General features: G+C 65.2%; 102 protein-coding genes, 1 tRNA gene and 2 pseudogenes (1 of these 105 only partly in view). 62 read left to right on the forward strand and 43 right to left on the reverse strand.

The genetic code is table 11. The annotated features are described in order from the left end of the window. A pseudogene (locus E1N52_RS15960) lies at nt 1-137 on the forward strand (IS5/IS1182 family transposase); the annotation flags it as partial. 320 nt (nt 138-457) lie between these two features. Here E1N52_RS15960 and E1N52_RS15965 read toward each other — a convergent pair. Together E1N52_RS15965 and E1N52_RS15970 are read right to left on the reverse strand one after the other, a co-directional pair. Next, a complete protein-coding gene (locus E1N52_RS15965) occupies nt 458-2,326 on the reverse strand; it encodes an ABC transporter ATP-binding protein/permease (protein WP_133183732.1) in 1,869 nt (622 codons plus the stop codon). Next, entirely contained in the window at nt 2,323-3,216 is an 894-nt protein-coding gene (locus E1N52_RS15970; protein WP_133183733.1) for an extracellular solute-binding protein, read from the reverse strand. Before E1N52_RS15970 ends, E1N52_RS15965 begins: the two co-directional genes overlap by 4 nt. 174 nt (nt 3,217-3,390) lie before the next feature. Here E1N52_RS15970 and E1N52_RS15975 point away from each other — a divergent pair, with 174 nt between their 5' ends. From E1N52_RS15975 to E1N52_RS15985, 3 genes are read left to right on the forward strand one after another with little or no spacing between them, the layout of a single operon-like run. Beyond that, nucleotides 3,391-3,819, forward strand: coding sequence for a TOBE domain-containing protein (locus E1N52_RS15975; protein WP_133183734.1), 429 nt, complete (start codon nt 3,391-3,393; stop codon nt 3,817-3,819). A gap of 28 nt (nt 3,820-3,847) precedes the next feature. Next, nucleotides 3,848-4,459, forward strand: a complete 612-nt coding sequence (locus tag E1N52_RS15980) for a nitrogen fixation protein NifQ (RefSeq protein ID WP_133183735.1) — start codon at nt 3,848-3,850, stop codon at nt 4,457-4,459. 49 nt (nt 4,460-4,508) lie between these two features. Further along, a complete protein-coding gene (locus tag E1N52_RS15985; RefSeq protein WP_246089084.1) occupies nt 4,509-4,922 on the forward strand; it encodes a winged helix-turn-helix domain-containing protein in 414 nt (137 codons plus the stop codon). Between the two features lie 42 nt (nt 4,923-4,964). Here E1N52_RS15985 and E1N52_RS15990 read toward each other — a convergent pair whose 3' ends face one another. Further along, the gene (locus E1N52_RS15990) at nt 4,965-6,284 is read right to left on the reverse strand and encodes a DUF2325 domain-containing protein (protein WP_133183736.1); all 1,320 of its coding nucleotides are present in this window, start codon (nt 6,282-6,284) and stop codon (nt 4,965-4,967) included. Nucleotides 6,285-6,449: 165 nt separating this feature from the next. Continuing rightward, nucleotides 6,450-7,028, reverse strand: coding sequence for a hypothetical protein (locus E1N52_RS15995; RefSeq protein WP_205965619.1), 579 nt, complete (start codon nt 7,026-7,028; stop codon nt 6,450-6,452). 229 nt (nt 7,029-7,257) lie between these two features. Here E1N52_RS15995 and E1N52_RS16000 point away from each other — a divergent pair, with 229 nt between their 5' ends. The 6 genes from E1N52_RS16000 (at nt 7,258) to E1N52_RS16020 (ending at nt 14,114) form a co-directional block, all read left to right on the forward strand. Then, nucleotides 7,258-8,526, forward strand: coding sequence for an MFS transporter (locus E1N52_RS16000; RefSeq protein WP_133183737.1), 1,269 nt, complete (start codon nt 7,258-7,260; stop codon nt 8,524-8,526). A gap of 155 nt (nt 8,527-8,681) precedes the next feature. After that, on the forward strand, nt 8,682-9,143 hold the full coding sequence (locus tag E1N52_RS16005; RefSeq protein WP_133183738.1) for a zinc-finger-containing protein: 462 nt from the start codon (nt 8,682-8,684) through the stop codon (nt 9,141-9,143). Between the two features lie 221 nt (nt 9,144-9,364). Beyond that, a complete protein-coding gene (locus tag E1N52_RS16010) occupies nt 9,365-9,763 on the forward strand; it encodes a hypothetical protein (protein ID WP_133183739.1) in 399 nt (132 codons plus the stop codon). 876 nt (nt 9,764-10,639) lie between these two features. Beyond that, a complete protein-coding gene (locus tag E1N52_RS44060; RefSeq protein ID WP_165979391.1) occupies nt 10,640-10,810 on the forward strand; it encodes a hypothetical protein in 171 nt (56 codons plus the stop codon). A 206-nt stretch (nt 10,811-11,016) separates the two neighbouring features. After that, a complete protein-coding gene (locus E1N52_RS16015; protein ID WP_133183740.1) occupies nt 11,017-12,765 on the forward strand; it encodes an ABC transporter permease in 1,749 nt (582 codons plus the stop codon). Nucleotides 12,766-12,779: 14 nt separating this feature from the next. Beyond that, complete coding sequence (locus E1N52_RS16020; protein ID WP_133183741.1) at nt 12,780-14,114, forward strand: ABC transporter ATP-binding protein; 1,335 nt, start codon at nt 12,780-12,782, stop codon at nt 14,112-14,114. An 85-nt stretch (nt 14,115-14,199) separates the two neighbouring features. On the opposite strand, the gene E1N52_RS16025 is transcribed toward E1N52_RS16020, so the two are convergent. From E1N52_RS16025 to E1N52_RS16035, 3 genes are all read right to left on the reverse strand, one after another. Then, the gene (locus E1N52_RS16025) at nt 14,200-14,598 is read right to left on the reverse strand and encodes an FKBP-type peptidyl-prolyl cis-trans isomerase (protein WP_133183742.1); all 399 of its coding nucleotides are present in this window, start codon (nt 14,596-14,598) and stop codon (nt 14,200-14,202) included. Nucleotides 14,599-14,675: 77 nt separating this feature from the next. Next, complete coding sequence (locus E1N52_RS16030) at nt 14,676-15,137, reverse strand: cupin domain-containing protein (RefSeq protein WP_133183743.1); 462 nt, start codon at nt 15,135-15,137, stop codon at nt 14,676-14,678. Between the two features lie 244 nt (nt 15,138-15,381). Next, a complete protein-coding gene (locus E1N52_RS16035; RefSeq protein ID WP_246089085.1) occupies nt 15,382-18,285 on the reverse strand; it encodes a mechanosensitive ion channel family protein in 2,904 nt (967 codons plus the stop codon). 436 nt (nt 18,286-18,721) lie between these two features. Here E1N52_RS16035 and E1N52_RS16040 point away from each other — a divergent pair, with 436 nt between their 5' ends. After that, a complete protein-coding gene (locus E1N52_RS16040; RefSeq protein WP_133183744.1) occupies nt 18,722-20,011 on the forward strand; it encodes an MFS transporter in 1,290 nt (429 codons plus the stop codon). Between the two features lie 3 nt (nt 20,012-20,014). Here the strand turns inward: E1N52_RS16040 and E1N52_RS16045 are convergent, their stop codons facing one another. Both E1N52_RS16045 and E1N52_RS16050 read right to left on the reverse strand, forming a co-directional pair. Further along, the gene (locus tag E1N52_RS16045) at nt 20,015-21,016 is read right to left on the reverse strand and encodes a 2-dehydropantoate 2-reductase (RefSeq protein ID WP_246089086.1); all 1,002 of its coding nucleotides are present in this window, start codon (nt 21,014-21,016) and stop codon (nt 20,015-20,017) included. A 4-nt stretch (nt 21,017-21,020) separates the two neighbouring features. Continuing rightward, nucleotides 21,021-21,791: a class II aldolase/adducin family protein gene (locus E1N52_RS16050; protein WP_133183746.1), complete on the reverse strand. Its 771-nt coding sequence runs from the start codon at nt 21,789-21,791 to the stop codon at nt 21,021-21,023. A 167-nt stretch (nt 21,792-21,958) separates the two neighbouring features. Here E1N52_RS16050 and E1N52_RS16055 point away from each other — a divergent pair, with 167 nt between their 5' ends. After that, nucleotides 21,959-22,402 (forward strand): MarR family winged helix-turn-helix transcriptional regulator, encoded by a 444-nt coding sequence (locus E1N52_RS16055; RefSeq protein WP_133183747.1) that lies wholly within the window; start codon nt 21,959-21,961, stop codon nt 22,400-22,402. Nucleotides 22,403-22,446: 44 nt separating this feature from the next. Here the strand turns inward: E1N52_RS16055 and hpaI are convergent, their stop codons facing one another. From hpaI to E1N52_RS16090, 7 genes are read right to left on the reverse strand one after another with little or no spacing between them, the layout of a single operon-like run. Then, nucleotides 22,447-23,229, reverse strand: a complete 783-nt coding sequence (gene hpaI / locus E1N52_RS16060) for a 4-hydroxy-2-oxoheptanedioate aldolase (RefSeq protein WP_133183748.1) — start codon at nt 23,227-23,229, stop codon at nt 22,447-22,449. A 16-nt stretch (nt 23,230-23,245) separates the two neighbouring features. Then, nucleotides 23,246-24,049, reverse strand: a complete 804-nt coding sequence (hpaH, locus tag E1N52_RS16065; protein ID WP_133183916.1) for a 2-oxo-hept-4-ene-1,7-dioate hydratase — start codon at nt 24,047-24,049, stop codon at nt 23,246-23,248. Then, a complete protein-coding gene (locus tag E1N52_RS16070) occupies nt 24,049-24,459 on the reverse strand; it encodes a 5-carboxymethyl-2-hydroxymuconate Delta-isomerase (protein ID WP_133183749.1) in 411 nt (136 codons plus the stop codon). The genes hpaH and E1N52_RS16070 overlap by 1 nt, the downstream gene beginning before the upstream one ends. A 24-nt stretch (nt 24,460-24,483) precedes the next feature. After that, the gene (gene hpaD, locus E1N52_RS16075) at nt 24,484-25,347 is read right to left on the reverse strand and encodes a 3,4-dihydroxyphenylacetate 2,3-dioxygenase (protein ID WP_133183750.1); all 864 of its coding nucleotides are present in this window, start codon (nt 25,345-25,347) and stop codon (nt 24,484-24,486) included. After that, nucleotides 25,347-26,804: a 5-carboxymethyl-2-hydroxymuconate semialdehyde dehydrogenase gene (gene hpaE, locus E1N52_RS16080; protein WP_133183751.1), complete on the reverse strand. Its 1,458-nt coding sequence runs from the start codon at nt 26,802-26,804 to the stop codon at nt 25,347-25,349. The genes hpaD and hpaE overlap by 1 nt, the downstream gene beginning before the upstream one ends. A 34-nt stretch (nt 26,805-26,838) precedes the next feature. Beyond that, nucleotides 26,839-27,594: a fumarylacetoacetate hydrolase family protein gene (locus E1N52_RS16085; RefSeq protein ID WP_133183752.1), complete on the reverse strand. Its 756-nt coding sequence runs from the start codon at nt 27,592-27,594 to the stop codon at nt 26,839-26,841. Beyond that, a complete protein-coding gene (locus E1N52_RS16090) occupies nt 27,591-28,361 on the reverse strand; it encodes a fumarylacetoacetate hydrolase family protein (RefSeq protein ID WP_133183753.1) in 771 nt (256 codons plus the stop codon). Before E1N52_RS16090 ends, E1N52_RS16085 begins: the two co-directional genes overlap by 4 nt. Before the next feature lie 183 nt (nt 28,362-28,544). Between E1N52_RS16090 and hpaR the strand changes: the two genes are divergently transcribed. Then, nucleotides 28,545-28,943, forward strand: a complete 399-nt coding sequence (gene hpaR / locus E1N52_RS16095; protein ID WP_133183917.1) for a homoprotocatechuate degradation operon regulator HpaR — start codon at nt 28,545-28,547, stop codon at nt 28,941-28,943. Between the two features lie 98 nt (nt 28,944-29,041). Here hpaR and E1N52_RS16100 read toward each other — a convergent pair whose 3' ends face one another. Continuing rightward, nucleotides 29,042-29,353 (reverse strand): thioredoxin family protein, encoded by a 312-nt coding sequence (locus tag E1N52_RS16100; RefSeq protein WP_133183754.1) that lies wholly within the window; start codon nt 29,351-29,353, stop codon nt 29,042-29,044. Nucleotides 29,354-29,991: 638 nt separating this feature from the next. Here E1N52_RS16100 and E1N52_RS16105 point away from each other — a divergent pair. Next, entirely contained in the window at nt 29,992-30,267 is a 276-nt protein-coding gene (locus E1N52_RS16105; protein WP_028207911.1) for a hypothetical protein, read from the forward strand. Nucleotides 30,268-30,314: 47 nt separating this feature from the next. Here E1N52_RS16105 and E1N52_RS16110 read toward each other — a convergent pair whose 3' ends face one another. From E1N52_RS16110 to E1N52_RS16130, 5 genes are all read right to left on the reverse strand, one after another. Continuing rightward, the gene (locus E1N52_RS16110; protein ID WP_133183755.1) at nt 30,315-31,583 is read right to left on the reverse strand and encodes a winged helix-turn-helix domain-containing protein; all 1,269 of its coding nucleotides are present in this window, start codon (nt 31,581-31,583) and stop codon (nt 30,315-30,317) included. Further along, entirely contained in the window at nt 31,576-33,324 is a 1,749-nt protein-coding gene (locus E1N52_RS16115) for an FAD-dependent oxidoreductase (RefSeq protein WP_133183756.1), read from the reverse strand. The genes E1N52_RS16110 and E1N52_RS16115 overlap by 8 nt, the downstream gene beginning before the upstream one ends. Before the next feature lie 46 nt (nt 33,325-33,370). After that, nucleotides 33,371-34,360, reverse strand: coding sequence for a DedA family protein/thiosulfate sulfurtransferase GlpE (locus E1N52_RS16120; RefSeq protein ID WP_133183757.1), 990 nt, complete (start codon nt 34,358-34,360; stop codon nt 33,371-33,373). 253 nt (nt 34,361-34,613) lie between these two features. Beyond that, a complete protein-coding gene (locus tag E1N52_RS16125; RefSeq protein WP_028207914.1) occupies nt 34,614-34,859 on the reverse strand; it encodes a hypothetical protein in 246 nt (81 codons plus the stop codon). A gap of 454 nt (nt 34,860-35,313) precedes the next feature. Further along, on the reverse strand, nt 35,314-36,963 hold the full coding sequence (locus E1N52_RS16130; RefSeq protein WP_133183758.1) for a methyl-accepting chemotaxis protein: 1,650 nt from the start codon (nt 36,961-36,963) through the stop codon (nt 35,314-35,316). 649 nt (nt 36,964-37,612) lie between these two features. Here E1N52_RS16130 and E1N52_RS16135 point away from each other — a divergent pair. After that, entirely contained in the window at nt 37,613-38,512 is a 900-nt protein-coding gene (locus E1N52_RS16135; RefSeq protein ID WP_133183759.1) for a transporter substrate-binding domain-containing protein, read from the forward strand. Between the two features lie 54 nt (nt 38,513-38,566). Here the strand turns inward: E1N52_RS16135 and E1N52_RS16140 are convergent, their stop codons facing one another. Further along, entirely contained in the window at nt 38,567-39,862 is a 1,296-nt protein-coding gene (locus tag E1N52_RS16140) for a gallate dioxygenase (RefSeq protein WP_133183760.1), read from the reverse strand. A gap of 218 nt (nt 39,863-40,080) precedes the next feature. Here E1N52_RS16140 and E1N52_RS16145 point away from each other — a divergent pair, with 218 nt between their 5' ends. The 3 genes and pseudogenes from E1N52_RS16145 to E1N52_RS16155 all read left to right on the forward strand — a co-directional run bounded on the left by E1N52_RS16145 (nt 40,081) and on the right by E1N52_RS16155 (nt 42,061). Continuing rightward, complete coding sequence (locus E1N52_RS16145; RefSeq protein WP_425468077.1) at nt 40,081-40,977, forward strand: LysR substrate-binding domain-containing protein; 897 nt, start codon at nt 40,081-40,083, stop codon at nt 40,975-40,977. Nucleotides 40,978-41,134: 157 nt separating this feature from the next. Next, nucleotides 41,135-41,354 (forward strand): annotated as a pseudogene (locus tag E1N52_RS16150) (PKHD-type hydroxylase); the annotation flags it as partial. Further along, nucleotides 41,351-42,061, forward strand: a complete 711-nt coding sequence (locus tag E1N52_RS16155) for a PepSY-associated TM helix domain-containing protein (protein ID WP_133183762.1) — start codon at nt 41,351-41,353, stop codon at nt 42,059-42,061. The pseudogene E1N52_RS16150 and the gene E1N52_RS16155, both read left to right, overlap by 4 nt. A gap of 59 nt (nt 42,062-42,120) precedes the next feature. Here the strand turns inward: E1N52_RS16155 and cobF are convergent, their stop codons facing one another. Further along, complete coding sequence (gene cobF / locus E1N52_RS16160) at nt 42,121-42,894, reverse strand: precorrin-6A synthase (deacetylating) (RefSeq protein WP_133183763.1); 774 nt, start codon at nt 42,892-42,894, stop codon at nt 42,121-42,123. Between the two features lie 160 nt (nt 42,895-43,054). Here cobF and E1N52_RS16165 point away from each other — a divergent pair, with 160 nt between their 5' ends. Next, nucleotides 43,055-43,642: a LysE family translocator gene (locus tag E1N52_RS16165; RefSeq protein WP_133183764.1), complete on the forward strand. Its 588-nt coding sequence runs from the start codon at nt 43,055-43,057 to the stop codon at nt 43,640-43,642. Between the two features lie 16 nt (nt 43,643-43,658). On the opposite strand, the gene E1N52_RS16170 is transcribed toward E1N52_RS16165, so the two are convergent. After that, complete coding sequence (locus E1N52_RS16170; protein WP_133183765.1) at nt 43,659-44,486, reverse strand: helix-turn-helix transcriptional regulator; 828 nt, start codon at nt 44,484-44,486, stop codon at nt 43,659-43,661. A gap of 240 nt (nt 44,487-44,726) precedes the next feature. On the opposite strand from E1N52_RS16170, the gene E1N52_RS16175 reads away from it, so the two are divergent. The 7 genes from E1N52_RS16175 (at nt 44,727) to E1N52_RS16205 (ending at nt 51,642) form a co-directional block, all read left to right on the forward strand. After that, on the forward strand, nt 44,727-45,230 hold the full coding sequence (locus E1N52_RS16175) for a GNAT family N-acetyltransferase (RefSeq protein ID WP_281282676.1): 504 nt from the start codon (nt 44,727-44,729) through the stop codon (nt 45,228-45,230). Nucleotides 45,231-45,432: 202 nt separating this feature from the next. Then, nucleotides 45,433-47,802 (forward strand): HAMP domain-containing protein, encoded by a 2,370-nt coding sequence (locus E1N52_RS16180; RefSeq protein WP_133183767.1) that lies wholly within the window; start codon nt 45,433-45,435, stop codon nt 47,800-47,802. 3 nt (nt 47,803-47,805) lie between these two features. After that, the gene (locus E1N52_RS16185) at nt 47,806-48,567 is read left to right on the forward strand and encodes a methyl-accepting chemotaxis protein (RefSeq protein ID WP_133183768.1); all 762 of its coding nucleotides are present in this window, start codon (nt 47,806-47,808) and stop codon (nt 48,565-48,567) included. Continuing rightward, nucleotides 48,564-49,097: a hypothetical protein gene (locus E1N52_RS16190; RefSeq protein ID WP_133183769.1), complete on the forward strand. Its 534-nt coding sequence runs from the start codon at nt 48,564-48,566 to the stop codon at nt 49,095-49,097. Before E1N52_RS16185 ends, E1N52_RS16190 begins: the two co-directional genes overlap by 4 nt. 17 nt (nt 49,098-49,114) lie before the next feature. Then, nucleotides 49,115-50,101, forward strand: a complete 987-nt coding sequence (locus tag E1N52_RS16195) for a chemotaxis protein CheX (protein WP_133183770.1) — start codon at nt 49,115-49,117, stop codon at nt 50,099-50,101. Nucleotides 50,102-50,141: 40 nt separating this feature from the next. Continuing rightward, the gene (locus E1N52_RS16200; protein ID WP_028207929.1) at nt 50,142-50,507 is read left to right on the forward strand and encodes a response regulator; all 366 of its coding nucleotides are present in this window, start codon (nt 50,142-50,144) and stop codon (nt 50,505-50,507) included. Between the two features lie 172 nt (nt 50,508-50,679). After that, the gene (locus tag E1N52_RS16205; RefSeq protein ID WP_133183771.1) at nt 50,680-51,642 is read left to right on the forward strand and encodes a phosphotransferase family protein; all 963 of its coding nucleotides are present in this window, start codon (nt 50,680-50,682) and stop codon (nt 51,640-51,642) included. Between the two features lie 54 nt (nt 51,643-51,696). On the opposite strand, the gene E1N52_RS16210 is transcribed toward E1N52_RS16205, so the two are convergent. Beyond that, the gene (locus E1N52_RS16210) at nt 51,697-54,030 is read right to left on the reverse strand and encodes an FdhF/YdeP family oxidoreductase (protein ID WP_133183772.1); all 2,334 of its coding nucleotides are present in this window, start codon (nt 54,028-54,030) and stop codon (nt 51,697-51,699) included. A 190-nt stretch (nt 54,031-54,220) separates the two neighbouring features. On the opposite strand from E1N52_RS16210, the gene E1N52_RS16215 reads away from it, so the two are divergent. The 7 genes from E1N52_RS16215 (at nt 54,221) to E1N52_RS16245 (ending at nt 61,756) form a co-directional block, all read left to right on the forward strand. After that, nucleotides 54,221-55,693 (forward strand): aminotransferase-like domain-containing protein, encoded by a 1,473-nt coding sequence (locus E1N52_RS16215; RefSeq protein WP_133183773.1) that lies wholly within the window; start codon nt 54,221-54,223, stop codon nt 55,691-55,693. Between the two features lie 11 nt (nt 55,694-55,704). Further along, complete coding sequence (locus tag E1N52_RS16220) at nt 55,705-56,022, forward strand: helix-turn-helix transcriptional regulator (RefSeq protein WP_133183774.1); 318 nt, start codon at nt 55,705-55,707, stop codon at nt 56,020-56,022. A 39-nt stretch (nt 56,023-56,061) separates the two neighbouring features. Next, nucleotides 56,062-56,991 (forward strand): LysR family transcriptional regulator, encoded by a 930-nt coding sequence (locus E1N52_RS16225; RefSeq protein WP_133183775.1) that lies wholly within the window; start codon nt 56,062-56,064, stop codon nt 56,989-56,991. Between the two features lie 90 nt (nt 56,992-57,081). After that, nucleotides 57,082-57,507 (forward strand): MarR family winged helix-turn-helix transcriptional regulator, encoded by a 426-nt coding sequence (locus tag E1N52_RS16230; RefSeq protein WP_133183918.1) that lies wholly within the window; start codon nt 57,082-57,084, stop codon nt 57,505-57,507. Nucleotides 57,508-57,598: 91 nt separating this feature from the next. Beyond that, nucleotides 57,599-58,684: an HlyD family secretion protein gene (locus E1N52_RS16235; RefSeq protein ID WP_133183776.1), complete on the forward strand. Its 1,086-nt coding sequence runs from the start codon at nt 57,599-57,601 to the stop codon at nt 58,682-58,684. A 64-nt stretch (nt 58,685-58,748) separates the two neighbouring features. Then, nucleotides 58,749-60,284 (forward strand): DHA2 family efflux MFS transporter permease subunit, encoded by a 1,536-nt coding sequence (locus E1N52_RS16240; protein ID WP_133183919.1) that lies wholly within the window; start codon nt 58,749-58,751, stop codon nt 60,282-60,284. A gap of 38 nt (nt 60,285-60,322) precedes the next feature. After that, on the forward strand, nt 60,323-61,756 hold the full coding sequence (locus E1N52_RS16245) for an efflux transporter outer membrane subunit (protein ID WP_133183920.1): 1,434 nt from the start codon (nt 60,323-60,325) through the stop codon (nt 61,754-61,756). A 29-nt stretch (nt 61,757-61,785) separates the two neighbouring features. On the opposite strand, the gene E1N52_RS16250 is transcribed toward E1N52_RS16245, so the two are convergent. Then, nucleotides 61,786-62,721, reverse strand: a complete 936-nt coding sequence (locus E1N52_RS16250) for an AraC family transcriptional regulator (protein WP_133183777.1) — start codon at nt 62,719-62,721, stop codon at nt 61,786-61,788. A gap of 149 nt (nt 62,722-62,870) precedes the next feature. On the opposite strand from E1N52_RS16250, the gene E1N52_RS16255 reads away from it, so the two are divergent. From E1N52_RS16255 to E1N52_RS16285, 7 genes are all read left to right on the forward strand, one after another. Continuing rightward, nucleotides 62,871-63,407, forward strand: coding sequence for a carboxymuconolactone decarboxylase family protein (locus E1N52_RS16255; protein ID WP_133183778.1), 537 nt, complete (start codon nt 62,871-62,873; stop codon nt 63,405-63,407). Nucleotides 63,408-63,560: 153 nt separating this feature from the next. Beyond that, a complete protein-coding gene (locus E1N52_RS16260) occupies nt 63,561-64,745 on the forward strand; it encodes a thiolase family protein (protein ID WP_133183779.1) in 1,185 nt (394 codons plus the stop codon). A gap of 62 nt (nt 64,746-64,807) precedes the next feature. Beyond that, the gene (locus tag E1N52_RS16265) at nt 64,808-65,242 is read left to right on the forward strand and encodes a MarR family winged helix-turn-helix transcriptional regulator (protein ID WP_028207940.1); all 435 of its coding nucleotides are present in this window, start codon (nt 64,808-64,810) and stop codon (nt 65,240-65,242) included. 127 nt (nt 65,243-65,369) lie between these two features. Continuing rightward, nucleotides 65,370-66,728, forward strand: coding sequence for a TAXI family TRAP transporter solute-binding subunit (locus E1N52_RS16270; RefSeq protein ID WP_133183780.1), 1,359 nt, complete (start codon nt 65,370-65,372; stop codon nt 66,726-66,728). A gap of 228 nt (nt 66,729-66,956) precedes the next feature. After that, nucleotides 66,957-68,327 (forward strand): DUF3300 domain-containing protein, encoded by a 1,371-nt coding sequence (locus tag E1N52_RS16275; RefSeq protein ID WP_133183781.1) that lies wholly within the window; start codon nt 66,957-66,959, stop codon nt 68,325-68,327. Between the two features lie 26 nt (nt 68,328-68,353). Continuing rightward, nucleotides 68,354-69,298: a DUF2950 domain-containing protein gene (locus E1N52_RS16280; RefSeq protein ID WP_133183782.1), complete on the forward strand. Its 945-nt coding sequence runs from the start codon at nt 68,354-68,356 to the stop codon at nt 69,296-69,298. Between the two features lie 197 nt (nt 69,299-69,495). Beyond that, nucleotides 69,496-70,083 carry a BPSL1445 family SYLF domain-containing lipoprotein gene (locus tag E1N52_RS16285; RefSeq protein ID WP_133183783.1) on the forward strand — a complete coding sequence of 196 codons (588 nt, stop codon included), beginning with the start codon at nt 69,496-69,498 and terminating at the stop codon, nt 70,081-70,083. Nucleotides 70,084-70,191: 108 nt separating this feature from the next. On the opposite strand, the gene E1N52_RS16290 is transcribed toward E1N52_RS16285, so the two are convergent. Then, complete coding sequence (locus E1N52_RS16290) at nt 70,192-71,415, reverse strand: YeeE/YedE family protein (protein WP_133183784.1); 1,224 nt, start codon at nt 71,413-71,415, stop codon at nt 70,192-70,194. A gap of 330 nt (nt 71,416-71,745) precedes the next feature. Here E1N52_RS16290 and E1N52_RS16295 point away from each other — a divergent pair, with 330 nt between their 5' ends. Both E1N52_RS16295 and E1N52_RS16300 read left to right on the forward strand, forming a co-directional pair. Further along, nucleotides 71,746-73,377, forward strand: a complete 1,632-nt coding sequence (locus E1N52_RS16295; protein WP_133183785.1) for a methyl-accepting chemotaxis protein — start codon at nt 71,746-71,748, stop codon at nt 73,375-73,377. Nucleotides 73,378-73,543: 166 nt separating this feature from the next. Beyond that, nucleotides 73,544-74,791: a D-amino acid dehydrogenase gene (locus E1N52_RS16300; RefSeq protein ID WP_133183786.1), complete on the forward strand. Its 1,248-nt coding sequence runs from the start codon at nt 73,544-73,546 to the stop codon at nt 74,789-74,791. Between the two features lie 28 nt (nt 74,792-74,819). On the opposite strand, the gene E1N52_RS16305 is transcribed toward E1N52_RS16300, so the two are convergent. The 7 genes from E1N52_RS16305 to hcaE all read right to left on the reverse strand — a co-directional run bounded on the left by E1N52_RS16305 (nt 74,820) and on the right by hcaE (nt 80,438). After that, nucleotides 74,820-75,782: a TauD/TfdA dioxygenase family protein gene (locus tag E1N52_RS16305; protein WP_133183787.1), complete on the reverse strand. Its 963-nt coding sequence runs from the start codon at nt 75,780-75,782 to the stop codon at nt 74,820-74,822. A gap of 213 nt (nt 75,783-75,995) precedes the next feature. Next, nucleotides 75,996-76,072 (reverse strand) — tRNA-Val (locus E1N52_RS16310). Between the two features lie 87 nt (nt 76,073-76,159). Beyond that, on the reverse strand, nt 76,160-77,386 hold the full coding sequence (gene hcaD / locus E1N52_RS16315; RefSeq protein ID WP_205965620.1) for a 3-phenylpropionate/cinnamic acid dioxygenase ferredoxin--NAD(+) reductase subunit: 1,227 nt from the start codon (nt 77,384-77,386) through the stop codon (nt 76,160-76,162). Nucleotides 77,387-77,399: 13 nt separating this feature from the next. Further along, nucleotides 77,400-78,215 (reverse strand): 3-phenylpropionate-dihydrodiol/cinnamic acid-dihydrodiol dehydrogenase, encoded by an 816-nt coding sequence (gene hcaB / locus E1N52_RS16320; RefSeq protein ID WP_133183788.1) that lies wholly within the window; start codon nt 78,213-78,215, stop codon nt 77,400-77,402. Next, entirely contained in the window at nt 78,215-78,535 is a 321-nt protein-coding gene (gene hcaC / locus E1N52_RS16325; RefSeq protein ID WP_133183789.1) for a 3-phenylpropionate/cinnamic acid dioxygenase ferredoxin subunit, read from the reverse strand. Before hcaC ends, hcaB begins: the two co-directional genes overlap by 1 nt. Nucleotides 78,536-78,537: 2 nt before the next feature. Continuing rightward, a complete protein-coding gene (gene hcaF, locus E1N52_RS16330) occupies nt 78,538-79,086 on the reverse strand; it encodes a 3-phenylpropionate/cinnamic acid dioxygenase subunit beta (protein ID WP_133183790.1) in 549 nt (182 codons plus the stop codon). Further along, on the reverse strand, nt 79,083-80,438 hold the full coding sequence (hcaE, locus tag E1N52_RS16335) for a 3-phenylpropionate/cinnamic acid dioxygenase subunit alpha (RefSeq protein WP_133183791.1): 1,356 nt from the start codon (nt 80,436-80,438) through the stop codon (nt 79,083-79,085). Before hcaE ends, hcaF begins: the two co-directional genes overlap by 4 nt. Before the next feature lie 124 nt (nt 80,439-80,562). Here hcaE and hcaR point away from each other — a divergent pair, with 124 nt between their 5' ends. Then, nucleotides 80,563-81,441, forward strand: a complete 879-nt coding sequence (hcaR, locus tag E1N52_RS16340; RefSeq protein ID WP_133183792.1) for a DNA-binding transcriptional regulator HcaR — start codon at nt 80,563-80,565, stop codon at nt 81,439-81,441. Here the strand turns inward: hcaR and E1N52_RS16345 are convergent. Further along, nucleotides 81,438-82,241, reverse strand: coding sequence for a DNA-binding transcriptional regulator (locus E1N52_RS16345; RefSeq protein WP_133183793.1), 804 nt, complete (start codon nt 82,239-82,241; stop codon nt 81,438-81,440). The genes hcaR and E1N52_RS16345 overlap by 4 nt on opposite strands. Nucleotides 82,242-82,433: 192 nt before the next feature. Between E1N52_RS16345 and E1N52_RS16350 the strand changes: the two genes are divergently transcribed. The 8 genes from E1N52_RS16350 (at nt 82,434) to E1N52_RS16385 (ending at nt 92,002) form a co-directional block, all read left to right on the forward strand. Further along, nucleotides 82,434-84,284 carry a bifunctional 3-(3-hydroxy-phenyl)propionate/3-hydroxycinnamic acid hydroxylase gene (locus E1N52_RS16350; protein ID WP_133183794.1) on the forward strand — a complete coding sequence of 617 codons (1,851 nt, stop codon included), beginning with the start codon at nt 82,434-82,436 and terminating at the stop codon, nt 84,282-84,284. Between the two features lie 2 nt (nt 84,285-84,286). Beyond that, nucleotides 84,287-85,231: a 3-carboxyethylcatechol 2,3-dioxygenase gene (locus E1N52_RS16355; protein WP_133183795.1), complete on the forward strand. Its 945-nt coding sequence runs from the start codon at nt 84,287-84,289 to the stop codon at nt 85,229-85,231. 29 nt (nt 85,232-85,260) lie between these two features. Beyond that, entirely contained in the window at nt 85,261-86,049 is a 789-nt protein-coding gene (gene mhpD, locus E1N52_RS16360; RefSeq protein ID WP_133183796.1) for a 2-keto-4-pentenoate hydratase, read from the forward strand. Between the two features lie 13 nt (nt 86,050-86,062). After that, complete coding sequence (locus E1N52_RS16365) at nt 86,063-87,010, forward strand: acetaldehyde dehydrogenase (acetylating) (protein WP_133183797.1); 948 nt, start codon at nt 86,063-86,065, stop codon at nt 87,008-87,010. Nucleotides 87,011-87,014: 4 nt separating this feature from the next. Beyond that, entirely contained in the window at nt 87,015-88,040 is a 1,026-nt protein-coding gene (dmpG, locus tag E1N52_RS16370) for a 4-hydroxy-2-oxovalerate aldolase (RefSeq protein WP_133183798.1), read from the forward strand. Nucleotides 88,041-88,134: 94 nt separating this feature from the next. Beyond that, nucleotides 88,135-89,382, forward strand: coding sequence for a 3-(3-hydroxy-phenyl)propionate transporter MhpT (mhpT, locus tag E1N52_RS16375; RefSeq protein WP_133183799.1), 1,248 nt, complete (start codon nt 88,135-88,137; stop codon nt 89,380-89,382). Nucleotides 89,383-89,447: 65 nt separating this feature from the next. Next, a complete protein-coding gene (locus tag E1N52_RS16380) occupies nt 89,448-90,317 on the forward strand; it encodes an alpha/beta fold hydrolase (RefSeq protein WP_133183800.1) in 870 nt (289 codons plus the stop codon). 338 nt (nt 90,318-90,655) lie between these two features. Continuing rightward, nucleotides 90,656-92,002: an MFS transporter gene (locus E1N52_RS16385; protein ID WP_133183801.1), complete on the forward strand. Its 1,347-nt coding sequence runs from the start codon at nt 90,656-90,658 to the stop codon at nt 92,000-92,002. Between the two features lie 7 nt (nt 92,003-92,009). Here the strand turns inward: E1N52_RS16385 and E1N52_RS16390 are convergent, their stop codons facing one another. From E1N52_RS16390 to E1N52_RS16400, 3 genes are all read right to left on the reverse strand, one after another. Beyond that, nucleotides 92,010-92,912 carry an NAD(P)-dependent oxidoreductase gene (locus tag E1N52_RS16390; RefSeq protein WP_133183802.1) on the reverse strand — a complete coding sequence of 301 codons (903 nt, stop codon included), beginning with the start codon at nt 92,910-92,912 and terminating at the stop codon, nt 92,010-92,012. Between the two features lie 48 nt (nt 92,913-92,960). Continuing rightward, entirely contained in the window at nt 92,961-94,262 is a 1,302-nt protein-coding gene (locus E1N52_RS16395) for a cation:dicarboxylate symporter family transporter (RefSeq protein WP_133183803.1), read from the reverse strand. A gap of 170 nt (nt 94,263-94,432) precedes the next feature. After that, nucleotides 94,433-95,350, reverse strand: a complete 918-nt coding sequence (locus E1N52_RS16400) for a LysR substrate-binding domain-containing protein (RefSeq protein WP_133183804.1) — start codon at nt 95,348-95,350, stop codon at nt 94,433-94,435. A 115-nt stretch (nt 95,351-95,465) separates the two neighbouring features. On the opposite strand from E1N52_RS16400, the gene ydiJ reads away from it, so the two are divergent. Then, entirely contained in the window at nt 95,466-98,516 is a 3,051-nt protein-coding gene (ydiJ, locus tag E1N52_RS16405; RefSeq protein ID WP_133183805.1) for a D-2-hydroxyglutarate dehydrogenase YdiJ, read from the forward strand. 6 nt (nt 98,517-98,522) lie between these two features. Here the strand turns inward: ydiJ and E1N52_RS16410 are convergent, their stop codons facing one another. Beyond that, the gene (locus E1N52_RS16410; RefSeq protein WP_133183806.1) at nt 98,523-98,798 is read right to left on the reverse strand and encodes a hypothetical protein; all 276 of its coding nucleotides are present in this window, start codon (nt 98,796-98,798) and stop codon (nt 98,523-98,525) included. A 322-nt stretch (nt 98,799-99,120) separates the two neighbouring features. On the opposite strand from E1N52_RS16410, the gene E1N52_RS16415 reads away from it, so the two are divergent. The 7 genes from E1N52_RS16415 (at nt 99,121) to E1N52_RS16445 (ending at nt 106,820) form a co-directional block, all read left to right on the forward strand. After that, complete coding sequence (locus E1N52_RS16415; protein WP_133183807.1) at nt 99,121-99,507, forward strand: response regulator; 387 nt, start codon at nt 99,121-99,123, stop codon at nt 99,505-99,507. 177 nt (nt 99,508-99,684) lie between these two features. Beyond that, nucleotides 99,685-101,421 carry an ATP-binding protein gene (locus tag E1N52_RS16420; protein WP_246089089.1) on the forward strand — a complete coding sequence of 579 codons (1,737 nt, stop codon included), beginning with the start codon at nt 99,685-99,687 and terminating at the stop codon, nt 101,419-101,421. A 369-nt stretch (nt 101,422-101,790) separates the two neighbouring features. Continuing rightward, nucleotides 101,791-103,035, forward strand: coding sequence for a branched-chain amino acid ABC transporter substrate-binding protein (locus E1N52_RS16425; protein WP_133183808.1), 1,245 nt, complete (start codon nt 101,791-101,793; stop codon nt 103,033-103,035). Nucleotides 103,036-103,075: 40 nt separating this feature from the next. Then, the gene (locus tag E1N52_RS16430) at nt 103,076-104,023 is read left to right on the forward strand and encodes a branched-chain amino acid ABC transporter permease (protein ID WP_133183809.1); all 948 of its coding nucleotides are present in this window, start codon (nt 103,076-103,078) and stop codon (nt 104,021-104,023) included. A 39-nt stretch (nt 104,024-104,062) separates the two neighbouring features. Beyond that, a complete protein-coding gene (locus tag E1N52_RS16435; RefSeq protein WP_246089096.1) occupies nt 104,063-105,337 on the forward strand; it encodes a branched-chain amino acid ABC transporter permease in 1,275 nt (424 codons plus the stop codon). Further along, entirely contained in the window at nt 105,334-106,101 is a 768-nt protein-coding gene (locus E1N52_RS16440) for an ABC transporter ATP-binding protein (RefSeq protein WP_133183811.1), read from the forward strand. Before E1N52_RS16435 ends, E1N52_RS16440 begins: the two co-directional genes overlap by 4 nt. Then, on the forward strand, nt 106,101-106,820 hold the full coding sequence (locus E1N52_RS16445; RefSeq protein WP_133183812.1) for an ABC transporter ATP-binding protein: 720 nt from the start codon (nt 106,101-106,103) through the stop codon (nt 106,818-106,820). The genes E1N52_RS16440 and E1N52_RS16445 overlap by 1 nt, the downstream gene beginning before the upstream one ends. Nucleotides 106,821-106,859: 39 nt before the next feature. Here E1N52_RS16445 and E1N52_RS16450 read toward each other — a convergent pair whose 3' ends face one another. Further along, entirely contained in the window at nt 106,860-108,047 is a 1,188-nt protein-coding gene (locus E1N52_RS16450) for a DUF2235 domain-containing protein (RefSeq protein ID WP_133183813.1), read from the reverse strand. Between the two features lie 738 nt (nt 108,048-108,785). Here E1N52_RS16450 and E1N52_RS16455 point away from each other — a divergent pair. Continuing rightward, the gene (locus tag E1N52_RS16455) at nt 108,786-109,904 is read left to right on the forward strand and encodes a M14 family metallopeptidase (protein WP_205965621.1); all 1,119 of its coding nucleotides are present in this window, start codon (nt 108,786-108,788) and stop codon (nt 109,902-109,904) included. Nucleotides 109,905-110,031: 127 nt separating this feature from the next. On the opposite strand, the gene E1N52_RS16460 is transcribed toward E1N52_RS16455, so the two are convergent. Next, nucleotides 110,032-111,432, reverse strand: a complete 1,401-nt coding sequence (locus tag E1N52_RS16460; protein WP_133183815.1) for a GntP family permease — start codon at nt 111,430-111,432, stop codon at nt 110,032-110,034. A 193-nt stretch (nt 111,433-111,625) separates the two neighbouring features. On the opposite strand from E1N52_RS16460, the gene E1N52_RS16465 reads away from it, so the two are divergent. Both E1N52_RS16465 and E1N52_RS16470 read left to right on the forward strand, forming a co-directional pair. After that, complete coding sequence (locus E1N52_RS16465; protein WP_133183816.1) at nt 111,626-112,246, forward strand: BON domain-containing protein; 621 nt, start codon at nt 111,626-111,628, stop codon at nt 112,244-112,246. A gap of 98 nt (nt 112,247-112,344) precedes the next feature. Beyond that, nucleotides 112,345-112,626: a hypothetical protein gene (locus E1N52_RS16470; RefSeq protein WP_133183817.1), complete on the forward strand. Its 282-nt coding sequence runs from the start codon at nt 112,345-112,347 to the stop codon at nt 112,624-112,626. 16 nt (nt 112,627-112,642) lie between these two features. On the opposite strand, the gene E1N52_RS16475 is transcribed toward E1N52_RS16470, so the two are convergent. Further along, nucleotides 112,643-113,526, reverse strand: partial view of a helix-turn-helix transcriptional regulator gene (locus tag E1N52_RS16475; protein WP_133183818.1) — the 3' portion only. The gene runs 364 nt beyond the window's last position; only the last 884 of its 1,248 coding nucleotides appear in the window; its start codon lies off the right edge, out of view — the gene reads right to left on this strand; the stop codon is at nt 112,643-112,645.

The following is a 113,526-nucleotide window of genomic DNA, read 5'->3' on the forward strand; positions in this document are numbered from 1 at the left end:
TCGGCTGGGCCAAGACCGTGGGGCGCATGCGCCAGGTGATGGTGCGTGGCTTGAAGAAGGTGGACCAGATGTTCGTGTTGAATATGGCGGCCTACAACCTTGTGCGCATGCGATCGCTGGCACAGGTGCGTCCATAGTGGCGGGAAAGCGGCAATGAGGCCAAAAAAGTAGCCTCAAACCGCCGAAACAACGTTGAATTCGCGTTGAGATTGCGCAATCTGAAAAATTTTGCGGCAGGAGCCGCGTAAGCGGAACAAGGCCGTCTCCGTTGGGCTGTATTTCAGCGGCCTGCTAAAGGTGAGCATTTTCGGGAAGCGTGAAAAACGGTGCGGAATTGCGCATCGGATCGCTAACCGCTCATGGAAAAAGCCCCTGTAAAAGGGGCTTTTTTGTCAACGGGGGCGACGCCGGTGCTGGTGCTTCGCCGCGAAAGGTGAGCGTTTTCAGGAGCCGTGAGTCAGGCGCCTTGCGATGCCGGCCAGGCGAGCACGCCGTTCGCTTCGATGGCGAAGCGCAGCTCGCCGGTAGGCGATGCCGGCGCATCTTCTGCGGCGATATCGAAGGTTTTTCCGGCGATCTCGACGGTAACGTAGCGGTCGCCGTGACGCAGCGACGTGCCCGCAATGCGCCCGTGCCACGCGCCTTCTTGCGTCGCGACGAGCGCGCGCGGCGAGACTCGCCACATCACGCGCGAGCCTACCGCAAGCGATCTATCGGCGCAGGGCAGGCGCAGTCCCGTAGGCGTTTCGATCGTGCCGCCAGCACGCACGATCCCTTCGCCGACGTTGTGCAAGCCGAGCAGTTCGGCCACGCGCAGCGTGGCGGGCCGCTGGAACACGTCGGCCACGGCACCCGCCTGCAGCACGCATCCCTGTTCGATTACGAGCACTTCGTCGGCGAGCAGCGCCGCTTCGTCGGGGTCGTGCGTAACGATCACCGTTACCGCGCCTACCTCGCGTTGAAGCGCTCGCAGCGACTGCTGGAGTCGGCGGCGCCGTGGCGTGTCGAGCGCGGCGAACGGTTCGTCGAACAGCAGCAGTTGCGTGTGCCGCGTGAGCGCGCGCGCGAGCGCCACGCGCTGGCGCTGGCCGAACGAGAGCTGGCGAGGCAGGCGCTCGGTGAGCGTGTCGAGGCCGAGGTGGGCGAGCCAGTAGCGTGCGCTGGCCGCGTCGGCATCGACGGGAAACGCGAGCTGCTGCGCCACCGTCATGTGTGGAAAGAGCCCGTAATCCTGCGGCATGTAGCCGATCTGGCGGCGCTCGGGCGGCAGTGCGCCGAGGTCGGTCGCGCCGAGCGTGACGGAGCCCGCGTCGTTGCGTTCGAGCCCGGCGATGATGCGCAGCGCGAGCGACTTGCCCGAGCCCGAAGGACCGATGATCGCGAGCCGGCGCGTTTGCGGCTGCCACGCCACATCGAGCGTGAACGCGCCGAGATGCCGGCGCACCGCGAAGGCAAGACGCAGCTCCGCATTTTCTGCCGCGGTGGCGGCTGGCGTGATACTGGTGAGCTCGTCGCCGTTGTCCAGGTTCACCGCCAGCGTCGAGCGCGCGCTGCGGCTATAGACGGAGAGCACCGCGCAGATGATCGCAATGCCGAGCGTAGGCAGCAGGAGCGGCATCATCGCGGGCAAGCCTTGGCCGCCGAACACAACGTAGGTATACACAGGCAGCGAATACGGGTGATACGCGACCATCACGGTCGCGCCGAATTCGCCGAACGCGCGCAGCCAGGCGAGCGCGAGACCCGCGCGGATGGCGGGCCACGCAATGGGCAGCGTGACGCGAAAGAAACGGCTGGCGGCATGATGGCCGAGCGTGGCGGCCACGTCGTCGTAGACGGGATCGACGGCGCTGAACGCCGAGCGCGCCGCGACGATCAGGAAGGGCGCCGCCACGAAGGTCTCGGCGAGCACGATGCCCGTGAAGGAGTCGGTGAGCGAGCCGCCGAAGAGCTGGCCGATGCCGCTATACGGCCCGATCAGAAACAGCAGCAGCACGCCGCTCGTGAGCGGCGGCAGCGCGAGCGGCAACTGCACGACGAAGCCGAGCAGGGCAATGCCGCGCGCACGCGAACGCGCGAGCCAGTAGCCGAGTGGCACGCCGCCCAGCAGGATGATGAGCGCGGCCACGCTCGCGCTCGCGACCGACACGCCGACCGCCGACCAGGTGGCGTGCCAGTCGACGCCGGCCCAGTCCGCCTGCCCGATCTGCGGAATGCTCGCAACAAACGGCGCGCACAGGTAGACCGCGAGCAGCGCGCCGAGCCACCAGAGCGGCTGGGAGCGTTTCACGGCAACCTGTTCGGCACGTTGCGCGGCTTGTGTCATTGCTGTGCGGCGTCGATTACGGCTTGCACCGACGGCGGGATCGCCTGGGTCTGACCGTTGACGGCAGGCTTCGTCACATCCACGCCGTGCTCGGCGAGCAGCTTGCGGCCTTCCGCCGAAAGCAGGAAGTTCACGAAGCGCGCGGCGCCGGCGCTGTTGGGGGCGTCGTTGAGAATCGTGAGCGTGTAGTTCGCCTTGATCTTCAGTTCGGGCGCCGGGTGGATCGCCGGAATCTTCAGGTCGGACGTTTCGGTCGAGTAGAAGAAGCCCGCGTCGAGCTGACCCGACTGCAGACGGCCAACGAGCGTTTCTTCCGGCAGCACCTGCTCGGGATTTTCCGGCGCGCCAAGTGTCTTCTGCACGAGGTCAGGCTGGTTGTACGCCTGCGCGGCCTTCGTCATGAGTTCGACGGTGAAGGCGCCCTTCGGGTCGAGCTTCGGATCGGTGCGGCCAAGGCGGATGCCCGGTTCCTGTAGCACCTGATCCCACTTCTTCGTCTTGAAGTCGTTGGCGAAACGGCTCTTCGGGTTGTAGCCGATCAAGAGCGGCGATTCGGCGAAATTCACGTACCACGTAACGTGATTGCCGTTGGCATCGCCCATGAGGCTCGTGTTGACCTTCGGGCTCGCGCTGATGAACACATCGCCGCGGCGCAGCTTGCCCTTGATCTCATTGGCGATCTTGTTCGAGCCGGCCGCATAGCCCTTGAAATGCAGGCCTGTTTCCTTTTCGAACGCGGGGCCCACGCTCTTTTCCATGAGGTTCACGAGCGAGCCTGCATAGAGCACGTTGACATCGGATTCGTCGGCGAATGCGTTGGCGCTGGCACCCATCGCGCCCATCACACCGCTCATCACGACGACTGAGGCCACCAGCTTGCGGATAAACATGTTCGACACCCCGTTCGTTATAAAGGCCCATATATTACGATGGACTGCTGTATTCATGTGTTTGTGACATTGGCTATTTTGGCGATCAATGCCTGTGCGCGTCACACTGACACGGCTAAACTGAGGTTCCAGTTCATTCCCGTTTCATTGTTCTGTTCAATTGTGGAGGTCCTCATGCGTACCAGCGCCCGCAACCATTTCTCCGGCCAGATCAGCGCGGTCAAGGCCGGCGCTGTCAACGACGAAGTCACGCTGCACGCCGACGGCGGCCTCGAGATCGTCGCAATCATCACGCATGGCAGCGCTGCTTCGCTGGGTCTCGCCGCTGGCAAGCCCGCCTTCGCGCTCGTGAAGGCATCGTCGGTGATCCTGATGGTCGATGGCGATGCAAGCAAGGTGTCCACGCGCAATGTCGTGGCGGGCACGGTTTCGTCGGTCACGAAGGGCGCGGTGAATGCGGAAGTCGTGCTCGCGGCGCCGGGCGGCGCGCAGATCGCGGCCATCGTGACGAACGACAGCGTCGATCGTCTCGGCCTCGCGGCGGGCAAGCAGGCTGCGGCGCTCTTCAAGGCATCGAGCGTGATCGTCGGCGTAGACGGTTGATGCGCGGCTTCGATCGCACGTAAGCGCAATGACTCAAGGCAGTCAGGACTCCGGCGCGCCGCCGCCGCAAGGCAATTTCGATGCGCTGGCCGCCGCGCGCTGCGACGCGCTGACGGGGGCGCCGGAGGCGCCGCGCACGCCCGACGCCTGGCTCTTCGCGCGGCTCGTCGCGGCGCGCGAGGTGCGCGGCGAATTGCCGTTGCTCGGTTTAACGCGCGCGCAGTTCGACGCGCTCGGTGCGCGGCACTTCGTGTGTGCGGTCACGAATGAAGCGCCGCACACGCACGTGATGGCGGATGCGTCCCATGCCGCATTCGCCACGGCAATGCATGCCTTTCTCGTTGCACTTGCCGCCCCGCAAGCCGACCCCGACGACGTGCGTTGCCTTGCCGCGATCATCGCCCACGCGTGCCTGCGACCCGATCATCTGTGGCGCGATCTCGGCCTGCGTGGCCGCGATGACGTGACAAACATGCTGGAGCGCTTCTTTCCCGAGGTCGTGGCGCGCAACGTGGAAGGCTTGCGCTGGAAAAAGCTGCTGGCGCGCGAACTCGCGCTGGCATCGGGCGCGACGCCAGGCCCTGCGCCCGGTTGTCCCGGCTGCGAGGACTTCGGCTTCTGCTTCCCCACCGGGCGTTAGCCATGCAGAGGGGAACGGCGCGTAGCACGCATCGTGTATGCTTGCGCGCATGACCAAGTCCCCCAACGATCAACCGCGCGAAGACGCTCCCGCGCCTGCACAGGCGCAGAAACCGGCCCGACCCGAGGTGCGTTTTCGCATGCGCATCATTCAGGACGGCACGATCGCGCTCGGGCCAGGCAAGGTGTCGCTGCTCGAAGCCGTTCGCGAGCACGGCTCGATCTCGGCTGCGGCGCGCAGCATGAATATGTCGTACCGGCGTGCGTGGCTGTTGATGGATGAACTCAACCGCGCGCTGGAGTCGCCGGCCACGGTATCTGAGCATGGCGGGCAGAGCGGTGGCGGCAGCATGCTCACGCCGGTGGGCGAAGAGATCGTGCGCCTGTATCGCAGCATCGAGGCGCGAGCAGCAGCGGTCTGCGAGGCCGAGATCGAAGCGCTCGTCAAACTCGTGAAGAGCTGATGTGACGTGATGCGGCAGCGCACTGCCGCCGACGCCAGGCGCCTAGCCGTGGCGCAAGCAGAAACGCGAGACGGGCACTGCGGCGAGCGTGGGCGTCGCGTTCGCATGCAGCCGAATCATCAATTCGACGAAGCTGGCAAGACTCGCCGTGCGCAATGGGTGCCACGTGACCTGATGCCGTTCGCACACGCGCTTGAGCGTGCTCATCGAATCGTGGTCGATGCAGTCCACGGGAAACACTGCGAGATCCGCGTTCGCGAGCGCTGCGGCGAGCAGGCCCTTGCGATCCTCCACGCCACCGTCGTGCACGGTCAACTCGCCTCCCGCCGACTCCACCCAGCGCTTGAGCGCGTGATTCGACCCCGGCCTTCCTCCTACGTAGACGATGCGGCGGCCCTTGAGCGCATTCTCCGGAAGCGCGCGTTGGGCCTGCGGGTCTTCGTGCGCCTGCGTTGTTTGCTCCATCGCGTGGACTTCGGCGCGCAAGGCGTCGATCAATGCATGGGCTTCGTCGAGCTGCGCGCGCAGCGTGTGGAGCGCGGCGGCATCGGCATTCGCGCGCTGCTCGGCGATCTCGCGGCGGCTCGTGTGCAGCGCGACCCGCGCGTCGCGTGCCGCGAGCGCTTCCTGCAGCGCTTCGAGTTGCGCGTGCTGCGGCGGCGTCTCGCGCTGCGCCGCCATCTGCGCGGTTTGCGCATCGAGGGCCTGGCGCGCCGCGTCGCGCTCGCGGCTCATCTCGTGCAGGCGCGCCTGCTGGCGCTCGATCCTCGTCTGGAGTTCGGCGTTTTCCGCTTCCAGGGCGACGAGCCGGCGCAAGTCTGCGCGATTGGCCGCGCCAACCAGGTGCGAGAGCATGTGCATTTCGCCGAACGCGGCCTGGCGTACTTCCATCGTCGTGACCGGATGCGTCATCACCGCCCAGTACGCGGGCGGGATGTCACCGTTCGCGAGCGATTCATTCCAGAGCGCGAGCACGGCCTGCGTGTCGCGCGCACTGGCGAAACGGCGCAATGCGCCTGCATAGCGCGTGTCGAGGGCTTTTTGCAGTGCCTTGCCGCCCGCGCCACCTTGTATCGCCAGCTCGACGGCGGCATGGTGGATCTCGAGATCGCTCGCGCGCTGAGCGTCGAGCCGGGTGAATTTCGGGACGAGCTTGCGCAGTTCGTGCGTGCTCAGACAGGTGCCGATGATGGAGCAGTGCAGATGGGCGTCGAGGTCGACGAGGCGCGTGCGCTGACGTGCGCGGGCGAGTTCGGCTTGCGAAGGGCCGCAGCAGTCTGCGCTCGCCATGGCGCGCAGCGTGGTCTCTTCGGCAGATGTGCTGCCCGGCGTGCGGGCGAGGCGGAACGGCGGTGCGTGCATGGTGACCTCTGATCCACTGCGGAACGCGGGGCTGCGCATGGGCGTGAGCGGCGACTGTGCCTCGACTGGCTAGGCGCCCCCGGCTAGGCGCCCCCGGCTGGCCGCGCGTCGACAGCGCAATATACCACGGAATATAACGATAGCCGGATGGCGGCCAAACGCGGTTCAGGCAGCGGTGACGGTGACAGCTTTGGCGACTGAGCGGCCCGCGGCCGTCTCGCACGATTGCGCTTCGCAGCGTGCTTCGGAATGCGCTTCGGCCGCGTTCGCGTATTGCGCGAGCACATGTTCGACGCCGAGCCCGACGAAGGCCGCATCGAGCCGCTCCAGTTCGGCCACGGTGCGGCGCAGCGCTTCGGTATCGAGACAGAACGCGTCGCTGAAAAGCGCATCGCGCGTCTTGTCGAGGCGGCGCGCGTCGCGAATCGCGCGCTTGAGTTCGCGCTGGCGGGTGAAGCGGGCAAGATCGATGCGCCGCGCGAGCACGACGAGAAGCGGCTGCAGCGACGCCCCGGCTTGCGCCGCAGGCGCGCCACCCATGCCGTCTGCGCTAGCGCTGTCGCCACGCGCGAGCATGCGCTCGAAGCGCTCGATGCTGTTGCGCAGCCGCCGGAACGCGTCGATCACGTCGCGGATCAGCTCCGCGCGCTCGTGCCCCGACGCGGGACGCAGCGTGGTGATCGTAGCCGCGAAGCCGTCCGCGCCGGCTGGCGCGGGTGCGCGGCGTGCCTGCGGTATCGACATTGCCGATGTTGCGCTTACGAGGCGCCGACTACTCGCCAATTCCTGCCTCCGTCTGCTGGATGGTCGTTCGATGTATTCTATAGGATATAACGATTCAGAGACGGAGCGCATGAATCGTGCGGCCCCGTGTTCCTGTGGCGCCACGTCGCATGAACTAAAATTGCCGCTTTGCGCCTCGCTGGTACCTGGTTGCGCACGCACCCGATTTTTCGCTTTTTCCCGCTGTTCAATGACCACACCTTCTCCGGAGGCGGCGTCCGACGACCCGCCCAGTCTTTCGCGCAATCGCGGCTTCCAGCGCTTCTATGGCGCGCGCGTGCTGTCGTCGCTCGCGTTCCAGATGCTCGCCGTCGCCATGGGCTGGCACATCTACGCGCTCACGCATAGCGCGTTCGCGCTCGGTCTCGTTGGCCTCGCGCAGTTCCTGCCGATGTTCTGCCTCACGCTCGTCGTCGGCCACGTGGCGGACCGCTACGACCGCAGACGCATCGCCTCCGTCTGCCAGCTCATCGAATGCGCCGCCGCACTGACCTTTGCGGCCGGCACGGTCGGCGGCTGGCTGAGCGCGCCGCTCATCTACGCCCTGGCCGCGTGCGTGGGCGCGGCGCGCGCGTTCGAGTCGCCCGCCATTTCGTCCCTGCTGCCGGGCGTCGTCCCGCGCTCGCAACTGCCGAACGCGACCGCGTGGTCGACCTCGGCGAACCAGACGGCGAACATCGTCGGCCCGGCGCTGGGTGGCCTGCTGTACGGCATCGGCGCGACGCCGGCCTACGCGGCCTGCTCAATCGCATTCGCGGCGGCCGCCACGCTCTCGGGCACGATCCCGCTGCGCGCCAAACCGCCCGCACGTGCGCCCGTCACGCTCGAATCGGTGTTCTCGGGCATCGCGTTCATCCGTTCGCAGCCCGTCATTCTCGGCGCGTTGTCGCTCGATCTGTTCGCAGTGCTGTTCGGCGGCGCGACGGCGCTCTTGCCCGTGTTCGCCCGCGACATCCTGCATGCCGGGCCCATCGCGCTCGGTCTCTTGCGCTCGGCGACGGCCGCGGGCGCGTTGGCGGGTTCGATCTGGCTCGCGCACTTTCCGCTGCGGCGCCGGCCGGGTCTCGCGATGTTCGGCGGCGTGATCGTGTTCGGCTGCGCGACGATTGCGTTCGGGCTTTCGCACAACATCGTCCTGTCGCTGATGGCGCTGGCGGTGCTTGGCGCGTCGGACGTGGTGAGCGTGGTCGTGCGCACGTCGCTCGTGCAGTTGCGTACGCCCGACGAAAAGCTCGGCCGCGTGAGCGCGGTCAATTCGCTGTTCATTGGCACGTCGAACCAGCTTGGCGAGTTCGAGTCGGGGCTCACGGCGGGCTGGTGGGGCGCGCAGCGCGCCGTGCTGGTGGGCGGCGTGGCGACGATCTGCGTCGCACTGCTGTGGATGCGGCTCTTCCCGGCCCTGCGCGACACGCGCTCGCTCGAGCGCGAAGAGGCGCACGCCACCGCAAGCGCGAACTGAGCGCGCGCGGCAGCCTGCGGCGCCCCGTCCCGCCGATGCCGTGCGCCGGGGTTTGCCGTTATCCTTTCTCCAGGGTCCGCCCGCGGCGGACCACCGTTTCTGTCATTCACCCGTCAAGTCATGCATCCATCGACCATCGCCCCAAGGAGCGCCGCATGCGCGTAGGCCGCCCCGTCAAGGCGCTGCCGCAGCCGCTGTGCGACTACTGCGGCGCGAAAGCGGTGCTCGCGCGCTTTGCCGACGAGGCCTACCCGTATCGCGACGATCACGGCCCGCTCTGGGTCTGCACGCCCTGTGAGGCCTGGATCGGCGTGCCCGCGCGCAGTACGCGCAACGTGCCGCTCGGCCGGCTTGCCAACGCCGCCCTGCGCGACGCCAAGAGCCGCCTGCACGACGCACTCGAACCGCTGGTGGCCGCGAAGATGCGGCGCGACAAGGTCAACGCCTTCGAGGCGCGCGGCAAGGCCATCCGCTGGCTGGGGGAGGAGCTGGGCTTCGACCTGCCCAATCCGTCGATCCACCTCCTGAGCCTCGAGCAATGCGAGCAGGCCATCGCCCACATCGAGGCGTTCATGGCTGCGCGGCGCGCTGAGGGCGGCGAGCGCGAGCCGCGCTGAGTCGATGGTTTCGCGGCCACGGCCAACCGGTCGCCCGACCGACCGGCGATGCGCGGCGCATGTCTGTCACTGATAGTTACATTCGATTTGAGGGTCGACGCTTAACCTTCGGCGCGGCGTGCCGTTATTGCACGGAACAGACTCTTACTTGCCCTTCCATGGCCAGGACCATCCCTTTTCCGCAGCGCTCGCAAGCCGGTCGCCCCCGACGCAGCAAGTCGATGTTGCTGCCGATCCCGCACGCGGTCGCCAACGAGCTCGCGCTGCAAGTGCATCTCGCACTCGCGGCGTTGCGCCGCGGCGGCACCGGCGACGACGCACGGGCCTTGCTTCATGCTCACGTGCTCGCGCAATCGATTGCGGAGGCCGGATATGGCGTCCTTGAACCAGAACAGGTGCGAGCGGCCGATGCCGCGCTGATCGCCTGCTTCGAGCGCGGCAACACGGGCGGCGGCTGGCAACTGGAGGAAGCGGACTTCGAGTCGGTTGCTAAGCTCGTGAATGTGTACGACCGGCAGCTGCAAAGCGCGCCGCTGTGGGCGCTGACCGAGGCAAGCGAGCGGCTCGAGCGCATGGGCGCGGGCGATGCCAGCCAGCAGGCATTGCGCAAGAGCGCGTGACGCGAGGGACGCCGGGTACGCACATTGCGACCAGGTTGAATGACCGTCGTCGCACAGACGCAGTGGGTAGCAGGCAGTATGGTGAAGTGAACGATCCCTCTTTGAGAGACGAGCCGGATCGAGGCGATTGACGGAAGGCCGCAGGCGATGCATCCCCAAAAAATGCATGGCCGCTCTGGTTGAGCGTGGGATGCGCTGGAGCGAACTTGGGGTGAGCCCGACGCGGGCCGCCAGCGGGCGCTGTGGCGACATTGGCACGAGATTTGACGCGGGACGCGAATCGTGTTGACTTCAGACAGGTGGCGCGCCTAAAATTCGCCCGTCTTAACAAAAGGGGCTGACGCCTTGGACAGTAGCAGTTGTCGATCTTCGAACAGTTTCGCTGCCTGACCGGCAGGACGTCCGCGCTCCCTTTCTTTCAGCCGCCGTCTTGCCAGCCAGGCAGATGGTGCGCGTCCAGCAGTAAATCCTCGTGCACTCTTGAATAGCGTCGACCGACGCCGCAGCGCCTTGACCGTATCGAGCGCCGCGGATGGCCGACATCGCGCCGTAAGCCCGCCCTGATCGATGCGCGCTTGCGGCACGGTTCGTTCGTTGCGCCCTGTGCGCGACGCGCGGATCGACACATGCGCGCCTTGAGGCCCTTGAAGCCGCTTCGCGTTCGAGCCACCGGCCCGATGCAAGCCCTGGGGTCAGCCGCCGTGACGATAAGGAGTTCCGATGTCTGACAGTGACAGTTATCCGTTATGCCGCTTCCTTTTGAATTGCACTGAGGAAAGCGGGCAGACGCGAGCCGCCGCGCGCTGAAAGATTGCGCTCTGCCGGGTCTGCTGGCTTTCCTCCCAAAGCGTCCCCCGCGACGCCAGGAGAACCAGTATGAAATTCGGCCTTCTTTTGCCGCACCTGTCGGATCTGCAGCCAACGCAGCACACCCTCCATCCCGATGAGCTCTGCGCGCGTCAGCGCGCGAGCGCCCCGCCGCCCTGCCGGAAATCGCGACTCGCCGCGCGCTGGCGAGACCTGCGAGCGCGCGTGTTTCGGGTCTGAATCAGACAAGCAGTAACGGATCCCCGCGCGTACGCCCAGCCGGCCCGGCCGGCCGTACGCGCCGCGCGAGGGATTCGAGCAATAACCCAAAGCCGGTGCTTCGACATGAATAAGTTCAACCACACATTGCGAACGACCCGCCGCGCAGCGCGCGCCTGCGCCTGCGTGTTCGTGCCCACGCCTGTATTCGCTAACGGAGGCCGCTAATGGCGTTCAGCTTCGACCTGAACCGCACGGCCAACGCCTCGGCGTGGCGCGTGCTGCCGAACCGCTGGGACTTCGTCGCGTTCCCGCTGATGATCGGCCTGATCGCAATGGCGGCCGTGGGCTTTCACGAGACGATGGCGCCTATCGCCACGCTCAAGACCCAGGTCATCTCGCTCGATCCGGCCAACCTGCCCGAGTACGCCATGCGCACCACGCTGCGCATGCTGGCGGCCATGGTCGCGTCGCTCATCTTCACGCTCGTGTACGGTACGCTCGCGGCGAAGAGCCGCCGCGCGGGCCAGGTGCTCGTGCCGATTCTCGACATCCTGCAGTCGGTGCCGGTGCTCGGCTACATCTCGTTCACGGTCACGTTCTTTCTCGCGCTGTTTCCGTCGCGCGTGCTCGGTGCTGAACTCGCGGCGATCTTCGCGATCTTCACGAGCCAGGCCTGGAACATGACCTTCAGCTTCTACCAGTCGCTGCGCACCGTGCCGCGCGATCTCGATGAAGTCTCGCGAGGTTTCCACCTCACGGGCTGGCAGCGTTTCTGGAAGCTCGAAGTGCCGTTCTCGATGCCGGGCCTCATCTGGAACATGATGATGTCGATGTCGGGCGGCTGGTTCTTTGTCGTGGCCTCCGAAGCGATCACCGTGGGCAACAACACGATCACGCTGCCCGGTGTTGGCGCGTATCTGGCCCAGGCAATCGCGGAAAAGAACCTGCATGCCGTGGGCTGGGTCATTCTCGCGATGATCGTGGTGATTCTCGCGTACGACCAGTTCCTGTTCCGCCCGCTCGTCGCGTGGGCCGACAAGTTCCGCATGGAAACCACGAGCTCGGGGGAAGCACCTGAGTCGTGGCTGCTCGACCTGATTCGCCGCACGCGTCTCATTCATCGCCTGCTCGTGCCGATGGGCTTCCTGCTCGCCACGCTTGCGCGCGTGCCTTTGCGCGTGCAGCTGCCCAAGGCACTGCCCGTTGTCACCAAGGTCAGCAAGCGCTCGCGTCTCGGCGACATCGTCTGGGCCGTGTTCGTGATCGCGCTGACCGTGTACGTGGTATGGCACGTGGTGGCCTATGTGCGTACCGGCGTGACGCTCGACGAGGTCTGGCACGTGCTCGTGCTCGGCCTCATCACCCTTTTCCGCGTGCTGCTGCTGATCGTGATCGCTTCGGTGATCTGGGTGCCGCTCGGCGTGCTGATCGGCCTGCGCCCGGCGCTGGCCGAGAAGGTCCAGCCGCTCGCGCAGTTCCTCGCGGCATTCCCGGCCAACCTGCTGTTCCCGGTGTTCGTGATCGTGATCGTGCGCTTTCACCTCAACCCGGACATCTGGCTCTCGCCGCTGATCGTGCTCGGCACGCAGTGGTACATCCTCTTCAACGTGATCGCAGGCGCGACCGCGTACCCGAACGACTACAAGGAAGCGGCGAAGAACTTCCACATTCGTGGCTGGCAATGGTGGAAGAAGGTCATGCTGCCGGGCATCTTCCCGTACTACATCACGGGTGCCATCACGGCGTCGGGCGGCGCATGGAACGCGAGCATCGTCTCCGAGTTCGTGCAATGGGGCGACACGAAAGTCGTCGCGCATGGCCTCGGCGCGTACATCGCAGAAACGACCGCCGCCGGCGATTTCCCGAAGATCATTCTGGGCATCGCGATGATGTCCCTGTTCGTTACGTTGTTCAACCGCGTACTCTGGCGTCCGCTGTACGCCTACGCCGAGTCCCGGCTGCGCCTCGATTGAGATGGAGTGACATCATGCTGAATCCGAAAATCGTCTCTTCCGACCTGCTGCCGATGCGGCCCGCTCCCGGCGAGGAAGTGCTTGCCGTCAAGCATGTTTCGCGTGGCTTCGCGAAGAAAGAGGACGAGCGCCTCGTGCTCGACGACGTGAACCTCACGCTGCGCGAGGGCGAGATCGTCGGCTTGCTGGGCCGTTCCGGCTCGGGCAAGTCCACGCTGCTGCGCATTATCTCGGGGCTCATCGAGCCGACCGAAGGCGAGGTGAACTGGCTCGGCAAGCCGCTCGAAGGACCGGCCGAAGGCGTGTCGATGGTGTTCCAGACCTTCGCGCTGTTCCCGTGGCTCACGGTGCTGCAGAACGTGGAAGCGGGCCTCGAAGCGCAGGGCGTGGGCGCGCGCGAGCGCCGCGAACGGGCGCTGGCGGCCATCGACCTGATCGGTCTGGACGGCTTCGAAAACGCGTATCCGCGTGAGCTTTCCGGCGGCATGCGCCAGCGCGTGGGCTTCGCGCGCGCGCTCGTGGTCGACCCGACGCTCCTGCTCATGGACGAGCCGTTCTCCGCGCTCGACGTGCTGACCGCCGAAACGCTGCGTACCGATTTGCTCGATCTGTGGACGCAAGGGCGTCTGCCGATCAAGTCCGTGCTGATCGTCACGCACAACATCGAGGAAGCGGTGTTCATGTGCGACCGCATTCTCGTCTTGTCGTCGAACCCGGGGCGCGTGTCGGCCGAGATCAAGGTGCCGTTCAAGCATCCGCGCAACCGTCTCGACCCGGCGTTCCGCAAGCTCGTCGACGACATCTACGCGAAGATGACGGCGCGCGAAGCCGCCGAGGCCACGACTCGCCGTCTTGAAGTGGGCAGCCGCCTGCCGGACGTGTCGACCAACATCATGGCGGGTCTGATCGAAACGCTGGCGGCCGCGCCGTATCACGGCCGCGCCGACATGCCGGAAATCGCGCGCTCGCTGCATCTGGAAGTGGACGACCTGTTCCCGATCGTGGAAATGCTCCAGCAGCTCGGCTTTGCCGACGTGCGCGAAGGCGATGTGCTGCTCACGCCGCCCGCACGCGTGTTCGCCGAGATGGGCACGCAGGCGCGCAAGCTCATGTTCGCCGATCACCTGCTGCGCAACGTGCCGCTCGCGGCGCGGATCAAGAAGGTGCTCGACGAGCGCCCGGGCCATCGTGCGCCGCGCGTGCGCTTCGAGCAGGAACTGGAGGACGTGCTTTCGGATGTCGACGCCGAAGAAACGCTCGATACCGTGATCGAGTGGGCGCGTTACGGCGAGGTCTTTTCGTACAACGACCAGTCGGAAATCTTCAGCTTCGAGGACGTCGAGGCGTAAGGCCTGCTTCCTCGTAAAAAGCAAAAACGGGCGGCGAGGGTGACACCTCAACCGCCCGTTTTTTTGCCTGCGGAATCTGCTGGCCTTACTGACCGATACCGATCAGCTCGATTTCGAACGTGAGGTCGCTGTTCGGCGGGATCGGACCGACCGCGCGATCGCCATAAGCGGTCGCCGCCGGGCAGGTCAGCTTCGCCTTGCCGCCGACCTTCATCTTCTGCACGCCTTGCGTCCAGCAGGGAATCACGCGATTGAGCGGGAAGGTTGCCGGGCCGCCGTGCTTGTCGGAGCTGTCGAATTCGGTGCCGTTCGCGAGCGTGCCGCGATAGTTCACGCGCACGACGTCGGTGGCGGTGGGTTGCGGACCGGTCCCTTGCTTGATGTGCTCGACGATGACGCCCGACGGCAACTTGTCGATGGTGTTGGCGGCGAACGCGGTCGTTGCGACGGTGGCAGCGGCGACCAGGGCAATCAGTGATTTCATGAGATGTCCTCGTTAAATGGCAAATCGATTATATCGGGCGCGCCGCCTGGGTCCCGGTTCGTTGCCGGTATGACGATTCAGGCGCCGGTGTACGGCGTGCCGTCCTTGTGCAGAAACCGTCCGTCACTGGTGGGGCTGATCATGTCGACGTCGGAGCAGGTGATGACGTCTGCCGGCGAACGTGAGCCGACTTCGAGATACACGGCGACGCGATCCGACCGGTTGATCATGTGGTGTCCGTTACCGGAGTGCTTCGCAAACGCCGCGCAGTCCCCCGCGCGCAGCACGGTTTCACCATCGTCCTCGATCAGCGTCAACTCGCCTTCGAGGACGTAGACGAATTCGTCTTCGTCCGAATGCCAGTGACGCTGGCTCGACCAGTTCCCCGGCGGCAGGTGCATGAAGTTGACGCCAAAGTCGCGCAGACCGCCGGCGTCGCCGAGCCGCTGACGAATGCGCTCGGCGCACGGCGCGTCGAATGGCGCGGGATAGCCGGTGCCTTGACGCTTTGGCACGCTCGCGAGGTCGATCTTCGGCATGGACGACTCCACAATTTGCGAAGGCAGAGGAAAGGTGAGCATCTTCGGGACTCACCGCGCCGCGCGTGCGGCGCACCATGCCACCGCTCGCAGACCCTTGATTAGACGGAGAACTTTACCCTGCCAGCGTTGCGCCGCGACGTTGCTTGCGCTGTATCGGTGAGCTTTTTCGGGAGATCGGCCGAGTGAAGCGAAGGGTGAGGCCGGCGCGCGTAAGGCGCGCACCGGCTTGTGTGTCGACGCATCAATTCGGCTTGCCGCTCGACGACCCGTTGCCGTCGCCCGACGCACCGGCGCGGCCAGCGCGCGGCTTGCCGCCTTGCGAAGCCGGCTTCGAAGCGCCGCGCGCCTGCGCCCGCGCGCGATCGGTGTCGGCGTCGTCGTCATCGTGATCGTCGCCATACGTGTGCCCTTCGACATCGTCGCCGCGCGCCAGGCCCACGAGGAAGTTGCGCTGCGGATTCGCCAGTTCGATGCCGCGTTCCGTGAAGCGCAGCAACACGCGCTTGTTGAACTCACGCTGCACGCCCCAGCGTGCCGAGTCCTTGCACTGAATCTGCCCGACGAGCGTCACGGTCGCGCCGTCCACCTGATCGACGCCCCAGTACGCGAAGTCGCTGAGAATGCCGTTCTTGAACGCGTCTTCCTTGCGGATCTCGGCGCCGATGTCCTTGAGCGTGTCGATGGCGCGCTGCAGATCCGCGCCATGCGCGATCTGCACCTTCACCGCCGCGTTGCCGATGCCGCGATTCGTGTTGTTCACGGTCGTCACCGAACTGAACGGCACGGTGTAGAGCGAGCCATCGCCGCCGCGCAGGCGCACGGTGCGGATCGAGAGAAACTCGACCGTGCCCGACACGCCCGCCACCGTCACCCAGTCGCCCACCTGCATGGCGTTTTCCGTCAACAGGAAGATGCCGGTGATGAAGTCCTGCACGAGCTTTTGCGAGCCAAAGCCGAGCGCCACGCCGAAGATACTCGCGCCCGCAATGAGCGGCGCGGTGTTCACGCCGAGTTGCGAGAGCGCGGTGAGTCCGACCACGACGAGGATCGAAACGAGCAGGGTGGTGCGGAACATCGGCAAGAGCGTGCGCAGGCGCGCGGCGCGCACGAAGTCGCCGGCGTCGGTCCATGCGTTCAGGCGCCGCTCGGCCGCGCCGTTCGCGAACTCCCAGATCGCGACCGCGGCAATGACGGCGATCACGATAGTGAGGACTGCAGAGCCTAGCAGATGCCCCATCGGCGCGAGCGCGAGAATGCGTGCGGGACGCAGGCCCCAGACGTGCAGCAGCAGGTCGAGCGTCACGATCCAGATCGCCACGACGACGATGCGCCGCAGCGCCGGGTAATAGCGATACGCACGGCGCTGGCCGAAGCTCATCTTCTCCTGATCTTCGCGCAACCCGAACGCGCGGCTCAACGCGCCGAGCAGCACGATGGCGCTCACGCGCGCGGCGAGCAGGACGACGAGAGAGAGTCCGCCCGCGCGCAGCAGCGCCGCGTAGCCGCCGCGCAGATCCAGCGCCCAGACGAACCAGAGCGCCAGGACGACGAAGAGCGCCACGGCAACCCAGATGTCGGCGAACCATTGCATGAACCAGGCATACGAGCCATGGCGCGCGGCGGCGGCGCGCATGGCATCGGCCACGGGGCGGCGCAGTTGCAGGATCATCACGGCGAGCGCGAGGTGGCCGATCAGCGTGACGACCTTCACGAGCGCGAGATGCGCGTCCTCGGTCATGCCGAGCGGCACCGCGCCGCCAATCGCTCCGCCCACGCCGCCGATCACGACGATGCGCACGAGCCAGCGCTGCGCGTAAGCGGCCCAGTCGTCGGGCAGCGGCACGAGGCGCAGCGCGGCGGCGTCGGGCGCGAACAGCAGCTTGCCGAACATCACGATTACGCGGCAGATCACATACGTATCGACGATCTGGCCCACGGCAGCGGCGGGCGCGGCGTCGTCGGGGCCGAAGAGCGACAGCACGCCCGCGGCGCACAGGCCGAAGGCGACCACGGGCACGACTTCGAGCAGCATCACGAGCAACGCGCCCGGCAGACGCTGCAAGAGGCGCCAGTGATGCGCCCCACGCAGCGCGTGGTACGCCTCTTTCGCGCGTTCGGCGGCGGTCTTCGGCGTGGCGTCGGCGTTGTCCTTGGCTTGCGCCGCGACCACGGTGGCGCGCGCTGCCGCGTTGGCGCCCGCGTTCGCATTGGGGCCGGCGTTCGGGTCGCTGTCCTTTTCGTCCTTGCCGCCCTTGCCCTGGGCCGGCTCCATGCCGGCGGCTTCGCGCAGGGCGTCTTGTTCCGCGTCGGCCTTCTCATCGGCGGCCTGCGCCTGCGCGGCGAGCGCGAGGCTCGTACCCGTCGCTTCAGGCGTTTGTGGCTGCGGCGTTGGCGTGCCGCCTTGCGGGGGTTCGGCGTCCTCGCGCTGTTTCGCGGCCTGATGCGCGGCAATGGCGCGCTCCGGCGTGGCGACGACGCGGCGCAGCACCGTGGCGAGCGCGAGCGCGGGCACGAGCGTGAGCAGCAGCACGCGCAGCAACGCGAGCAGCAGCGCGTGGCCTTCCGGCGTGTTCAGATGGTCCTGCCACCAATTGCGCGTGGACCAGAGGCCGATCAGCGTCGCGAACGTATGGTTCAGATGCTGGCCGACCGTGCGCGCGCCGTGCGCGGCGTGATCGGCGATCTGCACGACCAGACCGTTGGAGCGAAGCGCGCCCGCGAGCGGCGCGGAAGCGGGCTTGGCCGCCGCCGCGCCGGAGGCCGCGGCGGGCGCACTGGCCGGCGCACTCGCCGAGGCGGGCACGGCCAACGCGCCGGCGGCGGCGATGGCGCGCAGCGTGTCTTCCATGTGGCCGCGCTGTACGGGATCGTCGAGAACCTGCAGGGCGGCTTGCGCCTGGGTGGGCGTGAGCGCCACGGGGGCGGCCGGGTTGGCCGCGTTGGCGTTAGTGGCGGGTGCGGCAGGCTGGGCGGGATGCGCTGGGCTCGCGCCGGGCTTGAGCGCTTCGGCGACGGTGGCCGGTGTCGCCGCCGTCGCATTCGTCGCGCCGAGCGCGAGCGTCAGGCCGGCAGAAACGGCGAGAGCGGCAACGAGAGCATGCAGGCGCGACGCGCGCGGGAACCGAAAGGCAGAAGAAAGGGACATCCTTGTCATTGGCTTACGGGTCGCGACAGCGGCGACCCATCAGTGGCGGCGGAGGAAAAGACAGCGAGACGAAACGCGCGGCTGGAAGCGCGTTGGCGCGGCGCACAGCGTGCCGCCGCCCGATTCGTCGGAACGTTCGACGCGCTGCCGCAATTTTGGTGCCCACTTGTACAGGCGTGGGCCACATGGCGTTTGCGGAACCGCCAAGAACGGCGCGGCGCGCGAAACGTGAGTGCTGACTATGCCGGGAGTATGCCTCTTTTACCTTACGAATGCGGATGAGGCGCGCACGACTTTGTTCCGATAAAAGGGCCGCTTCGATGCCATACGCGGTCCTCGGCCTACGCGGGTTTTGATCAGTGGCGCGTGCGCCCGTGCGAATGCTACCGTTGCACGGTCCACTATCCAGGCCCGCCAGAGGCCGACGAGGAGAGCCATGAACAGCGTCAGCATGACCGGAGTGCGCAAGGGCAAACTGAGCCACACGCAGTTGATCGTCGCCGCAACAATCGGCAATGCGCTCGAATTCTTCGATTTCACCGTCTACAGCTTCTTCGCGCTTACCATCGGCAAGCTGTTCTTTCCCACCATGTCGAGCTACGGGCAGTTGCTCGCCTCGGTGGCGACTTTCGGCGTGGGCTTCGTCATGCGGCCGCTGGGCGGCGTCGTGATCGGCGCTTATGCCGACCGCGCCGGACGCAAGCCCGCCATGACGCTCACCATCTTCATGATGGCGCTGGGCTGCATGCTGATCGGCCTCGCACCCACGTACGCGCAGATCGGGGTGGCCGCACCGGTATTGATCGTGTTCGCGCGCTTGCTGCAGGGGTTTTCCGCGGGCGGCGAAGTGGGCGCTTCCACCACGCTGCTGATCGAGGCGGGCACGCCCGTCAATCGCGGCCTGCTGGGTAGCTGGCAGTTCGCGAGCCAGGGGATGGGTGTTTCGCTCGGCGCATTAACGGCCGGACTCCTGACGACTTTCCTCGCCGCCGACACGCTGCTCGCCTGGGGCTGGCGCGTGCCTTTCCTCATGGGCGTGGCGATCGCGCCGCTCGGCATGTGGATTCGCCGGCGTCTGGACGAGCAGTTGCCGCCGCAGGCGAGCGTGGTGCGCATGCCGGTGCTCGCCGTGTTGCGCGATCACTGGCGGCGCGCGGCGCTCGGCATCCTGCTGACGATCGGCTCCACGGTCACGGCCTATGTCGTCACGTTCTATATGCCGACGTATGCGATTCACGAACTGAAGGTGCCCGCGCCCACGGCCTTGCTGGCGGGGCTCGTTTCCGGCGTCGTGACGTTTCTGGTGGCGCCCGTGTCAGGACTGCTCTGCGACCGGTTCAGCCGCCGCGCGCTGATCTTCTGGCCGCGCGTGGGCGTCTTGCTGTTGATCTACCCAGCGTTCCTGTGGCTCGCGAGCGGCCCGGACGCCACGCGTCTTTTGATTACCGTAGGCGGCCTGAGCGTGCTGCTGGGGCTGCAGGCCGCGCCCTCCATCACGATGCTGCCCGAGATGTTCCCGCGCGCCGTGCGCGCGACGGGCATGGCGATCGTCTATGGCATTGGCGTGGCGATTTTCGGCGGCTTCGCGCAGACCGTTGCCACCTGGCTCGTGAAGAGCACGGGCAATCTGCTCGCGCCCGCGTGGTACGTGATGGCGTGCGTGGCGATCTCGTGCCTTGCGTTGCCGTTCATTCGCGACCTTACGGGCAAGCCGCTCGAGGATTGATGGCTAGCGTTTCTGGCGCGCCGCTTCGAGATTCGAATCGAGCTGGCGCGCCAGACCGTAGAGCATGCCGAGCGACGGTGCCGCGATGCCCACGCGCTGCGCCAGTTCATAGGGCGCGCCTAGCAGGGCTTCGACTTCGAGCGAGCGGCCCGCTTCCACGTCTTGCAGCATCGAGGTCTTGAACGCGCCTAGCTTGCGCGTGATCGCGTTGCGCTCCTCGATGGTCATCGCGAGGCGAATGCCGAGCGCTTCGCCAATCGCACGCGCTTCTGCCATGACCGTGCTCACGAGCTGCGCCGTGAGCGGGTCGTCGAGAATCACGTCGGCGGCCGAGCGCGTGAGCGCGCTGATGGGGTTCATCGTCATATTGCCCCAGAGCTTCGCCCAGATATCGGCCTGAATCGGCGCGGCTTTTGCGACCTCGAAGCCCGCTTTCGCAAGCAGATCGCGCGCTTCCTGCGCGCGTTCGGCCATGTGCGCCGAGCCCTCGCCGACGATCAGATGATTGCCGCCGCCCTTGCGGATCACGCCCGGCCCCGCAATCGACGACGACAGATGCACGACGCAGCCCGAAGCCTGCGCAGGCGGCAGCGCCTTCGAGACGACACCACCCGGATCGACCGCTTCGAGCCGGCCGTTCTCGTGCGTGCCGCCGAATCCGTGAAGGAACCACCAGGGCACGCCGTTCATTGCCGAGACGATATGCGTGTGCGGGCCCACGAGCGGCGCGAGCGAAGCTGCCGACTGGGCGAGCGCCTGACCCTTCAGGCAAACGAAGATGATGTCTTGCGCGCCGAGCGTGGCGGCGTTATCGGTGGCGTTGACGGCTTGCGTGTAGCGCGTGTCGCCTTCGACGATCGTCAGGCCGTCGCGGCGAATCGCTTCCAGATGCGCGCCGCGTGCGAGCAGATTCACTGGAATGCCTGCGCGCGCAAGACGCGCCGCGATCAGGCCGCCGATCGCACCGCCGCCGACGACGGTGATCTTTTGATTCGGGGTGTTCAAACTTTCACTCCTGATATGAAGGGTCGATGCGCGTGACGCGACGAACCAGCGCGTCGAGCACGTTCTGGCCTGCGCCATGTTCGGGCGAGAACTGCAAGGCGTCGCGCGTCGAGCGTTCGGTAATGGCGGGCGAGATCGGCAGCGTCTGGCCGCGCATCGAATCGGTCACGACCTGTACTTCGCACGCGCGATTGAGCGTCCACAGCAGCGCGAAAGCGTGCGCGAGGGTCACACCATGCGAGAGCAGCCCGTGATTGCGCAGAATGAGCAGCCGTTTGTCGCCCATCGACTTCAGAATGCGCGATTTTTCTTCGGCGTGCACGGTGATGCCCTCGAAGTCGTGATACGCGACCATGTCGTGCAGCTGCGCCGAATAGAAGTTTGTATACGCGAGGCCGCCTTCCATACACGCCACCGCGAGCCCTGCCGTGGTGTGCGTGTGCATGACGCAATGCGCGTCTGCCACGTTTGCATGTATCGCGCTGTGAATCACGAAGCCGGCCGGGTTGATCGGATACTCGCTCGGACTCAGGATATTGCCTTCGAGATCGATCTTGACGAGATTCGAGGCCTTGATTTCGTCATACGTGAGCCCGAACGGGTTGATGAGGAAATGCTTGTGCGGGCCGGGCACGCGCAGCGTAATGTGATTGAAGATCAGCTCGGTCCAGCCCATGAGATGAAACACGCGATACACAGCGGCGAGTTGCACGCGCGCCTCCCATTCCGTGGGGTCGCACCATTCGGGGCGCGTGCGCTGGATGTTTTCATTCATGAAAGTCTCCTCGTGGCGGGCTCTGATGAGGCCGATCCTACGCGCAAATAAATGCGTGTGCAAGCATCAAATTTTCCGTGAAGTGCCTGCAGAATAGGGCTTTCATCGATGCTATCCTGATGGTGTGGCCGCATTTCGCGGCTGGCGAAAATCAGGCGGGAAGATCCATGACGGGGAAGTACAACATCGCGGAGCTGTTCACCTACCGGCTCCATGTGCTCAAGAAGCAGACCGATCGCACGATGAGCGAGGCGTTCGAGGCGGCGCTTTCCCTGTCGCTCACGGAGGCGCGGCTGCTGCTCAGCGTGGGCGCGTTCGGATCGTTGTCGGTGTCGGATCTCGGGCGCGTGTCGAATCTCGACCGCAGCCAGGCGAGCCGCGCCACCGACGTGCTCGAACGCAAGGGCCTGCTCGCCAAGACCTCGAACGAGGCGGACGGGCGCGGCGTGATCGTGGCGCTCACGGCGCAGGGGCGCAGCACCTACCGGCGCGCCACGACGATCTCGAAGGCGACGAACGACGCGATCCTCGCCACGCTGAGCGAGCACGAGCGCGAAGTGCTGGCGAGTGTGCTGGCCAAGCTCGTGGAGAGCGGGGAAGAGGGCGAATGAAGCGCGCCCCGCGCGCGATGGAATGAACGCGAAATGAGCGCGTGCTAGCCGCGCACCGCAGGCTGGCGGAATTTTGCGGCCAGTTCGCTTGCGCTGCGTGCGAGCAACGACACGTCGCTGCCCACGGCGACGAACGTCGCGCCGGCTTCCAGGTATTCGTTCGCAATGACCGGATCGGCCGCGAGCACGCCCGCGCCTTTGCCCTGCGCGCGCACGGTGCGAATGCCGTTGCAGATCGCCTCGCGCACCTGCGGCGAGCCTGGCTGGCCCAGCAGGCCCATCGAAGCGCTCAAATCCGCCGGCCCGAAGAACACGCCGTCCACGCCTTCCACCTTCGAGATGGCTTCGAGCTGCGCGAGCGCGCTTGCCGTTTCCACCTGCACCAGTACGCACAATTCTTCTGCTGCGTGATGCAGATAATCGGCAGAGCCGTTCCAGCGCGAGGCGCGCGCAAGCGCGCTGCCCACGCCTCGCACGCCGTGGGGCGGATAGCGCGTCGCGGCAACGGCGGCGCGTGCCTCTTCGGCGTTCTCGATCATCGGCACGAGCAGCGTTTGCGTGCCGACGTCGAGCAGTTGCTTGATGATGGCGGCGTCGTTGCGCACGGGACGCACGATCGCGTGCGTGGAGTAGGGCGCGACGGCCTGCAGTTGCGCAAGCGTGCTGCGCAGATCGTTGGGCGCATGCTCGCCGTCGATCAGCAGCCAGTCGAAGCCCGTGCTCGCAAGCAATTCGCTCACGTAGGAGTCGGCGAGTGCGGCCCACAGGCCGATTTGCGGACGGCCTTGCGCGAGCGCGCGCTTGAATGGGTTGGCGGGTACGTCCATGATGACGGCATCCTGATCAGATGAAATGGAAGCCGATGCCGCCCAGCGGGCCGTAATCGGCATGGAACGTATCGCCCGCGCGTGCCGGAATCGGCGCCGTGAACGAGCCGCTCAGGATCACGTCCCCGGCTTCCAGGCGCTCGTCGTGGCGCGCGATCTTGTTGGCGAGCCAGGCAACGCCGGTTGCCGGATGGTTGAGCACGGCGGCGGCCAGCCCGCTTTCCTCCACGGCGCCGTTCCTGTAGAGCAGCGCGCCGACCCAGCGCAGGTCCACGTCGAGCGGCTTCACCGGGCGGCCTCCCAGCACGACGCCCGCGTTGGCGGCGAAGTCGGAAATCGTGTCGAACACCTTGCGCGGCGCTTTGGTTTCGCGGTCGAACTGCTCGATGCGCGCGTCGATGATCTCGATGGCCGGCGTCACATAGGCCGTGGCGTCGAGCACATCGAAGAGCGTGACGTCGGGCCCTTGCAGCGGCCGGTTCAGCACGAACGCGAGCTCCACTTCCACACGCGGCGCGACGAAACGGTCCGCGCGAATCTCGCTGCCTGCGGGGATGAACATGCTGTCGAGCAGCGGCGCGTAGTCAGGCTCGTCGATCTGCGACGCGCGCTGCATGGCGCGCGACGTGAGGCCGATTTTGCGGCCCTTGATCGTGTGGCCCGCGGCGAGCTTGAGTTTGACCCACTCGCGCTGTATCGCGTAGCCGTCGTCGATTGTCATCTCCGGATGCGACCGAGAGAAATGCCGTAGCTGCGTGCGCGTGCGTTCTGCTTCGTCGAGCTGCGCGGCCAGCTCGCAGATGGTTTGCTGATCTAGCATCATGAACTCACGTTTTTGAGTCGGGCGTGCAGGTTGTTGTGCTTCCATGCGCCTTCCTCGCTGAACTCGACGATTTCGAGCGAGAGCGCGAGGCCGTGCGACGCGAAGGCTTGTTCGAAGTGCTGCTTGATCGCCTCGAAGAGCGCATCGCCCGTCGCCCGTCGCACGGCCTGGGAGCGGCCTGCGCCGATCTTCAGGCAGCCGTGCAGGAAGGCGTTCCCGGGATCGCCGTCGGCAATGAAGTACTGCTCGCAGCGCAGTGCACGCGTGCGAATGCCTCCGCGAGGATAGACGCGCGCGCCGTTCTCATCGCGTTGCGCATCGAGCACGTGGGCAAGCGATTCGCAGAGCTGAGCCATGCTGCTCGCATCCGCGAGATTCGCGCTGTATTCGAGGGTGAGATGGGGCATGGCGTTCTCCCGTGTTTGAGCCGCTTAAGCCGGCAGCGGCGTGACCGGCAGGATGGCGTTGATCTGCCCGGTGCCCGAGCTGCCGAAATACGGCGTGACGACTTCCGCCCGGCCCTCGTAGCGGTCCCACCCGAGCGCGCCGAGCAGCATGGCGGTGTCATGCATGCCGCCTTCGCCCCAGCACTTTTCGTTGTACATCGGCAGCATGTCGCAGAAGGTTTTCCAGTCGCCGCGCTCCCACATCGCCACGACGTTGCGATCGGTCGCTTCGAGAAACGGGTCCCAGACCTTGTGCATGAAGGCTTCGGCTGTGCCGTTGTTGGCGAAGTGGTGGCTGAGCGACCCGCTCGCGAGTATCGCCACCGTGCCGTCGTAGCGTTCTTCGATCGCGCGGCGCACGGCCAGGCCAAAGCGCGCGCTCGTGGCGAGGTCGTGCCACATGCACCAGCCCGCCACCGAAACCGTGCGGAAATGTTCGTCGCCGTTCATATAGCGCATGGGGACGAGCGTGCCGTATTCGAGGTCGAGCGTCGTTTCGCTATGGGCGCGTGTCTTGACGCCCATTTCGTTCGCGACATCGGCAATCAGATGGCCAAGCTGCGGATTGCCGGGATACGCATACGGCATGTTCTTGATGAAATGCGGCAGCTCGTTGCTCGTGTAGATGCCTTCGAAGCGCGACGCACAGTTGATGTGATACTCGCTGTTCACGAGCCAGTGCACATCGAACACGACGATCGTATCGACGCCCAGCTCACGGCAGCGGCGGCCGATCTCGTGATGGCCGTCGATGGCCGCCTGGCGGCAGCCCTTGTGGGGACCGTCCAGTTCGGAGAGGTACAGCGAAGGTACGTGCGTGACCTTGGCCGCCAGCGCGAGTTTGCCCATTACACGCCCCAGTGCGGAATGTGATGCGAGCCGAGCGAAACACACACGTTCTTCGGCTCGAGGAACACTTCGTAGCTCCATGTGCCGCCTTCGCGGCCCACGCCCGAGGCCTTCGTGCCGCCGAACGGCTGGCGCAGGTCGCGCACGTTCTGGCTGTTCACGAAGCACATGCCCGCTTCGACGGCGGCGGCCACGCGCAGCGCGCGGCCGGTGTTCTCGGTCCACACGTAGCTCGACAGACCATAGGCGATGTCGTTGGAAAGGCGGATCGCGTGCGCTTCGTCGTCGAAGGGAATCAGGCACGCCACCGGGCCGAAAATTTCTTCCTGCGCAATGCGCATGCGGTTATCGACATCGACGAACACGGTCGGCTGAACGAAGTTTCCGTTCTTCACCGCGTCGGGCAGCGCGGGTGCGTCGAGGCCGCCGCACGCGAGCGTCGCGCCCTCCTTCGGGCCGAGTTCGATATAGCTGCGTACTTTCGCGAGATGGCCCTGGCTGATCATCGGGCCGACGATGGTTTTCTCGTCGAGCGGATCCCCCACGCTGATGCGCTTCGCACGCTCGACGAAGCGCTCGGCGAACCTCGCGTAGATCGAACGCTGCACGAGAATGCGCGAGCCGGCCGTGCAGCGCTCGCCGTTGTTCGAGAAGATCATGAACACGGCGGCGTCGAGCGCGCGCTCGAAATCGGCGTCTTCGAAGATCACGAACGGCGATTTGCCGCCCAGCTCCATCGAGAACTTCTTGAGGCCCGCGGCCTGCACGATGCGGTTGCCCGTAGCCGTCGAGCCCGTGAACGAAACCGCGCGCACGTCGGGGTGTGCGACGAGCGGCTCGCCCGCTTCCTTGCCGTAGCCGTGCACGATATTGAGCACGCCCGCCGGAATGCCCGCGTCGAGCGCGAGCTGGCCGAGCATCGAGGCCGTGAGCGGCGATAGCTCGCTCATCTTCAGCACCGCGGTATTGCCGAACGCGAGGCAGGGCGCGACCTTCCACGTGGCGGTCATGAACGGCACGTTCCAGGGCGAGATGAGCGCGCACACGCCCACGGGATGAAACAGCGTGTAATTCAGATGCGTGGACGTGGGGTAGGTGTGGCCGTCCACTGCAGTGCAGACTTCGGCGAAGTAGCTGAAGTTGTCGGCGGCGCGCGGCACGAGTTGCTTGCCGGTTTGCGAAATGGTCTGGCCCGTGTCCTTCGTTTCGGTCTGCGCGATTTCGGGCACGTTCTTCGCGATCAGCTCGCCGAGCTTGCGAATCGCCTTCGCGCGCTCCGCGGCGGGCGTGGCCGCCCAGGCGGGGAAGGCGTCTTTCGCGGCGCGCACCGCGAGATCGACTTCCTCCGCGCCGCCGCGCGCGACTTCCGCGAGCACGTCCTGGTTCGCCGGATTCACGGTTTCGAAGTAGTCGCGCCCGCTGTGCGCGCGGCCGTTGATCAGATGGTCGATTCGCATGTCTAACGTAGTCCGTGTTCGATTCGTTGGCGGGTCAGCGGCCGAAGTCGGCGTCGCTCGCGATGGTGTTGACGAGACGGCCCAGACCGTCGATCTCGCACACCACTTCGTCGCCCGCATTCACGTTGACGACGCCTTCGGGCGTGCCGGTCAGAATGACGTCGCCGGGGGCGAGCGTCATGAAGCCGCTCAGATACTCGATGAGTTCCGCGATGCCGGTGACGAAATCGCGCGTGTTGCCGTTCTGCTTGAGTTCGCCGTTCACGTAAGTGCGCAGGCCGAGCGCGTTGACGTCGGCGATATCGGCGGCGTCCACGAACCAGGGGCCGAGCACGGTACCGCCGTCGCGGTTTTTCACGCGCAGGTTCGGGCGGTAGTAGTTCTCCAGATAGTCGCGGATCGCGTAGTCGTTCGCGATCGTGTAGCCCGCCACGTACTGCATGGCGTCCTCACGTTTCACGTGCTGCGCGGTGCGGCCGATCACGACGGCAAGTTCGCACTCGTAGTGCATGAACGTCACGTCGGCGGGGCGGCGCGTGGTGCCGCGGTGGCCGATCACGCTGCCCGGCCCCTTGAGGAACACGAGCGGCTCTTCCTGCTTCGAGAATTGCAGTTCTTTGGCGTGCTCGGCGTAGTTGAGCCCGAGTGCGAAGATCGTGCCGGGCTCGAAAGGCGCGAGCCAGACGACTTCGTGTTCCTCGCGCACGCGGCCGTCGGCGAGCCGCACGCGGTTCCCGTCGGGCGTGGCGTCGTGGATTGCGCCTGCATAGGCAACGCGTCCGCGCATCATGCTTGTTCTCCCTGCGCCACGCTTGCCGCGACGAATTCGATTTCGAGCGGCGCCCAGTCACCGATGGAAATCGCTGCACGCGCACCGGCCTGAACCACGGGTGCGCCATGCGGCACGCCGAGCGTGATGACGTCGCCGGGGGCGAGCGTCATGAAGTCGGTGACATCGGCGAGCAATTGGGCGACGCCGCGAACGCTCGTGGCCGTGGTTGCATGGAAGGCCGCGCCGCCTTCGACGTTCACCGCAATGGCAAGTGCATCGGGGTCGGCAACATGCCGGCGCGCGACTACGGCGGGGCCGATCACGCAGAAGTTGTCGCGCGCGCGAAACCGCACCGAGGGACGATAGACGCTTGCGTGCGGCACGCTCAGATCGGCCACGAGCGTATAACCCGCGATGTAATCGAACGCTTCGTGTGCGGCGACGCGCGCGGCGGTTCGACCAATCACGACGCCGAGCGATGCGCCCACCTGGACGCCCTCGCTGCCGGGCACGACCACGCGCGCGCGGTGGCCCGCGAGGGTGTTGCGCGGCTTCAGGTAGAGAACGGGCGCGCGCGGCGGCGCCTTATATGGGGGCGCGTTCACGGCGTCGCCCAGCGCTTCGAGTGCGTGGCGGTCGTTGAGCAGCGTGCCGTAGACAGCGCCGCTCACCGGCGCCCGGCAACGCGTGCCCGTGGCGAGGAGCACGCTCACGGCAGCGGCGCTGATGTCGCGCGGCAGGGCCTCGCCTTCGACGTGCAGCAGATGATCGGCAACGGAAAACATGGCTTGGATTCGCTTCACGGAAACACTAATATGTGAGTGATGGTGCGCTTGCTATCATCCGTCGTCAATCGCCGATGAGAATTTTTCGGGTTTCTCCTGGTACGTCGAATTCCTCGTTTAGCTGAAACCGCCATGTCCGATACTTCGCGCCCGACCACTCGCGTTGCGCACCGCAACCTGCCCATGCTGCTGCTGCGCGCGCGCGAAAAGATGATGGAACGCTTTCGCCCGCTCATCACGTCGCACGGCCTCACCGAGCAGCAGTGGCGCGTGATACGCGCGCTCAACGAAAGCGGACCGCTCGAGCCGCGGCAGATTTCCGACCTGTGCACGATATCCAGCCCGAGCATGGCGGGCGTGCTCGCGCGTATGGAAGCGCTTGGCCTCGTGACGAAGGAGCGTTTCGCCGACGACCAGCGGCGCGTGCTCGTCTCGCTCACGAAGAAGAGCCATCAGCTCGTGAAAGCGATTTCGAAGGAACTGGAGGCGCGCTACAAGGCGCTGGAAGCGGAGGTGGGGCCGGAGGTCGTCGAGCGTGTGTATCGCGCGATTGACGATCTGCTCGCCGGTCTGGAGGAGTGAGCGTGGCGCACCTTCTGGCGCGCTCGTGAGGGAAAGGTGAGGCTTTTCGGGAGCGGTCCGTGCGGATAGTTCGGACCGCGTATGAGGGCCTTGCGCGACTACGCGAGCGAAGCGAACGCCTCGTCGAGTTCGGTGGCGTTTTGCGGACGCACCACGCGCGCGACCTCCACGCCGTCGCGCAGGAAGATGAGCGTGGGCCAGAGCTTCACGCGAAACGAGCGGCCTAGCGCGCGGCCCGGTCCGTCTTCCACTTTCAGGCGACGCACCTGCGGATTGCGCTCGAATGCCGCGCCAATCAACGGTTGCGCGCCCTGGCAATAGCCGCACCAGTCGGTGCCGAATTCGACGACGGCGGCCCCGCTGAGCGAGTCGATTTCCTTGCGGGCGGGGGCGTTCGTGGCGTAGCTCATCGTGTGATTCCTCGCATTGGCATTTGCAGACATCCACCTACGATACCGCATCGCGCGGCATCGTTCAGGCTTCGCTTTGGCGCTGACTTGGACGTTCGCATGGACGTTCGCGCGAGAGGTGAGGCTTTTCGGGAGTGAGCCGGTTCGCGCTTGTTCGCGCACCTTGAACGGAATCGCGCGAGCGCGAGGTGCATGCTGCCCCGAGCAAAAGTGCCTTGAAAACAAGGGCGAAACGCAAAACCAGCGTGTGATGCGGTGAGCGAAAGCCGACCGGCGGTCGCACTGAAGGTGGCGTGAATCCACGCTTCGAAGCGTAAAGGTGAGCGTTTGCGGGAGAGGCCGAAGCGTGCCATCGGCGCTCATGTGAAGCGAGGCGAGGCACCTGCCGATCCATTGTGCGAAATCCACGTTAGCCCTGATTTCAAGGCGTTTTTTAGTCGCCATGCGCGACGAAGCGACAAGCCGTCGCGCTCGCGGCTTCTGCGCGCGGGCAGCAAAGGTGAGAAGATTCGGGAGTGCACTTTGCGTTGCCCCCGCGCTGCCGGGCCTCGAATGGACGCCCGCAGCCGATGGGTATATAACATTAAAAAGTGCGGGATTCTTTTGACTACTGCTCACCAAGGGAGATCGAGTTCATCATGACGAGCGACGACAAGCAAAAGCAGGACGCTCAAAAGCCTGGCGCCGGTTCATCGCAACCGGATCTGGAAAGTCTGAATGCCGCCTTCAGTCACGTCGACGAAGGCGTGAAGTCCGGCAAGATCGCGGCGGGCGCGGCCAAGGGCCTCGTCTTCAGCCTCGTCGAAACGCTGGGTGCGCTGGTGGGCGACCCCGACCTGCCGCAACACGCGCGTTCGGGCTACGAAGGCTTGCTCGAAGCCGCGCGCGAACTGCGCGCCAAGCTGGAGCACTAATCATCCTCGACGCGTGCGGCGGCTCTGCCGGGTCAGCCGCCGCACGCTCACGTAGCCAGCAGGGCGGCCGCGAGGCCGTCCGGCGCTGCGCCGATGCGTAGCTCCGGCGTGCCGTGCCAGTCCGCGCAACGCTGCAGCGCCCGGCGCAAGTCGGTCACCAGACGGCCGCTCGCGCGCACGCCGGGCTCCAGATGCAGCGACTTCACCTCGAACACCTGCTGCGCCCGATGCGCCTTTGCGTCGATACGCCCGATCAGCCGCCCGCGATTCAAGATCGGTAGTACGAAGTAACCGTACTTGCGCTTCGCAGCCGGCACATAGCATTCCATGGCGTAATCGAAATCGAATAGCGCGAGCGCTCGCTTGCGGTCCCACACCACAGGATCGAAGGGCGAGAGCAAGGTCGTGACCGTGGAAGCGAGCCTGCCGCTCGCCGCTTCGCCGATGAGCGCCGCGTGCTCGCAATGTACGAACGCATCGTGCTTCCAGCCTTCCACGCGCACGGGCAGCAGCTCGCCCGCGTCGGCGAGTGCGTGCAGGGAATCGGCATACGGGCGGCGCGGCAGGCGGAAGTAGTCGGCGGCCCAATCCGCGCGGATCACGCCGAGCGCGCGGCAGGAGCGCAGGAGCAGCTCGCGTTCCGCTTCGGCGCGTGGCGGCAGGTCGCGCGCGTCGTTCCAGTGCGGCAGCACGCGCTCGGCCACGTCGTACACACGCTGGAAGTTGTGCCGCTGCGCCACCATCAGCGCGCCGGTTGAGAACAGCACTTCCAGATGCCGCTTCTCCGGCTTCCAGTCCCACCAGCCGCTGCCTTTGTCGCCCTCGGCGCGCGCGAAGTCGGCGGAACGTACGGCGCCCTCGGCGCGAATGCGCTCGAGCAGCGCGTCGATCTCGTCACGGTATTGTTCATGCCACTCGGCCGCGTATTTCCAGCCCATGCCGGAAGGGTCGAGCATGCGATGGCGCAGCAGCCCGTAGTCCTCGATCGGCAGGAAGCAGGCTTCATGCGCCCAGTATTCGAACAGGTGCCCTTGCGCGAGGTGCGCGTCGAGCCAGGCCGGCTCGAACGCGCCAATGCGGCTGAACAGCACGAAATAGGGACTGCGCGCGACCACGTGGATCGTGTCGATCTGTAGCTGCGCCATGCGGCGGATCGCGTCGAGCACGTCGTCCGGCGTAGCCTTGCGGCGCGGCGGCGCGAGAAGCCCCTGCGCCGCAAGGTGCAGCGTGCGAGCCGCCGCGAGCGGCAGAACTAGCGAGGAACCGGCTTCGGCAAGCGTAGGCGCTTCTGCAACTTCCGCAGCGCGCTCACGCATGGACGCCCGCAATCACCGTCACCGGCCGCAGTGCAGCGAGCCGTTGATGGATCTGCGCGACCACGGCCGCGCCTTCGCCCACCGCCGCAGCCACGCGCTTGGTCGAGCCCGCGCGCGCGTCGCCGATCGCGTAGACGCCTTCCACCGAAGTCGCGAGGCTGCACGACTCGTTATCGCCGGTCAGCACGAAGCCGTGCGGGTCGAGCTTCACGCCACACGCTCGCAGCCAGCCGGTGTTCGGTTCCGCGCCCGTGAAGAGGAACAGGTGGCGCGAATCGAAATGGTCGACGCCCTCCGGGCACGGCATCTTCAGGCGCACCGCCGCGAGGCCGCTCGTGTCTTCGTCCAGGCCGCCGATCTCGCTGTGCCCATGCACGCGCACGTTCGAGAGCGAGGCGATACGGTCGATCAGATAGCGCGACATCGTCGATTCGAAGCCGGCCTTGCGGATCAGCACGTCGATCTGGCGCGCGTGCGTGGAGAGATAGACGATCGCCTGGCCCGCCGAATTGCCGCCGCCCACGAGCACGATGTTCTCGTGCTTGCAAAGCTTCGCCTCGACCGGCGAGGCCCAGTAGTAAATGCCGCGCCCGGTATAGCGATCGATGCCCTCGATCGCGGGCTTGCGGTACACGGCGCCGCTAGCGATCACGACCGTATGCGCGCGCACATCGCCGCTACAGGTTTCGAGCCGCCGCGGTTCTTCATCGCAGATCAGCTTGCGCACGGAGACCGGAATGGCCACGTGTGCGCCGAACTTTTGCGCCTGCACGAACGCGCGGCCCGCGAGCGCCTGGCCGGAGATGCCCGTGGGAAAGCCCAGATAGTTTTCGATACGCGAGCTGGCGCCCGCCTGGCCGCCGGGCGCGCGCGAGTCGAGCACGATCACCGAAAGGCCTTCGGAGGCGGCATAGACCGCCGTCGCGAGACCGGCCGGGCCCGCGCCCACCACGGCGACGTCGTAGACGCGCTCGCCGTCCAGCTCCGGCAGGATGCCGAGGCACGTGGCCAGCTCGGGCGCACTGGGACGACGCAGCACCGACCCATCGGGGCAGATCACGAGCGGCAGGTCCTCGCAGCGCGCGGCGAAGCGCTCGATCACGCCGCAAAGCATGCCTTCGTCGCGCTCGTCGAGCACGGAATACGGATGGCCGTTGCGCGAGAGGAAGCCTTGCAGCGAAACGAGCGTGGGGTCGTCGTGCTTGCCCACGAGAATCGGGCCGCCCGCGCCCTTTTCGATCAGCGAGACGCGGCGCAGGATCAGCGCGCGCACGATGCGCTCGCCGAGCTCGGCTTCGGCGACGATGGCCGCGCGCAGCCGCTCGGGCGGAATCAGGATCGCATCGACAGGTTCGAGCGCCGTGCCGTCCACGAGCGCCGGGCCGCCCGAAAGCTGGCCCACTTCGGCGAGAAAATGCCCGCGCCCATGCTCGACGATGAGCCTTTCGCGGCCAAGGCCGTCGCGCTGGGACACTTTCACGGAACCGGAGAGCAGCACGAACATGCCGGGGCCGGTTTCGCCCGTGCGAAAGAGCAACTCCCCTGCTGACCAGTGGCGCTCTTCGCCGAAGCGCGCGAGGCGCGCGATTTCGTCGTCGGTGAGCTGGGGGAACATCTGATGGCGCCGCGTGGAGAGCGTCGAGAACGGCGCTTCGGCGGGTTGCGGCTGCGTGTCGGAGTGGCGGCTCGCGGAAGGAAGTTCCTCGGATTCGGGAACCTCGGCTTCGGTGATCGTGCCCATCTGGCGGTTCTCCTCGTGCGGGCGGCTCGGGAGCGGGCCGCCCGGATCAGACAGCTTTAGGCGTGATGTTGACCGGGACGTCGGCGTGGGCGTGCATCTGCAGCGACTCGAGCGTGCGGCCGGCATCGCGCCATGCGTCGAGACCGCCGAGGAGCGGCACCACATCGGTAAAGCCGGCCTCGGCGAGCTTCTTCGCCATCCAGGCCGCGGAAATTTCATTGGGGCACGAGCAGTAGATCACGAGCTTCTGGTCGTTCGGGTACTTGCCGACGATCTCGTCGAGCTTGCGCTCGTCGGCGAACAATGCACCCGGAATGATGTACGGATCGAGCTTGCGCTTTTCCTCTGAACGAATGTCGAACACGACGGGCGGCGGCTTGGCGCCCATCGCGCGGTACAGGTCTTCCACCGTGATGCGCGCGTTCGCGAGCTTTTTGATGAGCTGGCGGCGGCGCTGCCAGCGGTAGGTCGCATAGAGCATGAGCAGCACGACCACCACAACGAGGGCGAAGCGGCCAAGGCGGCTCGCGCCGCTCATCAGCATGTCGATCTGCGGCGCGAACATCACGCCAATGAGCAGGCCGGTGCCGGACCACAGTGCCGCGCCGACGCCGTCGAAGCCGACGAACTGGCGGTAGGGCACGCCCATCGCGCCGGCCATCGGCACGGAAACGAGCGACAGCCCCGGCACGAATTTGGCGACGGCGAGCACGCGCACGCCCCAGCGGCCGAAAAAGCGCTCGGTTTTTTTCACGCAGGTGTCGCGCGAGAGCGAGAGCTTGCAGAGTGTCTTGAGCGTATTGCCGCCGTAGAGGCGCCCGGCCATGAACCACACGCTGTCGCCAATCAGCATGGCGAAGATGGCGAGCCCGAGCACCGGCGCGACCTGCTGGCCGATCGAACCGGGATGCATGGCCGCCATCGCGCCGAACAACACGAGCGCGGGCATCGCGGGCACGGGCAGCCCAAGCGATCCGGCGAGCACATTGATGAACACCAGCGCAGGCCCGTACTGCGCGATGAGGTCATGTAGCATCGGCTTACTTCCGTTGCGCCTAAAGGTTAGGAACGGGAAAGATAGGAGGGTAACGTAAAGATTATGGACGCATTTCGAAGGCGTGCAAGCGACCCCCCTGTACGCGCGTGAGAATGCCTGCCGAGTGGGGCAGGCATGTGAAAAAAGCGCCGGATTGAAAAGGGGGAAACGCGAGGTGTGCGCGGCCCCAAAGCGACAGAACGCGGCACACGAGACTACGCGCGCCGCGTTCGTGTCGCCACTTTCCGTGCGCTTAACGCGTGTGTGATTCCCCGGGCAACTCGGCGCCTTGTGCGCGAATTGCCGCGATCAGCTCGGCCGGCGTGATTTCGTAACGCACTTCGCGATGAATGCCAGGCTTGCGCTCGTCGACTTCGACCAGCAAGAGGCTTTTGCCGTCGGCCGCCGATTCGAGGCGCAGTGAACGCAGTTCGCGTCCGGTCGCGTCGTCATGCTCGGTGAGCAGGGTCATGTTTCCGGAAGACCCGGTCGTGCGCATTGATGTTGTCCTCGTGCGTTGGGTGGTCGAGCCATTGTACGGGGTCGGCTGCGCGGCGTGTTTATGCAAGTGAGCGCAGACACACACAGCGAGATCGCTGTGGCGCGACCCTGGCCAGCCAGTGTAACGCGACTCGCCGCCGCGACCCCCGTTTTTGCGCGCGCAACAACGGGCCATGCGAAATGCGTTGCGCGTTGCACCGCTGTCATGGTTGCGAAGCAAAGCGATGCCAGGCGCGAGGCGTACGCACCAGAAAAAACGGCCCATCCGGGCAGGCCGGGTGAGCCGTTGAAACGCCGTTGTTACTCGGATCAGCAAACCGTGGTACGGCTTGCTGACGGTTTTCATGGTGACGCCCGGGCGCCCCACTGTCGAGATGGGACTAACGCCGATCTCTCAGACCAATAGGCGAAGCGGCTCGCCTGCGCTTGCGGCGAGGCGCGCGTACCGGTCGTTATGCCGCGATGTCCTCGGCGGCTTCGGCAAGATTGACGCTCTGGCGGCGCACCGGGGTGCGAGCGGACTTCGAGCGCTGGAGCGCATCGGCGCCCGCCACGGTGAAGAGGCGCACGGCTTCGTCGAGCACGTCGGCCTGCTCGGCGAGCCGTTGCGCAGTGGCGGCGGCCTGCTCGACGAGCGCGGCGTTCTGCTGCGTGGCGCTGTCCAGATGCGCGACGGCCTGATTGACCTGGCGAATGCCTTCGGCCTGCTCGCCGCTCGCGTTCGCGACCTCGGTGATGATCGACGAGACGCGGGTGACGGCTTCGTCGATCGAGCGCATCTGCGCAGTCGTGTTGCCGACGAGGCGCGTGCCCTCGGCGATCTCGGTGACGCTGGCGTCCACGACCTGCTTGATCTCCTTGGCCGACGCCGCGCAGCGCTGCGCGAGCATGCGCACCTCGCCCGCCACCACGGCGAAAGAGCGGCCGGCCTCGCCCGCGCGGGCGGCTTCGACCGCGGCGTTGAGCGCGAGGATGTTCGTCTGGAACGCGATGCCGTCGATCACGCCGGTAATGTCGCTGATCCGGCGCGACGCGTCGGTGATGCCCGTCATCGTGCGCTCCATCTGCGCGGCGATCGAGCCGCCCTCGGCGGCGGCGGACTGGGCGTCGCGCGCGAGATCGAGCGCGCGGGCGCTGGCTTCGGCGTTGGCCTGCACGGTGGTCGTGAGCTGATCCATCGTGGCGGCGGTTTCCTCGAGCGAGGCCGCCTGCATTTCGGTGCGGCGCGAGAGATCGAGATTGCCGCTCGAGATTTCGTGCGCGGCGTCGAGCATGCCGTCGATCTGCGAGCGCACGTCGAACACGATCGCCGTGAGATTGGCCTGCAACTGGTTGAGCGCCTGGAGCACGTCGCCGAGATCGTCGTTCGTGGCGACCGCGAGCGTGGCTGTGAGGTCGCCCGCGGCCATGCGCGTGGAGGCCGTGGTCATCTGCGCGAGCGGCGCGCCGAGATGGCGCGTGGTGAGACGCCAGGCGCCGAGCGCACACACGCAGGCCGCGCCGAATGCACCCCAGAACGGCAGCGGCGGCAGACCTTGCCAGGCGGCGAAGCCGGCCGCGGCGAACACGGCGGGCACGGCGCCATAGCCGAAGGCGATACGCGTGGCGATAGGCACGCGCAGGACCGCCTGCAGCGCGCCCACGAGGCCCGTGCGCACGACGGAGCCGTGGCGCAGCCGCACGCCCTGCAGACGGCCCTCGCGCATTTGCGCATAGAAGGCTTCAGCCGTGCGGATTTCCTCGCGCGTGGGCTTCACGCGCACGCTCAGATAGCCGACCACCGTGCCCTGCTCGGAGACGGGCGTTACGTTCGCGCGCACCCAGTAGTGGTCGCCGGACTTGCGGCGGTTCTTGACGATCGCGGTCCAGGGACGGCCATCGCGAACGGTCTCCCACAAGTCGGCGAACGCTTCGGCCGGCATGTCGGGATGACGAATGATGTTATGTGCCTTGCCGATCAGCTCTTCTTTCGTAAAGCCCGACACCGCGACGAACGCAGGATTGCAGTACTGAATGCGGCCCTTGAGGTCGGTGGCCGAGACGAGCATCTGCGAAGCGGGATAGTCGAATTCCTGTTGCGTGACGGGTTGATTGTTGCGCATGAGATTCCTTCGATGGGGCCGCTTGAGACCCAACAACACAGCGAGGCATAACGGCATTTCCCTTACAAACTTTAGGGGTATGCACGCGTGAGGCACGTCTGGGCCGATCTGCGCGCAGCGAGAAAATCCGTTGTGCTATCAATGGATTGGCGTGGATGTTGGGGGGTGTATGCACAGACTTTTCCCCGTTAACTGTGGACAAGTCCAGTGCCTCCAAAACGTGCAACTTCTCTGTCGCGTGGAGCATTGACGTTTGCGATCATGGACTTAGGTTCGCTGTCCAGAAGTTGTGCACAGGGCTGCCAACAAAATCTGTGGAAAAGATGGGTGCGTTTCGAGGCGCTGCGGGACGGTGTTGCCGCGAATGGGAACGCCGCGGGTTAACCGAAGCGCATCAAGGACTTGATGCGGTCTTCCAACGGTTACGCACAGGGCTGCCAACAAATTATGTGGACAAGTCATGGCGTGCGGAACGATTCGTGTTGCCAACGAAACCGGCCTCGAAGGCGCGCTTCGAACGACACGCCTTCACCGGCGACTTAACCTTGAGTTATGTCGACGTAACCGATTTCAATTGCCGCCTCGCTGCAAGGCATGAATACTCGGGTGCGGCGCACGACGCGCCGACGGACCATCCGGAGGAGACTAAATGAAAAAAGTTGCAACGCTCGCAGCAGTCGTCATGGGATGCACGTATCTCGCGCCGGTCCAGGCGCAGGACGCCACGAGCGCTACCCTCAAAAAAATCCGCGATACAGGCGTGATTGCCCTGGGCGTGCGGGAATCGTCAGTGCCGTTCTCGTACTACGACAGCGAGCAACACACGATCGGCTATGCGCAGGACATCGCGCTGAAGATCGTCGACGAGGTGAAAAAGGAGCTGAAGCTCGACAAGCTCACGGTCAAGGAAATTCCGATCACTTCGCAGAACCGCATAACGCTCGTGCAAAACGGCACGATCGATATCGAGTGCGGTTCGACCACGCACACGAAGGATCGCGACAACCAGGTCGCGTTCACGAACAGCTTCTTTCAGTATGGCGTGCGCCTGATTGCGAAAAAGGATTCCGGCATCAAGGATTTCCCCGATCTCGCAGGCAAGACGGTCGTGACCACGGCGGGCACGTCGGAGGACCGGCTGCTGCGCGAAATGAACAACGACAAGAAGATGGGCATGCAGCTCATCGCCGCCAAAGATCACGCGGAATCGTTTCTCAACGTGAAGACGGGGCGCGCGGTCGCGTTCGTGATGGACGAGCCGCTGTTGTACGGGGCGCGGGCCAAGGAAGCGGACCAGCAGGACTACGTGATCACCGGCACGCCGCCGCTCTCGGAGGTTTATGGCTGCATGGTGCGCAAGGACGATCCGGTCTTCAAGAAACTGGCCGATGGCGTGATCGCTCGCATGCAGACTTCGGGTGAAGCGCAGCGGCTGTACACGAAGTGGTTTACGCAGCCCGTGCCGCCCAAGGGGATGAACCTGAACTATCCGTTGTCCAACGAGAATCGGGCGCTGTTTGCGCATCCGAATGATCGGGCGCTCGACTGATCGCAGTTTTTCAATGCGGCGGCCGCAACCGTGCGGCCGCCACGCAACGCGCGCTTACTTCGCTTCCCCTTCCTGCCATTCTTCGGTCGCTTCCACATCCCCCGCCACCGAGTAAAGCACCCGCGTATTGCGCGTCTCGAGGAAATCTTCGAGCGTCTCTCCACGCATGGCCGCGTAGATGTGAAGGTTCGAAGTCCCAACGACTGCGCCAAGCTTTTCCAGCATGAAGAAGATCACGCCGTAGTGAATCAGTCCGCGCCAGTCACGGCGGCGCACGAGATCCTTTTCCTCATCGGTCAGCCCGGCCTCGTCAAACGAGCGCTCCGGGTCGGCGAGAAACGCGCGCCGATGTCCCTCGTCGATCATCGCGTGCAGGTACTTGTTCAGCCGGTACGCCTTCACACTCGATTCGAGGCCGAACGGGTAGGTGCCCGTGAGCTTCTCCGCGCCGGCCAGTTGCTGCGCCATGTGCTGACGGTGCCGCGCCTGCGCGTCGCCCGCCGGCGTCATCGCCGTGTTCTCGAGCACGAGCGTGCCGATGCCCGTCATCGAAGGCAGGTAGTAGCCGCTGTGCACTTTCTTCACGCTGCCGCTCAGCGCGCCGCGCATGATCAGCCACATGATGATTTCGGCGCCTTCGAGCCCGCCTAGCTGCGCGTACTCGGCGTGCGTCATGTCCGCGAGCGCTTGCGGGTCGTTCGTGATGGCGTCGAGGAAGCGGTGGTCCCAGTCCACGTTGTTGAAGCCCGCGTGTTCGCCATGCACCTGGTGCGAGAGGCCGCCCGTTGCCATCACCACCACGCGCAGGTCCTCGGGGTAACTTTCGATCGCGCGCCGCAACGCCTGGCCGAGCTTGAAGCAACGGCGAGCGGTCGGAATCGGGAATTGCAGCACGCCCACCTGCAGCGGCACCACGCGCGTGGGCCAGCCCGTTTCCGTGCGGTCGAGCAGCGCCGACATCGGCGAGAAGAAACCGTGGTCGAGCGGCTTGTCCTGGAAGAACGACATGTCGAACTCGTCGCTCATGAGGCTCGTGCCGATATGGCGCGCGAGGGCCGCGTGTCCGCCAATGCCGGGCAGGTCGCGCACGCCGCCGCCTTCGTCGGCGACCGCGTATTCATCGCCGATGCCGAGCGCGAACGCCGAGTAGTGGTCGAAGAAGAACGACGTCACGTGGTCGTTGTAGACGTAGACGATGGCGTCGGGCTGCTGCTCGCGCAGCCAGCGCTTGACCGGCTCGAAGCTTTCGAAGATCGGCGCCCAGGCGGGATCCTGCTCCTTGTGCGCGTCGTGCGCGAAGCCGATGGTCGGGGTGTGCGAAACGGCGATGCCGCCAACGATCGTGGCCATGTCTCCCAGCTCCTTGTTGCGGGTGATTTACGCGGATGGCGCCAATGTAGGGTTGACGGCAGGTTATGTAAATTGACTTTTTCGGGAAAATTCCATAACTTCCAATTATGGAAAACAAAGAACCCCGGCGGCGCTTGGCAGCGGCTAAAGCGGCGGCCAGGAAGGCGGACATCAATGCAGACGCTGCGCGCGAGGCGGCCGATGAAGTACAGCGGCTCCTGGCGTCGAGGCTGCGCCTGCGGCATTTGAACTGTTTCGTGGCGATCGCCCAGGAGCGCACGCTCGCGCGCGCGGCGGCGCGTTTGCATCTGAGCCAGCCAGCCGTTTCGAAGACGCTTGTGGAACTCGAGCAATGGGCGGGCGTGCGTCTCGTCGATCGCGGCAGAAACGGTGCGGCGCTAACGGTGCAGGGCGAGCACTTCTTGCGCTACGCGCTCGACGCGTCGGCTTTGGCACTCGCGCGGCAGGACGCGCATGCAGCGCCAGCGGTGCGCCTGGGCGCGTTGCCGACCGTGGCAACGGCGCTGCTGCCCGAAGCCGTTCTGCGTTTCAAGGCGTTGCGCCCGCAGGTGGGCGTGAAGATTCATACCGACTCGAATGCGGAGCTACTGTGTGCGGTGAAAGCCGGCGAGCTCGACCTGATGGTGGGGCGCATGGCCGAGCCGGCGATGATGCAGGGTGTGTCGTTCGAATATCTCTATACGGAGTCGCTCCTCGTCGTCGTGCGCGCGGGACATCCGCTTGCGAGCGAAAGCGTTGCGCCCGCGCTCGGCGCCGTGCTCGGGTTTCCGCTCGTGATCGCGGGCGAGCGCACCGCGCCGCGCCATCACACCGAGGCGTTCTTTGAAACGCATGGTTTCGCCGTGCCCGAAGGCGCGATCGAAACGCAGTCGGCCTCCGTGGCGCGCTTGATCGTTTCCGGCTCGGACGCCGTGTGGATCGTGCCGCAGCGTGTCGCGCAAAGCGATCTCGATGCAGGCCTGCTCGTGCAGATCGACATGCCGGCTCCGCAGGGCGTGGAACCTATCGGCATTCTTCGGCGCAGTACGGTGACGCTCGACGAGGCGATCAGCGCACTCGCGCAGCAATTGCGGGAGTGCGCGCAGCTGGCATAGCGCGATTCCAATTGAAAGAAAGTAAAACGTATGGAATGATATCGATTCTCATTACCGTGGGCCTTTCCGCGGCCAAACAACAAGACTAGCCAGCCTGGCGTCGTTTCCCCTGGGTCTTCGGGGCGGCCCAGCCAGCCAATCGACCCGCGTCGTCCGCCTTTCCTGCACGCTCTTTCTCTCGTCGCCCGACGAATACGACGGTGGCGAACTTGCGAGCGCTTTCTGGGTGCAAAGCCTCGTGCGCGATGAGACGAAGCGCGCGCTGCTCTTCGACATGGACACCGCTATCCAGCGCTTCAACGCGAGCGACGCCGACGTAGAGGCGCTGCCTCGTGGGCCGCGACAACAATCTTTTGCGACTCTGGAGTGAAACATGAGCTTTTCCGATACCGCCGAGATCGACGCGCCGGCAACACCGCGCGCACGTCTCGACGCCGAACAGCGCGACGAGCGCGCGAAGCGCTCGCGCCGCGCGACCTTCATCAAGTGGCTGCGCAAAGTCCACGGCTGGGTGGGCCTGTGGGGCGCGGCGCTCGGCCTGCTGTTCGGCGCAACGGGATTCGTGCTCAACCATCGCGCCGAGCCGCTGCGCATCTCGCCGGGCGCGCCGCAAGTCTCGACGGTGCAAATCGCCGTGCCCGATCCCGCGCCCGAAACACCGCGCGAGATGGTGAAATGGTTGCGCTCGCAACCTGATTTGAAGCTGCCCGCGCGCATGGGCCGTGTGCAGAAGGAGCCCGAGCACAAGGTGGCCTGGGGCGATCGCGAGGTCGTGCAGCCCGAGCATTGGCAGATCATGTTCACGTCGCCTGGCGAGAGCGTGATGGTCGAGTACTGGGTGGGCAACGACAAGCTCACGCTCAAGCGCAACGACAACTCGCTCGTCTCGACGATCACGAACCTGCACAAGGGGACGGGCATGAGCGTCGGCTGGGTGCTGTTCATCGACAGCTTTGCCGGGGCGCTCATTCTGCTTTCGCTAACGGGCGTGCTGCTGTGGACGGAGCTGAACAAGCGCAAGACGGTGGGCGCCGTGCTGTTGTTCGGCTCGATTATCGTAGCGGTATGCGTGGGGCTGGCGTAAGCCTCAACGTGTGAGCCCGGCAACGGGCGCGAACGTCGATGTTCGCGCCCGTTCTCCATTCAGTCTTTCACACCGCGTTTGCGCAGCAAATAGGTGTCCATGATCCATCCGTTCGCTTCGCGGGCCTCTCCGCGAACGCGGACGATCTCATCTTTCACGTCTTCCAGCCGGCCCGCCATCAGGATCTCGTCAGGCGTGCCGACATAGGCGCCCCAGTAGATATCGAGTTCTTCGCCCGTGAGTTGCGCGTACGCGTTTTGCGCGTCGAGCATGACCACCGCGCTGTCCACATCCTGCGGAAAGCCGCCCTCCGCGAGCCGTCTTCCCGTCGTGATGCTCACCGGCTTGCCGATGAAGTTGAGCGGCACGCGATGCTTCGCCGCGAGCGCCTGCACGCTGCTGATGCCGGGAATCACCTCGAAGTCGAACGCGAGCCGGCCTTCGGCCAGGATCGAACCGAGAATGCGGATCGTACTGTCGTAGAGCGACGGGTCCCCCCAGACGAGAAACGCGCCGCATTGGCCGTCAGTCAATTCCTCTTCGATCAGGCGCGCGAATACGCGTTGCTTGTCGCGGTTGAGCTCGTCCACGGCGGCCTTGTAATCGAGACCTTCATCGCGGCGCCGCTCGGGGCTCGTGGCCTCTACGATGCGATAGTCGTGGTCCTTGATGAAGCGAGCGCAGATTTCCTTGCGCAGCGCGACGAGCTTGTCCTTGGCCGCGCCCTTGTCCATCACGAAGAACACGTCGGCGGCGTTGAGCGCTTCGATTGCCTGCACGGTCAGGTACTTCGGATCGCCCGCGCCGATGCCGATGATGAGGATCTTTTTCACGTTGCAGTTCCGGAATGTGAGTCGTCGGTGCGGCGCAATGATAGCGCGAGTTCGGCGCGGTGCCGCGCTCGCGGGCAGGGCAATTTTCTTCAATACGCGGGCGGTGCGCGCGTCTACCCTCGACGCATGTTGATCGCCCATGGGCGTAGCGAGGAGAACCGTGAGTACTGCCTTGTCGATGGCCGCCTTCGCGCTGGCCACTTCCATCACCCCCGGACCCGTCAATATCGTCGCGCTGAGTGCGGGCTCGCGCTACGGGCTGCGCGCGAGCCTGCGCCACGTCACTGGCGCGACCGTGGGCTTCACGCTGCTGTTGCTGCTGATCGGTCTCGGCATGCAGGAACTGCTGGCCCGCCTGCCGTTTCTCACGCGTGCGCTCGAATGGGCGGGCGTGGCTTTTCTACTGTACGTTGCCTACCGGCTCGCCACCGACGACGGCCGCATCGACTCCCCGAACGCGGCGCGCGGTCCCTCGCTGATGGTGGGCGCCACGATGCAATGGCTCAATCCCAAGGCGTGGCTCGCCTCGGTGGCGGGCATGGGCTTATATGCGGCTTCCGGCGAGGGCGCGCTCGTCTGGCAGTTCGCCGCGATCTATTTCGTGGTGTGCTACGTGTCGATCGCGTGCTGGGCGTGGGCGGGCGCATCGCTGCGCCAGGCCTTGCGCGAACCGTCGCGCGTGCGTTTCGTGAATCGCGCGATGGCGTTGTTGCTGGCGGGTAGTGCGGTTTGGCTCGTGCTTGCCTGAGCGCGCGGCGGCGACGTTAGCCGCGATATTGGCCAGGCGTCGCGGCAACGAACTGGCGGAACGCGCGCTGCAAATGCGCTTGATCGGCGAAACCCGCCTGCGCCGCAACATCTGCAATGGCGTGCCCTTGACGCAGTTGCGCGCGGCTGAACTCGATACGCCGGTTCACGACATACGCGTGCGGCGTCATGCCGTATTGCTCGCGAAACGCGCGAATGAGGTACGAAGGCGAGAGATCGGCGGCGGCGCAGATCTCTTCGAGTTTGAGCGTGCGCGTGTAGTTGCCGTCGATGAATTCCGCTGTGCGCGCGAGGCGCTCGTTCGGTTCGCGTGCGCTGACCGGCGCAGGATTCAGGGACTGCTGGAGCCTCGAGAAATAGGCTACGACGGCGCATTCCTTGCGCAACGCTGATTCGTGCGGGTCGACGAGCAGCTCGTAGAGCGCGTTGAGTCCGTCGAACAGATCGCGCTCCCAGCTCAAGGTCTGTTCGAACGGGCGAAAGCCCTCGTGCGCGCCGAAGCCCAGGTTGTGTTGCAGATTCGCGAGCCACGCCGTGTCGAGATAGAACATGCGGTAGGCCCAGGGCTCGTCGGCGGCCGGGTTGCAGGCGTGCACGACTTCCGGGTTGACGACCACTACCGCGCCCGCGCTGATATGCGAGAGCGTGCTCCCGTTCAGGTAGGTGCTGCGGCCGCCCGTGACCGCGCCGATCGAAAACGTGCTGTGTGCGTGACGGCCATAGCGTACCTTGCGGCCGTCGGCAATCGCGCGCACTTCGATGAACGGCAGGTCTGCGTCGCGCCAGAAGTAGGGTTGTGCGTCGGACGTCGTGGCTTGCGGCATGAGGAACCTCGGAGTGATGCTGCGCGCATCGAGCGACGCAGGTGGTCCATCTTAGCGCAACGCGAGCAAGCAGGGGGGACGTGATAGGCTTGTTCAGAATTGCGCGTGTCATTCCCTTTCCATTGCCAGGCACTGCACATGAACGAAACGAAGCCAACGAAGCCAACGAAGCCAACGAAGCCAACGAAGCCAACAAAGCCAACAAAGCCAACAAAGCCAACAAACGCAACGATTCGCCCGTTGACCGAGCAGGACGCCGAGGCGTTTCACGCCATGCGTTTGTACGCGGCCGAAAATTATCCCGCCGGTATCGTCCCGACCTATGAAGAGGAATCGAAGCGCACGCCTGAAGAAAGCCGGGCCCGGGTACGCGCCACCGAGAACCTGGTCGTATTCGGCGCATTCGCGGGCGACACGCTCGTCGGCATCACCGGCCTCATGCGCGAGCCGCGCCGCAAGCTTGCACACAAGGGGCTCATTTGGGGCGTCTTTGTGGATCCTGCATGGCGAGGCGCCGGCATTGCCAGGCAATTGCTGGAGGCCGCCATCGCTCACGCCCGCGCGCTAGGCTTGCTCCAGGTGCACCTGGTCGTGAGCATGTTGAACCCCCGCGCCCAGGCGCTCTACCGCGCGTGCGGCTTCGTGCGCTACGGGGTCGAGCCGCGCGGCCTGTGCATTGACGGCGAGTACGCCGACGACGAACTCATGGTGCTCTTTCTCGACGACCCCGCCGTGCCCGACTAAGTGCCAAATCGCGGCGGGTCAGTGCGCAGCGGAAAGCGAACGTCAAGTGTGGTGTAACGCACAGTGCGTTCGGCCGAATTATGCGCAGTCATCATTTCGTCATACCTGAACGTCGATAATCCACCGCGAATAAATTGGCCGACGTGTCCCGAGTTGCGCAACCATAGCGCCGCCGGCACGACGAAGGCCCGGGGATTTCGACATGACCATTCGTCACCGCATCACGCTACTCATCGTCCTGATGTTCGTCGCGCTGTCCGCCATCGGCGGCTACGCGGCCTTGCAGGCCCGCCGCAGCGCCACCGACGTCCGCCAGGTTACCCAGGGCGTCGTGCCGAGCGCTCTCGCTTCATCCGACCTCGTGTCGCTCGTGAAAGACGTGCAGCTCGCCACCATGACGCTCGTCTACGCACCCGACGCCACGGTCGCGTCGCTCGCGCAGAACGAACTCAAGGACAAGGAAGCCGCGTTGCGCGCCGCGCTCGACGTGCAGCGCAAGGCGGCAGCCAGCCACGCGCAGGAAGGCCTGGTTTCGCAGGCGCAGGAAAGCCTCGCGAACTACTTCTCCGCAATCGACGACACCGTGAAGATGAAGGCGAGCGGCAAGAACGAACTCGCGCAGGCCTATCTCTTCGCGAACGTCGCGCAGTACCGCGACGAACTCGAAGGCATCGTCACGACGATGCGCGTGGAAAAGAACCGCCAGAAGGACGACGCAATCCGCACGCTCAACGGCACGCTCGACACCACGACGAGCGCGATTGCAGGCGTGACGGGCGGCGCGGTGCTACTGCTCACGCTGATCGGCGCGCTGCTCTACCGCCAGATCACGCGGCCGCTTTCGCGCATGCAGGCCATGATGAGCGAGATCGCGTCCAGTCAGGACTTCACGCGCCGCGTGCCCGTGGGCCGCATGGACGAAATCGGACATTCGATCGTCGCCTTCAACGGCATGATCGAGAAGATCCAGCAAAGCTCCGCGCAGCTCAAGCGCAAGACCGCCGATATTCAGGCGATGCTGCAGAACATGCAGCAGGGCATTCTCACGGTGGTCGAAGGCGCGACGATCCACAACGAATATTCGGCGTATCTAGAGGCAATCTTCGAAACGAACGAGATTGCGGGCCGCTCGCTCATGGACCTCGTGTTCTCGCACACGGATCTCGATGCCGACACCCTCTCGCAAATCGACGCCGCCGTGCACGCGTGCCTTGGCGAAGACGACGTGAACTTCGCGTTCAATCAACATCTGCTCGTGAATGAAATCACGCGCACGCTGCCCGATGGCCGCGCGAAGGTGCTCGACCTGAGCTGGTCGGCCATCACCGACGAAAACGATGTGGTCGTGCGCCTCATGCTGTGCGTGCGCGACGTGACTGAGCTGCGCGAACTCGCGGCCGAAGCCGGCGAGCAGAAGCGTCGCCTCGAAATGATCGGCGAAATTCTCGCCGTGAGCGAAGAGAAGTTCCATCACTTCGTGGAAAGCTCGACGAGCTTCATTCACGAGAACGAACACATCATTCGCCAGCACGACTGCGCGGACACGAGCGCCATTGCAGCGCTGTTCCGCAACATGCATACGATCAAGGGCAATGCGCGCACGTATAGCCTGCAGCATCTCACGGGCGTGGTGCACGAAGTCGAGCAGCGCTACGACGCGTTGCGCCGCGAAGACAAGAGCCACACGTGGGACCAGCAAGCACTGATTGACGATCTGGAGCGCGTGAAGACGGCGCTCGAGCACTATACGAGCATCAACGAAGTGAGCCTTGGGCGCGGACCGCGTGCGGCTGGCGCGCAGAACGGTGCAGCGAGCCTCACGATCACGCGAGAAGCGATCGAAGAGACGCTGCGCATCGTCGATCGCACCGACGACAACGACCTGCCCGCGCTGCGCGCGATGCGCGCAGAACTGCGCACTACGCTGCGCGCCATCGGCACCGAGCGCGTGGCCGATGCGCTCGCGAGCGTGACCGGTTCGCTGCCGTCGCTCGCACAGGAACTCGGCAAGGTCGAACCGGTAGTGCGGATCGCGGACAACGGTTATCGCCTGCGCGGCGAGGCCGCCGGTACGGTGAAGAACGTGTTCATGCACCTGCTGCGCAACTCGCTCGACCACGGCATTGAAATGCCGGCGCAACGCCGCGCAATCGGCAAGGACGAGTCGGGTCATATCGATATCGACGTGAACGTGCACAACGGTGCGCTGCAACTGACGCTCGCCGACGACGGCCGCGGGCTCGCGCTCGCGCGCATTCGCGGCATTGCGGTGGAGCGCGGCTGGCTGCAGGCGTATGAAGCGGTGAGCGACGAGGCGATCGCGGCATTCATTTTCCGCCCCGGCTTTTCGACGGCGACAAACGTGACCGAAATCTCGGGCCGCGGCGTGGGCATGGACGCGGTGCGCGATTTTCTCGAACGCGAGGGCGGCGCCATCGAACTGCGTTTCACCGATGACCGCGAGGGCGCCGATTACCGGCATTTCCAGACCGTCGTGCGTTTGCCGCAGGAGTGGGCCGTCAAGGTGGCGAACGTAACGCAGGCAAAGCAAGAGGAAGCGCTGGCGGGCTAGCGCATGGCGGGGGTTGAAGTGGTCTTACCGTATTTGATCGAAGGCGCGGCGCTTATCGCGCTGGCGGCCGGCGCGGCTGCCCTGTGGGGCAAGCGTGTGCAAAGGCAGGCACGTGAGGTGGCGCACGCGCAGGACGCCGCGCACGCAGCCGCGCTTGCACAGGCTCAAGCGCACCACACGGCGCAGCAGGAAGACGCCGCACGCGAACACGAGTCGCTGGCTGCGCAAATCGAGTCGCTGCGCGCGGAACTCGCGCAGCGCAGGTCCGTGGCCGAGGCACTCGAAGCGGCGCTCGCCGGCGAGCGCGCGCAGCGTGACGACGCGATGAATCACGCGGCGCGTATCGCGAGCGAGGCCTCGCGCCTGAAGCTCATGTCGTCGACGTTCGAGCGCTGGCACGAGCAGATGATCTCGCTGATGGCGCAGAACAACGACATGCACAAGAAGAACCAGGAGCTGTCGTCGATCGTGAGCCATGTGCTGATCGTCTCGCTCAACGCGTCGATCGAAGCGGCACGCGCGGGCGCGGCCGGCCGTGGCTTCTCGATCGTGGCGGGGGAAGTGCGCTCGCTCGCTACGCGTTCTCAGGAACTTTCGAAGAGCTATCGCGACAGCCTGAACCGCAACGACCTCATTACGGCCGCGACGTTCCAGGACATTCAGGCGGGCGGCAAGATGATCGCGGCGACGCTCGCGAGCGTGGAAGCGTCGTCGCAGCAGCTGCATCACCAGCTCGAAGCGACGCGCGCCGGGGCGCACGCATGATCGGCACGCACGCGAAGGACAGCATCGAGCGGATTTTTTTCGCGGCTGCGCGCATGCGTCTCGTGACCGACGCGCAGCACAGCTGCGAATTCGAGCCTCGTGTGGGCGAGGCGCCCCAAGGCGAGCACCTGGTCGTGCTGACGATTTCGTCGATGCAGTTCCGCCTGCTATTGCTGCTGCACTTCGAAGATGACGAGCGCACGCAGCGCTACTACGTGGGCGACACCTCGCGCGCGCTCACCGAATGCTTCATGGAGTTCGGCAACCTGTGCTGCGGGGCCATGAACCAGCAACTGGTCGAGCATTTCCCCGACCTCGGCATGTCCACGCCCTATGCGCTCAGCAGTGGATGCCTGCCGTATCTGCGCGAGCTGAAGCCGGACTACGTGCAGTCGTACGCGCTCACGATCGATCACGACGTTCGGCTCGGCGCCACGCTGTGCGTCTGCACGCAAGCGCCGCTCGATTTCGTGGCGAGCACCGCGGCAGTCGAAGTGCACGACAGCGCGGGCGAACTCGAGTTGTTTTGAAGGCAGAGAAAGGAAACATGAACACGAACAAGCCAGTCAGCAAGCTGTTGCTGCTGGAAAGCGATACCGCGCGTGCCGAGGCGATCGCGCGAACCGCGGCCGCACACGATTGCGTGTGCGTGCCGGTGCGGCGCGACGCGCTCTCGGCGGCGCTGAAGACGCATTACGACCTGGGCGGCGTGCTGCTGGGCGAGGACTTTGGCGGCTCTCTCGAAGCCGCGGCGGCGGTGGCCGTCGCGCTGGAAGCGGAGCGCCCCGAACTGCCCGTCGTGCTGCGGCGTGTAGCAAACGAGCACCGCGACGCATTGCCCGAGCCGTTGCGCCGCCTGCCGTGCGCCACCTGGCACGAAAGCGATCCTGAAACGCTGATCGCGGCGCTCGAAGCGCACGTGTTCTCGCACGACTATCCGGACCCGCTCGTGGATGGCATCACCGACATGACGCTCGGACGCCTGCGCGGCCTCTTCGCTGATCTCGAGGTGAACTGGGACACGCCGAGCATCGTGCGCGACCGCATCATCTTCGGCGAGGTGTTGACGCTCATTCCGATCGAGACCGCATGGTGCCGCGGCTGGCTTCTCATGCAGACCGAGGAGGCCCCGCTGATCGAACTGCTGCCGCCGCGAGCGGGCCGCGACGAAGCGAGCGACTTCCGCGACGTGAACGGCGTGCTCGCCGAACTCACGAATCTCGTGTGGGGTGCGTTCCGCAACCGCTACCTGGGTAACGCGCACGCTGCCGACGAGGCAGGTTGGGGCGGCGCGCAGGTGCAGGTGCCGCTGCTCATCAATCATCGGCGGCGTTATTTGTCGTTTGGCTCCGACAATCCGCAGTTGTGCATCAAGTACCGGCTCACGTGCCCGAATACGGGCCGCGAAGTGGTGATCGACCAGCGGTTCGTGTTCAGCCTCGGCTGGTCGCGCGAAGGGTTTGACGAGACGGCCGCTCAGGCCGCAGCCGCTGCCGTTGAAGAGCAGGCGAGCGGCGAACTCGAATTATTTTGATCAAATGCGCGCCCAACGCGGCGCAACAGAGAGGGACAACATGGCAAAGATTCTGGTGGTGGACGATTCGAGCACGGTGCGCGACGAAGTGGCCGGCTTTCTGCGCAAGAACGGTCTGGACGTCGACACGGCGGTAGACGGCAAGGACGGCCTCGCGAAGCTGCGCTCGAACCCCGGCGTGAAGCTCGTGGTGAGCGACGTGAACATGCCGAACATGGACGGCCTCACGATGGTCGAGAAGATTCGCAGCGAACTCGCGAATACGGCCGTGAACGTGGTGATGCTGACCACGGAAAGCAGCCCGGCCATGAAGGAGCGCGGCAAGGCGGCCGGCGTGCGTGGCTGGATCGTGAAGCCTTTCAAGGGCGAAGCGGTTCTGGAAACGTTCAGAAAGCTAGCTAACTGATTTCTTGCGGCGCTGCATTTCACCGCATTACATTCGATAACACCGGCAGCGCATGACGTCGCGCGCAAAGACGCGAGTGTTACGGCGTTAAAAAACCCAATAGTTTGCCCGTTGTTGCTGCCTGGTTGCGCTGCTCTAATCCGCCGTTCCTTATGCACGGAGCCGGCGGAAAATGGGCGAATCGAAAGCGATCGCAAGCTTGGCTGTTCCATTGTGGGCGCAGCGTGCATTAGGCGCGCCGCCACTCGCACTGGAGCGTCAGTGGCTGCTCTCGCAAAGCGGCAATGAAGTGTATCGCGCGCGCATGCCGGACGGCAGCTCTCGCGTTCTGCGAATCAGCCCGCATGCGCGCGCGTTCATGCACACGCGCGCGAATCTCGGCGTGCTGCGCGAACTGGGGTTACCGGTGCAGACCGTGCTTGGCGAAGGCATCACGCCTATGGGTGCGGCTTTTATCGTGCTCGACTGGCTGCCTGGGCGCGACCTTTACTATGTGTTGCAGGATATGAGCGACGCCCAGGGCGCGCGCATCGCCGCGACCGTAACGGATTTCCAGCATCGCGTTGCCGCTCGCGAAGCACCGGCCAATGGGGGGTTCGGTTGGGTTTCTCTGTTCGGCGCGCGCCGCAGTCACGCACGTTGGAGCGATATTTTTGGCGAGCCCGCGGCGCGCCATGCGCACGTCGAGATGCGTGACCGCACCGACGCCACGCCGCTGGAACGTTGTCGAGGGCGCCTCGGGCTTTTGCGTGCTTCGCTCGAAGACTATTTCGCCTCAGTCGATCCGGTCTGCTTTCTGCATGATTTGACCATCAAGAATGTACTTGTCAGGGATGGCGAATTAAGTGGCTTGATCGATTTCGATTCCGTTTGCTACGGCGACCCGTTGATGGTGCTCGGTATCACGCTCGCTCACCTTGAAGCCGATATCGGCGAGGCCGGGCGGCCCTATGGCGAAGCGCTGCTGCAGTGCTGGCAGCCGCAGGGCGCGCAGATGCGCGCGACGGGGTTCTACGCTTCGCTTTGGGCTACGGGCTTTCTCGCCATCGCGCTGGACGCGGGCGACGCAGAGCGGGCTCAGACGCTCGTACCGGTCGTCCAGCGACTCCTTGCGATGGCCGAAGGTGCCGCTTAGGTGACGCTTAGGTGACGCATAGATGCCGCTCACGAGCCGTATCGGCAGCGCGCTTCAGGCTGCCGCGGGCACAGCTTCGGCCAATACGTTTGTCTTCGCCGGGGTGAGCAGCACCGGAATCGACTTCGAAGTCGGCGTGCCCGCGCCATCGGCGATGGACGAAAGCGGCACGAGCGGATTGGTCTCGGGATAGTACGCGCCGAGGCAGCCGCGCGGAATGTCGTACTCCACCAGCATGAAGTCCTCGACGTGGCGCTCCACGCCGTCGTCCCACACGCTCGTGATGTCCACGTGCTGACCGGGCTCGAAGCCGAGCATCGTCATGTCTTCGCGGTTCGCGAACAGCACGCGGCGCAGGCCGTACACACCGCGATAACGGTCGTCGAGACCGTAGATCGTCGTGTTGTACTGATCGTGCGAGCGCGTGGTCATGAGCGTCATGAGGCGCGGGCCGTGCTCGGCGCGCGCGCGATGAATCGGCGTATCGAGCGCGATGGCGTGCACGACGAATTGCGCCTTGGCGCTGGGCGTTTTCCACACACGGTCGCGCGAGGCCACGCCCAGGTGGAAACCGCCCGGGTGCTTCAGGCGCTCGTTGTAATTTTCGAAGCCGTCGAACACTTTTTCGATGCCGTCGCGGATCTTCGCGTAGTCGGCGGCGAGGTCGAGCCAGTCCACCTTGTCGCTGCCGAGCGTGGCGTGCGCCATGCGCGCGACGATCGCGATCTCCGAAAGCAGGTTCGTCGACGCGGGCCGGTTCATGCCGTAGGAGATGTGCACCATGCTCATCGAGTCCTCGACGCTCACGCCTTGCGGCACGCCGTTCTGCAGGTCGATCTCGGTGCGGCCGAGCGTGGGCAGAATGAGCGCGTCGTGGCCGTGAACGAGATGGCTGCGGTTGAGCTTCGTCGTGACGTGCACCGTGAGCGCGCATGCGCGCATGGCTTCCCACGTGCGTGGCGTGTCGGGAGTGGCGATCGAGAAGTTGCCGCCCAGACCGATGAACACCTTCACATGGCCTTCGAGCATCGCGTGGATGGTTTCCACGACGTCGTAGCCGTGCTCGCGCGGCGGCTCGAAGTCGTAGGCCTTGCCGAGACGGTCGAGAAACGCCTGCGTGGGTTTTTCCTCGATGCCCACCGTGCGGTCGCCCTGCACGTTCGAATGGCCTCGCACGGGGCACAGGCCCGCGCCGCGGCGGCCGATGTTTCCGCGCATCATCATGAGGTTCGAAAGCAACTGGATCGTCGCCACCGAATTCTTGTGCTGCGTGAGGCCCATGCCCCACGTCGAGATGACGGCCTTTCCCTTCACGTAGATGTCGGCGAGCTTGAGCACCTCTTCCATCGGCACGCCCGCTTCGGCGACGATCGTGTCCCAAGATTCGGCGCGCAGGTCGGTGGCGAACGCGTCGAAGCCCACGGTGTGCTCCGCGATGAAATCGACGTCGAGCACGCGTTCCGTGCCTTGCGCGAGCGCTTCGTCGTCGAGTTCGATCACGCGCTTGGCCACGCCCTTGATGAGCGCGAAGTCGCCGCCCACGCGCGGGCGGATGAACACCGAGCTGATCTGCACGCCCTTGGGCGAGAGCATGTCGAGCGTGTGCTGCGGGCTCGCGAAACGCTCCAGCCCGCGCTCCTTCAGCGGATTGATCGAAACGATGGTCGCGCCGCGCTTCGCGCATTCGCGCAACTCGCCGAGCATGCGCGGATGGTTCGTCGCCGGGTTCTGGCCGAAGATGAGCAGCGTGTCGGCGTGCTCGAAGTCGTCGAGCGTGACCGTGCCCTTGCCGATGCCCACCGTGCCCGGCAGGCCGCGGCTCGTGGCCTCGTGGCACATGTTCGAGCAGTCGGGGAAGTTGTTCGTGCCGTACATGCGCACGAAGAGCTGGTAGAGGAACGCGGCCTCGTTGCTCGCGCGGCCCGAGGTGTAGAACGCGGCGCGGTTCGGGTCGTCGAGCGCGTTGAGGTGCTTTGCGATCAGCTTGAACGCGTCGTTCCACTCGATCGGCACGTAGCGGTCCTGCAGCGCGTCGTAGACGAGCGGATCGGTCAGGCGGCCGTGCTGCTCCAGTTCGTAGTCCGACTGCGCCATCAGTTCGCTAACGGTGTGCTCCTGGAAGAACTGGGGCGTCACGCGCTTGCTGGTCGCCTCCGCCGCCACGGCCTTCACGCCGTTTTCGCAGAATTCGAACGTGGAAGCGTGCTCGCGGTCGGGCCATGCGCAGCCGGGGCAGTCGAAGCCGTCGGGCTGGTTCTGCTTGAGCAGCGTTCGGTAATTGCCGCCCGTCACCTTCTCCTTGATCAGGTTGATGGCGACCTGCTTGAGCGCGCCCCAGCCGGCGGCGGGGTGGTGATACGGCTCGATGCGACCTTGCGGCTTCTTCATGATGCGGTTGGCTTTTCGTTTTCCAGGGCGGTCTGCCCGATGACTCAAGGCTACTGTGTTCCTGTGCCCCCGGAGATCACAGAAAAACCAAAAAGCAAGGGATACAGTTGCGGCGTTTTGTCATAGACTTGCCGGCATCGGCCCCGCGCGCGTGGCTTTACCCTTTCGCCTGATTGACCCGAACCCGAACGTGACCCGCTACGAGCAACTCGCCGACGATATCGAAGCCGCTGTGCGCCGCGGCGTGTTCGGCCCCGGCGAGCGCATTCTCTCCGTGCGGCGCGCGAGCCAGCAGCACGGCGTGAGCATCAAGACGGTGCTGCGCGCCTATGCGCTGCTGGAAAGCCGCAGCGTCATCGAGTCGCGGCCGCAATCGGGGTATTTCGTGCGGGCGCGCGTGGGTGCGCCGCAAGGGCGCGGCACGGCGGGCATACTGGGCGCGCAGGGCAAGGACGCGGTGTCCCCAGGCAAGCCGCGCCGCGCGAGCGCGCCAAGACAACCCGTGCCCGCCAATGTAGATGTGAGCCGGCTAGTGCTTTCCACGCTGCGCAGCATCGGCGCGCAGGACGCCGTGCCGCTCGGCTCGCCGTACCCGGACCCGGCGCTGTTCCCTTGGCGGCGCATCAACCAGTACGCCAACGCCATTGCGCGCCGCCATGCGAGCTGGAACCTAATCGACGACCTGCCGCCCGGCAACCCCGAACTGATCCGCCAGATCGCGCGGCGCTATGCCGAAAACGGCGTGAGCGTCGATCCCGAGGAAATCGTCATCACCGTGGGCGCGACCGAGGCGATCAACCTGAGCCTGCAAGCCGTGGCCAAGCCGGGCGACACGGTGGCCGTCGAATCGCCGACCTACTATGCGATGCTGCACGCCATCGAGCGTCTGGGCATGCGCGCGATCGAAGTGAGCACGCAAGCGGATACCGGCATCGACCTCGACGCGCTGGAGCGCGTGCTGGCGCGCCAGAAGGTCGCGGCCTGCATGGTGATGCCGAACTTCCAGAATCCGCTCGGGTTTCGCATGCCCGACACGCATAAGGCGCGGCTCGTCGCGCTTGCCGAGGCGCACGACTTGCCCTTGATCGAGAACGACGTCTATCAGGAGCTGTACTTCGGGCAGACGCGGCCTTCCACGCTCAAGCAGTTCGACACGCGCGGCCTCGTGCTGCATTGCGCTTCGTTTTCGAAGAGCCTTTCCGCCTCGTACCGCATCGGCTGGGCGCTGCCGGGGCGCTACCGCGCGCAGGTCGAGAAGCTCAAGTTCCTCAACACGCTCACGACACCCTCGGTTCCCCAGGTGGCGCTGGCCGACTACTTGCGCCACGATGGCTACGACCGGCACCTGCGTCGCGTGCGGCGCTTCTACCGGCAACAGGCGCGGCTCATGCGGGCGATGGTCGAGCGCTTCTTTCCGGCCGGCACGCGCACCTCGGAGCCGCAAGGCGGCTACGTGCTGTGGGTGGAACTGCCGCCGCGCGTCGATTCGATGCGGCTTTATCAGGCGGCGCTCGCACAGGGCATTACCATCGGGCCCGGCTACATGTTCTCGATGCGCAACGAGTATCACCACTACATCCGGCTGAACTACAGCTACCCATGGAACGCGCAGACCGAAGCCGCGCTGAAGACGCTAGGCGAAATGGCCGCGAAGATGGCATGAGGAGACAGACGATGAACCCAGATAAAGAACGCGAAGACGCCGACGCTGACGAGTTGGGCGTCGATCCGGTGCTGATCGCCGTGCTCGAGCAATTGTGGCGCGCGGAGTGCGAGAAGCACGAGCGGCCTGAGACTCTGGGCCGGGCATGGTCGCTCGCGAAACTCTCGAAGCAGGCCGGCGTGCCGATGAGCGGATTGCGCAGACAATTGACGGCGCTCGTGGACGGTGGCCTCGTGGTGACGACGCAGGCCGAAGACGGGAGCGGCACGGCGAGTTTGTCGGACGAGGGGCGGGCGTTTTGTGCGGAGGTGTTCGGCGAGGGTGACTGAAACGCTTTAAGCTACGCCAACACCATCCCCCTCACGACCATGGACTACATCGACAGCCTGCGGATCTTCCGCTCCGTCGTCGAGGCGCGCAGCTTCACGCGCGCCGCGGACATGCACAGCCTCACCACGCCCGTCGTCTCGCGCGCCATCGCGCGCCTCGAAAAGCGCCTTGGCAGCCGGCTCTTTCATCGCAGCACGCGCGCGGTGTCGCTGACCGAGGCAGCCGAGCGCTTCTACGAAGGCTGCTGCCGCGTACTCGACGACCTCGACGCGCTGGAGGCCGACGCCACCGTGCAAACGCGTGAAGCGAGCGGCGTGCTGCGCCTGGTCGCGCACACCACGGCCACGGTCAATCGCCTCGTGCCGCTCATCGCCAGCTTCAAGCGCGCGCATCCCAAGGTGACGCTCGACGTGATCCTCACCGAGCGCCCCGTCGACCTGATCGCGGACGGCTACGATCTCGGCCTCGTGCTGCCCTTCATGCTCAACAACGAATCGACCGTCACGCGCCTGCTCGAGCGAATTCCGCTCGCGCTCGTCACGACGCCCGCGTATCTCGCAGCGCGTGGCACGCCGAAGCATCCCGCCGACCTCGCCGATCACGTGTTCGTGCCGATGCCGCCTTCCATGCGCAAGCCCTCGATCGCGTTTCGCGTGGGCGACGAGGAAGTCGTTGTGCCGTTGCACCACGAAATCGCCTCGAACAACCCCGAGTTCAACCGCGCGATGGTGCTGCAAGGCTTCGGCATTGGCATTCTCCCCACCGGGCTCGTGGGGGAGGAACTCGAGGCGGGCAAGCTCGTGACGGTGCTCGACGACTTCCCGCTCGTCGATATGCAGATCGAGATTCGCCTCGCCTACACCACGCGCACGCTGCTGCCGGCGAAGGTGCGCGCGTTCATCGACCACGCCACGGCGTTTTTCGACGATGTGACGCACGACGCGGCCCTGGAGGCGAAGGCTGATTGAAAGCTTGGCCGCGATTATTGTCGCCGCGGCCATAATGTGATGCCGTGCGTAAGGCTTGTTCGGGGCCTGATTGCCAACTACTCTGTGCATATGCACATCTACCAGTCACCCGAGCACGACGATTGTTTTGCCGTACGCCAGGCCGCGCGGCATCTGTCGCAGCTTTACGAGCGGCACTTGAGCGCGGCAGGACTCACGCCCACGCAGTTCAGCATTCTCGGAGCGCTGGGTCGTGCGTCGAGCCTCACGATGGCAGAACTCGGGCGCTCGATGGTGATGGAGCGTACCACGCTCGTGCGCGCCTTGCGGCCGCTGTTGCGCGGCGCGCTCGTGGCCGACGCGCCGGACCGCGGCGAACGACGCCGCCGCCTCGCGCTCACGCAAGCGGGCCGCACGCGCCTCGAAGCGGCGCACGACCACTGGCGCGCGGCGCAGGACGAATTCGAGCGCCGTTTTGGCGCACGACGCGCCGCGTGGCTGCGGCGCGAGCTGTTTCGCATCACACGGGCGGTTTAGTGTTTTCGGTTGGATTTGCGGGTTGCGTCGCGCTTGTTCCTATCGCGGCGTTTTTTTCATCTTTAGTAGTGTATATGCACAGGTAAACGTCATGTCGAGTCCTTCCACTTCCGTCGTGGTCGAGCCAGCGCAGGTGAGAGAGCGTACGCGCATCTCGCGCATGCGTCTCGCGCTAGGCGCGGTCGCTCTCGTGCTGGCGGCTGCCGCCGGCTACTGGTTCTTCGTGCTGCGCTTCGTCGAGACCACCGACGACGCCTATGTGGGCGGCAACGTCACCGTGATGGCGCCGCGCGTGAGCGGCTTCGTCGCCGAGATTCCCGTGCAGGACAACCAGCGCGTGCACGCGGGCCAGGTGTTGCTGCGTCTCGACTCGCGCGACTACGACGCGAAGCTCGCCCAGGCCAACGCGGAGCTTGCGAGTGCGCGTGCTGCTGTCGACGAGCTGCAGGCGCGGCGCACGTTGCAGGAAGCGGTGATCAATCAGCACCAGGCCGAAGTGCGCGCCTCGAATGCCGAACTCACGCGCAGCGGCCAGGACCAGACGCGCTACCGCGAGCTGGTGAAGGACGACGCGGTCTCGAACCAGCTGGTCGAGCGCGCGGATTCCGACTACGCGAAGGCGCAGGCGTCGGTTGCGCAAAGCGGCGCGGCGGTGCTGGCGGCGCAGCGTCAGCTCGACGTGCTGGCCGCACAGATCAACGACGCTCAGGCGCGTGTCGCAACGGCCGAGGCCAACCAGCGCCTCGCGCAACTGAACGTCGAGTACACGACCTTGACCGCGCCCGTGGATGGTTACATCGGCAATCGCACGGCGCGGGTGGGCACGCTTGCCAACGTGGGCGCGCCGCTGCTGACCGTGGTGCCCGCCACGGGCCTGTGGGTGGACGCGAACTTCAAGGAAGACCAGTTGAAGAAGATGCACGCGGGCGACCGCGCCGACGTGACGCTCGACGCGGCCAGCGGCACGCTGCACGGCACCGTGGAGAGCCTCGCGCCCGCCACCGGTGCGACCTTCAGCGTGCTGCCGCCCGAGAACGCCACGGGCAACTTCACGAAGATCGTGCAGCGCGTGCCGGTGCGCATCCGCATCGACGCGAATGCGCCGGCGGACCTGCAAGCCGCGCTGCGGCCTGGTCTTTCGGCGACCGTGAAAGTGCACCTCACGCAAGCGCATTGAAAAGGCCACTGCGATGAACGCCACCACAAACGTCGACCCGACACTCGCCCCGCATCTTCAACCGATGGCGCAACGCGCCTTCGCGTTCGCGCTGATGTGCATCGGCTTCTTCATGGCCACGCTCGACATCCAGATCGTCGCTTCGTCGCTGCGCGACATCGGCGGCGGTCTTTCCGCGAGCCAGGATGAGCTTTCATGGGTGCAAACGGCTTATCTGATTGCCGAGATCATGGTGATTCCCATGTCGGGCTGGCTCTCGAAGGTGTTCTCCACGCGCTGGCTCTTCGTGGCCTCCGCGGTGGGCTTCACTATCACGAGCATGTTGTGCGGCCTCGCCTGGGACATCAACTCGATGATCGTGTTTCGCGGCCTGCAAGGCGCACTCGGCGCGGCGATGATCCCCACCGTGTTCACCACGGCCTTTGTGCTCTTTCCCGGCAAGCAGCGTCTCGTTGCCTCCACGACGATCGGCGCGCTCGCCTCGCTCGCGCCCACGCTCGGGCCCGTGATCGGCGGCTGGATCACCGATCAATGGTCGTGGCATTGGCTCTTCTATCTGAACCTCGTGCCGGGTATTGCGGTGGCTGCGCTGGTGCCCAGGTACGTGAACATCGACAAGCCCGATCTTTCGCTGCTCAAACGTGGCGACTATCTCGGCATCGTGCTCATGTGCGGCTTCCTCGGCTGCCTCGAATACGTGCTCGAAGAAGGCCCGCGCAAGAACTGGTTCGGCGACGACGTGATCGTTGCCTGTACGTGGATCTCGGCGATCTGCGGCTTTCTCTTCATCGTTCACGCGCTCACGGCGAAGGATCCGATCGTCGATCTGCGCGCGCTGCTCGTACGCAACTTCGGCATTGGCAGTCTGCTTTCGTTTGTCACGGGCATCGGCATTTTCGTGGCCGTTTATCTCACGCCGCTCTTTCTCGCGGAAGTGCGCGGCTACAGTTCGCTGCAAATCGGCTTGTCGCTGCTTTCGGTGGGTGTGTTCCAGTTGCTCGCGCTTGGCGTCTACGCCTACGCCACGCGCTATTTCAGCATGCGCGCGCTGATGCTGTTCGGACTGGTCTGCTTCGGGTTTGGCTGCTACCTGTATGTGCCGCTCACGCACGACTGGGGCTGGCAGCAGTTCCTCGTGCCGCAGGCGCTGCGCGGCATTGGCCAGCAGTTCGCCATCCCGCCCATCGTCACGATGTCGCTCGGCTCGCTGCCGCCTTCGCGGCTCAAGTCGGCAAGCGGTCTCTTCAACCTCATGCGCAATCTGGGCGGCGCGATCGGCATCGCCGTGAGTGCGACGATGCTCAACGACCGGCTCAACTTCCACTATCTGCGCCTGAACGAGAGCGTGACCGCCGGCGCGCCGCAGGTGCAGTTGCTGCTGGCGGGCCGTACCGCGTACTGGTCGTCCGTGGCGGGCAACGCACTAGACGCCGCCGAAGCGGGGCTCGCGCAACTGCACGCACTGGTTCTGCGCGAGGCGCTCGTGATGACGTTCTCCGATACGTTCTTCGTGCTCTCGCTTTGCTTCCTGGTCGCCATTGCGAGCGTGGCGTTCTCAAAGCCGATTTCACTGGGTGGCCCGCCGCCCGACGCCCATTGAGGTGACCCATGAAAACTCCTGAACGCTCATCGACTCCCATGCGTCTCGTACTCTCGCTGCTTTCCGCCGCCGTGCTCGCCGCATGCGCGGTGCAGCCCGCGCAGCATCCCGACCTGCCCGCAACGGTACACGAAACGGCGCCTGTGGCATGGCGTATCGACGCGCCGCAGGACGCCATCGAAGCGCGCGCCTGGTGGGCGCAGTTCGGCGACCCGACGCTCGATACGCTGCTCGCTTCGGTGTTCGAAGGCAACCTCGACTTGCAGGCCGCCGCCGAGCGCGTGAAGCAGGCGCAATCGATCACGACGCAAAAGCACGCGGCGCTGCTGCCGCAACTCGACTTCACCGCGCATGGCGCTTATACGCGGCAGAACACGCCACCGCCGCTCGGCTATGTGAAGCAGGCAGGCGCGGGCCTCGCGTTGAGCTGGTCGCCCGACGTGTTCGGCGGCGAACGGCTCGACCTGCTCGCGGCGCAAGCGAACCTCGTGGGCCAGAAACATGCGCTCGATGCGGTGCGGCTCGCGCTGGCGGCGAATACGGCCTCGGCCTATGTCGATCTGCGCTATGCGCAGGCGGAATTGAAGATCCTGCAGGACAACCTGGAGATTCGCAAACACACCTTGCTGCTTACGCAAGACCGCCTGAAATATGGCCTTTCCACGCAACTGGACGTGGCGCGCGCACAAACGCAGCTAAGCGAACTGCAAGCACGCATTCCGCGTGCGCAGGCGAGCATTGATCATCAGTTGAACCTGATCGCGGTGTACACGGGTCGCACGCCGGAGTCCGTTGCGCAGCTCGCACTCGCGCAAACGGCGCCCATTCCTGGCGTGCCCGCGAGCGTGCCGCAGATGCTGCCTTCCGAAGCGCTGCTGCGCCGACCCGATGTGCAGGCCGCCTACGCCACCGTGCAGCAACGCGCGGCGGAAGTGGGCGTGGCGCGCGCCGAGCGCTATCCGAAGTTCACGCTCAATCTCACGGACGGCATTCTCGCGGCGTCCTACCTCGGCATGCCCACGCTCACGGATAACCTCTTTAGCGCGGCGATCGGCGCGACGAGCCCGATCTTCAACGCGGGGCGCATCACAGCCGACATCGACCAGAGCGAGAGCCGCATGCGCGAGTCGCAATTGAATCTGCAGGAGACCATGCTGCAGGCTTTGCGCGAAGTGGAGGATAGCCGCAGCGATCTCGTGAGCACGGCGAGCCAGACGCAACAGTTGAACGATGCGCTGGCTTCGTCGGCGCAATCGCTCAAGCTGGCCAACCAGCTCTACAAGGGCGGCGCCACGGACTTTCTCGACGTGCTGAGCGCGCAGCAAACCTTGCTCGCCGATCAGGACCTGCTCAACGATGCGCAGCGCGAGCGCGCGCAAGCGGCGGTGGCGCTCTACCGGTCGCTGGGCGGCGGATGGAGCCAGAGCGGCGACGTGGTGCTCGCGCAGGAAACGCCCGCGCACGGCGGCTGAACGGCAGGCTCGAAACGATGATCCCAGGCTCAAGCGCCCGAAGCCGTCTCGCGAGCCAGCGAGCGCCACTGCGCGGGCGTCATGCCCACGTGGCGCTTGAAGCCGCGCTGGAACGCGGCGTCCGACTGGTAGCCGACGAATTCGCCGATCTCGGCCACGCTGTCGTTGCTTTGCGCGAGCATGCGGCCTGCGAGCGTCATACGAATGTCGGTGAGCACGTCGGCGGCCGAGCGGCCGATGGCCTCGTCGAAGTGCCGCGCGAACGTCGCGCGCGACATGTGGCAAAGCTCGGCAAGCTCGGGCAGCGTCCAGGACTTGCTGGGCGCTTCGAACATGGCGTCGATGGCGGGTTGCAGGCGTGGGCGCTGCGCGAGCGCGAGCAGGCCGCGCGGCGGAGCGTCGCCGGCGCTCGCGTAGCGCAGCGTGAGCCCGAACAGCGCGCCCGACAGATGGTTCACGAGCGACTCGCTGCCCGGCGCCGCCTCATACGCTTCGTCGCGCAACAGCGCGATCAGGCGCACGAGACGTTCGGGGGCTTGCGTGCCGTCCCGCGCGCTATGCACGACGAGGCGCGCAGGCAGATTCTCGCGCAGCAGGCGCTGCGGCACGGCGGGCAGCAGGAAGCGGCCGCACAGGACGTCGGCAATGGCGCCGTCGCCCACATTGGTTTCGATGCTCACGCCGTTTTCCAACCGCTTGGCAACCGCGGCGGGCGCCGCGCCGCTGCCGTCGTGCAGCACGTGCGCGCTGCCCGAAGGAAACAGCACGATGTCGCCCGCATGGAGCGCGACGGGCGCGCCGTTCGCATCCTCGACGATGGCGCGCCCCGCAATCAGCACGTGATAGCGGATCTCGCGTTCCTTCGCAGCGGGGTCCTCGATGCGCCAGGGCGCGCCGAAATGGCAGCGCACGTCGAGGCGGCCGGCAACGGGCATCAGCGCGAGAAGGCGGCTCAGCAGATCCATGGTGGGCGAGTGAGACGATTGAGCATGAAGTCGCGCCATTCTGGCATTAAAAGCGCGATGGTGCGCGACTACACTGCAGCCATGCCATCGACGATGGCAGCGCGACACAGACACCCGCTCGCGACCATGCAACGTTAAAGGAGCAAAACATGTCCCGTCTTTCCGCCATCAAGCCTGAAGCCGCCACCGGCGCCGCCGCTGAAATCTTTGCAAAGATCCGCAAGGCCGTGGGCAAGGTGCCCAACGCCTACGCCACCATCGGCACGCATAGCCCCGAAGCGCTGGGCGCGCTGCTCAACATGGAGGCCGTGATCTCCGCCGGCACGCTGTCGAAGCCCGATATCGAAGCGATCAAGCTCGCGGTGAGCGAAGTGGCGGGTTGTGATTACTGTCTCGCGGCGCACACGCTGGCGGGCAAGTTCGCCGGGCTCGCGCCGGAAACGATGAAGGCGGTCCGCGCAGGAGAAGCGACCGGCGACGCGAAGCGCGACGCGCTCGTGCACTTCGTCCGCCTGCTGGTGAAGACGCACGGCACGGTGCCCGAAGCGGAAGTGAGCGCGATTCGCGAAGCCGGTTATACCGAGCGCCAGATCGTGGAAATCGCGCTCGCCGTGACGTCGATTACGTTCACGAACCTCGTGAACCGCATCAACGATACGACTCTGGATTTCCCGGCCGCACCGTAACGTAGCGGCAACGGTTTTACCACCCCGCGTGCGCTGGACACGACATCAATCGTGCCAGCGCACGCGAGCGCTTGTTCCACAAAAACGTTTGAAAGTGTGCATATGCATACATAGAATGTACATGGAACAGTGCACATCAAAGGAGAGTTGACCATGAGTACACGCGAGATCGTTTTGTGCCAGCCGGTGCGTACGGCAATTGGCGGATTCAACGGTGCGTTCAAGGGCGTTCCGGCCACGGAGCTAGGCGCAGCGGCGGTGCGCGAAACGCTCGCGCGCGCAAATCTCAACCCGGCGCGGCTCGGCTCCGTGGTGCTCGGCAACGTGATCCAGGCGGGCAACAAGATGAATCCCGCGCGCCAGGCCGAGCTTGGCGGCGGCGTGCCGGTTCAGGTGCCTGCGCTCACGGTGAACCGCGTGTGCGGCTCCGGCGCGCAGGCCGTTGCGAGCGCCGCGCAGGAAGTGATGCTGGGTCTTGCCGACGTCGCGCTCGCGGGCGGCATGGAGAACATGGACCGCGCGCCGTATCTGCTGGACGGCGGGCGGTGGGGCTATCGCATGGGCAACGCCGAGATTCACGACAGCATGCTGCGCGACGGTCTCGTCGATGCGTTTTCGGGCCAGCATTCGGGCTGGCATACGGAAGACCTCGTGACGCGGGCCGGGCTCACGCGTGCTGAACAGGACAACTGGGCCGCGCGTTCGCAGCAACGCTTTGCTGCCGCACAGGCCGCGGGGCGCTTCAAGGAAGAAATCGTCGCGGTGGAGATCAAGGGCAAGAAGGGCATGGAGCGCATCGATACCGACGAAGCGCCGCGCCCCGACACGACGCTCGAAGGGCTCGCGAAACTGCGTCCCGCGTTTCGCCCGGACGGCACGATCACGGCGGGCAACGCGCCCGGCCTGAACAGCGCGGCGAGCGCCATGCTCGTGGCCGAGCGCGGCTTTGCCGAATCCGAAGGCCTCGCGCCCATGGTCAGGCTCGTGGCGTGGGGCGTCGCGGCGGTGGAGCCGGGTATGTTCGGCCTTGGCCCCGTGCCCGCCGTGCAACTCGCGTTGGGGCGCGCCGGCTGGTCGCTGGGTGACGTCGAGCGCTTCGAGATCAACGAGGCATTCGCGGCGGTGCCGCTCGCGGTCATGAAGCAGCTTGGCATTCCCGAGGACATCGTGAACGTGGAAGGCGGCGCGATTGCGCATGGCCACCCCATCGGCGCGACGGGCGCGATTCTCACCACGCGCCTCGCGTGGTCGATGCAGCGCGACGGGTTGCGTCGCGGCGTCGTGACGCTTTGCATCGGCGGAGGCCAGGGTATCGCGCTCGCGCTCGAGAAAGTATGATGGCCGGGCCACGCGAGGCGCGTGGGGCTGAGATACGGACTGGGACACAGGTGGGGAACACGATGACGAAGCGGATCACACGCGAGGAATGCAACTGTTTTGCGCTGCGGCAGGCCGCGCGTTTCGTCACGCAGCTTTACGAGCGCCACCTCTCGCAGGCCGACGTGACGGCCGCGCAGTTCACCATCCTCTCTCGCCTCGCGGGACGGCCCGACGCCACGGCCGCCGAACTGTCCGACGACCTCGTGATGGATCGCACGACGCTCGTGCGGGCGCTGAAGCCGTTGCAACGTGACGGCCTCGTGCTCACGGCGGCGGCCGAACACGACACGCGCACGCTCGTCTACCGGCTGTCGGCTGCGGGCTTGCGGCGCTACGACAAGGCCCATGCGCTTTGGCTCGACGCACAGGCCGAGTTCGAGCAGCACATGAAGCGCGACCGCGCAAAGGCGCTCCGCAGCGAACTATTTGCACTGACGAAGGCTGCGGCGGGCTGACACTACACTTACGCAAGCACGCGTTTCGTAAGCCCCTGAGGCAAGGCGGTCACGCCAGAGATCAGATCTGGCGCGAAAATGGCATCATGAGAATTCCAGGAGTCTGACGCATTGCCGCCGGGTTCTCATGAGACGATATCGACCGCCGCCGCCCAATTTCCTGCGTGACCACGCGCATCCAGCCTGGCGCGATATCGCGTTGACTACGCTGCCCGTGGCCCTGTTCTGCGCGGTGGTGATCGGTGTTGTCTTCTGGCTCGTCGATCCGGCGCCGCCGCGCACGATCACGATCAGCGCGGGCCCCACCGACAGTTCCTTCATGCAAATGGCGCAAGCCTACCGCGCGATCCTCGCGCGCAATGGCGTGACGCTCAAGATCCTCGAATCGGACGGCTCGGTGCAGAACCTGCAGCGCCTGCTCGATCCGAAGCAGCACGTGGACCTCGCGTTCGTGCAGGGCGGCGTCGCCGACGGCATCGATACACGCTCGCTCATGTCGCTCGGCAGCGTGGCCTATTTGCCCATCGTCGTTTTCTATTACGGTTCGGGCCTCACGCGGCTGTCCGAACTCGACGGCAAGCGCATCGCCATTGGCCGCGTGGGCAGCGGCACGCGCGAGCTGGCGCTCAAGCTGCTCTCAGCGAACGGCATCGATCCCGGCGGAGACTCCACGTTCCTGCCGCTCGACGGCATGGATGCGGCCACGGCGCTCGTCTCCGGCCGCGTGGAGGCCGCGATGCTGAGCGGCGACTCGACCACGCGGGCGCTCATGCTGCGTTTGCTCGACATCCCCGGCATCTCCGTCATGAGCTTCGACGAAGCGGCCGCCTATACGCGGCTCTTTCCGTATCTGGAGAACGTCGACCTGCCGCCCGGCGTGCTCGATCTGCGCAGGCGGCAGCCACGCGAGACGGTGCACCTGATCGGCCCGACCGTCGAACTCGTCGCGCGCGATACGCTGCATCCCGCGCTCTCCGACCTGCTCATCGAAGCGGCGGGCGAGGTGAACGGCGCGCCCGGACTCCTGCAGCGCGAGGGCCAGTTTCCGAGCCCGGCGGTGCACGACTTTCGCGTGAGCGAGGACGCCACGCGCTACTACAAGTCGGGCAAGAGCTTTCTCTATCGCGCGCTGCCGTTCTGGCTCGCGAGCGTGACGGACCGTCTGCTCGTGCTGCTGCTGCCGTTGGCCGTGCTCGTGATTCCCGCGTTGCGCACGATACCGGCGCTGTACCGCTGGCGCGTACGCTCGCGCATTTATCGCTACTACGGTGCGCTCATCGCCATCGAGCGCGACGCGCGCATGCATACGAACGAAGAACAGCGACGTGCGTTGCTCGAAGAACTCGACGAGATCGAGCGCTCGCTCAATACGCTGCGCATGCCGCTCGCGTTCGCCGATGCGTTTTACGTGTTGCGCGAACACGTGGGTTTCGTGCGTATGCATTTGGGTGCAAACGAGTCGCAGTCACACTCCAGCGCGGTCTAATCCGTATTCACGATATTGTTACGCTCAACGTAGTTTTTGATCTCGTTGATGCAAGTCGCTTAATCGCAGTGCTGCAGCACGTCTTCGGTTGACACTGCGAGTCTCATCCCTTTATTTTTTTGTGGCCATGCCGTAGCGGCTTCGAGATTGTGAGGATCGCTTGAGGTTTGCGAATGTTCGATCCCTGCGCATTTCAGAACCATTGTTCGTAACCGGGAGGACCATAACGTGAAAACATCCGGTGCAAACCAGCGTCTTGCCTGGCTCGTGTGTGCCACACTCGCGGGCGCGCCGCTTTTCGTGGGTCCACTCGGGCCCACTGCCGCGCTTGCGCAGAACGCGGCGCATCTATCGAGCCAGCAGCTCGATTCGCTCACCGCGCCCATCGCGCTCTATCCCGACGCGTTGCTCGCGCAGGTCCTCATGGCCTCCACGTTCCCGCAAGACGTGTCCGCCGCCGCCGCGTGGTCGAAGTCCAACCCTAACCTCAAGGGCGACGATGCGGTGAAGGCCGTGGCCTCCCAGCCTTGGGACCCGAGCGTGCAGTCGCTCGTGGCGTTTCCGCAGGCGCTCGCCACCATGGCTTCGAAGCCAGAGTGGGTTCAGCAAATCGGCGATGCTTTTCTCGCGCAGCCCAACGACGTGATGGATTCCGTGCAGCGCCTGCGCGCGCAGGCGCAGAAGGCGGGCAACCTCAAGTCCAATGAGCAGCAGAAGGTCGTGGTGCAGCCGGCCTCGAGTACGTCGACCACGCAAACCATCGTGATCGAGCCGGCCAATCCGCAAGTGGTCTACGTGCCGACGTATAACCCGACGGTGGTCTATGGCGCGTGGCCGTATCCGGCCTACCCGCCTGTGTACATGCCGCCGCCTCCGGGCTATGCCATGGCCACCGCCTTTGTGGGCGGGCTTGCGTTCGGTGCGGGCGTGGCGGTCGCGAACTCGCTGTGGGGCGGGGTCAACTGGGGCACCAACAATGTCAACGTCAACGTCAATCGCTACAACAACATCAACGTCAATAACCGCATCAACACGACCAACGCCACGCAGAACTGGAATAGCAACGCCAACGTCCAGCGTCGGCAGCAGAACATCAACAACGCGAATCTCAACGGACAGCGCGGCCAGTACCGCGGCTATGATCAGTCCCGCACGCAGGCCATGCAGACCTTGCAGAACCGCACTGGCCAGAACATGAGCGGCAGTGCGCAACAGAGATACCAGGGCATCGAGCAAGGCGGCCGGCCGAACGCAAACGGCGGCAACGCGGCGAACGCCAATCGCGGCAACGAACTGAACAATCGCGCCCAGAATGGCGCGCAAAACGCCAACCGTGGCAACGAGTTGAACAATCGCGGGCAGAACGGCGCGCAAAACGCGAACCGTGCGAACGATCTCAACAACCGGGCGCAGAGCATGAATCGCGACAACGCGTTACGCGGCGCAGGCGACGGCGCCAATGCGCGGCTCGAACAACAACGCGGCCAGCAAAGCCGCGAAGCGTTCCAGAGCCATGGCGGCTTCAACGGCGGTGGTGGTGGTGGTGGCGGGTTCGGCGGTGGCGGCGGAGGTGGCGGACGTCACATCGGCCGTCGATAACGTTGAACATCATGAGGAGTCTAAAAATGATCCGCATTTCCGCACGCCGCCTGCCGCACGACTACGCGCTCGCACTTGGTACGGCACTCGCGCTCTTTGGCGCGCCCGCGCTGCTGCCCGCCCAGTTCGGCGGCGCCGCCGTCTACGCGCAAGCCGTCTTCGCCACGCCCGAAGCGGCCGCGAACGCGTTCACCGATGCACTCGCCACCAACGACCAGGGCGCCATGAAGCACGTGCTCGGCAACGACTTCACCGCCTTCATCCCAACGCAAAACATCGGTCAGGACGATATCGACGACTTCCTTGGCGCCTGGGCGAAGGGCCATCGCGTCGTACCCGACGCCACGCCGGTTGCCGGCAAGGCGAGCGCTCATGTCGAGGTGGGCGACAGTGGCTGGACGCTGCCCATCCCTATCGTGCAGTCGGGCAAAGGCTGGCATTTCGACCCGCGTGAAGGCGCAAGCGAAATTCTCACGCGCCGGATCGGCCGCAACGAGCGGGCTGCCATGCTCTCCTCGCTCGCCTACGTCGACGCGCAGAACGACTATCGCAAGCTCACGCAGCACTATGCGCAGCGCCTCGTGAGCACACCGGGCACGCACGACGGTTTGTACTGGCCGGTCGAGCCGGGTGAGACCGAAAGTCCGCTCGGACCGCTCGCCTCGACCATGCCGGGTAACGCGAAGATCACGCCGACCGAGGGGTATCACGGCTATCACTTCCGCATTCTCACCGCGCAGGGACCGCACGCCAGCGGCGGTGCGCGCAGCTATCTCGAGAACGGGAATCTGAGCGGCGGTTTTGCGCTCGTGGCCTGGCCGGCGCAGTACGGCAAGACAGGTGTGATGAGCTTCATCATCAACCAGGACGGCCAGCTTTATCAGAAGAACCTCGGGCCGAACAGCGCGCATACGGCAGAAGCGATCAAGGCATTCGATCCCGACTCGTCCTGGCAGGCCACCACACCCTGATCGGCGATCCGCCGTCCGTCGGATGGCATGATTTCCGACGTTGTTCTCTAACGGACGCCTCACACGGAATTCGGGCACAATCAAGCCACGGCGATGTGGCTGTCGCCCGATGCGGGCTTTGGCCAACGGAAGCGGAGGAGTCGGGCATACGGATTGCTCAATCTTCCCCGCACTCTCATTCGTGTGGAGATAACCAAATGCAACGACGCAACTTCATGCTAACGGCGGCGGTGACCCTTGCCTCGGGCGGTCTCACGCTCGCGGGCTGCACCACCACGACGAATTCGAATTCCACGGCGTCGCAGAACATGTCCAAGCGGCAGTCGATCGACGCGTCCGTGGACGGCACGCTCTCGCGGCTGTATTCGACCGTCAAAGGCTCGCACGAACTGCTCGCGAAGTCGCGCGGCGTGCTGGTGTTCCCCGAAGTGCTGCAGGCCGGCTTCATCGTCGGCGCGCAGTATGGCGAGGGCGCGTTGCGCGTGGGCGGCGCGACGGTCGGCTACTACAGCACGGCGTCGGGCTCGTTCGGCCTGCAGGCCGGCGCTCAGTCGAAGGCGCTCATCTTCGCCTTCATGACGCAGGATGCGCTCGACAAATTCCGCGCGACGGATGGCTGGGCAGCGGGCGCCGACGCCTCGGTCGCGCTCGTGACCGTGGGCGCGAATGGCGTCGTCGACACCAACACGGCCACGCACCCGGTGGAAGCCTTCGTGCTGACCAACGCGGGCCTGATGGCCGACGTCTCGCTGGCGGGCACCAAGGTCACGCGTCTGAACATCTGATAGGCGCGCTCCGGTAAAAAGCGCCGGATCATGTAAAAAGGGCAAGGCGATCAAGCCTTGCCCTTCGTCATTTCTGCGCGGCCCGAACTGGCGCCGTCGCGTACGGCCTCAGCAGCCCGTGTTCTTCACACGCTCGACTTCGAGGCCGAACCACGGGCGCAGCTTCGTGCCGAGCACATTGCCCGCAAACGCGCACACGAGCCACAGCCATCCGTGCAGGCTGCCCGAGACGATGCCGCTGAAATACGCGCCGATATTGCAGCCGTAAGCGAGGCGCGCGCCATAGCCGAGCAGCAGCCCGCCGATCACGGCCGCCACGAGCGAGCGCAGCGGAATGCGCCACACCGGCGCGTAGCGGCCCGCGAGCGAGGCCGCCGCCATGGCGCCGAGCACGATGCCGATGTCCATGACCGTGGTGACGTCGTGGCTTGCCGGGGCGGCGAGCGCGGCGGCGTTCGGGCCGGCCATCCAGTACTTCCAGCTCGCCACGTCGATGCCGAGCGTTGCGAAGCCCTTCGCGCCCCACAGCGCGAATGCCGAGGTCACGCCCCAGGGGCGGCCCGAGAGCGCGAGCGTCGCGAAATTGAGGATCGCGAGCGCGACCGCGCCGGCGAGCAGCGGCCACGGGCCATGCAGCCACGGTGAGGTGTGCGGCGCGCGCGGCTCGTTGACGAGGCGGCCGTGGCGGCGCTTTTCGACGACCACGGTGAGCGCGGCAATGAGCGCGAACACGACGAGGTTCAGCGCGATGGCCGGCGCGGCGCCGAGCGCGTTCACGAACGAGAACGGCTTCAATTGCGGCATCGACGTCCAGAACGGCATGTGCGCCGTGGCGACGACGGAGCCCACGATAAAGGCGATGAGCGTCACGACCATGCGCGTGCTGCCGCCACCCACGGTATAGAGCGTGCCCGAGGCGCAGCCGCCGCCCAGTTGCATGCCGACACCGAACATGAACGCGCCGACGATGACCGACGTGCCCGCGGGCGAAACGAGGCCCGTGACCGGATGGCCGAAGAGCGTTCCTGCCGCGAGCGCGGGGAAGAAAAGCAGCACGCCGATAGCGAGCATGACCATCTGCGCGCGCAGGCCGGCGCCGCGCCCGTCGGCGATGAATACGCGCCACGCGGAGGTGAAGCCGAACGCCGCGTGATAGAGCGTCATGCCGAGCAGCGCGCCGACGACATAGAGCGCCGCCTGACGCCCGCTCACGGTCTGCGCGAGATACACCGCGCCGAGCGCGACGAGCAACAGCGCGATGCCTAGCGGCTTGGGATTGATGGAGTCGAGTCGGCGCGGCGCGCGCGCAAGCGGCGTGGAGAGATCGGACATGGGAGCGGGGCAGTCTGGAAAAGCTGCCAGGAAAAACAATCGGCGAAAGCAAAACGATAGCACGAATCGCAATCTGGACCGACCGAGCCCCCAGGCCCGCTTTTCGCGACCCGCAGCGAGCCGCGAGAAAGCGCCGTAAAGCCCGTCCGGACGGGGTTTTCCCAGACATTGGGACGCAGCGTGCCAAACCCCGCGAAGCCCTGCGCTCATCATGGATTTCCCCTATGCAGCGCCGCGCCCCGTCTGCCGTTACGCGAGACGAGGTGCGAAGGCGCGTCGGGCCGCGCGGATTCGCACTGGCTACAAGATAAAAAACGCAACGGAGACCTCATGCTGGGAAACATCACCATTCGCGGCGGGCTAACGCTCGTCATCGGTATCTTCGTCGCGTTTCTGCTGACGGTGATCGGCGTGTCGTATGGCGCGCTCAAGATCACCAATGACAGCCTGCGCGACGCCCAGCGCGGCGCGCAGTCGCTCGACGCCCTCAAGACCAGCTCGGAACGCCTGCTCCAGGTACGCCTCGCGCTCGGCGGCTACGAGACGCTCTTCAGCGTCGGCAAGGCCACGGACGGCTTGCTCGACAAGGCGCACCAGGTGCTCGTGGATTCGAACAAGGAATTCGCGCGCTACAGCGCCGGTCCGTTCGAGGACCCCGACGAGGCGCGCCTCGCCCAGGCCGTGAGCAGCGCGCGCGAGGCGCTCGTCTCGCAGGCGCTCGAGCCCGAGTACAAGTCGCTCGTCGACAACGATTTCAACACCTTCCGCACGATCCAGGGCGAGACCGCCGACCGCTACTACGGCGCCTACGCGAAGGCGATCGAAGCGCTCGAGAGCTGGCAGGCCGCGCGCCAGCAGCAGGACGCCGACACCGCCGCGCAGCGCTTTCGCCTGTCGCTCATCGTGTTCGGCCTGATCGGCGTGGTGGGTGTGGCGATCGGCGTGTTCGCGCGCGTCGGGCTTGCCGCCGCCGTGGTCAAGCCGGTGAACCATGCGATTCGTCATTTCGAGCGCATCGCCGCGGGCGACCTCACGGTGGACGTGCGGGTGCGCTCGAAGAACGAAATGGGTCAGCTGCTGGGCGCGCTGCAGACCATGCGCGACGGCCTCGTGGGCACCGTCTCGCGCGTGCGCGGCAGCACGCACGAAATCACGCAGGGCGCGAAGCAGATCGCGTCGGGCAACGTCGATCTCTCGGATCGCACGGCGCAGCAGGCGGCGGCGCTCGAAGAAACGGCGGCGAGCATCGAGGAGCTTTCGGCGGCGGTGCGCCAGAACACGGACGGTGCGAAGGAGGCGAGCGGGCTCGCCCAGACCGCGCTCGAAACGGTCACGCGCGGCGCCGACGTGGTGGCCCGCGTGAACGCGACGATGAGCGACATCACGGCCTCGTCGCAGAAGGTGGAGGAGATCACCGGCATCATCGAGGGCATTGCGTTCCAGACCAACATCCTCGCGCTCAACGCGGCGGTGGAGGCGGCGCGCGCGGGCGAGCAGGGCCGCGGCTTCGCGGTCGTGGCGAGCGAGGTGCGCAGCCTCGCGCAGCGCTCGGGCACGGCGGCCAAGGAGATCAAGGAGCTGATCGCGGCCTCGGCGGCGACCGTCGGCGCGGGCGCGCGCCTCGTGGAAGACGCGCGCCGAACCATGGACGAGGCGCGCAGTGCGGTGGCGCGCGTGAGCGGGATCATGAGCGAGATCGAAACCGCGACGCACGAGCAGAGCGACGGCATCGAGCAGGTGAACCGCGCGATTGCGCAGATCGACGAGGTCACGCAGCGTAACGCGGCACTCGTGGAGGAAGCGGCGGCGGCCGCGCAGTCGCTCGAATCGCAGGCCGATTTGCTGCGCGAGGCCGTGGCCGTGTTCAATCTGGGCGGCGCGGCGCAGGCAGGTGCGCGCCCGGCGCAAGCCGCTGCGGCGGACGCGCGAGCCGCCCGCGGGAGCGCGCCGGCGCTGGCCTGAGCCAGCCGTTGCGGGTTGTCCTTGCCGTTGCAAGGACAACTTCCGGCCGTTTTAACCTGAGGTTATACCCCGCGCGCAATTCGCAATTGAGTTCCCCATCGTTCCCGGCGAGACTGGCGGCATAGGCCGTCAGGGTTTGGCCGTCAGCGAAAGAGAACAACGGATCATGCGAGTTTGTGTTTTGGGCGGTGGGGTGATTGGCGTGAGCACGGCATACGCGCTCGCCCGCGATGGACACGAAGTCACGCTCGTCGAGCGCCATGCCGATGTGGCGCGCGAGACGAGCCACGCCAATGGCGGCCAGCTCAGTTACAGCTACGTCGCGCCGCTCGCGGACCCCTCCGTGCTGCCCAAGCTGCCGCAATGGCTCTTCTCGCGCGACGCCGCGCTGCGTTTCGTGCCGCGGCTCGATCCGCACCAATGGCGCTGGTGCGCCGCGTTCCTGCGTGCCTGCACGCGCGCGCGCAGCCGCGCGACCACGGCCGAACTGCTCGGCCTCGGTTTTCTGAGCCAGCGGCTCATGCACGAGGTGGTCGAGCGCGAAGCGCTGTCATTCGACTACGTGCGCAACGGCAAGCTCGTGGTGTATCGCGACGAGGAAGGGTTTGCGGGTGCGCGCCGCCAGGCGCAATACCAGGAGAAACTCGGCTGCGTGCAGCACGCGCTCGACGGCGCGGCGTGCGTCGCGCTCGAACCTGCGCTTGCGCATATCGGCGCAGAGATCGTGGGCGGCATTTACACGCCAGGCGAAGAGGCCGCCGACTGCGATCAGTTCACGCGCGGCCTTGCACGCGCGGCGCAGCGCGACGGCGTGAATCTGCAACTTGCCACCGAGTTCTCCGGACTGCGAACGAAAGGGCTGCGAGTGCTCGCCGCGCAGACCTCGCAGGGTGACATCGAAGCCGACGCTTTCGTGGTGTGCCTGGGTTTCCAGAGCCAGCCGATGCTCGCCGCGCTCGGCGTGCACGTGCCCGTGTATCCGCTCAAGGGCTACAGCCTCACGCTCCCCAGCGCGAACGCACAAGGCGCGCCGCGCGTCTCGGTCACGGATGCGCATCACAAGGTCGTCTACGCTCCGCTCGGCGAGCGGCTGCGCATCGCAGGCATGGTCGATCTCACGGGCATGAACCCGCACGCCGACGACGCCCGCATCGCGCTGCTCACGCGCCAGGCGCGCGAAACCTTCCCCAACGCCGGCGACTACGACGCCATGCAGACGTGGACCGGCATGCGTCCCGCAACGCCGGACAGCAAGCCTGTGATTGGCGCCACGCACTTTCGCAACCTGTGGCTCAACACGGGGCACGGCGCGCTCGGCTTCACGCTTGCGCTCGGCAGCGCGCAACTGCTCGCCGACTTGCTGGCGGAGCGCGAGTTGCCGATCGACGGCGACGCCTTCGCGCCGGGTCGCTGATCCGGCTCGTTGATTCGCCAGCGCGGCGTTACTGCAGCGTCGCGCCTTCCTCGCGCACGACCACGCTCGTGCGTCCGTCGATGCTCACCGGCACTTCGCCGCGCACGGTCGCGCGCCGGACGACGCGTCGCGCGTCGCCGTAGTCGTTGATCGCGTAGTGCTGCGTGGCGCGGTTGTCCCAGATCGCGACGTCGCCTTCCTGCCAGTTCCAGCGCACCGTGTTTTCGAGCCGCGTGACGTGCTCGTGGAACACCTGCAGCAGATGCGCCGAATCGGACGACGAAAGACCCTTGAGCCGCTGCACGAAGTGGCCGAGCACGAGCGTGCGTTCGCCCGTTTCCGGATGCACGCGCACCACGGGATGTTCGGTTTCGTAGAGCTTCGACGTGAAGACTTCGCGGTAGCGCTTGAGCTGCGCGTTGTCCGCGTTCGTGTGCGTGGACGCGTAGTCGTAGGCGTTGGTGTGGAGCGCCCAGAGCGTGTCGGCGAGCGCGCGCAGCGGCTCGGGCAGTTGCGCGTACGCGGCGGCCGTATTGGCCCACACCGTGTCGCCGCCAAATGGCGGAATCACCACGGCGCGCAGGATCGAGACTTTCGGGTAGGCGTCGACGAAGGTGACGTCGGTATGCCACGAGTTGGCGCGCGCGCCGTGCAGCGAATCGAGTTCCAGCAGGCTGCCGCCTTCCACCGAGGGCACCGTAGGGTGCGCGACCGTCTCGCCGAAGCGCCGCGCGAAGGCTTCCTGCGCAGTATCGTCGAGATGCTGCTGGCCACGGAAGAACAGCACTTTGTGACGCAGCAGGGCGGCGTTGATCGCGTCGAACGTGGCGCTGTCGAGATCGGCGTGAAGACGCACACCGTCGATGCGCGCCCCAATGCGGCCCGCGACTTGATGGAGGTCGAGCGCGATATCGGCGTGTTGCCTGGTGCCGGCATGCAGATGCGCAGACGGATCGGAAACGGCGGGGCGCTGCGTTTGAACGTCGGACATCGAAAGTCTCCTCGGCTGGACGTGGAACGCCCATTCAAGCAGGCTTGCGCCGCGAGAAGAACTGACGATTTCTGCGAAGCTATGCGCGCGGTGGCGCGCTATGGATAGCTGCGTGTGTGATTAGCATGCACCAAAAGAAAATGACGCAGACCCGCGAGGGAATGCGTCATTCACAAGATGCTGCAAGGTACAGCTTCTTTACTGCATGTTCGTTGGTAGGCTCGATTGGATTCGAACCAACGACCCCCACCATGTCAAGGTGGTGCTCTAACCAACTGAGCTACGAGCCTGTCGAGGCGCGAATTATAGAGACACTCGCGCGCGCTTGCAAGCGCTTTTCTCGAATCGGGCGAAACGCCGTGTTTTCGGGCGTGCGTCTATGCGAATTCGCGCGCCAGGTTGCGCAGGTTTTGCGCGGGATCGGCGAGCATTTCGCGGGCGATGCGCGCGCGCTTGCCGATCAGCGCTTTGGCGCTGCGCATGTCGCGACCCTGATTCACGGTGATCGCGCCAACCAGCGCGCCTTCGTCGTCGAGGCCGAACAGCACGCAGGGCGGCGCTGCCAACGAGCCGCGTGTGAGCCATTCAGGCGCAGCCATGTCGCCCGCGAACTGGATGTTGAGCCCGCATTGATCGGTCCAGAACCAGTCGGTTTCGTGCGCGTCTTCTGCGACGCCGAGCATCGCGCGCACCGCTGTCTGCGCCTGGCGATTCGCGTTTTCCCACGTTTCGCGGCGCTGGTGGCGGCCGCTTGCTGCATTCCACTGGCTGGCGGCGTCGCCGGCCGCGTAGAGGTGCGCGTGCGAGGTGCGGCACTGTGCGTCGATCACGATGCCGTTATCGATTTGCAGATCTGCTGCGCGAGCGAGCGTGGTTTCGGGTTCGACGCCGATGCCGTAGATCACCGCGTCGCCGGCAATGCGCGTGCCGTTTTCGAGCGTCAGCACGAGTTCGCCGTTCTCGCGAGTGGCTGACGCGAGCGGCGAGCCCAGATGCAGCGTTACACCCCGCGCGCGATGCACATCGCACAGATGCTCGGTGAGCAGTGGTGGAGCGCAACGTGCCATCGCACGCGGCGCCTGTTCGATCACGGTGACTTCCGCGCCGAGATCGACCGCGCTCGAGGCGAGTTCGAGACCGATCACGCCCGCGCCCACCAGCAGCACGCGCTTGCCCGCTTGCAGCACGGGAATAAGGCGTTGCGCGTCCTCCAGCGTGCGCAGCGTGTAGACGTTCTCGCCCAGCGCGTCGAGCATCGGCAAGCGCCGCACGCGCGCGCCGGTGGCGAGCAGCAGTTCGTCGAAGGCAAGCGATTCGCCGTTCGCGAGCGTGACGATGCGCGCCTGCGCGTCGAGCGCGGTCACGGCCACGCCGAGCTTCAACTCGATGTTTTGCTCCGCGTAGTAGCCTTCGCCGTGAATCGCGCAGCGCGCGGTTTGCGGTTGCAGCAGCACGTCCTTCGAAAGCGGCGGCCGTTCATAAGGCGCGTGGGCTTCCTCGCCGATCAATACGACGCGGCCCGCATAGCCTTGCTGGCGCAATTCGGCGGCGGCGAGCGCGCCCGCCTGGCCCGCACCGACGATGACGATAGTCGAGGCGTTCATGATCCGTTTCCCGTTACAGATGCAGGCCGCCCGCCGCGTGACGGATGCCGCGAATGCCGAGGCCGGCGTCCGCATTGATCATCACGCCGCTCAGCACGCGGTTGTTCGCGCGCGAAGCGAGCATCACGTAGGGCCCTGTGAAATCCGCAGGCTGCGGGAAGAACTGCAGCGGCAGGATGCCCGCAATCGCTTCGGGCGAACGCGAATCCATAATGCGCAAGTCCTGCTGGCCGAGCGAAGCGGGGCCGCGCAAATCGCTCGCCATGCCGCAAGGGCCGACGCCGTTCACACGCACCTTGGGCGCGAGTTCATAGGCGAGCTGGCGGATGATGCCCACGGCCGCATGCTTGCTCGCCGTGTACAAGGGACCGCCGCCGCCCGGATAGAACGAAGAATTCGAGAGCGTGAAGATCATGCTGCCTTCGCTCGCGATGAGCGCGCGCGCAGCCGCTTTCGCGCCGAGCAGATAGCCCTTCACGTTGATCGAGAAAAGCTCGTCATAACCGCTTTCGAGTTGTGCAGGCGAGAGATCGACGAGGCTCGAAGCGTGATCCCAGATCGCTGCGTTGCCGATGAAGGTGTCGAGCTTGCCGAACGCCTCGACGGCGGCGCTCACGGCGCGCTCGTTGTCGGCGTACGAGGTCACGTCGCCCTGCACGGCGACGACGTTTTGCGCACCGAAGCGCACTTGCAGCGCTGCGACTTTCTCCGCCGAACGTTCGAGCACCGCCACGCGCGCGCCTTCTTCGAGAAAGCGTTCGACGAGTGCGAGGCCGAGTCCCGAGCCGCCGCCCGTGATCAGCGCAACTTCGTTATCGAGCCAGCCCATTACGCGGCCTCCGGAACGTCGACGAAAACCGCGCCGTCAACGAGTGTGACAGGGAACGTCTTGAGCGCTTCGGTCGCGGGCTGGCACAGGGCCGTGCCGGTCTTCAGACAGAAACGAGCGGCATGCAGCGGACATTCGACGGTGCCGTCGTCTTCGATATAGCCTTCGGACATCGAAGCATTGCCGTGCGAGCAGCGGTCGTTCAGCGCGAAGAGTTCGCCGTTCACCTTGAATACGGCGATCGCGGCGGACGGGCCGTCCACCTTGATCGCTTCGCCATCGGACAACGCGTCGTCCTGGCAGACAAAAATACGGGCCATGATCAGAAAAGCACACTCAGGTTATGGGAAGTGAGCACCGCCTGGTCCAGCGTGATCTCACGGTTGCACACCTGCCAGCCCTGCGCGCCCTCCACGCGGCGCACGCGGTCGAGGCGGCGGCCCACGTAGAACGTCTCGTCGCGTTCCTTCTGCGAGCGGTAGAGCGCGTAGTTCACCTGCACCTCGTATTCGCCGGGCGTTTCGGTGGTGAACGCTCGCAGGTTCGTCACGAGATGGCGCGTGCGCGAAGGCGGTTCTTCCGCCCACGCCATGCCGGTTTCGAGGCGCGCCACGCGGCGTTCGAGCTGGAAATGCGTGTCGTTGAAGATCCACGTGGTGGGCGGCTGCACGCCGCGCCGACGGTCGCGCGTTTGCGCGTTGACGGTCGTGCGCATGGTGTAGCGAATGTCCTTCGACATAAGGTCGAGCCACGCGCGAAAGCGCCAGCCGTCAAGCAGCGCCGCCTCGTCAAAGAGGAATTGCTCGATTTCGTGATGCAGTTCGAGACCCACGCGCGTGGGCGTGAAAACCGGTTCGGCGACTTCGCTCATTTGAGTACCTCCGCTTCATAGCGCGCGGTACGCTCGTTTACTTCGTCCCACGTTTCGGAAATCAGCAGGTCTGCCCAGCGCCGGTACATGCCGCGCGCAGCTGTCTCCGAGAAAATGTAGTTCGTCATGCCAGGTATGCCGTCTTCGCGCACGCGCTCGTTGCCCAGGCCCATTTCTAGGCACAGCTTCGTTTTGCGCGCGCGGCTGCCGCGCAGCACCTTCTGCACTTCGGCCCAGTTTTCCGAGTCGTCCTGTTCGAGAAAGCCTGCGGGCCCGAAGGCGCGCGTCGCGCTGCGCTCGAAGGCGGCTTTGACTTCATCGGACGCTGCCTTGTCGGCGATACAGAACGCCCACACTTCCACCTGATTCGGCCCGCGCGGGTGCCAGACGCGCAGCGTGGCCGTGCCGTTGAGCCAGGAAAGCGTCGGGAACATGTTGTTGTGGCCCGCGAGACGCATCGCGCGTACCTTGCCCAGGCGCGCTTCGGCTTCGGCATAGGTGTCGCGGAAATACTGCGAGACTTCGCCGTCCACCCACACGTTCGCGTCGGGCTGCTCGGTGAAGAAGAAGCCGCTGCCATGGCCCGCCTGGCCGTACTGCAGGGCGTCTTTCGCGGTCTCCCACACGGGGCGCGCGGTTTGACCCGCGCCCAGCGCCTTGTCCGCTGCGCCTTCCTTCGCGCCGAGCACTTCGATGGCGGACGCGTGCGTGAAGAGCGCGTGATACTGATCGCTCGCGAACTGCTCCGCCGGGAATTTCCAGTTGCAGTCGATCACCCACTTGTGCACGCCGCCCACGATCTCGGTCCCGCCTTCGCGGCGGTCGAGCACGCCGTCGAGATACCAGGCGATGTCGCCCATATACGTTTCGAGGTCGGGCGCGTTCGCGTCCCAGTTGCCGAACACGAGGCCCTTGTACACGGCCACGCGCGTGACTTCCTGCAAGCCCCATTTCTCCTTGCACAGGCCCTGCGGATAGGCGCGCGACTCGAGCGGCACGTCGATGAGCGCGCCGTCCACGCCGTACGACCAGCCGTGATACGGGCACGTGAATGCGCGCGTGTTGCCGCAATCGGCGTGGCTCACGCGCATCGAGCGATGGCGGCACTGATTGAGGAAGGCCTTGATCGAGCCGTCCTTCTGGCGCACCACGACGATGGGGTCTTCGCCCATGTAGGTATTGAAAAAGTCGCCGGCTTTCGGTATTTGACTAACGTGGGCGAGAAAGAGCCAACAGCGGCCGAAAATGCGCTCGAGTTCGAGCGCGTAAATGTCGGGGTCGGTATAGATCGACGACGTGACGCGGCCATTTTGCGCGTCGACGAGTGCATCGATGTCGATGATTGCGGACATGCGAGTCTCCTCCGTGGCAGCATTCTCCTTTTGGCGGAGAACGCAGACGGATGATCGTTGCTCGCTTTGCCGATGTGAAATATTTTGTTTGTTGCCACTAAGACTTCAAAACGATCAATCGAGCATGGAACTGAGACACCTGCGCTACTTCATTGCCGTTGCCGACGAGCTGAGCTTCACGCGCGCGGCGCAGCGCCTGCATACGGCGCAGCCCTCGCTGAGCCAGCAGATCCGCAATCTCGAAGACGAAGTGGGCACGCCACTCTTCGAGCGCACGCGCCGCAAGGTGGAATTGACCGACGCGGGCAAGGTGTTTCTCGCGGAGGCGCGCCTCGTGGTGGCGCAGGCCGACCGGGCGGTGGCGCGAGCGCGCCAGGTGGGGCAGGGGCGCGCGACGGTGACGATCGGTTTCGTGCCCGCAGCGGAGATCCGGGTTTTCCCGGTGATCTTGCCGCGTTTGCGTTTGCGCTTTCCCGAGGTGAATGTCGAGTTGCGCAGCCTGCCGACGGCCGAGCAGGAAGACGCGCTTTTGCGCGGCGATATCGACGTGGCATTCATGCGGCGGCCCGTTTTGTCGCCTGAATTGCGCAGCGAAGTCGTGCTCACCGAGCCGCTCGTGGTGGTGCTGCCAAGCGGCCATCCGCTCGCGAAGCAAGAGCGCATCGCACCGGCGCAACTGAGCGGCGAGCCGTTCATCAGCACGCATCCGCAGTTCTCGGGGCAGGTGCACAGCGTGGTCGAGGCGTATTGCGAGGCGCACGGAATCGAGCGCAAGGTGGCTCAGGTCGCGACCAATATTCTGCTCAATCTGAATCTCGTGGGGATGGGGCTCGGCTATGCGCTCCTGCCCGCGTATGTCTCGTCGCTCACGAGCAGTGCGATCTGCACGCGCCCGCTGGAAGGCGAGCCGCCTACCATCGACTTGCTGATGGTGTCGCGCAAAGAGCCGCATGCGGCGGAGCTCGAAGCCTTGTTCGAACTCGTGCGCGAGAACGAAGCTTAACGCTTCGTGGTTTCCTCCTGCGCCTCTAGCGCCGTCACCATTTCCTGCGCGGCGCGCTGCAACTCGGGCACGAAGCGGCGCACGGCCTCTGCCGGATTGATGGCCTGCTCCAGGTAGATCACGTTCAGGCTCGCGAGCACGCGCCCATGCGCCTCGATGGCCGTTGCGAGCGCACCGATTTTGCGCTGATCCGCCCAGTCGCCGTGGTTCGAACCGAAGCCGTCCGCGCGCGTCTGGCGCACGAGATTGCGGATATAGGCCTTGTCGCTGGCGAGCTTTTGCTGCTGCTCGCCGCCCGCCCCCGCGCGCAACAGTTCGAGAATGTCCTCGCGCTCGGCCTCGGGACACATCGCAAAGTACACGCGTCCGGCCGCCGTGAGCAGGATCGGCAGGCGGCGGCCCACCATCGCGCGGTGAAACGAAAGCGGGCTGAAGCGGTGCGTGGTCTCGCGTATCACCATGGAGTCGCCGTCGGGCGTCGTGAGGTCCGAAGGCCACACGGTGCGCTGGAGCATTTGCGCCATGATCGGCGGCGCGATGGTCGCGATCAGCTCGTCGTCGGTGAAGCCTTCGCTCAGGCCGCGCACGTTCATCGTCAGACGAAAGCTGTCGTCGGAAGCGCTGCGGCGCACGAACTTCTCCTCTACCAGGGTTTCCAGCAGGCGCCTAACCGTCGTGCGGTGCAGACCCGTTGCCTCACTCAGCTGCTGGCTCGTGGCGCGCCCGTTCTCCATGGCGTTGAGCGCCTGGAGCACCTGCAGGCCGCGCGCCAGTCCCCGCACGTTTGCATACTTCGTCATTGAAAATGCCTTAAAAATCAACTGTGTGCATTCTATGCACATTTCTCTAAAAATGTTGAGCGCGCATCGGGCGGAACCTAGACTCGCTTCCATTCACCGGACTGCGACAAAACGTCCAACCGGGTGATCCGTTTTCAGGCACCACCTGTCAGCATCCGCAGCGGCTCCATAAGCCGCGCGAGAAGGAGACACATGAACACCCCCCTCGCCCACGAGGCGGATACCGTCCGCCCTCGCCAGATTGCCACCGACGTCGCCATCATCGGCGCGGGTCCGGTCGGCCTCATGATCGCCAATATTCTCGGCCTGCAAGGCGTGCGTGTCACGCTCGTCGAGAAGCTCGACCAGATCATCGACTACCCGCGCGCAATTGGTTTGGATGACGAAGCATTGCGCGTGTTCCAGTCCATTGGTCTTGCCGATGCGCTGCTGCCGCACACCACGCCCGACCACTGGATGCGCTTCGTCACGAAAGACGGCCATTGCTTCGCCTCGATCGAGCCGCGCACCGACGAATTCGGCTGGCCGCGCCGCAACGCGTTCATTCAGCCGCTGGCTGACCGCGTGCTGTACGAAGGGCTCGCGCGCTTCGAGCACGTGGACGTGTTGTTCGGCCACGCGGTCAATGCATTCGAGCAGGACGCGCAGGGCGTGACGATCGACGTGAGCGACGCGAACGGCGAGCGCCGCACGATCCGTGCAGCGTACCTGGTGGGCGCGGACGGCGGCAACAGCTTCGTGCGCCGCGCGCTGAACGTGCCCTTCGAAGGCCGCACGAAGCCGAATCAATGGATCGTGGTGGACGTGCGCAACGACCCCATCGGCTCGCCGCATATCTACATGCATTGCGATCATCAGCGCCCGTATGTGTCGGCCGCGCTGCCGCACGGCATTCGCCGCTTCGAATTCATGGTGATGCCGGGCGAGACGGAAGAAGAACTCTCGAAGCCCGAGAACATGGCCGCGCTGATCCGCAAGGTGGTGGCGGACCCCGACAAGGTCGACTACATCCGCAAGCGTGTGTACACGCACAACGCGCGCCTCGCCGAAACGTTCCGCGTGGACCGCGTGCTGCTCGCGGGCGACGCTGCGCACATCATGCCGGTGTGGCAGGGTCAGGGCTACAACAGCGGCATTCGCGACGCGAACAACCTGGGCTGGAAGCTCGCGATGGTCGCGAAGGGCCAGGCCGATGGCCGCCTGCTCGACAGCTATACCGTGGAGCGCCGCGCGCACGCGCGCTCGATGATCCACCTCTCGGAAGTGGCGGGCGATATCTTCGCGCCCACCACGCGCTTTGGCGCGCGCTTTCGCGACACGTTCGTGCGCTACATGAACGTATTCCCTTCGGTGAAGCGCTACTTCGTGGAAATGCGCTTCAAGCCGATGCCGCGCTATGAAGCAGGCGTCGTGCTGCTGCCGCCGCCGCAAAAGACGGGCGGCTGGCTCGCAAGCTTGCTGGAGCGCTCGGGCAACTCGGCGCCGGGCCGCCTGCTTGGCCTGATGAGCCAGAAGCGCGACTCGCTGATCGGCCGCCTCGCGTATGGCCGCGATCCGCTCGCGGCGTCGCCCGTGGGCCGCATGTTCATCCAGCCGCGCGTGCGCCTGGCCGATGGCCGCGTGGTGCGCCTCGACGACGCGATCGGCAACGGCTTCGCGGTGCTCGCCTGGGGCGCGGACCCGACCTTCGGCCTCACGCCGCAAGCCCGCGCATTGTGGGAGCGCCTGGGCGCCCGCTTCATCTTCGCGAAGCCCGACGTGCAGCTCGAATACGCCGACGACGTGCCCGAGGGCGTACTCGCGCTCGGCGACGTGCAGGGCCGCCTGAAAGAGTGGTTCAGCCGTCTGCCCGAATCGGTCGTGCTGCTGCGCCCGGACCGCTTCGTCGCGGGCGTCTGCACGCCGCAACAGGTCTCGGACGCGATCGTCGAACTCGCGGGCAAGCTCGGCATGACCGAAGCCGCCTTGCATGGGGCGAGCGCCGCTGCCCCGCAGAACCGTCCCGTGCGCGGCGTGGCCGTTGCGCGCACCGCAGGAGCTTGAGCATGCCGATTCACCTCGAATGTCTGTCGCATACGCCGCTGCATGGCTATTTCGATCCGCTGCCTGACGTGGTGGCGGAAGTCGAACGTGTGGGCCGCGCTGCGCGCGAACGCGTGGAAGCCTTCAACCCGGACGTGATCGTCGCGTTCGCACCCGATCACTTCAACGGTTTTTTCTACGACGTGATGCCGCCGTTCTGCATCGGCGCGCGCACGGAAGCGATCGGCGATTTCAAGAGCATGGCCGGTACGCTGCCTGTGCCCGAAGCGCTTGCGCACAAGCTCGCCGAGAACGTGCTCGACGCCGATATCGACGTGGCGCTCTCGTACCGCATGCAGGTCGATCACGGCTGCGCGCAGGCGCTGGAAGTGCTCACGGGCGGTCTCGACCGTTACCCGGTGATTCCGGTGTTCATCAACTCCGTGGCGCCGCCCATGGCGACGCTGCGCCGCGCGCGTTTGCTCGGCGATGCGATTGGCCGCTTCTTCTCGCGCAGCGACAAGCGCGTGCTCGTGGTGGGTTCGGGCGGCATCTCGCACGAACCGCCGGTGCCGGAACTGTTCGGCGCGACGCCGGAAGTGGCCGAACGTTTGATCGCGGGCCGCAACCCCTCGGCGGATTCGCGCGCCGCACGTCAGGCGCGCACCGTGGCCGCGGCGAAATCGTTCACTGCGGGCGACAGCCATCTGCATCCGCTCAACCCCGAATGGGACCGCGCGTTCCTCGCGCGCCTGGCATCGGGCGAATTGACTTCCGTGGACGGCATGACGAACGCGGCCATCACGCGTGACGGCGGCAAGTCGGCGCACGAGATCCGCACGTGGGTCGCGGCATTCGGCGTGCTGGCCGCTTACGGCCCGTATCGCGCTTCGCTCGATTACTACCGCGAAATTCCCGAGTGGATTGCGGGTTTCGCCACCATGCACGCCACGCCCGACGCGGCTTGATAGAACAGTACGGACTCCGGAGAATCAACATGTCAGATTCGAAACTCGTCGCGGCGCTGGCCGCGCGCCTCTACGAAGCCGAAGCCTCGCGCAACGTGATCGAGCCGGTGCGCGGCGAGATTGCTATCGACGATATCGCCACTGCCTACGCCGTTCAGCAAGCCAACGTCGATCTGCGCGTGGCGACCGGCGAGCGCATCGTGGGCCGCAAGATCGGCCTCACGTCGCTTGCGGTGCAGAAGCAGCTAGGCGTCGATCAGCCTGACTTCGGCGCGCTGTTCGCGTCGATGGCGTACGGCGATGCGCAAGCGATCCCGCTCTCGCAACTGATCCAGCCGAAGGTCGAAGCGGAAATCGCGCTCGTGCTGGAGCACGACCTCACGTTCGAAAAGCACACCTTCGTCGACATCCTGCGCGCCAGCGCGTATGCGCTCGCAGCCATCGAGGTGGTGGACAGCCGCATCCAGAACTGGGACATCCGCTTCGTCGATACGGTGGCCGACAACGCCTCGAGCGCGCGCTTCGTGGTGGGCAGCCGCCCGGTGCCGCTTTCGCGGATCGACCTGACCGCCTGCGCCATGGAGCTCTCGCGCGACGGCGAAGTGCTCTCGCGCGGCAATGGCGCGGCGTGCCTGGGCAACCCGCTCAACGCCGCCGTGTGGCTCGCGGACCGCATGGTCCAGCTCGGCACGCCGCTGCGTGCGGGCGACGTGGTGCTCACGGGTGCACTCGGGCCCATGGTCGCCGTGAAGGAACCCGGCACGTACACCGCGCAGATCGAAGGCCTCGGCAGCGTTCGCGCGACTTTTTCCGCCTGATACAGGAATTCATATGGCTTCCGAAAAACTCAAGGTTGCGATCATCGGCTCCGGCAACATAGGCACGGATCTGATGATCAAGATCATGCGCAACAGCAAGCATCTGGAGATGGCGGCGATGGTCGGCATCGACCCGAACTCCGATGGTCTCGCGCGCGCCGCGCGGCTTGGCGTGGCGACCACGCATGAAGGCGTCGAAGGTCTTACGCGCCTGCCGGTGTTCAACGACATCGACTTCGTGTTCGACGCGACGTCCGCTGGCGCGCATGTGAAGAACGACGCGCTGCTGCGCACACTCAAGCCGTCGATCCGCGTGATCGACCTCACGCCCGCCGCCATCGGCCCGTACTGCGTGCCGGTCGTGAACCTCGACGCGCATATCGACGCGCCCAACGTCAACATGGTGACGTGCGGCGGCCAGGCCACGATTCCGATGGTTGCGGCCGTGTCGCGCGTCGCGAAGGTCCACTACGCGGAAATCGTCGCGTCGATCAGCAGCAAATCGGCGGGTCCCGGCACGCGCGCCAACATCGACGAGTTCACCGAAACGACATCGAAGGCGATCGAGGTGGTCGGCGGCGCAGCAAAGGGCAAGGCCATCATCGTGCTGAATCCGGCCGAGCCGCCGGTCATGATGCGCGACACGGTTTATACGCTTTCCGATCTGGCCGACCGCGAGAAGGTCGAGCAGTCCATCGAAGAGATGGTCGCGAAGGTGCACGCCTACGTGCCGGGCTATCGTCTGAAGCAGAAGGTGCAGTTCGACGAGATCCCCGCGAACGCGCCCCTGAATATTCCGGGCCTCGGCAAGTTCAGCGGCCTGAAGACCTCAGTGTTCCTCGAAGTGGAAGGCGCCGCGCACTATCTGCCCGCTTACGCAGGCAATCTCGACATCATGACTTCCGCCGCGCTCGCCACCGCCGAACGCATGGCGCAGACGCTTCTGAGCGTGGAGGGATAAGACCATGAGCAAGAAACTCTATATCTCCGACGTGACGCTGCGCGACGGCAGCCACGCCATTCGCCATCAGTACTCGATCCAGAACGTGCAGGACATCGCCCGCGCGCTGGACAAGGCCAAGGTGGACAGCATCGAAGTCGCGCACGGCGACGGCCTGCAAGGTTCGAGCTTCAACTACGGCTTCGGCGCGCACAGCGACCTGGAATGGATAGAGGCGGTGGCCGACGTCGTCACGCACGCGCAGATCGCCACGCTGCTCCTGCCCGGCATCGGCACGATTCACGACCTGAAGGCCGCGTACAACGCCGGCGCGCGCGTGGTGCGCATCGCCACGCACTGCACGGAAGCCGACATCTCGAAGCAGCACATCGAATACGCGCGCGAACTGGGCATGGACACCGTGGGCTTCCTGATGATGAGCCACATGACCACGCCGGAAAACCTCGCCATTGAAGCGAAGAAGATGGAAAGCTACGGCGCGACCTGCATTTACGTGGTCGATTCGGGCGGCGCGCTCACGATGAACGACGTGCGCGACCGCTTCCGCGCGGTGAAAGCCGTGCTCAAACCCGAAACGCAAACGGGCATGCACGCGCACCACAATCTCTCGCTGGGCGTGGCGAACTCGATCGTGGCGGTGGAAGAAGGCTGCGACCGCGTCGATGCGTCGCTCGCCGGTATGGGCGCGGGTGCCGGCAACGCGCCGCTCGAAGTGTTCATCGGCGCGGCGGAACGCATGGGCTGGAACCATGGCACCGACCTCTACACGCTGATGGACGCCGCCGACGACATCGTGCGCCCGCTGCAGGACCGCCCGGTTCGCGTGGACCGCGAAACGCTCGCACTCGGCTATGCGGGGGTGTATTCGAGCTTCCTGCGCCACTCGGAAGTGGCCGCGAAGAAGTACGACCTGAAGACGGTGGATATTCTCGTCGAACTGGGCAAGCGCCGGATGGTGGGCGGTCAGGAAGACATGATCGTCGACGTGGCGCTCGATCTGAAGAAGCGCCAGGAAGCATTGCAGTCCTGATCAAGCGCGCCGCGCATCGCCTTCGGGTGGTGCGCGGCGTTGCCACTTATAGCCGCCGGAAAGAGCGGCTCGCATATACATATGGAGACTTTTTATGACGTCGCGAAACAGTAGTGCTGGAGGAAGTGGAACGAGCAGCAAGGCAACCATCGCCCTGTGTCTGGCGATTGCGTTGCTCGAAGGGTTGGACCTGCAATCGGCGGGCGTAGCGGGGCCGCGCATGGCGAAGGAATTTCATCTCGCCGTTGCGCAAATGGGCTGGGCGTTCAGCGCGGGCGCGATCGGCCTGCTGCCGGGCGCGGCGCTGGGCGGGCGGCTTGCCGACCGCTTCGGCCGCAAGCGCGTGCTCATGTGGTCGGTGGCGCTGTTCGGGCTTTTCTCGCTCGCTACGACCATGGTGTGGAATTTCGAAAGCCTGCTCGTCGCGCGTCTGCTCACGGGTCTCGGTCTCGGTGCGGCCATGCCGAACCTGATCGCGCTGTGCTCGGAGGCGGCGGGTGAGCGGCAGCGCAGCACGGCCGTGGGCGCGATGTACTGCGGCATGCCGTTCGGCGCGGCGATTGCCGCCGTCATCGGCATGCTCGGCACGGGGGACGCAAGCTGGCGCCATGTGTTCTACGTCGGCGGTCTCGGCCCGATCGTGATGGTGCCGCTGCTCGGCGTGTTCCTGCGCGAGTCGCAGCAGTTCGTCGCCACGCAGGCTTCGAAGCTCGTGAAAGTGGGCGCGCCGAGCGTGACGCAAGCGCTCTGGCAAGAAGGCCGCGCACGTACCACGATTGCGCTGTGGATCAGCTATCTCGGCACGTTGATCGTGCTGTACTTCCTGATGAACTGGCTGCCCTCGATGGTGCTTGCACGCGGCCTCACGCGCGTGCAGTCGAATCTCGTGCTGATGCTGTTCAACATCGGCGGCGGCATCGGAGCCGTCGCGATCGCGACGATCATGGATCGCTTTGGCCGCCGCGGCACGGTGATCGGCATGTACATCGGCATCGTGGTGGCGCTCACGGTGCTCGCAAGCGCGGGCGGCGCAAGCTCGACGGCCGTGGGCGGCTTGCTGTGTGGCTTCTTTATCGTGGGCGGCCAGTCGGTGCTTTACGCACTCGCGGGCCATGCGTATCCCACGGAAGTGCGCGGCACGGGTGTGGGCGCGGCAGTGGCCGTGGGGCGTCTCGGTTCGATTCTCGGGCCGCTCGTGGCGGGCCAGCTGTTTGCACTCGGCCAGAGCCCGTCGATGCTGGTGGGCTCGAGCATTCCGCTCGTCGTGATCGCGGCGCTTGCCGCGCTCAGCGTAGTGGGTGCTTTCAGGCAGCGCAGCACGTTGGGCGCACAGGGCGCATGAATGTGAAGGGGAGAAGGCTCGCGCCTTTTCCCGCATGGGTTAATACGTTTTAAAGGATGGTCATCATGACGGATACGGCACAAGCAATCACCGAAGCCTCGACGAGCAAGTTCGCGCGCGTGAAGGACGGCGACGTCGAGTTCCAGATTCACTACAACGACGCAGGCGCTGGCGCCGAAACCGTCGTGATGCTGCACGGCTCGGGTCCGGGCGCGAGCGGCTGGGCCAACTTCAACCGCAACGTCGAACCGCTCGTCGCGGCCGGCTACCGCGTGATCCTGATGGACTGCCCGGGCTGGAGCAAGAGCGACCCGATCGTCTGCACGAGCTCGCGCTCGGACCTGAACGGCCGCGTGCTCAAGGGCCTGCTCGACGTGCTCGACATCGAGCGCGTGCATATTCTCGGCAATTCGATGGGCGGCCATAGCGCCGTTGCATTCGCACTGGCGAACCCGCAACGCGTGGGCAAGCTCGTGCTGATGGGCGGCGGCACGGGCGGCCCGAGCAGCTTCATGCCGATGCCCACCGAAGGCATCAAGCTGCTGCAAGGTCTCTATCGCGATCCGACGATCGAGAACCTCAAGCGCATGATGAACGTGTTCGTGTACGACGCGAGCGCGCTCACCGACGAGCTGATGCAAACGCGCCTCGACAACATGCTCGCGCGCCGCGACCACCTCGAAAACTTCGTGAAGAGCCTCGCCGCCTTCCCGAAGCAGTTCAGCGACTACGGCCCGCGCCTTGGGGAAATCGCCGCGCCCACGCTCGTGATCTGGGGACGCGACGACCGCTTCGTGCCGATGGATATCGGCTTGCGCCTGCTGGCAGGCATGCAGAACGCGCAACTGCACGTGTTCAACCGTTGCGGCCACTGGGCGCAATGGGAGCATGCGGAAGCCTTTAATCGCATGGTGATCGACTTCCTGAAGCACTAAACGGCGAAAGCACTGGCGGTAACGAAGCGGCGCACCTCACGGTGTGCCGCTTTTTTATTGGGGCGAGCGCATTGCGCCTGAAAAACCGGCTTTTGTGTGACGAAATCGCAAGTCAATGCAGCGTCAGCAAGTTTGCCTAAAGACAAACCCGCATTAGCGTAAAACGAAACGATTCGCCATTGACAAATTAAACCTGCCCCACCTATGATCGGCGTCACTGCCTGGAGAAGCGCGAACCACGCGTCCAGGCGAGCCGCGCAAGGCGCGCAAGACGCCGCGCATCAACGGTCTGCTTGGGCCCGCCCAGGTGAACCGGAGTCATGTTTGGAGACAGGCAGATGCCCCAATCGATTGCCCCGGACCGCCGGTCCGAAGCCGCGCGCGCGTACGCTACGCCCGCACAGAATTCCTCGCAGCAAGACGACGCGCTCTATCGGAAAGTCTCCGCGCGCGTCATTCCGTTCCTGTTCGTTTGCTACGTCGTCTCGTTCCTCGACCGCATCAACATCGGCTTCGCGCAGTTGCAGATGAAGCACGACCTGGGCTTCAGCGACGCGATGTACGGCCTCGGCGCCGCCGTGTTCTACGTCGGCTACGTGCTGTGCGAAGTGCCGAGCAACATGCTGCTTGCGCGCTTCGGCGCGCGCCGCACGTTCATGCGCATCATGCTGCTGTGGGGCATTGCCTCGACCAGCATGATGTTCGTGTCGAGCCCCACGCAGTTCTATGCGCTGCGCTTTTTGCTGGGCGTATTCGAGGCGGGCTTCTTTCCCGGCATCGTGCTCTATCTCACGTACTGGTATCCGGCGCGGCGCCGCGCGGCCGTGTTTTCGATCTTCTTCGCGGGCGTGGCGGTGGCGGGCGTGCTGGGCGGCCTCATCTCGGGCTGGATCATGCGCGACATGGCCGGCATGGCGGGATTCGCCGGCTGGCGCTGGATGTTCCTGATCGAAGGGCTGCCGGCCGTGCTGCTCGGCCTCATGGCTGCGTTCTGGCTCGTGGACGGCCCCGAGAAGGCGCGCTGGCTGACCGATGCAGAAAAGGCCCACCTCCTCGCGCAACGCGACAGCGAAGGCGATCACGCGCATTCCACGCGTTCGTTCGGGGCGGCGCTGCGCAACCCGCGCGTCTATCTGTTCGCGTTCATCTACTTCTCGCTGACCTGCGCCTCGCTCACGCTGAACTTCTGGATTCCGCTCATGATTCGCGACTTCGGCGTGCATGACGTGCTGGCGATCAGCCTCTACACCGTCATTCCGAATGCCGTCGGCGCGGTGGGCCTCATGTGGATCGCGCGCCGCTCGGACCGGCGCGGTGAACGGCGCTGGCATTTCGCGGCGTGCACGATAGGCGGCGGCATGGCGTTGGCGCTGCTCACGCTGCATCTCGCGAGCTTCGCCGCGATGATGGCGATTCTTTCGATCGCAGCGGTGCTGATCTTCGCCGCGTTGCCGATCTTCTGGGCGGTCCCTTCGGCGTATCTCTCGGGCAAGGCCGCGGCTGCGGGCATCGCGCTCATCAGCAGTATCGGCATTACGAGCGGCATCGTGAGCCCGTGGGCGATCGGGCTCATCAAGACGCACACGGGCAGCATGGATAACGCGCTCTATCTGCTCGCGGCGTTGCTGGTGGCGAGCGGCGCGGCGTTGGTGGCCGGTGTGCCGCCGGTGAAGGCCAGCCGCTGAGTGCACCTCACGCAGGCTTGAGCAGCGTGCGCCATTCCGGCAGTCTGCCCTTTTCATCAAGCGCCTGGACGAGCGGTGCAGCACGTTCGGCCAGCGCCTGCTGAACATTCGCGATGGCGTTGGCCAACTCGCTCGACATGCCGAGGCCGTCGAGCATGGCCGCCGCCTCGCGCATTTCCTCGGAGCGCCGCTGTCCGTGTTCGACCACGCGGCCGATCAGGTATGACTCATAGCCCGTGTCCCAACCCATGCCTGGGAAGCTTGCCGCAAGCGATGCGAGCACGCGGTCGTCCACGCCAAACTGCTTCGCGGCGAGCATCGATTGCACGCACATCGCTTCCATGCCTTTGATCATGATGCTGCGGCACAGCTTGATGGCGGAAGCGAGTCCCACTTCGGCGGCCACGGCTTGCGCGCGCATGCCGAGCGCGTTGAGGATTTCGGCGGTGCGCACGGCCGCGCGTCCGCCCAGCAGCATCGGCACGCGTATGCCTTGCGGCGGCACGGGCGCCATGACGGCGGCTTCCACGTAATCGGCACCCGCGCGCTCCACGGCCTGACTGTTGCGCTGCTTGACGGCGGGCGACACGGAGTTGAGGTCGATAAGCGTCTGGCCTGCCAGCAGATGCATCGCGCACGCGCTCGCCACGGCTTCGGCCTGGCTCGCCGTGACGGCGGAAAACACGAGTTGCGCGCCGTTGAGCGCAGAGGCGAGATCGTCGGCTGCGTGAGCGCCGCTTTCGCTTGCGCGTTTGAGGATCGTCTCGCGCGTGGCGCTTTCCTGCAGCTTGATGTCGAACGTCGAAACGTGCAGACCGGCATGCGCCAATGCCTGCGCAAAAATGGGTCCCACTTCGCCGAAGCCAATAATCGCAACGCGTGTGACCGGCTGCTGGTTTTGCTGTTCCATGTTTGAATCGCTCTCGATGACGTTGATGAAGAGACAAGCGCGCCAGGCTCACACGCGAGGTTCGCTCGCCTGAACCGGCGGCGACTCGACTGGGGTCGTGAGACGCCGGTTCATGTGGGCGTCGAACTTCTGCTTGTCAAACATTCTTTCCCATTTCGACAGAACGAGCACGGCCACCGAATTGCCGATCACATTGGTCGTGGAAGTCGCAATGGCGAGAACCCGGTCGATGCCGAATAGCAGGCCCACGCCCGCAAGCGGCAGCGCGCGCGAGGTCTGGATCGTGGCCGCGAGCTTGACGAGTGCGCCGCCCGCCGCGCCCGCACCGCCCTTGGACGTGAGCATCATCACCGCGAGCAGCGCGAGTTGTTGCGAGAGGCTCAAAGGCGTATCGGTCGCCTGCGCGATGAAGCCGACGCCGCAGGCCATGTAGAGGCATGCGCCGTCGATGTTGAAGCTATAGCCCGCCGGCAGGACGAATCCCACCACGACCTCGTCGCAGCCCGCCTGTTCGAGCTTGCTGACGAGCCGCGGAAACGCGACTTCGCTGGCGGCCGTCCCCATCGCGAGAATCGCTTCTTCCTTGATCAGCGAAAGGATCCTGAAGATCGAGAATCCGGCCAGGCCGGCCACGACACCGAGCACGATGAATACGAAGCACAGCGTGCTGGCGTAATAGGTGAGCACGTAGCGCAGCAGGAACAGCAGCGTGACGCTGCCGTAACTGCCCACAGCCGCGGCCATTGCGCCGAACGCGCCCAGCGGCGAGAGCCGCATGATGAAGCCGAGCATCTTGAAGACGACCGTTTGCGCTTCCTCGATCAAGCGGAATATGACCCAGTCGGGTTTCGCGCAGGTGGCGAGCGCAAAGCCCGCGAGCAGCGAAACGAACAGCACAGGAAGAATATCGCCGCTGACGAACGCCGAAACGAGCGTATGCGGAATGATGGAGGTGAGAAAGTGCGTGAACGAGAAGTCGCCGCTCGTGCCCGCCTTGATCGCCGCGGCAGCGCCTTCACCGGCGCTCATCGAGCGCGCATGGAGCCCGTCGCCGGGCCGCACGATATTGACGACCGCAAAGCCGGTCAGCATGGCAAGCGTGCTGACCACTTCGAAATAGAGCAGCGTCTTCACGCCGAGCCGTCCAAGGCGCTTGAAGTCCTTGATGTGCCCAACGCCATGCACGACCGTGCAGAAGATGATGGGCCCGAGCATCATCTTGAGCAGCGCAATGAAGCTCTCGCCCAGTGGCCTCATTTTCACGGCCTCGTGCGGCGCGAGCAGGCCGAACGCGATGGCGAGCGCGATAGCAATCAGAACCTGGATGTACAGCTTGCGCAACAGCCTCACTGTCTCCTCCGTTGTGATTATTCATACGGAATTATGGAGGGGGAGGCTGACATTCAGGCCTTGCGAAACGCTAAATAAGCCATCTGTTTTTCTTATCGACGCGATCGAACGAGAGGGGCGGATAGGCAGCAAATCTCATTCCGCGTCCCCTTGCGGACGCAACCTTGACGTCACGGCTGCCCCGCAAGCTCCTCCAGCAGCCAGTCGCGAAACGCAACCAGCACCGGATGGCGCTGAACCCGCTCCGGGTACACGAGGTAATACGAGCGCGAGCTTGGTACCGCTTCGAACGGGCTGAGAAGCCGGTTTTCCTTCAATTCGTCTTCCACCAGCATGCGCGGCACGAGGCCTACGCCGATACCGGCCACGACTGCCTGGATCAAATGCGAGGTCAGCTCGAAACTCGGGCCCGGACGCAGCGCGTCGTGAGGCAAACCGAAGTGCGCGCACCATTCGCGCCATGCGTCGGGAAAGCTGCGCACGCGCAGCAGCGTGAGCCCTTCGAGGGTTTCGATGGTCGGTGCAGCGGCCTTTCGCCTCGATTTTCGCGCGAAGGGCAACGCGGCAGGGTTGCCGACCAGCACCAGCTCTTCCGCGTAGAGCCTGTGTGCCGTCACACCCGGCCAGCGGCCGTCGCCCACCACGATGGCAGCGTCGAGGTCCTGGGTCGAAAAGTCGGTGGCGTCGATGCGCGAGTCGAGATCGATCTGCAAATCGGGGTGCGCCTGATAGAAGCGGTGCAGGCGTGGCAGCAGCCATTTGGCGCCGAACGTCGGCAGCGTCGCGACGCGCAGCTGCGTTTTTGGCGCGTTCGACGTGAGGGCCTGCAGCGTCGCGCTGCGGATCAGCGTGAGCGCATGAGAGATCTCGGCCATATAGGCCCGGCCGATATCCGTCGGGATGATGCGCTTGCCCTCGCGCGTGAAGAGCGCAAGATCGAGCATCGCTTCGAGCGCCTGAACCTGGCGGCTCACGGCGCTCTGCGTGAGCGACAGCTCCTCGGCCGCACGCGTGAAGCTCTCATGCCGCGCGGATGCCTCGAACGCGAGCAGCAGCGACATGGAAGGCGTGAGCTTGCGGAAATTCATTCATAAACCTCATGATCAACCCAACGAATATACGTTTGCCCGGTGCCGGCCGGGAACGCGACAATGCCCTGCCAGAAAGGGAATAGTGCACCCACGGCGAGACTTCGAGAACGATATGACAATTGGCCCGCTTGCCATCGGCGAATTCAGAAACCCGCTGATCCGTCAATTTTTGCATGAATTGGAGGTGTCGGGTTTCGAAGGCGAGGTGGACGCGACTCACGCGACGCGCACGGTACTGGCCACCGACAATTCGATTTACCAGCGCTACCCGCAAGCAGCAGTGTTTCCACGCCACGCGCAGGACGTCGCACGCATCGCAAGCTTGCTCGGGCGCGAGGCGTTTCGCGGCGTGGCGGTCGCGGCGCGCGGCGGCGGCACGGGCACGAACGGGCAGTCGCTGACCGAAGGCATCGTGGTCGACATGTCGCGCCATATGAACCGGATCCTCGAAATCGATCCGGTTGCGCGCACGGCCAGAGTGGAGGCCGGTGTCGTCAAGGACCAGCTCAATGCCGCACTGAAGCGGCACGGGCTCTTTTTCGCGCCGGAACTGTCGACGTCGAACCGCGCGACCATCGGCGGCATGATCAGCACGGATGCGAGCGGGCAGGGTAGTTGCACCTACGGGAAAACGCGTGACCACGTGCTCGCGCTGGAAACGGTCCTGGTCGGCGGTGAGCGCCTGTCGAGCGCGCCGGTCGACGATGCCGCGCTCATGGCGCTCTGCGCGCGCGAGGACAAGGTTGGCGAAGTCTTCCGCACCGCGCGCGACATCAGCGAGCGCGAAGCCGGCCTGATCCGCGAGCGCTTCCCCAAGCTGAACCGCTGCCTGACCGGTTACGACCTCGCGCATTTGCGTGACGGCGAGGGGCGCTTCGACATCAACAGCGTGCTGTGCGGCTCGGAAGGCACGCTCGGCTTTATCGTCGAGGCGACGCTGAACGTGCTGCCGGTTCCGAAGCACGCCGCACTCGTCAATGTCCGCTACGAGAGTTTCATGGACGCCTTGCGCGACGCGCGCGCGTTGATGGCCCATCGTCCGCTCTCGATCGAAACCGTGGACTCCACGGTGCTGCGGCTGGCACGCGAGGATAGCGTCTGGCAAAGCGTGGCCGAATATTTCCCCGACGACGAAGGGATTGAAGGCGGTGCGAGCGGCATCAACATGGTCGAATTCAGCGGCGACGATACGGACGAATTGCGCGCACGCGTGGCCGCGTTCGCCGAGCACCTTGGCGCCGACGTGAGCGTCAAACGCCTGGGACATACGATCGCCGACGGCGAGGCGGCGATCCATCGCGTCTATGCGATGCGCAAGCGTGCGGTGGGCCTGCTGGGCAACGCACGCGGTGCGAGCCGCCCGCAGCCCTTCGTGGAAGACACGGCCGTGCCCCCCGAAAATCTCGCCGACTATATTGCGGAGTTTCGGGCGCTGCTAGACGGCTTTGGCTTGCGCTACGGCATGTTTGGCCATGTCGATGCCGGCGTGCTCCATGTGCGCCCCGCGCTCGACATGCGCAATCCGGACGAGGCCGCGCTTGTGCGTCCCATTTCGGATGCCGTGACCGCCTTGACGATGAAGTATGGCGGCCTGCTGTGGGGCGAGCATGGCAAGGGCGTGCGCTCGGAGTACGTGCCGGAGTATTTCGGGCCTTTGTATCCCGCCCTGCAGCGTCTCAAGGCGGCATTCGATGCGCACAATCAGCTCAATCCCGGCAAGATTGCCACGCCGGCGGGGGCGAGTGCGGCGCTGTTGAAGATCGACGCGACGACGCTGCGCGGCGAACTGGACCGGCGCATCGATGAGCGTGTCTGGCAGGCCAATGCCGACGCCGTTCACTGCAACGGCAACGGTGCCTGCTACAACTTCGACCCGAACGACGCGATGTGTCCGTCGTGGAAAGCCACGCGCGAGCGCGTGCATTCGCCGAAGGGCCGAGCTTCGCTGATGCGCGAATGGCTACGTCTGCAGCAGGATGCCTGCGCGGATCTCACGGCTGCGCCAACCACGGCGGCATTGCCGGTGCGCATGTTCAATAGCGTGCGCAAGCGCCAGGGCGAGCAAGACTTCTCGCATGAGGTGTATGACGCCATGGCGGGTTGCCTCTCGTGCAAGTCATGCGTGGGGCAGTGCCCCGTGAAAGTGAGCGTGCCCGAGTTTCGCGCACGCTTTCTGGAGCTGTATCACACGCGCTATTTGCGTCCGCTGCGCGACTATTTGATCGGCGCGCTTGAATTTACGGTGCCGCGCGTAGCGGCGGTGCCTGGAGCGAAAAGCGTCTACAACGCGGTGATGGGCGCGGGTCCAGTCAAATCGCTGCTTGCGCGCGGTCTTGGCCTTGTCGATAGCCCGTTGTTGAGCCGTGTGTCATGGCGCGGTGTGCTGCGCCGCTCGGGAGCAGAGATCGCAACGCCCGAACGCCTCTCGATGCTGAGCATTGCCGAGCGCCGGCGCAGCGTGATCGTGGTGCAGGACGCGTTCACGCGTTACTTTGAAACGCCGGTTGCCGCCGCATTCCTGGAACTCGCCGGGAAGCTAGGGTTCAAGGTATTCGTCGCGCCTTATCTGCCCAACGGCAAGCCACTGCATGTGCAGGGGTTCCTGCCGCAGTTTCGCCGCGCGGCGCGTCGCAATGCGGCGCAACTGACCGCGCTTGCCAGATCGGGTGTGCCGCTGGTCGGCATCGATCCGGCCATGACGCTCGTCTACCGCCAGGAGTATCGCAAGGTGGACGGCATCGAAACCGTACCCGACGTTCAGTTGCCGCAGGAATGGCTGATCGGCGCATTACGCTCGCGCGCCACGACGCCGCGTGCGTCCGGCTCGTTCAGGCTGCTGCCGCATTGCACCGAGCGCACCAACGCGAGTACCGCCGCGCTCTTGTGGAAAGACGTATTCGCGGCGGCCGGCCTCGCGCTCGCGACGCCGGCCAGCGGTTGCTGCGGCATGTCGGGCACCTACGGCCACGAGGCGCGCAATCGCGCGACCTCGGAAACGATCTTCGAGCAATCGTGGGCGCGGCATGTCGATGCGGCATCGACTTCGACGCAAGGGGCGGAAGAATTGCTCGCCACGGGTTATTCATGCCGCTGCCAGGTGAAGCGCTTGCGCGGCCGCCAGCTGCGCCATCCCATTCAGGCGCTGCTGGACGCCATGCGCTGACCGGGATCAGTAGTTCCAACGGTCCCGGTCATGCCATTCGCGTTCGCGCCACTGCCGCTCGCGCCATTCATGCTCACGGCGTTCGTGCTCGCGCCATTCGTGTTCCCGCCAACGCCGCGCGCGCCAGTCGTCGTCGCCTCGCCAGTCGGTCTGGACGGGGGCCGGCGCGTAGGCCGCGCCTGGCACGCCAACGCCCACGGCCACATCCACTTGGGCCAATGCAGCGGTCGAAGCCGCCAACGCCGTTGCGCCCAGGACCAGGCCGAGAATCGTCCTCTTCATATCGCAACTCCTTCGCACGCTGCGTGCGTTTTTTGATGAGCACGGTTCCGAGTGTAGGTGCGGCCTTCGGACACAGGTGCAACGGTGGTGCGAGATTGGTAACAACGAGTTATGCGCATGCTGAACGTTGCCGCCGTGAAAGTCGCACGGTGAATTGCTCAGTAGAACGATTGATTGCTCGTGATGGATCGTGCTGGCGAGGTCGAGGACTTCGTCAGCAGCGGCTGCCCCTACTCTGACCCCTGGAGCGAGATGGCGCGGGCGTTTGCCATTGGCGGAATCCGGGTACACTCGAAGTCGAACCGCGGGTCGAGTGCTACCTGTGTCGCGCCCGCTCTCCAGCCAGCTTTTTGCGCCGATGCCAAAACGAATCTTGCTAGTCGATGACAACCGCGAAGTCGCAGATGCGCTCGCGGCGCTCGTCGAGTTCGAAGGCCATCAAGTCCGATGCGCCGCCGATGGACAAGAGGCCCTGCTCGTCGCCGGGTCGTTCCTTCCCGAGCTTGCCTTCCTGGACTGGAAGCTGCCGGACATGAACGGCGGGGAACTGGTGGGCCAGCTTCGCCTCAACCCCGCGCTGTCGACTACCCGGTACGTTTTGCTATCCGGACAGGCCGACCCGGATATTGCCGCCAGGGCGGCGGCAGCCGGTTTCGACAAATGTCTGACGAAACCCGTGCGGCTCGAAGACCTGCTGGCTTGCCTGTGACACCGCTCTGACCGGCTGCCGCTTCGGCGCCGGTGCCCCTCCGTGGCTATCTTGACGGGCCTCGCCCGGAGGCGGAACGATAATTGCGCACTTTGTCTCGCTCGTGCGCAGCCTCGAATCTCCACGAACATCGTCGTTCCGATATCCAGCAGCGTCTCCTCGGAGCAGAGTCGCGTCATGAACAAGGAAGTTCCACCGCCGATCGAGCGCCCCTCGACCCGCTGGCCGGGCGAAATGGCGGAGCGCATCGCCGCATTCGACTGGAGCGGCACGGCGCTCGGCCCTCGCGAAACGTGGTCGGCGAGCCTCGTGGCCGCGATCAATATGCTCCTCGCGTCGCCTTCTCCGCTCGTCATGCTTTGGGGCCACGAAGGCACGATGGTCTACAACGACGCCTACGCGTTTTTCGCGGGCAGCCGGCATCCGTTCCTGCTCGGCAAACCGGTCGAAACCGGCTGGCCGGAGGTGGCGGCATTCAACCGGAATGTCGTCGATACGTGCCTCGCCGGCGGAACGCTGGCCTTTCAGGACAAGCAGCTCGTGCTGTATCGCGAAGGTCACGCCGAAGACGTCTGGCTGGACCTGAGCTACAGCCCGGTTTTCGAAGACGACGAGCGGCCGGCGGGCGTCATCGCCATCGTGTTCGAAACGACTGCGAAGATCCTGGCGGAAAGGCAGCGCAAGGTCGCCGAAGACGCGCTGCTGCAACTGACCCAGACACTGGAGCAGCGCGTAGCCGAGGAAGTGGGGGCGCGCGTGGCGATGGAGGAGCGGTTGCGTCAGGCGCAAAAGCTCGAGGCCATCGGCAGTCTCACGGGCGGCGTGGCGCACGACTTCAACAACGTCTTGCAGGTCATCTCCGCCAACCTCCAGCTCATCGAGCTTTCGACGAGAGGCAACGCCGCGCTCGAGCGGCGCGTGGCGGCGGTCAGCAACGCGGTGTCGCGCGGCGCGAAACTCGCCGCGCAATTGCTGGCCTTTGCACGCAGGCAACCGCTCGCGCCGGCCGTTCTGAATCCCTTCCGGCTGGTCGAAGGCATCGCCGAGATGCTTCACCGCACGTTGCCGGAGACGATCGAACTCGCCATCGTGCCTGCGCAGGAGAGCTGGAATATCTGTGCCGACCGGAGTCAGCTGGAAAGCGCGCTGTTGAATCTCGTCATCAATTCGCGCGATGCGATCGACGGACCCGGACGCATCTGCGTTTGTCTCGCGAATATCGATGCGGGCAACGACGAACTGGCGCTCCGCGATGGCGTCCCAGCAGGCGAATATGTGCGCCTGCAAGTCTCCGACTCGGGCAGCGGCATGCCCGACCACGTGAAAGCGCGCGTGTTCGAACCGTTCTTCACCACGAAGGCCGAGGGCCAGGGAACGGGACTGGGCTTGAGCATGGTGCACGGGTTCGTGGCGCAGAGTTCGGGCTACGTTTTCATTGAAAGCACGGAAGGCGAGGGCACGACAGTCAATCTGTATTTCCCGCGCAGCCTCGAAGCGGAATACGACGCTTACAAACCGACTGTCGCGAGGCAGGAGCGAGGCGGCGAGACCATTCTCGTTGTCGAAGACGATGCCGACGTGCGCATTGCCGCGATCGAAATGCTGGCCCAGCTCGGCTACAAGGTGCTCTCCGCGCAAGATGGCGAAAGCGCGCTCAAGCTGATCCAGAGCGGCCAGCGCTTCGACCTGCTGTTCACGGATGTCGTGACGCCGGGCACGGTGAGAAGCAGCGAACTGGCTCGTATTGCGAGCGGGCCGCCCTATTACGCCGAGGTGCTGTTTGCCTCTGGCTACACGCGCGACGTCATCTTCCACGACGGCAAGCTCGACGAAGGCGTCGCCCTTATTAGCAAGCCCTATCGATACGACGAACTTGCCGTTGCTGTGCGCAACGCGCTCAACAAGACCGAATGACGCCATCGATGCGTCGGGTCTTCAGGCGGGTTTGGGCGGCCTTGGCCAGTGATAGTATCGGGTCAATCTTTTTGTAGTATCAGCCATGGAAAGCCGGCGGTTCAATGCCACGCAAGCGTTGACGCCTGTCCTCGCGCGGTGCCCGGCCGGTTTCAATGATCGAATCGGCCGGACGCGGGGATGAGTCGTCGCGAATGGACCCAGGCTAACCGTAAGCCAGTCGCAATGACTCGCTATGCCTCGTCGCCTCAGCGATTTCCCTGGAGTGCTGTCATTCGCCCCAGGAATGTGTTGATATAGCGAAAAATCGCACGGTCGGACGAAAAAATTCACGCTCGATAAGAAATGCCCAAACAAAGGAGACGGTCCATGAGGATGTTGCGCTCGTTGCTGGTTGGTGCGGTTGTATCGTCGGCGTTGGTAGCGGGGGCCGCGCAAGCGGAGACTGTCAAGATTGCCTTCATCGATCCGCTGTCCGGCTTGATGGCATCACTTGGAACGAATCAGCTGCACAGCTGGCAATACACGGCCGAATACGCCAACGAGCATAACTGGGCAAACGGCACGAAGTTCGAGGTGGTCGGATTCGACAACAAGCTTTCGCCGCAGGAAAGCCTGACCCTGCTGAACCAGGCCGCCGACCAGGGCATTCGCTATATCGTGCAGGGCAACGGCTCGTCGGTCGGCCTCGCGCTGGAGGATGCGGTCGCCAAGTACAACTCGCGCAATCCGGGCAAGGAAATCGTCTACCTGAACTACGCTGCGGTGGACCCGGCCATGACCAATGCGCGGTGCGACTACTGGCACTTCCGCTTCGACGCCAACGCCGACATGAAGATGGATGCGCTCACCACGTTCCTCGCGCGCGACAAGGACATCAAGAAGGTCTACCTGATCAATCAGGACTACTCGTTTGGTCACGACGTTTCGCGCGTGGCGCGCGAGGACCTGAAGAGCAAACGCCCGGATATCGTGATCGTCGGCGACGATTTTCATCCGCTCGCGCGCGTGAAGGACTTCTCGCCTTACGCCACCAAGATCAAGGCTTCAGGTGCCGACACGGTGATCACGGGCAACTGGGGCAGCGACCTCGCATTGCTCGTGAAGGCGAGCAAGGACGCGGGCGTGACGGCCAACTTCTATACCTACTACGCAGGCACGACCGGCGTGCCGACGGCCATGGGCGCGTCCGGCGCCGACCATGTGAAGTACGTGGGCGTGTTCGGCCCGAACACGGCGAACAACCCGCCGGTGGTTGGGCAGATCATCGAGGGTTACAAGAAGAAGTACAACGACGACTATTACCTGGCGACGGCCTACGCGGCCATCGAAATGCTGAGCAAGGCGATGAACGCGACGAAGTCGACGGATCCCGTCAAGGTGGCCAAGGCCATGGAGGGCATGACGGTCGACGGCATGAACGGTCCGGTGGCAATGCGCGCTGCCGATCACCAGGCGCAGCAGTCACTCGTGATCGCGACATGGACCAAGGCGGACGGCAAGACGGTAAAGTACGACCAGGAGAACACCGGCTATGGCTGGCGCACCGACGTCCAGCTTGGACCGACCGCGGCAACGCAGCCGACCACTTGCCAGATGAAGCGCCCGGGCTGAACGTGCTCTCGCTACGACACATCACAAGGATTATCGGGCAGTGGAATTCCTGACCATCTCTCTGTTGAACGGCATCGGCTACGGGCTGCTGCTGTTCATGCTTTCCTCGGGCCTCACCTTGATCTTTAGCATGATGGGCGTGCTCAACTTCGCGCACGCCAGTTTCTACATGCTCGGGGCCTACTTCGCCTACACCATTGCCAGCAAGATCGGTTTCTGGCCGGCGCTCGTGGCGGCGCCGGTGCTCGTGGCGTGTGTCGGCGCGCTCGTCGAGCGTTTCGGCTTGCGTACCGTACACAAGTATGGGCACGTGGCGGAACTGCTGTTCACTTTCGGCCTTTCGTATCTGATCGTGGAGGGCGTCAAGCTCGTCTGGGGTCTGGCCGCGGTGCCGTACGCCATTCCGCCTGAACTGAACGGGGCGCTGTTCAAGGTGTACACGTCGGAGTTTCCGAAGTATCGCGCCTTCATGATGCTCATCTCGATCGCCATGCTCGCGGCGCTGTATCTGGTGCTGACGCGCACGCGCATCGGCCTCGTCATTCAGGCGTCGCTCACGCATCCGGAGATGGTCGAGGCGCTCGGGCATAACGTGCAGCGCGTGTTCATGCTCGTGTTCGGCGGCGGCGCCGCGCTGGCGGGCCTTGCCGGCGTGATCGGCGGCAATGCGTTCGTCACGTCGCCTTCGATGGCCGAGTCGGTGGGCACTATCGTTTTCGTGATCGCCGTGGTGGGCGGCATGGGCTCGCTGCCGGGCGCGTTCATCGCGTCGCTGCTGATCGGCGTCATGCAGACGTTCGCCGTCACGATCGACGCCTCGCTCTCCGATCTGTTCTCACTCGTCGGCGTGACGGTGACCGACAGCACGGCGCTCTCGTCGCTGTTGCGCATGCCGGTCTCGCAGGTCGCGCCGATTCTGCCTTATCTGCTCATGGTGCTCATGATGATCCTGCGACCGCGCGGGTTGCTCGGCAAGCGGGAGGGCTGAACGATGAAACCGCTCATTCAGGCCAATGCCGGTTCGGCCATGCAACGCAACGGATGGCTGCAGTCCGCCAATTCGCTGCGCTGGATCATCTGGGGCGCCACGGTGCTCGTGATGCTCGTGCTGCCGCTCGTGTTTTCCAGCGGCTTTGCGATCGCATTGCTTTCGCAGATGGGCATCATGATCATCTTCGCGCTCTCGTACAACATGCTGCTCGGTCAGACCGGCATGCTCTCGTTCGGGCACGCGGTGTACTCGGGGCTCGGCGCGTTCGTCGCGGCGCATGTGCTCAACCAGATCGGCGCGAACCATTTCCCGTTGCCCGTTTCGCTGTTGCCGCTGGTCGGCGGCCTCGGCGGCATGCTGTTCGGCGTGCTGTTCGGCTACGTGACCACGCGCAAGTCGGGCACCACCTTCGCGATGATCACGCTCGGCATCGGCGAAATGGTGGCGGCGAGTTCGCTCATGTTTCCCGGGTTTTTCGGCGGCGAAGGCGGCGTGCCGACCAATCGCACGGTCGGCCATGCGGTGCTCGGCATCACGTACGGCCCGGCGATCCAGGTGTACTACCTGATCGCGGTGTGGTGTCTCGTGTCGATGATCGCCATGTACGCATGGACGCAGACACCGCTCGGCCGCATCGCCAATGCCGTGCGCGACAATCCCGAGCGTGCGGAGTTCGTCGGGTACAACACGCAGCGCGTGCGCTTTTTCGTGATGGTCCTTTCGGCGTTTTTCGCCGGCATCGCGGGCGGCCTCTCGGTGATCGACTTCGAGATCGTGACGGCGGAAAACGTCGGCGCCGCGCAGTCCGGTGGCGTGCTGCTCGCGACGTTCATCGGCGGCGGGGCGTTCTTCTTCGGGCCGATCATCGGCTCTATCCTGTTCGTGCTGTTTGCGGTCGCGTTGTCCAATCTCACGCCGGCTTGGTTGCTGTACCTCGGCCTCTTCTTCGTGCTGGTGGTGATGTACGTGCCGGGCGGCGTGTCGAGCCTGCTGATGAAGCAGGTCCCGCTCATCGCGGCGCGCAAGCTGCACCGCATGCTGCCGTCCTATGCGGCGGCGCTGGGCGGCGCGCTGATTTTGCTCGGTGCGCTCGTGCTGACGGTCGAACTCGTCTACAAGGTGCAGATCGATAGCGACAACGGCACGGCCATGGCGTTCTTCGGCCTGAACTTCGATGCCGCGTCGTGGAAGCCCTGGGCCGTCGCCGCAGTGCTGTGGGCGCTCGGTGCGCAAGCGGGACGCCTCGCGGCCGCGCGGGTGCGCGACGCGTGGGATGGCGTGCAACGGGAAATCGCAGGGGGCAACGTATGACGGCCGCGCTGGAGTTGCGTGAAGTGCGCAAGAATTTCGGGCGCACGGAGATCATTCGCGGTGTCGACCTGACTATCGGGCAGGGCGAGCGTCACGCGTTGATCGGTCCCAACGGCGCGGGCAAGTCGACCACGTTCAACCTCATTTCGGGGCGCATGGCGCCGAGTTCAGGCACGGTCAAACTCAACGGCGTCGATATCGGCGGGCTGCCGCCATACAAGATCAACCGCATGGGGCTCTCGCGCAGCTTTCAGGTGACGAACATTTTTCATCGCCTCTCGGTGTTCGAGAATTTGCGCTGCTCCGTGTTGTGGTCGCTTGGCTACCGGTATTCGTTCTGGCATCGGCTCGAGCAATTGCGCGACGCGCGCGAGCGCGCCGAAGAAGTGCTCGAGCTGATCGGCCTGCAGGGCCGGCACGACACGCTTGCCGGGCTGCTGACTTACGCCGAGCAGCGCGCGCTCGAAATCGGCATCACGATTGCGGGCGGCGCCGAGGTGATTCTGCTCGACGAACCCACGGCGGGCATGAGCCGCTCGGAGTCGGATCACGCGGTGGAGCTGATTCGCCGGGTCACCGTCGGCAAGACGCTGGTGATGGTCGAGCATGACATGAGTGTCGTCTTCGGCCTCGCCGACCGCATTTCGGTGCTCGTGTACGGCGAAGTGATCGCCACCGACACGCCACAAGCCATCCGTAACAACCGCCGCGTGAAGGAAGCCTATCTGGGCACCACGCTGGACGAACCCGCAGGGGCACATTGATGGCGACCGCGAATTCCATGCTCCAGGTGCGCGACCTGCATGCGTACTACGGCAAGAGCCATATCCTGCACGGCGTCGAAATGCAGGTGGGCGAGGGCGAGATCGTCGCCTTGCTCGGGCGCAACGGCGTGGGCCGCTCGACGCTCGCCAAAGCCATCATGGGGCTCGTGCGGTGCGAGGGGCAGATTCTGCTGCGCGGCGAGGAAGTGCGCGGGCTGCGCACGTTCGAGGTTGCGCACCGGGGCATCGGCTACGTGCCGGAGAACCGCGATATCTTCCCGACGCTCACCGTGCGGCAGAACCTGATGCTCGGCGAAAAGCGCAACCGCTCACGCCAGAAGCCGCGCTGGCAGTTCGACGACATGTACCGGATATTCCCGCGCCTGAAGGAGCGCGAGGAGACGCCTGCGGGCCTGCTGTCCGGCGGCGAGCAGCAGATGCTGACGCTGTGCCGCACGCTCATGGGCGACCCCGACCTCATCATCATCGACGAGCCGACCGAAGGGCTCGCGCCGCTCGTCGTCGCGCAGGTGGGCGAGTACCTGAAGACGCTGAAGGCGCGCGGCATTTCGGTGCTGCTGGTCGAGCAGAAGCAGGCCATTGCGCTCGATATCTCGCAGCGCGTGTACGTCATGGGGCACGGCCAGATCGTGTTCGAGGGGACGCCGCAGCAGTTGAAGGCCGATGCGCGCGTCCGCCAGGAATGGCTCGAAGTGTAGGGCGCGCTTCGAGCGTTCGGTCTGCGGAGGCCATTCCGCTTAGCGTGCGGGCAAGTTACCTGGTGAGTAAATGGGCTGCTGGCCGTTGGCCCCAAAAAGATCTTCAGGTTGACCGTTCATACGCTGCCGTATGTTGTCGTTGACGACCATGTCTGCCGGAAAGGCGCGCGGTCCCACTCCGGCGGCCAGCCAGGCACGGTCCTCTACCCATTCGCGATGTCGCGGCCCCAATGGGTCGGATTGGACGTCCACGGGCGGATGAAGCGCGAACTTCAATCCCACGTCGGTATGCTGCAACCTGTCCGCGACCCAGAGGAGGGGGCCGTCGGAAAGGCCGTGATCGGGATAGCCGCCGCCGACATCGCAATGACCGCCGGGAAAGAGCGCTTGCGTCACGTTCGGGTTGGGATTCCACAAGGTCGGTTCGAACGGTCTGCGTTGCTCGTCGAGCGAGACCGCGTGCACGCCCAAGCCAATGTCCGGGCTGAGATTCAGATCGCAAAACCGGAACAAGTCGATGGCGGAACCCTGATAGTAGATGGGAATGCCGAGCGAACCCACCGTATCCCAAACGGCCACAGCGGCGATCTTTGCGTCGACGAATGAGTCGGCGTCCAAAGGTTCTGGATTGGAGAAGGCGGTATGGATCGTCAAGAACTCCATCACGCCGTCTGCGATCTTCTGGAACGTCGTATCGTGGCCATGTCTCCATCGATACCACGCCGCCACCGCGGTGTCGTAACGATTCTGATCGTCGATGGCGGCGAGCTCTGGCCGAAGCAGACCCTGTCCCGCAATCAGTCCCGCAAGGGCTCGCGCGGTGTACGCTCCGCGGCTGAAGCCGACGATCACGATGCTGTCGCCCGGCTCGAAGTTACGCGAAATATACGTATAGCCGCGCGCGATGCGGGCGACGACACCGACGCCAAACGCACCACCGGCGACTTTATCGACCAGTTGCTGGGAATTGCCGACCCCGTGAATGTATTTCGCGATTTGTATGGGGGTGCCGTTTGCGTCTGCAAGCGCCTTTTCCATCTCGACGCCGCCCCAGTCGTTTCCTTCGGGCAGCATGTTTCCGTCGAGCCACGCGAAAAGCTTGCATACGTTGGTCAGTCCCGGCTGGCACCCTGCCGCGGCGTCAGGCGGGACGCCATCGCCTTTTCCTGCCGGATCTTCGGGGCCGTTCCACGTGCCGTCTGCGCAAAAGACTATGGTTTTGGACATCGCAGGCTCCTCACACGCAATCCAGTCGCTATCTACGGAACGTTTGTTCGCTATCCTGAGTATTGTCCGGGTGCGCTAACTCAGCCGATGCGGTATCGCGTGCGGTGCGCGTGCCGAACATCAGGTCTACAAATATAGCTTCTGCGTTCCGGATTGCGAGGTCAGGAATGTACGAAGGCGCACGTATGACAGGGGCGGTATGCGGAAGTGGGCCGCAGGGGCCCCGGCGGGTCAGCCGAACCGCTCTGAAGGCGCGTTCGCGTGGGGAAGCAAGCTTTCGCGCTTCGGGGGAGAATGCATGTCGATGCGCCCTCGGAGACGTGCGAAAGGCGGGGGGCGCGGTTTTGGCCGCGAGCTTCGAAAGGCTGAGCAGGATGCCTGGTCGAATTAACTGGTCGGAAACGAATGTAGACGTTAACAGATGTTCTGAACTGACCGACAGTCTGCGTACTCGGCGGCGGCACGAGTCCCCACGGCGTGCCTGGCAGCCTCCAGCGTAGCCGGCATTTGGCGTCGTCCTCTCCAGCGAATGTACGGCGCCCACGGCCAGTGTGGTTGCATTCGATGCTGGCAGGAAAAGCAATGCCATTCGCGGTAACCGGTAACCCGTGAGGTGCCGTTGACTGATCTCCCTCACACCGTCAGGACCTCGCTATCATGCAAGACGAATCGGAAGATGTCGTCGCTCGTCGCGACTTCATGAAGAAGGCCGTTGCGCTGGTCGGCGCAACATCCGCATTGGTCGCGCAAAGCGAGGCCGCAAATGCCCAAGGCGCCAATGCGCCGACCGCCGGGGGCCCGCAAGGGACGGGGACGGTTTATACCGGCGATGTGATCCAGGGAAAGAAAGTCATCAGCGCGCTCGACGTCGGCGACCTCGAGCGCGGCAAGACATACAAGTTCTACTTTGAGGGCGTGCAAATGCCGACGGGGCAGAACTGGTATGTGTCGGTGATCGTTGTCCACGGTGCGAAGCCGGGCAAGCGCGTCGCGCTGATCAGCGGGGTGCATGGCGACGAAATGAGCCCCGTGCATACCATCCACGGCGTGATAAGCCAGCTCGATCCCGCGCAGATGTCAGGCACCGTGCTGGCCGTTCTCGACGTATCGCGCCCCGCGCTCGAAGCCATGGAGCGCAGATGGCCCAATTCCGCACTTGGTATCGGCCTCATCGACATCAACCGCGAATGGCCGGGCAACGAGAATGGCGCCAGCGCGCCGAGCCGGCATGCGGGACTGCTGTTCAACCGGCTGTTGAGGCCGAACACCGACTACGCACTCGATTTTCATACGGGCACGACCGGCCTGGATGTGACGTCCTTCAATCTGGCCAGAATGGAATTGCCGGAGGCGCGAGCCATGGCGGAGCTTTTTCCGATCAAGCAGATCTTCGACAACCCCGCCTATCCCACGCTGCTTGCCAATGCATTCATCAACGTGGGGATTCCCGCCATCACGCCCGAGATCGGTTCCGCGCGTGTTTTCGATTTCGACATGATTCCGTCGTTCGTCGAGGGCGCGATGAACGTGCTGAAGCGCTACAACATCGTATCGGGTTCGATGGGGCGCACTGGGCGAGACGTCGGGACCTTCGTCGGCAACAGCGGCCACACAGTCATGTCGACGCACGGTGGATTCGTCGAACTGCTGGTCAAGCTGAATGACAAGGTCAAGGCGGGCCAGAAAGTGGCAATCCAGCGCAATACCTTTGGCGAAGTGGTCGCGGAGTATACGACCGAAGTCGCGGGCGAGGTGACGGCACGACGAACCGACGCCACGGCAGAGCCCAGAATTCCTCTCGTGATGATTCTTTATCAGAGCGCGGCAAAGGAGATTCCGGAGGACTTTTCTGAATGAATCGGGTCGGGCAGGGCGGCACGGATTTGCCGCCCTTGTTTCAGTTGATATGGCCACGCTGCAACTTGAGTTTCCTGAGAAAGAAAAACTCAAGTTGTTTCACTAGCGCCGCTCCGAGCACCCCACGTCAAACAATGCCCGTCGTATAGTACACAGCGATCACGAAGAAGACGGCCAACGTCTTGATCACCGTCACCGCAAAAATGTCCCGATACGACTCGCGGTGCGTGAGCCCCGTGACCGCGAGCAGCGTAATGACTGCGCCGTTGTGCGGCAGCGTGTCCATGCCGCCGCTCGCCATGGCCACCACGCGGTGCAGCACTTCCATCGGAATATGCGCTGCCTGCGCGTTTTTGATGAAGAGATCCGACATGGCCGCGAGCGCGATGCTCATGCCGCCCGATGCCGACCCCGTGATACCCGCGAGCGCGCTCACCGAAATGGCGGCGTTCACGAGTGGATTCGGAATGCTCTTGAGCGCATCGCTCACGACGATGAATCCGGGCAGCGCCGCAATCACACCGCCGAAGCCGTATTCCGAGGCGGTATTCATCGAAGCCAGCAGCGCCCCGGCCACGGCCGCCTTCGTGCCGTTCGCGAAGCGGTCTTTCACGCGGCCGAACGCCGTGACGATCACGAGCACGATACCCGCGAGCAGCGCGCCCTGAACCGCCCAGATCGCCACGACTTGCTTGACGGTGGCCGTGACCGGCGTATGAATGCCGGGCAGCACTTCGGGCGGCACGGTCACGGTGTCGCCGTACCAGATCGGAATCCAGTGCGTGAGCAGGAAGTTCGCCACGCCCACCAGCACGAGCGGCGCGACGGCGAGCAGCGGGTTGGGCAGGTGCTCGGTTTTCACATGTTCCGGCTCGTTCACGAGCGAGGTGCCGTAGCCTTCGCCTTTCGACATCGCGCTGCGGCGGCGCCATTCGAGGTACGAGAGGCCCACCACGATGATGAAGAGCGAACCGATCACGCCGAGCGCAGGCGCGGCCCACGCGGTGGTCTTGAAGAACGTGGTGGGAATGATGTTCTGGATCTGCGGCGTGCCGGGCAGCGAATCCATCGTGAACGAAAAGGCGCCGAGCGCGATGGCGCCCGGCATGAGGCGCTTCGGAATATCGCTCTGGCGATACAGTTCGGCTGCGAACGGGTAGACGGCGAACACCACCACGAAGAGCGAAACGCCGCCGTATGTGAGCAGCGCGCACACGGCCACGATCACGGCGTTGGCGCGCGAGCGGCCGATGTAGCGGATGGCGGCGTGCACGATCGCTTCGGAAAATCCCGATAGTTCGATCACCTTGCCAAATACTGCGCCGAGCAGGAACACGGGAAAGTAGAGCTTCACGAAGCCCACCATCTTCTCCATGAAGATGCCTGAAAAGACGGGCGCGACAGCGGCGGGTTCGGTGAGGAGGACCGCGGCGAGCGCGGCGATGGGCGCGAAGAGAATCACGCTGTAGCCGCGGTACGCGGCAAGCATGAGGAACGCGAGGGCGGCCAGAACGATAACAAACGACATGGAGTCTCCTGCGGATCGATCGTATTGCGCGATTCAGCTTGCTGCGTGTGTGATGACTTTAGATGCGTCTTTTCCTGCGACGAGAGCGTGATGCGTCGCAGCGATTGTAACGAAAGGATCTATCCCGTTATTGCGAGCGTGGCCGCGCGGTCCTATCGTTGCGCAGAAGAGCGAGCCGGAGAGGTGCCAGTCAATGAGTGCAATCGGTAAGGGCGGGCCAGGTGCGTGGCGCGTGCGGGCGGCGCAGACAGCGCGGCTAGCATCGGCGCTTGCTTGCGTGGGCGCTTTCGCGGGCATTTGGGCGGGCCCAGCGTTCGCGCAATCGCAAGCCGGCGCTTCCGCGCCCGCCTCAAAGGCCGAGAACACGACGAACCCGCCGGACACCCAGCGCAAGAACTGGTACAACGACCCGTTCTTCGCGCTGTCGAACGCGATCAGCGCCTGCCCGCTACCGCTCGGCCCGCTGATGACGAAAGCCGAAGCCGACGACGACGCCCACTATCGCGTGGAGCGCGGCACGACCTGCTGGCTCGCGCACAAGTGCTCGAAGCCGAACTCATATCTCTACGATGCGGACATTGCAGCGGCGATTCGTCAGCAACTGCAAGGCGATGCCCTGTTTGCGGGCACGAGCATCTGGATCACGGTGCAGCGCCGTTTCGTCTACGCGGAAGGCTGCGCGGGTCCAGGCTTCGACAGCGCGGCGCTCGAGCGCCGGCTTTCCGCGATTCCCGATGTCGAGCAGGTCTTCGTACGCGTGAGTTCGCACCCGCAAGGCCCGCTGCCGTACAAGACGCTTTCGACTGCCCCCTGAACACGCGCAGGTGGCGCTAGCGGCGATGCATCGCACATGGCTCGCGGCATGGCACAATCGCAACGTCGAAAAACTAGAAGCCCGTTGGGGTGCTCCAAATGACTCGTCCTGGTTCGTCGTTGTTCCGTTTGCGCAGACTGCCGTTCGCGGCGTGCGCGTTGACCATGATCGCAGCGCTGGCTGCGTGCAGCAGCGGGCCGCCGCTGTTCCTGTCGGACGGCCGTCCGACGGTCCAGGTGCAATGCCCGGCCTCGGGCGATCGCGATTCTTGCGCGCAGCAGGCGCGTGCCCGTTGCGCCGGCGCAGGTTACGACACCGTCGCGACGTCGACCGAAAGCGGCAACTACACGCTCGTGTTCGCCTGCCGCAAGGCCCAATAAGCCTTTCGCGCGCCGCTCAGCCCTCGGCGGCGGCGCTCGGTCCGCGCGCCGGCAGATTCAGCAAAAGGCGCAGCAGGTCGGGCTGGCGGCGCGTCGCCGTCTTCTGAAAGATCGATTGCAATTGTTTGCGCACGGTGTCGTGCTGCACGCCGACGTGCGCGGCGATTTCCTTTTGCGTGAGACCTTCCGCGAGCAGCAGCGCAATGCGGCATTCGGCCGGCGAGAGATCGAAGGCCGTGGCGAGCACCCGCTCGTCGACGAGCGGCGCGGAACGCGGGTGATAGAAGGTCAGCGCCGCGAAGGCGCGCAATTCCGAGGCCGAGGAATCGTCGGCCGTCACCACGTTGTAGAACGCGTAGAGCACCTCCTGCTGGCTTGCCGAGGCCTGTGCACGGCCGTGCCCGGTATGGGTTTGGCCGTGCGGGTCCGTTGCGGCGGCGTTGGGCGTATCCGGCGCGACCGTACCGTCGACAGCGCCTACGATACGCAACGCGCGAAAGCGCGCCGCCGCCGCCCGCGCACCGCTCGCGCGGCTACGCAGGCGCGCTTCGCTCACGGCGATGTCCTCGAGCAGGCGCGCGTGATGGGGCGATGCGAGCGTGATCCGCCGTCCGCGCACCCGCACGAGCGAAGTCGCCTTCAGGAGCCGCTGCGCGGGCTCATTGCTATGGAGCACCTCGCCCTGCGCGCTCACGAGCATGGCTGGCGGACGTGAGCGGTTTGCAAGCGTGTCGGCGTTCAAGGCCATGCGGCGGACGTAATGGCGCACCGCGCGCACGAGGTGCGGCGTGAGCCGCTCGAGCAGTTCGCGGTGCTCACTCCGGAGCGGCCCGGGCTCGGCGCCCGCGCTGCACGCAAGCATGACGGCGAGCCCGTTCTGTTCGATCAGCTTGCACAGCG

It is taken from the genome of Paraburkholderia guartelaensis (assembly GCF_004353905.1).
GTDB lineage: Bacteria > Pseudomonadota > Gammaproteobacteria > Burkholderiales > Burkholderiaceae > Paraburkholderia > Paraburkholderia guartelaensis.

Bases quoted from the DNA above. Each gene is read 5' to 3' on its own strand.
- E1N52_RS15965 (WP_133183732.1), bottom strand. From the start codon at position 2,326: ATGACACAAGCCGCGCAACGTGCCGAACAGGTTGCCGTGAAACGCTCC.
- E1N52_RS15970 (WP_133183733.1), bottom strand. From the start codon at position 3,216: ATGTTTATCCGCAAGCTGGTGGCCTCAGTCGTCGTGATGAGCGGTGTG.
- E1N52_RS15975 (WP_133183734.1), top strand. From the start codon at position 3,391: ATGCGTACCAGCGCCCGCAACCATTTCTCCGGCCAGATCAGCGCGGTC.
- E1N52_RS15980 (WP_133183735.1), top strand. From the start codon at position 3,848: ATGACTCAAGGCAGTCAGGACTCCGGCGCGCCGCCGCCGCAAGGCAAT.
- E1N52_RS15985 (WP_246089084.1), top strand. From the start codon at position 4,509: ATGACCAAGTCCCCCAACGATCAACCGCGCGAAGACGCTCCCGCGCCT.
- E1N52_RS15990 (WP_133183736.1), bottom strand. From the start codon at position 6,284: ATGCACGCACCGCCGTTCCGCCTCGCCCGCACGCCGGGCAGCACATCT.
- E1N52_RS15995 (WP_205965619.1), bottom strand. From the start codon at position 7,028: ATGTCGATACCGCAGGCACGCCGCGCACCCGCGCCAGCCGGCGCGGAC.
- E1N52_RS16000 (WP_133183737.1), top strand. From the start codon at position 7,258: ATGACCACACCTTCTCCGGAGGCGGCGTCCGACGACCCGCCCAGTCTT.
- E1N52_RS16005 (WP_133183738.1), top strand. From the start codon at position 8,682: ATGCGCGTAGGCCGCCCCGTCAAGGCGCTGCCGCAGCCGCTGTGCGAC.
- E1N52_RS16010 (WP_133183739.1), top strand. From the start codon at position 9,365: ATGTTGCTGCCGATCCCGCACGCGGTCGCCAACGAGCTCGCGCTGCAA.
- E1N52_RS44060 (WP_165979391.1), top strand. From the start codon at position 10,640: ATGAAATTCGGCCTTCTTTTGCCGCACCTGTCGGATCTGCAGCCAACG.
- E1N52_RS16015 (WP_133183740.1), top strand. From the start codon at position 11,017: ATGGCGTTCAGCTTCGACCTGAACCGCACGGCCAACGCCTCGGCGTGG.
- E1N52_RS16020 (WP_133183741.1), top strand. From the start codon at position 12,780: ATGCTGAATCCGAAAATCGTCTCTTCCGACCTGCTGCCGATGCGGCCC.
- E1N52_RS16025 (WP_133183742.1), bottom strand. From the start codon at position 14,598: ATGAAATCACTGATTGCCCTGGTCGCCGCTGCCACCGTCGCAACGACC.
- E1N52_RS16030 (WP_133183743.1), bottom strand. From the start codon at position 15,137: ATGCCGAAGATCGACCTCGCGAGCGTGCCAAAGCGTCAAGGCACCGGC.
- E1N52_RS16035 (WP_246089085.1), bottom strand. From the start codon at position 18,285: ATGTCCCTTTCTTCTGCCTTTCGGTTCCCGCGCGCGTCGCGCCTGCAT.
- E1N52_RS16040 (WP_133183744.1), top strand. From the start codon at position 18,722: ATGAACAGCGTCAGCATGACCGGAGTGCGCAAGGGCAAACTGAGCCAC.
- E1N52_RS16050 (WP_133183746.1), bottom strand. From the start codon at position 21,791: ATGAATGAAAACATCCAGCGCACGCGCCCCGAATGGTGCGACCCCACG.
- E1N52_RS16055 (WP_133183747.1), top strand. From the start codon at position 21,959: ATGACGGGGAAGTACAACATCGCGGAGCTGTTCACCTACCGGCTCCAT.
- hpaI (WP_133183748.1), bottom strand. From the start codon at position 23,229: ATGGACGTACCCGCCAACCCATTCAAGCGCGCGCTCGCGCAAGGCCGT.
- hpaH (WP_133183916.1), bottom strand. From the start codon at position 24,049: ATGCTAGATCAGCAAACCATCTGCGAGCTGGCCGCGCAGCTCGACGAA.
- E1N52_RS16070 (WP_133183749.1), bottom strand. From the start codon at position 24,459: ATGCCCCATCTCACCCTCGAATACAGCGCGAATCTCGCGGATGCGAGC.
- hpaD (WP_133183750.1), bottom strand. From the start codon at position 25,347: ATGGGCAAACTCGCGCTGGCGGCCAAGGTCACGCACGTACCTTCGCTG.
- hpaE (WP_133183751.1), bottom strand. From the start codon at position 26,804: ATGCGAATCGACCATCTGATCAACGGCCGCGCGCACAGCGGGCGCGAC.
- E1N52_RS16085 (WP_133183752.1), bottom strand. From the start codon at position 27,594: ATGATGCGCGGACGCGTTGCCTATGCAGGCGCAATCCACGACGCCACG.
- E1N52_RS16090 (WP_133183753.1), bottom strand. From the start codon at position 28,361: ATGTTTTCCGTTGCCGATCATCTGCTGCACGTCGAAGGCGAGGCCCTG.
- hpaR (WP_133183917.1), top strand. From the start codon at position 28,545: ATGCTGCTGCTGCGCGCGCGCGAAAAGATGATGGAACGCTTTCGCCCG.
- E1N52_RS16100 (WP_133183754.1), bottom strand. From the start codon at position 29,353: ATGAGCTACGCCACGAACGCCCCCGCCCGCAAGGAAATCGACTCGCTC.
- E1N52_RS16105 (WP_028207911.1), top strand. From the start codon at position 29,992: ATGACGAGCGACGACAAGCAAAAGCAGGACGCTCAAAAGCCTGGCGCC.
- E1N52_RS16110 (WP_133183755.1), bottom strand. From the start codon at position 31,583: ATGCGTGAGCGCGCTGCGGAAGTTGCAGAAGCGCCTACGCTTGCCGAA.
- E1N52_RS16115 (WP_133183756.1), bottom strand. From the start codon at position 33,324: ATGGGCACGATCACCGAAGCCGAGGTTCCCGAATCCGAGGAACTTCCT.
- E1N52_RS16120 (WP_133183757.1), bottom strand. From the start codon at position 34,360: ATGCTACATGACCTCATCGCGCAGTACGGGCCTGCGCTGGTGTTCATC.
- E1N52_RS16125 (WP_028207914.1), bottom strand. From the start codon at position 34,859: ATGCGCACGACCGGGTCTTCCGGAAACATGACCCTGCTCACCGAGCAT.
- E1N52_RS16130 (WP_133183758.1), bottom strand. From the start codon at position 36,963: ATGCGCAACAATCAACCCGTCACGCAACAGGAATTCGACTATCCCGCT.
- E1N52_RS16135 (WP_133183759.1), top strand. From the start codon at position 37,613: ATGAAAAAAGTTGCAACGCTCGCAGCAGTCGTCATGGGATGCACGTAT.
- E1N52_RS16140 (WP_133183760.1), bottom strand. From the start codon at position 39,862: ATGGCCACGATCGTTGGCGGCATCGCCGTTTCGCACACCCCGACCATC.
- E1N52_RS16155 (WP_133183762.1), top strand. From the start codon at position 41,351: ATGAGCTTTTCCGATACCGCCGAGATCGACGCGCCGGCAACACCGCGC.
- E1N52_RS16170 (WP_133183765.1), bottom strand. From the start codon at position 44,486: ATGCCGCAAGCCACGACGTCCGACGCACAACCCTACTTCTGGCGCGAC.
- E1N52_RS16180 (WP_133183767.1), top strand. From the start codon at position 45,433: ATGACCATTCGTCACCGCATCACGCTACTCATCGTCCTGATGTTCGTC.
- E1N52_RS16185 (WP_133183768.1), top strand. From the start codon at position 47,806: ATGGCGGGGGTTGAAGTGGTCTTACCGTATTTGATCGAAGGCGCGGCG.
- E1N52_RS16190 (WP_133183769.1), top strand. From the start codon at position 48,564: ATGATCGGCACGCACGCGAAGGACAGCATCGAGCGGATTTTTTTCGCG.
- E1N52_RS16195 (WP_133183770.1), top strand. From the start codon at position 49,115: ATGAACACGAACAAGCCAGTCAGCAAGCTGTTGCTGCTGGAAAGCGAT.
- E1N52_RS16200 (WP_028207929.1), top strand. From the start codon at position 50,142: ATGGCAAAGATTCTGGTGGTGGACGATTCGAGCACGGTGCGCGACGAA.
- E1N52_RS16205 (WP_133183771.1), top strand. From the start codon at position 50,680: ATGGGCGAATCGAAAGCGATCGCAAGCTTGGCTGTTCCATTGTGGGCG.
- E1N52_RS16210 (WP_133183772.1), bottom strand. From the start codon at position 54,030: ATGAAGAAGCCGCAAGGTCGCATCGAGCCGTATCACCACCCCGCCGCC.
- E1N52_RS16220 (WP_133183774.1), top strand. From the start codon at position 55,705: ATGAACCCAGATAAAGAACGCGAAGACGCCGACGCTGACGAGTTGGGC.
- E1N52_RS16225 (WP_133183775.1), top strand. From the start codon at position 56,062: ATGGACTACATCGACAGCCTGCGGATCTTCCGCTCCGTCGTCGAGGCG.
- E1N52_RS16230 (WP_133183918.1), top strand. From the start codon at position 57,082: ATGCACATCTACCAGTCACCCGAGCACGACGATTGTTTTGCCGTACGC.
- E1N52_RS16235 (WP_133183776.1), top strand. From the start codon at position 57,599: ATGTCGAGTCCTTCCACTTCCGTCGTGGTCGAGCCAGCGCAGGTGAGA.
- E1N52_RS16240 (WP_133183919.1), top strand. From the start codon at position 58,749: ATGGCGCAACGCGCCTTCGCGTTCGCGCTGATGTGCATCGGCTTCTTC.
- E1N52_RS16245 (WP_133183920.1), top strand. From the start codon at position 60,323: ATGCGTCTCGTACTCTCGCTGCTTTCCGCCGCCGTGCTCGCCGCATGC.
- E1N52_RS16250 (WP_133183777.1), bottom strand. From the start codon at position 62,721: ATGGATCTGCTGAGCCGCCTTCTCGCGCTGATGCCCGTTGCCGGCCGC.
- E1N52_RS16255 (WP_133183778.1), top strand. From the start codon at position 62,871: ATGTCCCGTCTTTCCGCCATCAAGCCTGAAGCCGCCACCGGCGCCGCC.
- E1N52_RS16260 (WP_133183779.1), top strand. From the start codon at position 63,561: ATGAGTACACGCGAGATCGTTTTGTGCCAGCCGGTGCGTACGGCAATT.
- E1N52_RS16265 (WP_028207940.1), top strand. From the start codon at position 64,808: ATGACGAAGCGGATCACACGCGAGGAATGCAACTGTTTTGCGCTGCGG.
- E1N52_RS16270 (WP_133183780.1), top strand. From the start codon at position 65,370: ATGAGACGATATCGACCGCCGCCGCCCAATTTCCTGCGTGACCACGCG.
- E1N52_RS16280 (WP_133183782.1), top strand. From the start codon at position 68,354: ATGATCCGCATTTCCGCACGCCGCCTGCCGCACGACTACGCGCTCGCA.
- E1N52_RS16285 (WP_133183783.1), top strand. From the start codon at position 69,496: ATGCAACGACGCAACTTCATGCTAACGGCGGCGGTGACCCTTGCCTCG.
- E1N52_RS16290 (WP_133183784.1), bottom strand. From the start codon at position 71,415: ATGTCCGATCTCTCCACGCCGCTTGCGCGCGCGCCGCGCCGACTCGAC.
- E1N52_RS16295 (WP_133183785.1), top strand. From the start codon at position 71,746: ATGCTGGGAAACATCACCATTCGCGGCGGGCTAACGCTCGTCATCGGT.
- E1N52_RS16300 (WP_133183786.1), top strand. From the start codon at position 73,544: ATGCGAGTTTGTGTTTTGGGCGGTGGGGTGATTGGCGTGAGCACGGCA.
- E1N52_RS16305 (WP_133183787.1), bottom strand. From the start codon at position 75,782: ATGTCCGACGTTCAAACGCAGCGCCCCGCCGTTTCCGATCCGTCTGCG.
- hcaD (WP_205965620.1), bottom strand. From the start codon at position 77,386: ATGAACGCCTCGACTATCGTCATCGTCGGTGCGGGCCAGGCGGGCGCG.
- hcaB (WP_133183788.1), bottom strand. From the start codon at position 78,215: ATGGGCTGGCTCGATAACGAAGTTGCGCTGATCACGGGCGGCGGCTCG.
- hcaC (WP_133183789.1), bottom strand. From the start codon at position 78,535: ATGGCCCGTATTTTTGTCTGCCAGGACGACGCGTTGTCCGATGGCGAA.
- hcaF (WP_133183790.1), bottom strand. From the start codon at position 79,086: ATGAGCGAAGTCGCCGAACCGGTTTTCACGCCCACGCGCGTGGGTCTC.
- hcaE (WP_133183791.1), bottom strand. From the start codon at position 80,438: ATGTCCGCAATCATCGACATCGATGCACTCGTCGACGCGCAAAATGGC.
- hcaR (WP_133183792.1), top strand. From the start codon at position 80,563: ATGGAACTGAGACACCTGCGCTACTTCATTGCCGTTGCCGACGAGCTG.
- E1N52_RS16345 (WP_133183793.1), bottom strand. From the start codon at position 82,241: ATGACGAAGTATGCAAACGTGCGGGGACTGGCGCGCGGCCTGCAGGTG.
- E1N52_RS16350 (WP_133183794.1), top strand. From the start codon at position 82,434: ATGAACACCCCCCTCGCCCACGAGGCGGATACCGTCCGCCCTCGCCAG.
- E1N52_RS16355 (WP_133183795.1), top strand. From the start codon at position 84,287: ATGCCGATTCACCTCGAATGTCTGTCGCATACGCCGCTGCATGGCTAT.
- mhpD (WP_133183796.1), top strand. From the start codon at position 85,261: ATGTCAGATTCGAAACTCGTCGCGGCGCTGGCCGCGCGCCTCTACGAA.
- E1N52_RS16365 (WP_133183797.1), top strand. From the start codon at position 86,063: ATGGCTTCCGAAAAACTCAAGGTTGCGATCATCGGCTCCGGCAACATA.
- dmpG (WP_133183798.1), top strand. From the start codon at position 87,015: ATGAGCAAGAAACTCTATATCTCCGACGTGACGCTGCGCGACGGCAGC.
- mhpT (WP_133183799.1), top strand. From the start codon at position 88,135: ATGACGTCGCGAAACAGTAGTGCTGGAGGAAGTGGAACGAGCAGCAAG.
- E1N52_RS16380 (WP_133183800.1), top strand. From the start codon at position 89,448: ATGACGGATACGGCACAAGCAATCACCGAAGCCTCGACGAGCAAGTTC.
- E1N52_RS16385 (WP_133183801.1), top strand. From the start codon at position 90,656: ATGCCCCAATCGATTGCCCCGGACCGCCGGTCCGAAGCCGCGCGCGCG.
- E1N52_RS16390 (WP_133183802.1), bottom strand. From the start codon at position 92,912: ATGGAACAGCAAAACCAGCAGCCGGTCACACGCGTTGCGATTATTGGC.
- E1N52_RS16400 (WP_133183804.1), bottom strand. From the start codon at position 95,350: ATGAATTTCCGCAAGCTCACGCCTTCCATGTCGCTGCTGCTCGCGTTC.
- ydiJ (WP_133183805.1), top strand. From the start codon at position 95,466: ATGACAATTGGCCCGCTTGCCATCGGCGAATTCAGAAACCCGCTGATC.
- E1N52_RS16410 (WP_133183806.1), bottom strand. From the start codon at position 98,798: ATGAAGAGGACGATTCTCGGCCTGGTCCTGGGCGCAACGGCGTTGGCG.
- E1N52_RS16420 (WP_246089089.1), top strand. From the start codon at position 99,685: ATGAACAAGGAAGTTCCACCGCCGATCGAGCGCCCCTCGACCCGCTGG.
- E1N52_RS16425 (WP_133183808.1), top strand. From the start codon at position 101,791: ATGAGGATGTTGCGCTCGTTGCTGGTTGGTGCGGTTGTATCGTCGGCG.
- E1N52_RS16435 (WP_246089096.1), top strand. From the start codon at position 104,063: ATGCAACGCAACGGATGGCTGCAGTCCGCCAATTCGCTGCGCTGGATC.
- E1N52_RS16440 (WP_133183811.1), top strand. From the start codon at position 105,334: ATGACGGCCGCGCTGGAGTTGCGTGAAGTGCGCAAGAATTTCGGGCGC.
- E1N52_RS16445 (WP_133183812.1), top strand. From the start codon at position 106,101: ATGGCGACCGCGAATTCCATGCTCCAGGTGCGCGACCTGCATGCGTAC.
- E1N52_RS16450 (WP_133183813.1), bottom strand. From the start codon at position 108,047: ATGTCCAAAACCATAGTCTTTTGCGCAGACGGCACGTGGAACGGCCCC.
- E1N52_RS16460 (WP_133183815.1), bottom strand. From the start codon at position 111,432: ATGTCGTTTGTTATCGTTCTGGCCGCCCTCGCGTTCCTCATGCTTGCC.
- E1N52_RS16465 (WP_133183816.1), top strand. From the start codon at position 111,626: ATGAGTGCAATCGGTAAGGGCGGGCCAGGTGCGTGGCGCGTGCGGGCG.
- E1N52_RS16470 (WP_133183817.1), top strand. From the start codon at position 112,345: ATGACTCGTCCTGGTTCGTCGTTGTTCCGTTTGCGCAGACTGCCGTTC.